Annotated in this window: 111 protein-coding genes, 1 tRNA gene and 1 pseudogene (1 of these 113 cut by a window edge); 74 read left to right on the top strand and 39 right to left on the bottom strand. The window is 39.7% G+C overall.

Features of this window, described 5'->3' with window-relative positions; genetic code table 11:
* On the top strand, positions 1–586 hold the 3' end of the coding sequence (glyA, locus tag G7B18_RS02035; RefSeq protein WP_164122011.1) for a serine hydroxymethyltransferase. The gene continues 683 nt to the left of window position 1, outside the view; 586 of the gene's 1,269 nt are visible here — the last part of the coding sequence; its start codon lies off the left edge, out of view; the stop codon is at positions 584–586.
* 417 nt (positions 587–1,003) lie between these two features.
* On the opposite strand, the gene G7B18_RS02030 is transcribed toward glyA, so the two are convergent.
* Positions 1,004–2,440 carry a PLP-dependent aminotransferase family protein gene (locus G7B18_RS02030; RefSeq protein WP_164110415.1) on the bottom strand — a complete coding sequence of 479 codons (1,437 nt, stop codon included), beginning with the start codon at positions 2,438–2,440 and terminating at the stop codon, positions 1,004–1,006.
* 258 nt (positions 2,441–2,698) lie between these two features.
* Between G7B18_RS02030 and G7B18_RS02025 the strand changes: the two genes are divergently transcribed.
* Genes G7B18_RS02025 through G7B18_RS02015 form a run of 3 tightly spaced genes read left to right on the top strand, consistent with a single transcriptional unit; the run spans position 2,699 to position 5,352 of the window.
* Entirely contained in the window at positions 2,699–3,832 is a 1,134-nt protein-coding gene (locus tag G7B18_RS02025; RefSeq protein WP_164110413.1) for an aspartate aminotransferase family protein, read from the top strand.
* Entirely contained in the window at positions 3,822–4,706 is an 885-nt protein-coding gene (locus G7B18_RS02020; RefSeq protein ID WP_164110411.1) for a PfkB family carbohydrate kinase, read from the top strand. The genes G7B18_RS02025 and G7B18_RS02020 overlap by 11 nt, the downstream gene beginning before the upstream one ends.
* Entirely contained in the window at positions 4,693–5,352 is a 660-nt protein-coding gene (locus G7B18_RS02015; RefSeq protein WP_164110409.1) for a phosphatidylserine decarboxylase family protein, read from the top strand. The genes G7B18_RS02020 and G7B18_RS02015 overlap by 14 nt, the downstream gene beginning before the upstream one ends.
* Before the next feature lie 652 nt (positions 5,353–6,004).
* On the opposite strand, the gene G7B18_RS02010 is transcribed toward G7B18_RS02015, so the two are convergent.
* Genes G7B18_RS02010 through G7B18_RS02000 form a run of 3 tightly spaced genes read right to left on the bottom strand, consistent with a single transcriptional unit; the run spans position 6,005 to position 11,443 of the window.
* Complete coding sequence (locus G7B18_RS02010; protein WP_164121972.1) at positions 6,005–9,208, bottom strand: error-prone DNA polymerase; 3,204 nt, start codon at positions 9,206–9,208, stop codon at positions 6,005–6,007.
* Positions 9,209–9,213: 5 nt separating this feature from the next.
* Positions 9,214–10,707 carry a Y-family DNA polymerase gene (locus G7B18_RS02005; RefSeq protein ID WP_164121971.1) on the bottom strand — a complete coding sequence of 498 codons (1,494 nt, stop codon included), beginning with the start codon at positions 10,705–10,707 and terminating at the stop codon, positions 9,214–9,216.
* Entirely contained in the window at positions 10,700–11,443 is a 744-nt protein-coding gene (locus G7B18_RS02000; protein WP_164110403.1) for an ImuA family protein, read from the bottom strand. The genes G7B18_RS02005 and G7B18_RS02000 overlap by 8 nt, the downstream gene beginning before the upstream one ends.
* A 99-nt stretch (positions 11,444–11,542) precedes the next feature.
* On the opposite strand from G7B18_RS02000, the gene G7B18_RS01995 reads away from it, so the two are divergent.
* Positions 11,543–12,364, top strand: coding sequence for an XRE family transcriptional regulator (locus G7B18_RS01995; protein ID WP_164110402.1), 822 nt, complete (start codon positions 11,543–11,545; stop codon positions 12,362–12,364).
* Here the strand turns inward: G7B18_RS01995 and G7B18_RS01990 are convergent.
* Positions 12,330–12,743 carry a PH domain-containing protein gene (locus G7B18_RS01990; protein WP_164121970.1) on the bottom strand — a complete coding sequence of 138 codons (414 nt, stop codon included), beginning with the start codon at positions 12,741–12,743 and terminating at the stop codon, positions 12,330–12,332. The genes G7B18_RS01995 and G7B18_RS01990 overlap by 35 nt on opposite strands.
* 148 nt (positions 12,744–12,891) lie before the next feature.
* Between G7B18_RS01990 and G7B18_RS01985 the strand changes: the two genes are divergently transcribed.
* Both G7B18_RS01985 and G7B18_RS01980 read left to right on the top strand, forming a co-directional pair.
* On the top strand, positions 12,892–13,377 hold the full coding sequence (locus G7B18_RS01985) for a BON domain-containing protein (protein ID WP_164110398.1): 486 nt from the start codon (positions 12,892–12,894) through the stop codon (positions 13,375–13,377).
* Positions 13,378–13,399: 22 nt separating this feature from the next.
* Positions 13,400–13,822 carry an SH3 domain-containing protein gene (locus G7B18_RS01980; RefSeq protein WP_164121969.1) on the top strand — a complete coding sequence of 141 codons (423 nt, stop codon included), beginning with the start codon at positions 13,400–13,402 and terminating at the stop codon, positions 13,820–13,822.
* A gap of 415 nt (positions 13,823–14,237) precedes the next feature.
* Here the strand turns inward: G7B18_RS01980 and G7B18_RS01975 are convergent, their stop codons facing one another.
* Together G7B18_RS01975 and G7B18_RS01970 are read right to left on the bottom strand one after the other, a co-directional pair.
* A complete protein-coding gene (locus G7B18_RS01975) occupies positions 14,238–15,248 on the bottom strand; it encodes a WD40/YVTN/BNR-like repeat-containing protein (protein ID WP_164121968.1) in 1,011 nt (336 codons plus the stop codon).
* A gap of 8 nt (positions 15,249–15,256) precedes the next feature.
* Positions 15,257–15,916, bottom strand: coding sequence for a YceH family protein (locus tag G7B18_RS01970; RefSeq protein ID WP_164110392.1), 660 nt, complete (start codon positions 15,914–15,916; stop codon positions 15,257–15,259).
* Between the two features lie 286 nt (positions 15,917–16,202).
* Here G7B18_RS01970 and G7B18_RS01965 point away from each other — a divergent pair, with 286 nt between their 5' ends.
* The 3 genes from G7B18_RS01965 (at position 16,203) to G7B18_RS01955 (ending at position 19,311) form a co-directional block, all read left to right on the top strand.
* Entirely contained in the window at positions 16,203–17,108 is a 906-nt protein-coding gene (locus tag G7B18_RS01965) for a histone deacetylase (protein ID WP_240452741.1), read from the top strand.
* A 30-nt stretch (positions 17,109–17,138) separates the two neighbouring features.
* Complete coding sequence (locus G7B18_RS01960; RefSeq protein ID WP_164110389.1) at positions 17,139–18,200, top strand: nucleoid-associated protein; 1,062 nt, start codon at positions 17,139–17,141, stop codon at positions 18,198–18,200.
* A gap of 61 nt (positions 18,201–18,261) precedes the next feature.
* Positions 18,262–19,311: a DUF3810 domain-containing protein gene (locus G7B18_RS01955; RefSeq protein WP_164110387.1), complete on the top strand. Its 1,050-nt coding sequence runs from the start codon at positions 18,262–18,264 to the stop codon at positions 19,309–19,311.
* 24 nt (positions 19,312–19,335) lie between these two features.
* Here the strand turns inward: G7B18_RS01955 and G7B18_RS01950 are convergent, their stop codons facing one another.
* Entirely contained in the window at positions 19,336–19,962 is a 627-nt protein-coding gene (locus tag G7B18_RS01950) for an NUDIX hydrolase (protein WP_164110385.1), read from the bottom strand.
* On the opposite strand from G7B18_RS01950, the gene pyrE reads away from it, so the two are divergent.
* Complete coding sequence (pyrE, locus tag G7B18_RS01945; protein ID WP_164110383.1) at positions 19,961–20,608, top strand: orotate phosphoribosyltransferase; 648 nt, start codon at positions 19,961–19,963, stop codon at positions 20,606–20,608. The genes G7B18_RS01950 and pyrE overlap by 2 nt on opposite strands.
* A 54-nt stretch (positions 20,609–20,662) precedes the next feature.
* Positions 20,663–21,058 carry an SRPBCC family protein gene (locus tag G7B18_RS01940; RefSeq protein WP_164110381.1) on the top strand — a complete coding sequence of 132 codons (396 nt, stop codon included), beginning with the start codon at positions 20,663–20,665 and terminating at the stop codon, positions 21,056–21,058.
* Positions 21,059–21,098: 40 nt separating this feature from the next.
* Here the strand turns inward: G7B18_RS01940 and moaCB are convergent, their stop codons facing one another.
* From moaCB to G7B18_RS01865, 15 genes are read right to left on the bottom strand one after another with little or no spacing between them, the layout of a single operon-like run.
* Positions 21,099–22,025, bottom strand: coding sequence for a bifunctional molybdenum cofactor biosynthesis protein MoaC/MoaB (gene moaCB, locus G7B18_RS01935; RefSeq protein WP_164121967.1), 927 nt, complete (start codon positions 22,023–22,025; stop codon positions 21,099–21,101).
* Positions 22,026–22,028: 3 nt separating this feature from the next.
* Positions 22,029–22,472 carry a molybdenum cofactor biosynthesis protein MoaE gene (locus G7B18_RS01930; RefSeq protein ID WP_164110377.1) on the bottom strand — a complete coding sequence of 148 codons (444 nt, stop codon included), beginning with the start codon at positions 22,470–22,472 and terminating at the stop codon, positions 22,029–22,031.
* Positions 22,469–23,539, bottom strand: a complete 1,071-nt coding sequence (locus G7B18_RS01925; protein WP_164110375.1) for a HesA/MoeB/ThiF family protein — start codon at positions 23,537–23,539, stop codon at positions 22,469–22,471. Before G7B18_RS01925 ends, G7B18_RS01930 begins: the two co-directional genes overlap by 4 nt.
* 12 nt (positions 23,540–23,551) lie before the next feature.
* Positions 23,552–23,779 (bottom strand): MoaD/ThiS family protein, encoded by a 228-nt coding sequence (locus G7B18_RS01920; RefSeq protein WP_164121966.1) that lies wholly within the window; start codon positions 23,777–23,779, stop codon positions 23,552–23,554.
* Positions 23,757–24,320, bottom strand: a complete 564-nt coding sequence (locus G7B18_RS01915) for a molybdenum cofactor guanylyltransferase (RefSeq protein WP_164110370.1) — start codon at positions 24,318–24,320, stop codon at positions 23,757–23,759. Before G7B18_RS01915 ends, G7B18_RS01920 begins: the two co-directional genes overlap by 23 nt.
* Positions 24,321–24,337: 17 nt before the next feature.
* A complete protein-coding gene (locus tag G7B18_RS01910; protein WP_164110368.1) occupies positions 24,338–25,063 on the bottom strand; it encodes a TSUP family transporter in 726 nt (241 codons plus the stop codon).
* 6 nt (positions 25,064–25,069) lie between these two features.
* On the bottom strand, positions 25,070–26,242 hold the full coding sequence (glp, locus tag G7B18_RS01905; RefSeq protein ID WP_164121965.1) for a gephyrin-like molybdotransferase Glp: 1,173 nt from the start codon (positions 26,240–26,242) through the stop codon (positions 25,070–25,072).
* Between the two features lie 12 nt (positions 26,243–26,254).
* A complete protein-coding gene (locus tag G7B18_RS01900; protein ID WP_164121964.1) occupies positions 26,255–26,920 on the bottom strand; it encodes a molybdopterin-dependent oxidoreductase in 666 nt (221 codons plus the stop codon).
* An 18-nt stretch (positions 26,921–26,938) separates the two neighbouring features.
* The gene (locus G7B18_RS01895; RefSeq protein WP_164121963.1) at positions 26,939–27,244 is read right to left on the bottom strand and encodes a winged helix-turn-helix domain-containing protein; all 306 of its coding nucleotides are present in this window, start codon (positions 27,242–27,244) and stop codon (positions 26,939–26,941) included.
* 9 nt (positions 27,245–27,253) lie between these two features.
* The gene (gene moaA, locus G7B18_RS01890; protein ID WP_164110360.1) at positions 27,254–28,231 is read right to left on the bottom strand and encodes a GTP 3',8-cyclase MoaA; all 978 of its coding nucleotides are present in this window, start codon (positions 28,229–28,231) and stop codon (positions 27,254–27,256) included.
* Complete coding sequence (locus tag G7B18_RS01885) at positions 28,232–28,471, bottom strand: DUF6755 family protein (protein WP_164110358.1); 240 nt, start codon at positions 28,469–28,471, stop codon at positions 28,232–28,234.
* Positions 28,468–28,968 carry a Rieske (2Fe-2S) protein gene (locus G7B18_RS01880; protein ID WP_164110356.1) on the bottom strand — a complete coding sequence of 167 codons (501 nt, stop codon included), beginning with the start codon at positions 28,966–28,968 and terminating at the stop codon, positions 28,468–28,470. Before G7B18_RS01880 ends, G7B18_RS01885 begins: the two co-directional genes overlap by 4 nt.
* Positions 28,969–28,993: 25 nt before the next feature.
* Positions 28,994–29,560: a 4Fe-4S dicluster domain-containing protein gene (locus G7B18_RS01875; RefSeq protein WP_164110354.1), complete on the bottom strand. Its 567-nt coding sequence runs from the start codon at positions 29,558–29,560 to the stop codon at positions 28,994–28,996.
* Between the two features lie 11 nt (positions 29,561–29,571).
* Positions 29,572–31,788: a molybdopterin oxidoreductase family protein gene (locus tag G7B18_RS01870; RefSeq protein WP_164121962.1), complete on the bottom strand. Its 2,217-nt coding sequence runs from the start codon at positions 31,786–31,788 to the stop codon at positions 29,572–29,574.
* Between the two features lie 31 nt (positions 31,789–31,819).
* Complete coding sequence (locus G7B18_RS01865; RefSeq protein ID WP_164110350.1) at positions 31,820–32,884, bottom strand: MFS transporter; 1,065 nt, start codon at positions 32,882–32,884, stop codon at positions 31,820–31,822.
* 145 nt (positions 32,885–33,029) lie between these two features.
* Here G7B18_RS01865 and G7B18_RS01860 point away from each other — a divergent pair, with 145 nt between their 5' ends.
* The 6 genes from G7B18_RS01860 (at position 33,030) to trxB (ending at position 39,722) form a co-directional block, all read left to right on the top strand.
* The gene (locus G7B18_RS01860) at positions 33,030–34,502 is read left to right on the top strand and encodes an MFS transporter (protein ID WP_164121961.1); all 1,473 of its coding nucleotides are present in this window, start codon (positions 33,030–33,032) and stop codon (positions 34,500–34,502) included.
* Between the two features lie 28 nt (positions 34,503–34,530).
* Complete coding sequence (locus G7B18_RS01855) at positions 34,531–35,862, top strand: MFS transporter (protein ID WP_164121960.1); 1,332 nt, start codon at positions 34,531–34,533, stop codon at positions 35,860–35,862.
* Positions 35,863–35,907: 45 nt separating this feature from the next.
* Positions 35,908–37,194: an alginate export family protein gene (locus tag G7B18_RS01850; RefSeq protein ID WP_164110343.1), complete on the top strand. Its 1,287-nt coding sequence runs from the start codon at positions 35,908–35,910 to the stop codon at positions 37,192–37,194.
* A gap of 11 nt (positions 37,195–37,205) precedes the next feature.
* Positions 37,206–37,679: an RrF2 family transcriptional regulator gene (locus tag G7B18_RS01845; RefSeq protein ID WP_317164261.1), complete on the top strand. Its 474-nt coding sequence runs from the start codon at positions 37,206–37,208 to the stop codon at positions 37,677–37,679.
* Between the two features lie 121 nt (positions 37,680–37,800).
* A complete protein-coding gene (locus G7B18_RS01840) occupies positions 37,801–38,742 on the top strand; it encodes a 3'-5' exonuclease (RefSeq protein WP_164110339.1) in 942 nt (313 codons plus the stop codon).
* 17 nt (positions 38,743–38,759) lie between these two features.
* On the top strand, positions 38,760–39,722 hold the full coding sequence (gene trxB, locus G7B18_RS01835) for a thioredoxin-disulfide reductase (protein ID WP_164110337.1): 963 nt from the start codon (positions 38,760–38,762) through the stop codon (positions 39,720–39,722).
* Positions 39,723–39,778: 56 nt separating this feature from the next.
* Here trxB and G7B18_RS01830 read toward each other — a convergent pair whose 3' ends face one another.
* The 3 genes from G7B18_RS01830 to clpB all read right to left on the bottom strand — a co-directional run bounded on the left by G7B18_RS01830 (position 39,779) and on the right by clpB (position 43,306).
* Positions 39,779–40,189: a hypothetical protein gene (locus tag G7B18_RS01830; protein ID WP_164110335.1), complete on the bottom strand. Its 411-nt coding sequence runs from the start codon at positions 40,187–40,189 to the stop codon at positions 39,779–39,781.
* A gap of 29 nt (positions 40,190–40,218) precedes the next feature.
* Positions 40,219–40,584 (bottom strand): DUF4180 domain-containing protein, encoded by a 366-nt coding sequence (locus G7B18_RS01825; protein WP_164110333.1) that lies wholly within the window; start codon positions 40,582–40,584, stop codon positions 40,219–40,221.
* Positions 40,585–40,696: 112 nt separating this feature from the next.
* Entirely contained in the window at positions 40,697–43,306 is a 2,610-nt protein-coding gene (gene clpB / locus G7B18_RS01820; RefSeq protein WP_164121959.1) for an ATP-dependent chaperone ClpB, read from the bottom strand.
* A 296-nt stretch (positions 43,307–43,602) separates the two neighbouring features.
* Here clpB and G7B18_RS01815 point away from each other — a divergent pair.
* From G7B18_RS01815 to G7B18_RS01790, 6 genes are all read left to right on the top strand, one after another.
* A tRNA-Thr gene (locus G7B18_RS01815) sits at positions 43,603–43,675 on the top strand.
* Between the two features lie 225 nt (positions 43,676–43,900).
* Positions 43,901–44,602 carry an ABC transporter ATP-binding protein gene (locus tag G7B18_RS01810; protein WP_164110328.1) on the top strand — a complete coding sequence of 234 codons (702 nt, stop codon included), beginning with the start codon at positions 43,901–43,903 and terminating at the stop codon, positions 44,600–44,602.
* The gene (locus tag G7B18_RS01805; protein ID WP_164121958.1) at positions 44,595–45,842 is read left to right on the top strand and encodes an ABC transporter permease; all 1,248 of its coding nucleotides are present in this window, start codon (positions 44,595–44,597) and stop codon (positions 45,840–45,842) included. The genes G7B18_RS01810 and G7B18_RS01805 overlap by 8 nt, the downstream gene beginning before the upstream one ends.
* A gap of 1 nt (position 45,843) precedes the next feature.
* Entirely contained in the window at positions 45,844–47,112 is a 1,269-nt protein-coding gene (locus G7B18_RS01800; protein ID WP_164110323.1) for an ABC transporter permease, read from the top strand.
* A 51-nt stretch (positions 47,113–47,163) separates the two neighbouring features.
* Complete coding sequence (locus G7B18_RS01795) at positions 47,164–48,261, top strand: efflux RND transporter periplasmic adaptor subunit (protein WP_164110321.1); 1,098 nt, start codon at positions 47,164–47,166, stop codon at positions 48,259–48,261.
* A 55-nt stretch (positions 48,262–48,316) separates the two neighbouring features.
* On the top strand, positions 48,317–49,687 hold the full coding sequence (locus tag G7B18_RS01790) for a TolC family protein (protein ID WP_164110318.1): 1,371 nt from the start codon (positions 48,317–48,319) through the stop codon (positions 49,685–49,687).
* A 46-nt stretch (positions 49,688–49,733) separates the two neighbouring features.
* On the opposite strand, the gene G7B18_RS01785 is transcribed toward G7B18_RS01790, so the two are convergent.
* Positions 49,734–51,650 carry an ABC-F family ATP-binding cassette domain-containing protein gene (locus G7B18_RS01785; RefSeq protein WP_164110316.1) on the bottom strand — a complete coding sequence of 639 codons (1,917 nt, stop codon included), beginning with the start codon at positions 51,648–51,650 and terminating at the stop codon, positions 49,734–49,736.
* Positions 51,651–51,854: 204 nt separating this feature from the next.
* On the opposite strand from G7B18_RS01785, the gene G7B18_RS01780 reads away from it, so the two are divergent.
* The 4 genes from G7B18_RS01780 to G7B18_RS01765 all read left to right on the top strand — a co-directional run bounded on the left by G7B18_RS01780 (position 51,855) and on the right by G7B18_RS01765 (position 55,329).
* Positions 51,855–52,889, top strand: coding sequence for a quinone-dependent dihydroorotate dehydrogenase (locus tag G7B18_RS01780; RefSeq protein WP_164121957.1), 1,035 nt, complete (start codon positions 51,855–51,857; stop codon positions 52,887–52,889).
* An 82-nt stretch (positions 52,890–52,971) separates the two neighbouring features.
* Positions 52,972–53,847 (top strand): OmpA family protein, encoded by an 876-nt coding sequence (locus tag G7B18_RS01775; protein ID WP_164110589.1) that lies wholly within the window; start codon positions 52,972–52,974, stop codon positions 53,845–53,847.
* Between the two features lie 112 nt (positions 53,848–53,959).
* Positions 53,960–54,718 (top strand): hypothetical protein, encoded by a 759-nt coding sequence (locus G7B18_RS01770; protein ID WP_240452739.1) that lies wholly within the window; start codon positions 53,960–53,962, stop codon positions 54,716–54,718.
* The gene (locus tag G7B18_RS01765) at positions 54,715–55,329 is read left to right on the top strand and encodes a hypothetical protein (RefSeq protein ID WP_164110312.1); all 615 of its coding nucleotides are present in this window, start codon (positions 54,715–54,717) and stop codon (positions 55,327–55,329) included. The genes G7B18_RS01770 and G7B18_RS01765 overlap by 4 nt, the downstream gene beginning before the upstream one ends.
* Before the next feature lie 23 nt (positions 55,330–55,352).
* On the opposite strand, the gene G7B18_RS01760 is transcribed toward G7B18_RS01765, so the two are convergent.
* Positions 55,353–56,486, bottom strand: coding sequence for an acyloxyacyl hydrolase (locus G7B18_RS01760; protein ID WP_240452738.1), 1,134 nt, complete (start codon positions 56,484–56,486; stop codon positions 55,353–55,355).
* Between the two features lie 71 nt (positions 56,487–56,557).
* Between G7B18_RS01760 and G7B18_RS01755 the strand changes: the two genes are divergently transcribed.
* The 11 genes from G7B18_RS01755 (at position 56,558) to G7B18_RS01705 (ending at position 68,056) form a co-directional block, all read left to right on the top strand.
* Positions 56,558–57,472 (top strand): AEC family transporter, encoded by a 915-nt coding sequence (locus tag G7B18_RS01755; protein ID WP_164121956.1) that lies wholly within the window; start codon positions 56,558–56,560, stop codon positions 57,470–57,472.
* Positions 57,473–57,569: 97 nt separating this feature from the next.
* Positions 57,570–58,538: a formylglycine-generating enzyme family protein gene (locus G7B18_RS01750; RefSeq protein WP_164110308.1), complete on the top strand. Its 969-nt coding sequence runs from the start codon at positions 57,570–57,572 to the stop codon at positions 58,536–58,538.
* A gap of 34 nt (positions 58,539–58,572) precedes the next feature.
* The gene (locus G7B18_RS01745; RefSeq protein ID WP_164110306.1) at positions 58,573–59,886 is read left to right on the top strand and encodes a Gfo/Idh/MocA family protein; all 1,314 of its coding nucleotides are present in this window, start codon (positions 58,573–58,575) and stop codon (positions 59,884–59,886) included.
* A gap of 10 nt (positions 59,887–59,896) precedes the next feature.
* Positions 59,897–60,928 (top strand): FAD:protein FMN transferase, encoded by a 1,032-nt coding sequence (locus tag G7B18_RS01740; protein WP_164110304.1) that lies wholly within the window; start codon positions 59,897–59,899, stop codon positions 60,926–60,928.
* A gap of 31 nt (positions 60,929–60,959) precedes the next feature.
* Positions 60,960–61,877: a hydroxypyruvate isomerase family protein gene (locus G7B18_RS01735; protein ID WP_164110302.1), complete on the top strand. Its 918-nt coding sequence runs from the start codon at positions 60,960–60,962 to the stop codon at positions 61,875–61,877.
* Positions 61,878–62,004: 127 nt separating this feature from the next.
* The gene (locus tag G7B18_RS01730) at positions 62,005–63,252 is read left to right on the top strand and encodes a nucleoside permease (RefSeq protein ID WP_164110300.1); all 1,248 of its coding nucleotides are present in this window, start codon (positions 62,005–62,007) and stop codon (positions 63,250–63,252) included.
* 43 nt (positions 63,253–63,295) lie between these two features.
* Positions 63,296–64,984: a GMC oxidoreductase gene (locus G7B18_RS01725; RefSeq protein WP_164110298.1), complete on the top strand. Its 1,689-nt coding sequence runs from the start codon at positions 63,296–63,298 to the stop codon at positions 64,982–64,984.
* A gap of 21 nt (positions 64,985–65,005) precedes the next feature.
* Positions 65,006–66,430, top strand: coding sequence for a Gfo/Idh/MocA family protein (locus tag G7B18_RS01720; RefSeq protein WP_164110296.1), 1,425 nt, complete (start codon positions 65,006–65,008; stop codon positions 66,428–66,430).
* 10 nt (positions 66,431–66,440) lie between these two features.
* Positions 66,441–67,070, top strand: coding sequence for a gluconate 2-dehydrogenase subunit 3 family protein (locus G7B18_RS01715; RefSeq protein ID WP_164110294.1), 630 nt, complete (start codon positions 66,441–66,443; stop codon positions 67,068–67,070).
* Between the two features lie 129 nt (positions 67,071–67,199).
* Positions 67,200–67,763 (top strand): DUF1003 domain-containing protein, encoded by a 564-nt coding sequence (locus G7B18_RS01710; RefSeq protein WP_164110292.1) that lies wholly within the window; start codon positions 67,200–67,202, stop codon positions 67,761–67,763.
* Positions 67,764–67,768: 5 nt separating this feature from the next.
* Complete coding sequence (locus tag G7B18_RS01705; protein WP_164110290.1) at positions 67,769–68,056, top strand: hypothetical protein; 288 nt, start codon at positions 67,769–67,771, stop codon at positions 68,054–68,056.
* Between the two features lie 413 nt (positions 68,057–68,469).
* Here G7B18_RS01705 and G7B18_RS01700 read toward each other — a convergent pair whose 3' ends face one another.
* Entirely contained in the window at positions 68,470–70,101 is a 1,632-nt protein-coding gene (locus G7B18_RS01700) for an ABC-F family ATP-binding cassette domain-containing protein (RefSeq protein WP_164121955.1), read from the bottom strand.
* A 399-nt stretch (positions 70,102–70,500) separates the two neighbouring features.
* Between G7B18_RS01700 and G7B18_RS01695 the strand changes: the two genes are divergently transcribed.
* Positions 70,501–70,821: a hypothetical protein gene (locus G7B18_RS01695; protein WP_164110286.1), complete on the top strand. Its 321-nt coding sequence runs from the start codon at positions 70,501–70,503 to the stop codon at positions 70,819–70,821.
* A 231-nt stretch (positions 70,822–71,052) separates the two neighbouring features.
* On the opposite strand, the gene G7B18_RS01690 is transcribed toward G7B18_RS01695, so the two are convergent.
* The gene (locus tag G7B18_RS01690) at positions 71,053–71,541 is read right to left on the bottom strand and encodes a hypothetical protein (RefSeq protein ID WP_164110283.1); all 489 of its coding nucleotides are present in this window, start codon (positions 71,539–71,541) and stop codon (positions 71,053–71,055) included.
* 466 nt (positions 71,542–72,007) lie between these two features.
* Between G7B18_RS01690 and G7B18_RS01685 the strand changes: the two genes are divergently transcribed.
* From G7B18_RS01685 to G7B18_RS01650, 8 genes are all read left to right on the top strand, one after another.
* The gene (locus tag G7B18_RS01685) at positions 72,008–72,871 is read left to right on the top strand and encodes a substrate-binding domain-containing protein (RefSeq protein ID WP_240452737.1); all 864 of its coding nucleotides are present in this window, start codon (positions 72,008–72,010) and stop codon (positions 72,869–72,871) included.
* Between the two features lie 31 nt (positions 72,872–72,902).
* A complete protein-coding gene (pstC, locus tag G7B18_RS01680; protein WP_164110282.1) occupies positions 72,903–73,793 on the top strand; it encodes a phosphate ABC transporter permease subunit PstC in 891 nt (296 codons plus the stop codon).
* Positions 73,783–74,640 (top strand): phosphate ABC transporter permease PstA, encoded by an 858-nt coding sequence (gene pstA / locus G7B18_RS01675; RefSeq protein WP_164110280.1) that lies wholly within the window; start codon positions 73,783–73,785, stop codon positions 74,638–74,640. Before pstC ends, pstA begins: the two co-directional genes overlap by 11 nt.
* Positions 74,630–75,376, top strand: coding sequence for a phosphate ABC transporter ATP-binding protein PstB (pstB, locus tag G7B18_RS01670; protein ID WP_164110278.1), 747 nt, complete (start codon positions 74,630–74,632; stop codon positions 75,374–75,376). The genes pstA and pstB overlap by 11 nt, the downstream gene beginning before the upstream one ends.
* A 573-nt stretch (positions 75,377–75,949) precedes the next feature.
* Complete coding sequence (locus G7B18_RS01665; protein WP_164110276.1) at positions 75,950–77,683, top strand: amidohydrolase; 1,734 nt, start codon at positions 75,950–75,952, stop codon at positions 77,681–77,683.
* Positions 77,680–78,639, top strand: coding sequence for a transporter (locus G7B18_RS01660; protein WP_164110274.1), 960 nt, complete (start codon positions 77,680–77,682; stop codon positions 78,637–78,639). Before G7B18_RS01665 ends, G7B18_RS01660 begins: the two co-directional genes overlap by 4 nt.
* A 498-nt stretch (positions 78,640–79,137) precedes the next feature.
* Positions 79,138–79,374, top strand: coding sequence for a hypothetical protein (locus tag G7B18_RS01655; RefSeq protein ID WP_164121954.1), 237 nt, complete (start codon positions 79,138–79,140; stop codon positions 79,372–79,374).
* A 153-nt stretch (positions 79,375–79,527) separates the two neighbouring features.
* Positions 79,528–79,722 (top strand): hypothetical protein, encoded by a 195-nt coding sequence (locus G7B18_RS01650; protein ID WP_164110270.1) that lies wholly within the window; start codon positions 79,528–79,530, stop codon positions 79,720–79,722.
* A gap of 71 nt (positions 79,723–79,793) precedes the next feature.
* Here G7B18_RS01650 and G7B18_RS01645 read toward each other — a convergent pair whose 3' ends face one another.
* Positions 79,794–80,159 carry a winged helix-turn-helix transcriptional regulator gene (locus G7B18_RS01645; RefSeq protein WP_164110268.1) on the bottom strand — a complete coding sequence of 122 codons (366 nt, stop codon included), beginning with the start codon at positions 80,157–80,159 and terminating at the stop codon, positions 79,794–79,796.
* Positions 80,160–80,353: 194 nt separating this feature from the next.
* Between G7B18_RS01645 and G7B18_RS01640 the strand changes: the two genes are divergently transcribed.
* Together G7B18_RS01640 and G7B18_RS01635 are read left to right on the top strand one after the other, a co-directional pair.
* Positions 80,354–81,031, top strand: a complete 678-nt coding sequence (locus G7B18_RS01640) for a YceI family protein (RefSeq protein ID WP_164121953.1) — start codon at positions 80,354–80,356, stop codon at positions 81,029–81,031.
* Positions 81,032–81,433: 402 nt separating this feature from the next.
* Entirely contained in the window at positions 81,434–81,727 is a 294-nt protein-coding gene (locus G7B18_RS01635) for a hypothetical protein (RefSeq protein WP_164110264.1), read from the top strand.
* An 80-nt stretch (positions 81,728–81,807) separates the two neighbouring features.
* On the opposite strand, the gene gltS is transcribed toward G7B18_RS01635, so the two are convergent.
* Positions 81,808–83,013 carry a sodium/glutamate symporter gene (gene gltS, locus G7B18_RS01630; RefSeq protein WP_164110261.1) on the bottom strand — a complete coding sequence of 402 codons (1,206 nt, stop codon included), beginning with the start codon at positions 83,011–83,013 and terminating at the stop codon, positions 81,808–81,810.
* Positions 83,014–83,128: 115 nt separating this feature from the next.
* Between gltS and G7B18_RS01625 the strand changes: the two genes are divergently transcribed.
* Together G7B18_RS01625 and G7B18_RS01620 are read left to right on the top strand one after the other, a co-directional pair.
* Entirely contained in the window at positions 83,129–84,625 is a 1,497-nt protein-coding gene (locus G7B18_RS01625) for an FAD-dependent oxidoreductase (protein WP_240452736.1), read from the top strand.
* A gap of 148 nt (positions 84,626–84,773) precedes the next feature.
* A complete protein-coding gene (locus tag G7B18_RS01620) occupies positions 84,774–85,037 on the top strand; it encodes a hypothetical protein (protein ID WP_164110259.1) in 264 nt (87 codons plus the stop codon).
* A 103-nt stretch (positions 85,038–85,140) separates the two neighbouring features.
* Here G7B18_RS01620 and G7B18_RS19285 read toward each other — a convergent pair whose 3' ends face one another.
* Positions 85,141–85,332 (bottom strand): hypothetical protein, encoded by a 192-nt coding sequence (locus tag G7B18_RS19285; RefSeq protein ID WP_164110257.1) that lies wholly within the window; start codon positions 85,330–85,332, stop codon positions 85,141–85,143.
* Between G7B18_RS19285 and G7B18_RS01610 the strand changes: the two genes are divergently transcribed.
* The 12 genes and pseudogenes from G7B18_RS01610 to trxA all read left to right on the top strand — a co-directional run bounded on the left by G7B18_RS01610 (position 85,241) and on the right by trxA (position 94,184).
* On the top strand, positions 85,241–85,471 hold the full coding sequence (locus tag G7B18_RS01610; protein WP_164110162.1) for a hypothetical protein: 231 nt from the start codon (positions 85,241–85,243) through the stop codon (positions 85,469–85,471). The genes G7B18_RS19285 and G7B18_RS01610 overlap by 92 nt on opposite strands.
* Positions 85,464–85,685, top strand: a pseudogene (locus G7B18_RS01605) (arsenic resistance protein); the annotation flags it as partial. The gene G7B18_RS01610 and the pseudogene G7B18_RS01605, both read left to right, overlap by 8 nt.
* Before the next feature lie 209 nt (positions 85,686–85,894).
* Positions 85,895–86,527: a Crp/Fnr family transcriptional regulator gene (locus G7B18_RS01600; RefSeq protein ID WP_164110255.1), complete on the top strand. Its 633-nt coding sequence runs from the start codon at positions 85,895–85,897 to the stop codon at positions 86,525–86,527.
* Between the two features lie 230 nt (positions 86,528–86,757).
* Positions 86,758–87,318: a YeeE/YedE family protein gene (locus G7B18_RS01595; RefSeq protein WP_240452735.1), complete on the top strand. Its 561-nt coding sequence runs from the start codon at positions 86,758–86,760 to the stop codon at positions 87,316–87,318.
* Between the two features lie 8 nt (positions 87,319–87,326).
* Complete coding sequence (locus G7B18_RS01590) at positions 87,327–87,740, top strand: YeeE/YedE family protein (protein ID WP_164110252.1); 414 nt, start codon at positions 87,327–87,329, stop codon at positions 87,738–87,740.
* A gap of 186 nt (positions 87,741–87,926) precedes the next feature.
* The gene (locus tag G7B18_RS01585) at positions 87,927–90,374 is read left to right on the top strand and encodes a TonB-dependent receptor (protein ID WP_240452734.1); all 2,448 of its coding nucleotides are present in this window, start codon (positions 87,927–87,929) and stop codon (positions 90,372–90,374) included.
* A gap of 202 nt (positions 90,375–90,576) precedes the next feature.
* Positions 90,577–91,371, top strand: a complete 795-nt coding sequence (locus G7B18_RS01580) for a sulfite exporter TauE/SafE family protein (protein ID WP_164110250.1) — start codon at positions 90,577–90,579, stop codon at positions 91,369–91,371.
* Positions 91,372–91,474: 103 nt separating this feature from the next.
* A complete protein-coding gene (locus G7B18_RS01575) occupies positions 91,475–92,869 on the top strand; it encodes an MBL fold metallo-hydrolase (protein WP_164121952.1) in 1,395 nt (464 codons plus the stop codon).
* 113 nt (positions 92,870–92,982) lie between these two features.
* The gene (locus tag G7B18_RS01570; RefSeq protein ID WP_164110247.1) at positions 92,983–93,303 is read left to right on the top strand and encodes a rhodanese-like domain-containing protein; all 321 of its coding nucleotides are present in this window, start codon (positions 92,983–92,985) and stop codon (positions 93,301–93,303) included.
* A gap of 5 nt (positions 93,304–93,308) precedes the next feature.
* Positions 93,309–93,626 carry a hypothetical protein gene (locus G7B18_RS01565; protein ID WP_164110245.1) on the top strand — a complete coding sequence of 106 codons (318 nt, stop codon included), beginning with the start codon at positions 93,309–93,311 and terminating at the stop codon, positions 93,624–93,626.
* Positions 93,627–93,691: 65 nt separating this feature from the next.
* Positions 93,692–93,877, top strand: a complete 186-nt coding sequence (locus G7B18_RS01560) for a hypothetical protein (RefSeq protein WP_164110243.1) — start codon at positions 93,692–93,694, stop codon at positions 93,875–93,877.
* 7 nt (positions 93,878–93,884) lie between these two features.
* Positions 93,885–94,184: a thioredoxin gene (trxA, locus tag G7B18_RS01555; protein WP_164121951.1), complete on the top strand. Its 300-nt coding sequence runs from the start codon at positions 93,885–93,887 to the stop codon at positions 94,182–94,184.
* Positions 94,185–94,609: 425 nt separating this feature from the next.
* Here trxA and G7B18_RS01550 read toward each other — a convergent pair whose 3' ends face one another.
* Entirely contained in the window at positions 94,610–95,131 is a 522-nt protein-coding gene (locus tag G7B18_RS01550; protein WP_164110239.1) for a hypothetical protein, read from the bottom strand.
* A gap of 696 nt (positions 95,132–95,827) precedes the next feature.
* Between G7B18_RS01550 and G7B18_RS01545 the strand changes: the two genes are divergently transcribed.
* The 6 genes from G7B18_RS01545 to G7B18_RS01520 all read left to right on the top strand — a co-directional run bounded on the left by G7B18_RS01545 (position 95,828) and on the right by G7B18_RS01520 (position 105,544).
* Entirely contained in the window at positions 95,828–97,201 is a 1,374-nt protein-coding gene (locus G7B18_RS01545) for a S41 family peptidase (RefSeq protein WP_164110237.1), read from the top strand.
* Between the two features lie 91 nt (positions 97,202–97,292).
* Complete coding sequence (locus G7B18_RS01540) at positions 97,293–97,883, top strand: RNA polymerase sigma factor (RefSeq protein WP_164110235.1); 591 nt, start codon at positions 97,293–97,295, stop codon at positions 97,881–97,883.
* A gap of 345 nt (positions 97,884–98,228) precedes the next feature.
* Positions 98,229–99,275: a FecR family protein gene (locus tag G7B18_RS01535; protein WP_164110233.1), complete on the top strand. Its 1,047-nt coding sequence runs from the start codon at positions 98,229–98,231 to the stop codon at positions 99,273–99,275.
* 130 nt (positions 99,276–99,405) lie between these two features.
* The gene (locus tag G7B18_RS01530) at positions 99,406–102,687 is read left to right on the top strand and encodes a TonB-dependent receptor (RefSeq protein WP_164121950.1); all 3,282 of its coding nucleotides are present in this window, start codon (positions 99,406–99,408) and stop codon (positions 102,685–102,687) included.
* A gap of 353 nt (positions 102,688–103,040) precedes the next feature.
* Positions 103,041–104,321, top strand: coding sequence for a hypothetical protein (locus tag G7B18_RS01525; RefSeq protein ID WP_164110229.1), 1,281 nt, complete (start codon positions 103,041–103,043; stop codon positions 104,319–104,321).
* 95 nt (positions 104,322–104,416) lie between these two features.
* Positions 104,417–105,544 carry a hypothetical protein gene (locus G7B18_RS01520; RefSeq protein ID WP_164110227.1) on the top strand — a complete coding sequence of 376 codons (1,128 nt, stop codon included), beginning with the start codon at positions 104,417–104,419 and terminating at the stop codon, positions 105,542–105,544.
* Between the two features lie 161 nt (positions 105,545–105,705).
* Here G7B18_RS01520 and G7B18_RS01515 read toward each other — a convergent pair whose 3' ends face one another.
* On the bottom strand, positions 105,706–106,848 hold the full coding sequence (locus tag G7B18_RS01515; protein WP_164121949.1) for an Atu1372/SO_1960 family protein: 1,143 nt from the start codon (positions 106,846–106,848) through the stop codon (positions 105,706–105,708).
* 68 nt (positions 106,849–106,916) lie between these two features.
* On the opposite strand from G7B18_RS01515, the gene G7B18_RS01510 reads away from it, so the two are divergent.
* The gene (locus G7B18_RS01510; RefSeq protein ID WP_164110223.1) at positions 106,917–107,717 is read left to right on the top strand and encodes a helix-turn-helix domain-containing protein; all 801 of its coding nucleotides are present in this window, start codon (positions 106,917–106,919) and stop codon (positions 107,715–107,717) included.
* 394 nt (positions 107,718–108,111) lie between these two features.
* Positions 108,112–109,452, top strand: a complete 1,341-nt coding sequence (locus G7B18_RS01505; RefSeq protein WP_164121948.1) for a mechanosensitive ion channel family protein — start codon at positions 108,112–108,114, stop codon at positions 109,450–109,452.
* A 25-nt stretch (positions 109,453–109,477) separates the two neighbouring features.
* Here the strand turns inward: G7B18_RS01505 and G7B18_RS01500 are convergent, their stop codons facing one another.
* The 3 genes from G7B18_RS01500 to G7B18_RS01490 form a co-directional block, all read right to left on the bottom strand.
* Entirely contained in the window at positions 109,478–110,068 is a 591-nt protein-coding gene (locus tag G7B18_RS01500; protein WP_164121947.1) for a hypothetical protein, read from the bottom strand.
* A gap of 175 nt (positions 110,069–110,243) precedes the next feature.
* Positions 110,244–110,546, bottom strand: a complete 303-nt coding sequence (locus G7B18_RS01495; RefSeq protein WP_164110217.1) for a hypothetical protein — start codon at positions 110,544–110,546, stop codon at positions 110,244–110,246.
* 656 nt (positions 110,547–111,202) lie between these two features.
* Entirely contained in the window at positions 111,203–111,472 is a 270-nt protein-coding gene (locus G7B18_RS01490) for a hypothetical protein (protein WP_164110215.1), read from the bottom strand.
* A 253-nt stretch (positions 111,473–111,725) separates the two neighbouring features.
* Between G7B18_RS01490 and G7B18_RS01485 the strand changes: the two genes are divergently transcribed.
* Positions 111,726–112,832 carry a glutaminyl-peptide cyclotransferase gene (locus tag G7B18_RS01485; protein ID WP_205600310.1) on the top strand — a complete coding sequence of 369 codons (1,107 nt, stop codon included), beginning with the start codon at positions 111,726–111,728 and terminating at the stop codon, positions 112,830–112,832.
* Between the two features lie 25 nt (positions 112,833–112,857).
* Here G7B18_RS01485 and G7B18_RS01480 read toward each other — a convergent pair whose 3' ends face one another.
* Positions 112,858–113,424 carry a hypothetical protein gene (locus tag G7B18_RS01480; RefSeq protein WP_164110213.1) on the bottom strand — a complete coding sequence of 189 codons (567 nt, stop codon included), beginning with the start codon at positions 113,422–113,424 and terminating at the stop codon, positions 112,858–112,860.
* Between the two features lie 182 nt (positions 113,425–113,606).
* Here G7B18_RS01480 and G7B18_RS01475 point away from each other — a divergent pair, with 182 nt between their 5' ends.
* Positions 113,607–114,788, top strand: coding sequence for an N-acetylmuramoyl-L-alanine amidase (locus tag G7B18_RS01475; protein WP_164121946.1), 1,182 nt, complete (start codon positions 113,607–113,609; stop codon positions 114,786–114,788).
* Positions 114,789–115,343 lie beyond the last annotated feature (555 nt).

Below are 115,343 nucleotides of genomic sequence, written 5' to 3'. Positions count from 1 at the left end.
TGGAGGAATAATATTGATGGGGGCTGATTTTGAGAATCCCTTTGGGCTCCAAGATAATAAAGGGAATATACGGATGATGTCTTCGCTTTTAGATGCTTCGGTTTTTCCTGGAAATCAAGGTGGTCCATTGATGCATATCATAGCCGCTAAAGCGGTTGCTTTTGGTGAAATACTTACAGCAGAATATGATAGCTATATTAAGCAGGTACAGAAGAATGCCAAAGCCTTTGAAAACGCCCTTCGTTCCCGCAATTTTGATATGGTGTCCGGTGGTACAGATAACCATTTGCTGTTAATCGATCTTTCTAGTTGGTCTATATCTGGACGGGAGGCCGAATTAGTTCTGAATAACGCGGGTATTACTTTGAATAAGAATATGATTCCATTTGATACGAAATCGGCGTTGCAGACTTCTGGTATCCGGGTTGGAACACCAGCGATTACGACACGTGGATTGCTTGAAAAGGATATGGAGACCATTGTCGATTTGATGGAGGAAGCATTGCGCAACAAAGATGATGCAAATAAGTTGAAGGGTATCAAAGAGAAGGTTAATAACTGGATGATGGATTATCCTTTGTATTAGATGTTGGATAAGGTCTGTAAAAGGTACTGTTTACCTTAGAAGCAGCGGCGTGGGGGGTAATTGAAGTCCTGTTTATGATGTTTTCTCTGTCCTCCATGCCGGACAGGCGTGACACTTGGTATCGGCCAAGTGTCCAAGCCTAGTCGCTTGAACATTCTGACCGAACGTTTGTGCTTCTCAGTACTGATGTCAGAATCTTCACAGGCGACATTAATCTAGCTTGTAAGGGGAGCGTTAATTAATGCAAAGTCCTCGCATTAATTCCTTTATCGCCTAGAAAAATTTTGACTATTGCACGAGGATGCAGGAACGTTGTGTCAAAAGTTTTGAGCGATGAGTTTTTGCGTACTTTTTGCGGAAAAAAGTACGAGCCATTCGCGGGCTTGGGCGAGAAAATTGATTGTAGAATAAAAGCTTTTAATCTAATCTTGCCTTTGCCAATATATCAGCAAGTGCTATAATTCCCTCTTTTATCTGTTCTTCGGATACAGAACCGTAGCCTAGCCGAAGTCCTTCATAACCTGTATGTTCGTAGTAGTTAGAAGGATGTAAGATGGATATTGATTTTTCTGTTAATCTGTCAAATACCATAGTCCAGTTGACGGGGTATTTAGGACATATCCAAAAAGCAAGTCCGCCTTGGGGTATATGGTAGGTAACCTGTGTAGCGAGATGTTCGCCCAACATTTTTACCATAAAGTTCTGTTTGGACTGATAATGAAGAGTCGCTTTTCGTATATGACGTTTTATGGTTCCGTCTTTTATGAGCTCGAGGACAGCTTGCTCCATGATGCTATCGCCTTGAATATCTATGATACGACGGAGATCAATAATGTTATCCAGCAGTTTTTGGTTTTTAGTAGCGAGATAACCTATTCGAAGCGCTGGTGCGACTACCTTACTTAATGTACCTATATAAACTACATTTTCCAATTCGGAGAATGCCGAAATGGGTTGTAGCGGACGATAACCAAAATGAAATTCATAGTCATAATCATCCTCGATAATGGTAAATTGATATTGATTGGAGAGACTGACCAGTTCTAACCTGCGTTGTAAACTCAGCGTGACTGTAGTCGGGTATTGCCGATGTGGAGTAAGGTATATTGCTTTTATTTTGGGGTTTGAAGCGAGATGCGGTAGGATATCTTCAACGACTATTCCATCCGAATCGACAGGAATATAAATCAGATTCGCTTCCGCTTTTTCAAATGTTTTCCAGGCTGAACTATAGCCAGGTGATTCGACGATTACATAATCTCCGGGGCGTAAAAGACACTGTGATACCAGGTACATGGCCATCTGGCTTCCTCGTGTGATGCAGAGCTGATTTTCATGCAATTGCATGTTCCGCTCTTGGTTTAACATGCTTGCGATGGCTTTTCTAAAGTCCAGGTTACCGTTAGTTTCTGAATATCCCATCATCTTCCAACGGGCGTTTCGTTTGAAAATCTGTCGATAGGCCCGTCCAAGTTGATCTACAGGCGCGATTTTGCTGTCCGGATGGCCATCATCAAAAGGAATGTGCACAGGGAGCTGTGGTTCAGGTGCAATGTCGCTTTCCGCTTGCAGGGATTTTGATTTTGAAGAAATTGGGAGATTGTGCGAGACAAAGGTTCCCCTTCTTTCTTGACTGGTCAGCCATTCTTCATTGAGCAATACCTGAATAGCTTCAATAACGGTGTTTCTGTTGACTTGTAGGCTGTTAGCCAGTGTTCGGCTTCCCGGAAGGGCGGTGCCTTTAGGGAGGCGACCTGATTTGATACTTTCGATTATAATATCTGCTATCTGCAAATAGATCGGTTTTGTAGCGGATTTGTCTATTTCTATATCAAGTGTCCAGGGTCTTAACATGTCGTGTCAGATTTAAATTGTTTGGTGGTCCAAAGATACGATTGTTTACAGATGTTTTCTATACCAGATGGTCCGATGTTGGTTTGCTTGTTTTTGTAATGTACTTGTAAATAGTTGTTTATTGTTTTTAAGTTGTTTTTGGTCTGTGGCTTTAAAGCAAAACTGGACTAGCTGGATTATCGGATTTAGACGGAATTTCGTCTTTCCAAAAGATGATCGTCAGATCTCTAGTTATGTTGTTTTAAATTTTAGCATTGTATGAACCCATTTGCCGTATTTCAGAAGTCCAATATTCATATTGTAAGAGCTCAAGGTAGCTATGTGTATGATGAAGAAGGACGAGCTTATTTGGATATGTATGGTGGACATGCCGTTATTTCTATTGGTCACGGTCATCCACACTATGTCAACGCCATGCGACAGCAATTGGATCGTATCGCTTTCTATTCCAATGCTGTCGAGAATAAATTACAGGACCAGTTGGCGCTGGAGTTAGGAGAGCAGTCCGGCTACCCGGAGTACAGCGTGTTCTTTTCCAATTCTGGAGCTGAGGCCAATGAAAATGCCATTAAGCTGGCTTCTTTTCATACTGGGCGCAGTAAGGTACTGGCGATGTCCAATGCCTTTCATGGACGTACATCTGCGACAGTTGCAGCGACTGATATTGGCTCCATGCGTGCTCCGATCAATGAAAATTTCAACTTTGTTTTTACGCCCTTCAATGATATTTCGAGTCTTAGAAAGCAATTGGAGACGGAGGTTTTTTGTGCTGTTATTATCGAAGGAATACAGGGAGTAGGTGGTATACATGTGGCAGATAATCTATTTTTAAATCAAGTACGGTCAGCTTGCGATAACACGGGGACGCTACTTATATTGGATGAAATACAGTCTGGATATGGGCGTTCAGGGCGTTTTTTTAGCCATCAATATGCGGGTATAAAACCTGATTTGATTACGGTTGCAAAAGGAATTGCGAATGGATTTCCTATGGCGGCAACCTTGATATCTCCTTCTTTTAAACCCGTTATGGGGAAATTGGGGACGACTTTTGGTGGTAATCATCTGGCTTGTGCAGCAGCTATGGCCGTATTGGAGGTCATGAAAGACGAGGAGTTGCTCCATAATACGGCTGTCGTAGGGGATTTTCTGCAGGAGGCGCTGAAAAAAATACCTGGAGTGGAGGATGTCCGCGGTCGGGGATTGATGATTGGGGTAGAGTTTGATAAAGATATAACCGCATTAAAAGATCATCTTTTGTATCAAGAGGGCGTGTTTACGGGATATGCTGGAAATTATACGTTGCGGTTGTTGCCAGCATTGACTTTTAGCTTGGAACAGGCGCAGGTATTTTTAGAAAAACTAAAAAGAGCATTAAGAAATGAAGGATAAAGACGCTAAAATAGTGAGTGTACAGAGCCTGGTTTCTACGGGGTATGTGGGAAATAATATGGCTATGTTTGCTGCACAATTGCACGCGTCGGATGTCTGTATGCTTCCTACCGTCCTGTTGTCCTCGGCTACCGATAACCCCGATTACAGGGGTGATGTGATCTCAGCTGAACTCTTTTCGGAGCTCGTAATAGGGGTGGATTTGGGGTTGGATAAGACCATATCCCATTATTTTATGACCGGTTATATCTCTGCTGTAGCCCTTATTGATACTACTGCCGCATGGATTTCTTCCTGCAAGGATAACGGGTGTGTAGCCTATTATATCTATGATCCGGTCTTTGGTGATTTCCGTACTTCAGGGCTGTACCTGTCCGAAGATGCGGTTGCTCACTCCCTAAAAATACTGCTCCCTCTATGCGATATTATGACCCCAAACCACTTCGAAATGGAGTATATATTGGGAAGTAAATTTGAAACTCAAGAAGAGTTAAGCGAATTATTGACGGGTTTTCCGCAGTTAAAAGGAAAGAAAATCATTGTTACAGGGGCCCATTTGCACGATACACCGGAGGGATATTTGGAGAATTTGCTCGTTATCGAGGGGCATGTCGAGCGGTTTATGGCAGCCCGTATACCTATAGAAGCGGTAGGAACAGGAGACCTTTTTACCGCATTGGTGACTGTAGAATTGAAAAATGGACGGTCAATATCGGAGTCTATAAACTATACGACGGAGTTTATTTCGGCAGTTTTGAGTCGGGTAAATGCGCGTGATTCGACCGAAATAAGAGCGGAAGATCTGCTGTATGCAAAGGAGAAAATGAATGTTTTACAAATTTATAAAGGAGGAAAAATAGATGAAAATTCATAAGGAAGGAAGCGCTTCGATAGGGATAGCGATAGGTATTTATGTGCTGTTAAATCTACTGTCATTTTATTTTTTCTATGGGATTTCACCTCTTATCAGTTGGTCGATTTTGCTGTTGATCACCGTTCCACTAGGGCTCGTTATTTACTTTTTTAGGATCCCTTTTCGGGACCACACAGCTAGTGATGAATGGGTAATTGCACCTTGCGATGGCAAGGTAGTAGCCATCGAAGAGGTGGAGTGTGATGAGTATTTTGAAGGTAGGAGAGTTCAGGTTTCTATCTTTATGAGTGTGCTGAATGTGCATGTCAACCGGTACCCCATAGGAGGGAAAGTGATCTATAGAAAGTATCATCCAGGTAAATATCTCTTCGCTTGGCACCCCAAATCGTCTACCGAAAATGAACGCTATTCGACGGTTCTACAACATAAAAATGGGCAGCTTATTTTGGCAAAACAGATTGCAGGAGCTTTGGCAAAGCGCATCGTGAATTACAGCGAAGAGGAGATGGAAGTAAGGCAAAATGAAGAGCTGGGATTTATCAAGTTTGGGTCTCGAATGGATGTGTTGTTACCATTGGGTACAGAGGTGTTGGTGAAGCTGGGAGATAAACCTAAGGGAGGAGTGACACCTATCGCTAGGTGGTAAAAACTATATTTATTTTTTTGTTTATATAGTTTGCTATATACATTTGATTATAATGTTTTTAAATTTAATATTATTGTTTTATTGACAAATTTTCAATGCATTTGGAGCGTTTTAAGCCATTTACGCTGTTTTTTTCTGTGTTGATTTTGTTTTATATGTAAAGTTTTACTTCTTTTGTTTTTATTTAAAGTGTTATATACTAAAGGTTAGTGTTTTTCAATTATGAAATTCGTAATTGTGTTTGGGCTTATTTTGAGATGCGGTTTTACGAAAAACACTCCAGGTAAGTGCTTACTCTCTTTTTGACTTTATGAACTGTGTTTCGACAAGAAATGCAGTTCTTGGATGGTTAGAAATCGAGTGTAATTTTAATGCTTTTTTTTGACTTTTTCCGAAGAGATTATTGAGGTGTCAGTTTTAGAAAAACGGGAAGTTGTCAAGCTTTGTTTTTTTTAAAATGAAGATCGGAAAGTTGAGGGTGAAAGTACAAGGTTGAGTCGGATATGGGGAAAAGAAAAAAGGTTTTCAAACGGGGAGAATGAAAACCTTTTGTAACCAATTATAAACCTAAATTATGATACCACAAAGATAGTGTATGTATTACACATTTGCAAGTCTTTTTTAATTTTTTTTAATAATATGTTTTTACGGATCACTTAAAATCTCTTGATGGGAATAGCTCTCCTTGGATTCCACTTGTGCTGATTTTATCCGTAGCTTTTTTTTCGTTGGTCGAAGTTGATTTCTGGATGGAGCCTATGTCGCGGCTTCGGGTTTTTATCGCTAAGAGATGATTCATGTTGTGACAGGATTCTACGACGACATGGATGACCTCGCCTTCGATCTGAAGTTTGCCGGTGACGAGTAGCAGTTGGGATTGTAAGATGACTTTGCGATAGGTCTCAAAAGTCTTTGCCCATACCACGAGGTTTGAAAAACCGGTCTCGTCCTCGATCGTTATGAAGAGGACGCCTTTGGAGGTACCCGGTCGCTGGCGTACCGTAATCAGTCCGCAGACTTTTATCCACATGCCATCGCGCATGTCGCTGAGTTTGGCAGAAGGGGAGACATGGAGGGCGTCCAGATTTTTTCGGGCAAAGCTGACCGGGTGTGCCTTGAGCGAAAGTGTGGTGCTCGCATAGTCGGCCATGACATGTTCGATCGGTGACAGGGTTGGTAGCGTTACTTCGGTTTCGAAAGTGCTGTTCGAGGGTTGTCCGGTAAACGCACCCGTCGGATGGTCTGCCAAAGCTGCGACTTCCCAAAGTGCCTGCCTTCGGTCTAGACCTATGGAACGAAAAGCATCGGCATCGCTGAGTTTTTCCAGCGCACTTAAAGGGATGCCAGCTTCGAATACCGAATTGACCGATTTATAAGCCTTCTGACGGCCTTTTGTTAAAAGATGAGCGCCTACCTCGTCTAAGCCTTTTACTTGTCTTAGACCGAGTCTTAATGCGTGATACGGCCCCGTTAGCTCTTCCAGTGTGTTGTCCCATTCGGAATGGTTGATATCTACAGGTCTGACCTGCACCCCATGCTTACGTGCATCGATGATGATTTGTGCCGGAGAATAGAAGCCCATGGGTTGGCTGTTGAGCAAAGAGGCAGCGAACACATCAGGGTAGTGATATTTGATGTAGGAGGAAACATATACGAGCAACGCAAAACTGGCGGCATGGCTTTCAGGGAAGCCATAACTTCCAAAGCCTTCCAACTGGCGGAAGACGCGTCTGGCAAATTCTTCTTTATAGTCGTTGTTGACCATTCCCTCCACGAGCATGCGTTCGTACTCGGCGACCTTGCCTTTGGATTTGAAGGTGGCCATGCTGCGACGGAGCCCGTCGGCCTGGGCAGGTGTGAAGCCTGCGGCGACGATGGCGATCTCCATAGCCTGCTCTTGGAACAGGGGGACGCCTAAGGTTCGTTTCAGAATAGCTTCTAGTTCGGGCGAAGGATAGTCTTCTGCTTCTTCTTTATTTCTTCTTCTCAGGTAGGGGTGTACCATGTCACCTTGGATCGGTCCCGGGCGTACAATGGCGACTTCGATAACCAGATCATAGAATTCCTTTGGTTTCAGTCGGGGCAACATGGACATCTGCGCACGGCTTTCAATTTGGAAGACTCCCAATGTGTCGGCGTGGCTAATCATTTCATACACGTCTTTATCTCCCTGAGGTATGTTGGCTAAGGTCATCTCTCGCCCGTAATGCTGTCTAACCAGATCAAATCCTTTACGGATGCAGGTGAGCATGCCCAAGGCGAGTACGTCTACTTTGAGGAACCCCAGGGCTTCGATGTCGTCCTTGTTCCACTCGATGTTGGTTCGGTCTTCCATCCGGGCATTCAGGATAGGGCAGAGTTCGGCCAGGTTGTTTTGGGTGATGACAAAACCGCCTGTGTGCTGCCCGAGCTGCCGGGGGAATCCGATGTAGGTTTCGGTGAGTTCGAGCACCTTTCGCAGGAATGGATCCTTTGCGCTGAATCCTTGTGAGGTCAGTTCCTGTCCGTTGAGCCATTCTTCCGTCAGTTCGTACTTGGACTTGGCCAGATGGTCTACAGCATCCACCGAGAGTCCCATGGCCTTACCGATATCCCGGATGGCCCCCTTCCAATGCACTTGGGTTACCGTGGCTACGATACCCGAGCGGTGGCGTCCGTATTTGTTGTAGACGTATTGCATGACTTCTTCCCGACGTTCGTGTTCAAAATCGACATCAATATCAGGTGGTTCGTCCCGTGCGTCCGACATAAATCGGGCAAATAAGAGATTTATGTTTTTGGGATTCACCGAAGTGATGCCCAGGCAGTAACATACGGTCGAGTTGGCTGCGGATCCGCGTCCTTGGCATAGGATCTCCCGTTCGCGTGCAAAACGTACCAGATCGTATACGGTCAGGAAGTACGAGGCGTAATTCTTTCGGGCTATGAACTCGAGTTCCATCTCTATCGTTGCTTTGATCTTTTCGGGTATATCCCCGTCGAATTGTCGGTCAGCACCTTTCCAGGTTTGATACACCAGTTCTTCCTGTGGTGTTCTTCCTTCGGTGGTAATCTCTTGCGGATAGACGTATTTCAGTTCGTCCAATGAAAATCGGCATGCTTGTACAATTTTTAGCGTATTGTGGATGGCCTGTGGGTAGTTGCGAAACAGGCGGTGCATTTCGTCTATCGGTTTGAGGTAGCGTTCGGCATGCGCGTGTAGACGGTAGCCTGCTGTGTGGATGGTGCATTTTTCCCTCACGCAGGTCAGTACGTCCTGAAGTTCACGACGCTCGGAATTGTGGTAGTGTACGTCATTGAGGGCGACGATGGGGATGTTCAGTTCTTCCGATAGCTGGTTTAACCGAAATAGTTTTTTGTGGTCGTCTCCATTGTAAAGAAAAGACGCGCCTAGGTAAATCATGCCACGCAGGTGCTCTTGGTACTGCTTTAGCATCAGGCTGAATTCAGGTTCAAAGTCAAAGGCCTCGTTTAGCGTTTTTGGTGGTAGGATGATGAATTGTATACCTGCAGCATAGCGGAACACATCTGCGCTATAGAGGTGACACTCTCCTTTTTCAGCACGAAGATTACCTGTTGTGAGTAGAGTGGAAAGATTACTGTAGGCTTTTATGTTGGTGGGATAGGCTAGTAAACTGGGACCGTCGAGTAGATCGAGCCTGCAGGCCGGGATAAAATGGATATCCTTTTCCCGTGCTGCACGATGGGCACGTACGATTCCGGCAAGGGTATTGCGATCGGTTATGGCAATCGCTTTGTAACCGAGCTGTACCGCTTGTTCGACCAACTCTTCGGGATGTGAACCTCCCCGTAAAAAAGAAAAGTTGCTGGTGGTTTGTAGTTCTGCGTATTCCATTGTGTTTATGTAAAATAACCATGAAGGAACCATTTTGGATCCCCTTGCCCGTAATATCCGCAGCGGAATAGCCAGTATCTAGCTCCTTTTTCATCTTCCACACGGTAGTAATCCCTTGGTTGTTCGTCGCTGATCCACCATTCCTGCTCGATGCGCTCGGGCCCATCCGCTTTGACAAGCTTATATATCTTTTTACGGTGCCTAAAGAGCGCCGGTGGGTAATCGGGAAGGGGAACCATGACCTCGATAGGTTCGGGATGTGCCAGTAGGTGTAAGGGGCGTAATGCATGGCTGGGCCAGTCCGATTGGGGCTGTGTGTCTAAGGATGAGGTGGGCTCGATTGTCCGTTCAGGCCAGTGGTGAGCGGAAGGTAGAAAGCGATGGATAGATCCAGAACCTATCTTGGCTGCAATATTGTCCAGCAATTCGGCAATTTCCGGTTGCCCGCCTTTCGTTTGCCAAAGACCTTCCTGTGGAAGGATGCTGTTTTCTACCAAGGTGGCTTCCAAAACAAACAGCTCTATACCCAAAGCTGGTTCTATGTTGGGAACTTTGAGGTCAAACAATTTGAAAAGATGGGTGGGGTTGGAGGAAGCTCTTCCTGTACCTATGTGGATTGTTTGTAGGTTGCCATCGATCCGGTATCCCCTGAATATCGCTTGACGAAGTCCCTTTTCTTCTTTCCTCAGTCTGTTGCACAAGGTGGTTAAGAGCTGTTCTAAGGCTATTTGGATACCTGTGCTGGTCGATATAGGTTCTAAGCAGGATAATCGCTCCTGATAGCTCGGTATGGGTTCTATAGGGTTGATGTGTTCCTGTTCTGTTCCTAATGCTTGTCCTAATCGGCAGATAAGTACGTCTCCAAAACGCCGTCTTAATGTGCTTTTGGGGATGTGCATAAACTCTTCGATATAACGAAAGCCTAATTTATGGAGGCGTTGCTGTATCTGTAGGGAGATCCGGAGTGCAGCTGGAGGCAGTCCGGATAGGGCCTGTGCCTGTTGTGTCTTAGGGATTATACTAAGCCGGGTGGTATGCCGGGCTACCGCCCAGGCAGCACCTATGGTATCGGCAATTGCTGCCTGAGCCTGATAACCTCCTTGAGCGATCCTGTCGATAATGTGATTGCCGTATTTTTCTTCTCCTCCCCAGAGATGTGTACAGCCCGATATATCGAGTACAATGCCATCGGGAGCTTGTAGTTCTACTATGGGGGCAAAACGGATGCACCATTCCCCAAGAGCCTGTAGTGTTTGGTTGAGGCTGTTGGTGTCGTAGATTGCAGATTCCAGCTGGGGCAATATGGCTTGGGCATCGGCCAGTACCATGCCGCAGGATATTCCTTCCTGTAGTGCAGGCCTATTGGCTGCTTGTATTTTTACACGGCCATTTTGGGAAAGGGTGAGTACAAACGGGGCTTTCCTTCGTTCAGGCTGTTCTTTCTCTGCTCGATCGGTTCCGAAGAACGGAAGCCAGATACACATATAACGTCTAGGCATATTGTTCGTGGTTTGGTCGTGCTGTCGTTGGAATTGTCTCTTTTGATAGATGTATCAGTCGATTGTTTTGCCAGCTTACCTGCCATTTTCCAGGTCGGCCGTTGCGGACTTTCTCTAGAGAGACCTCCCAGGTGGGGTAACCTACCCCAGGTAAGTCATCTGGAAGACGGCTGGCGATGGAGCGTATTTTCCATCGGGATACGCAAGCCAAGGTGTTTTCATGACGAGGGCGTCTTCGGTGTAAGAAGCCTGTAACATTGCTTTTCTCTACGGCAAGCTGTAATCGTTGGGATTCGGAAAAGCTTACTTCTTCCATTTCTGCGACTACGGCTGCTAATGCGTTACATTTGAGGGCTTGCTCCATTACCCATAAGGCGTCTTTGTCCTGTGCGATATCTACAAAGATGACTTGATGTGGGGCTATTCCGAAATGGGTTAAGCCAATAGGAGACAGGCTGCGTTTGGTGCTGATCCAGAGACAGAAATTGCCCGCGTGCATTAGCTTGGCAACTATATTGGCAATAAAGCCATTGGTTGCGGTGGCATGAATTGCAGTAAGACTGATGAACTCGTGTACTGCGGCTGTAGGGAATGTTCCGAATGGAAAGGCGTATTCTATGTCGGCCAAACCAAAGTCAATACGGTTTAATATCCCCGTATGGGGTTTAAAACCTTCTAATTTTAGAATCTTTTCTTGAAGCTGTCTTATTACCTCTTGTTTTGCTGTCCCTTCCATATGCTACACCCTTCGTATTTAATTCATTTTTGTATCTATCGCATTGTTTATTTATTTTTGTTATTAATAATAACAAAATAGTGTTATCTATAATAACAAATGAAGTCGGTAAATCAAAAAATATTTTTTGCGTCTAATATTAAATTCCTTCGGACACGACAGGGATTGAGTCAGGAAGCAGCAGCAGAGAAATTGGGATTGACAAGAGCCAAGTTAGCTTCTATTGAGGCGGGGAATACCAAGGCGCCTCAGCCGGAGGATTATCTGAATTTCTCTAATTTTTTTGCTGTAAGTATAGATACCTTGCTCAAGGTTAACCTTCCGCTATTGGGCGAATTAAAACTGAGAGAGTTGGAGTCGGGCAATGATGTTTTTATAAAAGGGGGGAATCTTCGGGTATTGGCTATTAGTGTAGATAAAAGTAATAATGAGCATGTGGAATATGTACCGGTCAAGGCTAAGGCAGGGTATGCAGCTAGTTATGCAGATCCTGAGTTTATAGCCGGTTTGCCTAAATATTCGTTGCCCCATCTACAAGGGGGGACCTATCGTATTTTTCCTATTGTAGGTGATTCGATGTTGCCGATTCCAGATGGAAGTGATATTACAGGGAGCTATGTGGAGGATTGGACGGCTCTTCCTGCGGGTACGCCTTGTATTGTGATTTTAAAAGGGCAGCAGGATTTTGTATTCAAGTTGGTGAGCTGGCTTCCTGAGGGGCAGTTTTTGCTGTCGTCGCTTAATCCTGCATATCGTCCCTATACGGTAGCTATGGAGGAGGTATTGGAGGTATGGAAATTTCATGCTTATAGTACGCGTGTTTTTCCGGATGGACAATCGGACTTATCGATGGTCATGGCCGCAATAAAAGATCTGGAAAGGCATGTTAGGTCTTGTACACAACCTCGATCTTTGGATTGATGTCTTGAATGGTACCGATAAAGCCGACTTTGTCCTTTGGCGATATCAGGACAGAATCAAAGCTGTTGTAGAAAATTTCCAATCGATCAAGGGATGCAGCTGGTGAACTGACCATATTGTTGGTCTCTACGATTTTTCGGACGCTGTCTATTGGGATATTTTTTTTATAAAGTAGACCGCTCCTGATTTTTAATATATTTTCTTCAATGGTATAGTGCGTGTTGAGCAGGGTAGGAAGACATATTATGGAAGTTAGTACTAAAAGTATTGCAGCCTCCCATAGGTGTGTACGGTGATATAGCATAATACCCGGTGCGATCAGGATAGCGACCACAACCAACAGAAGTAATCCTTTGCTTATTTTCGACTTAAATACCATTTTTTGTTGTTTTGGCTATATGGGTAACTGTTCTGCTAATATACGGTATGTTTTGTGTTCTTAATCCTGTCGAAAAAAATAAACCTCTCCCCAAAACAAATACAGTGCTTAACTGTTTTTTTATTGAAATTTAAAAAACAACATGATTATGAGTTTAAGAAAAGTATTATCCATGTTCCTGGTGGCTGGGGTAGTTGCCTTAGGGACAATCTCTTGTAAATCCAAGATATCGGATGCGGATTTAAAAGCAAAGGTAGAAACGGCAGTTAGTGCAAGTCCGGGGGTTATGGTTGATGTCAAGGATGGTGTAGTTACCCTGACAGGTACAGTAGGCTCAGAAGATGAGCGAATGGCATTAGAAAACTCGGCTAAGGCGGCGGATGCTAAGGGAGTTAAATCTGTAGTCAATAATATTACGGTACAGGCTCCTATAGAAATCAATACCAATGATGCAGACCTGACCGCTAAGATTGTGGACGCAACAAAAGATTTTCCAACGGTAAAAGCTACAGTAGCAGGTGGTGTGATTACGGTTACAGGTACATTGGAGCAGGCGCGGGTTATGGTTTTGAAGCAATCGTTGGATGCCTTGAATCCTAAAAAAGTGGATATGTCGGCGTTAGTTGTTAAATAGTGATTTTAAAACAAAAGAAAATATGTCTTTACTAAATAAATATAAAGTTTTGATTGATACCGTTAATGCATCAGGTATCAGTGATTTGCAGATGGCAGAACAGGATGGCGTTTTACAAATAAGAGGTACAGCTCCGAATGCCGATGTCAAAAATAAACTATGGGATATCTATAATCAGATAGATCCTAATTTTTTATCTGGTGATGTGGTTATGAATGTGGATGTGTCTTCAGCGGTAGCGGGTACACAAGCTCGAGTCATTACTGAAAGCTCAAATCTCAATGTACGTAAAGGACCAGGAACAGACCAGCCTATTGTAGGGAAAGCTGCAAAGGATGAGATTATTACCTTGATCAGCAGAGCGAATAGCCAATGGTGGTTAGTACGTACGAAAGATGGGGAAGAGGGATACTGTTATGCGCAATATCTGGAGCCTATCGGATAGGTTATAAGTTTAAAGATTTACCGTTTTTAATTTTGCAAAGGCCCTATACTAGACAATAGTATGGGGCTTCGCTGTTTTATTTATATAATGAAGATATACAATTTGCGGATGAATGAACATGGGGTAGTTTTCCTCTTAATAAGGGGCTGGAAGGTAAGATCCTTGTATGTAGATAGGTTATAGATAGTATTAAGAGCCTATTAAGTATTAAGAAGGTAACGGTGTGCGAATTCCTTTCAAGATAATAGCAACCTGACTCTAAGATATGCATGGATTCAACTCGGACTCAACACGGATTCAGGTGTTTTTGGATAACTGTAGTTACTACCTTGTCTTAGGCTACTTATCGAATATAAGTAATATTTACCAGCTGTTGTTTTAAAAAGTAATAGCTGGTAAATATTATGCTAAAAGGCTATAAAATTAGCCTGAAGATATTGCCTTTTGATCCCGTTAAGTATATGGTTTTACTGTCAGGGCTTTTACTAATGGTGTTAAAGCTATCCTGGGATATGTTTTTCCAGTTCATGCCCCCATCGTAGGAAATGTCTGTGCCAGATGTTCCAGTGGCCAGTACGATTTTTTCGGTGATATAGCATACATCGGAACGGTAGCCCTGTACAGGGGTGTTTGGTCTGACCCAGTTTTTGCCTGCATCGTTTGTCAAAAGTATACTATTGCTATTGTCCTGATCGGATAGGTAATCGCCACCTACTGCAATTCCAGTGTTGGGATTGATGAAATCAATTGCAAAAATTCCCGCGGAAGCTTTGCCCGATAGGATCGGACAATCGTATTTGTCTACGCGGAGGGCTTTGGGATTAAGGTCAAAAAAGCTAGCATATCTTCCTCCTGTTCCGATATAGAGTCTTTCCTTCCATTGTTTCATAGAGGTACCGGAAGCTGCAAATGCGGCTTCTCCTGAATCGGCAAAGAGTATGAACTCGTTGCTTACATCCTTCCATGAGTTTCCCTTGTCTGTGGTTTTTAAAAGCTGGAAGGCTCCGTTGATAGGGTCACCTAAGATATAGCCTGTTTTTCCATCTAAGGTCAGGTCGTCCAGGAAAATCTCGGGCCTGCTATCTTCATAGACTTTGGTCCATGTTTTTCCCGTATCTTTGGTTTTTAGTACAATGGCAGGGGAGCCGACTCCCATGATCAGGGCTTCCTTTCTGTTGATTACAGCAATATCTCTGAAATCAATATTTTCATATCCTCTGGGGTTTACCCATTGCCAATTTTTACCTTTATCAGTGGAGTAGCCTACAGTTCCTTTGCTTCCTGAAACCCATACGGTCTCTTTTCCATAGGTTGCTAACCCTCTGAAACTAGAAGGTTTGTTTTCTACTAGTGGTACAAAAGTTTGGGCAAAGCTTATGGTTAGCATGCCAAATACTCCGGCAATCAGAGAAATTGTTCTTTTCATTCTTGTTTTTAGCTTAGTTCTGCCATAAGCTTATTGAATTCTTCGCGTAAGGTTGCTAGTTCTGTTTCTAATGTTGTTACCCGTTCTTCTAAAGCTTGTACCTGAGCGCTTGACCCTGTGGAGACTGTTGTTGCACTTGTTTCGTAGTCTTCTTCGTCGAATTCACCAAAAAGATGGATGTATCGGGCTTCCTTCTGTCCGGGACGTTTGGCCAATAACTTGACATAGGGTGTTTCGTCTTCTGCGAGTTTATTTAATAATTCCTGTACTTCATCTAATGTTTCGAATTCGTAAAGACGTCCTGAGTTGGAGTTGATCTCTCCAGCCGTAAGGGGGCCTCTTAAGAATAATAGACATAGGGCTGCTAATTCGGCAGGTACTAGAGGGTATTGAATGGCAATATTGTGTTTGTATTTGGTGACGCGTGAACCTCCGCCTACTACAGTAGAGACTAACCCGCGGCGCTTTAAACCATCTAAGGTGCTGATGATGGTGCTTTCATCATAATTTACCACGGGTTTGCGTGATGTTTTTTGGTTACAGGCTGCTTGTAGACTGTTGATGGTCATGGGGTAATATTCAGGTGTGGTTTTCGACTTTTCCAACAGGCATCCTAAGACGCGAATCTCTTCTTGGCTTAATTGAGGTAACGTTTTTATTTCTTCCATTGTTGTCTGTAAAGTATAATTGTTTTCTAAGATAAGAAATATTCGTGTTTGGCAAAGTGCAGGGGCTGTGTTTGTTGTTATTTCGGTATTATTAGGATTGGACGATTGTGCTTTTGGATAAATTAGTTTGCTATGCATCTGCCTTCGGCGGTCGTCGTTCCTGTTTGGGAAGTCGAAGCAAGTTCTTGTAATGGTGATAGCTGGTTGCTATGTTCGGATTGTAAGAAGATATAATTGCTCGAATTATTTACTTCTTCGTATTTTCGTGGGTTGAAAATATAACGAATTGCTGAAAATCGCTTATCATACCAAATATGTTCACCCTGTGCGTGAGGGGCATCGCTTCCCGATGTTGAAGTATGAACTGATTCCTGAGCAGCTCTGCTACGAGGGGCTGGTCTCTGCTGTTAATTTTTTTGAACCGAAGATGGTTGATTTTGAAACGGCGGCGCTGGCTCATGATACGTATTATTTACGTCGGCTGTTTGATTTGACGTTGGATGCAAAGATGGTGCGGCGTATAGGATTTCCGTTGACACAGGAATTGGTCGATCGAGAACGTTATTTGGTGGACGGTACTATAAAATCTGCTTTATTTGCGTTGGACTATGGTATATCTTTTAATGTGGCCGGTGGTACACATCATGCAGGACGTGATTTTGGAGAGGGTTTCTGTTTGATGAACGATCAGGCGATAGCGGCGGCTTATTTGTTGGAACAAGGGTTGGCAACACGTGTTTTGATTATCGATTTGGATGTGCATCAAGGTAATGGTACGGCACATATCTTTGAGAAAGTCTCTTCGGTGTATACTTTTTCGATGCATGGTGACAAGAATTTTCCTTTTATCAAGGAGCGTTCTGATAGGGATATCGCTTTGGAGGATGGGATCCTGGATGAGCAGTATTTACAGTTACTAGGGGAGAATCTTGCCTTTGTTTTTGAAACTGTTAATCCTGATTTTGTTTTTTATCAAGCAGGAGTCGATATCTTAAGTTCGGACAAGCTTGGTAAACTGAAGGTGTCTGCTGCTGGGTGCCGAGAGCGGGATAGGATGGTGTTGGAAAGCTGTAATGTACGAAAAGTTCCTGTACAGGTCAGTATGGGAGGTGGGTATTCGACGCAGATTCGTGATATTGTCAATGCACATGTCGAAACTTATCGAGCAGCAATTGCTATTTTTGATTTCTAATTTTTAACTTCTGACTTTTAATTTTATACTATGTTTTTTTATCAAGATGCCTCTTTTGAAAATTTATCCATACACCATGTTGGTAATAAAGCCAATGATGAGTTCTATATCTTATCCGAGGCGCCTGTGGATTTAGTGGGGGATGAGGTATTGCCGGATTTACTGATGCAGTACTTTATGAAACCTTTCGTTAAGGCCAATGAGGTGTATCGTTTTTTTCATCCGAATGAGGAATTGCAACTCAACGAAGTCTATCACTTCAGTAAGAAGTTTTTTGATCGGGAGATTGATTTTCATGAGTTTTCGCAGCAGGTTACTAAGCATCTGTATGAGGTGTCCGAACATCCTAAGATTAAGCCAGGGGAGGTGTATGTGGTATCGCTAAAGAATGTGCAGATGGAAGGAGAGGATTGGAGTGCTGTGGGGATTTTTAAGTCAGAGAATAAAGAAGCTTATCTGAAAGTATATCCGGAACAAGGGGGGTTTCAGTTGAACTATGAGCAAGATGCTATCAATATTAATAAACTCGATAAGGGCGTAGTTATTGTCAATACGGAAGTTGAGGAAGGGTTTAAGGTGCTTGTTGTGGATCAGACCAATCAATCGGAAGCGGTGTATTGGAAGGATAATTTTCTGCAGCTTAAATCCCGAAATGATAATTATCAACAGACGGGAAATCTGATGAAGGTGTATAAAAATTTTGTCAATGAGAAGTTGGATGAGGTCTTTGAGTTAGAGACTGCAGACAAAATAGATTTGTTAAATCGGTCTATGAATTATTTTAAGACGAAAGAGACATTTGATAGTGCTGAGTTTGAAGAGGAGGTTATCGGTAACCCTCAGGCTGCGGGCTTGTTTAATGAGTATAAACAGAATTTTGAGGATGAATTTGATTTGCCTTTTCAGGCTAGCTTTGAGATTGCAACACCAGCGGTGAAGAAAATGCAGTCTTCCTATAAGTCGGTTATTAAGCTGGATAAGAATTTCCATGTTTATGTACATGGGAAACGGGAATATTTGGAACATGGGTATGATGAGGAGAAGGGGATGAACTATTATAAGTTGTATTATGAAAATGAGAGCGAGGGGTAACACAGAGAAGAAGATACTTTGTTATGTACTAATTGGCATTTGTCTTTTTCTTCATTTTTGTATGTTCTTCGCTAAGGATAGACCAGACTGGATAGAACGCTATTATTCGCAAACTTTTTATCCTGTATTTTCCTATCTATCGATTTTGCTTTTTTCTTGGGTGCCGTTTAGTGTAGGGGATTTGCTATATTTAGGCGTAGTGATCATCATGCTGTTGCTGTTGGTACGTATCACTATGTCGCTATGGAAACGGATTTGGCAGGATGGACTAAAATATGGTTTGCAATTGGTGACCCTATTATGTGTGCTGTATACTTTTTTTTACATTAACTGGGGTCTTAACTATTTCCGATTACCTGTGAGCGAGTATTTACATTTAGATATACAGGGAACCCATGTCGATGATTATACGGAGGTCTTGGCCAAGTATATTGTTATGGCTAATAGACTTAGAGAGCAGTTAGATCTGGAGCACCAACCTCGTTTGGGTGTAAAGATGGATCTAGAAAAGTATATCCGAAAAGATACTGTATTTGTTTCTTTCCTTTCCCAGGCACAGGTGCATGCCAAGGTTCCTCTATCCAGTAAATTGATTTCCTATTTTACGGTTTCCGGTTACTTTAATCCTTTTACTATGGAGGCTCATATTAATCAAGAGATTCCTAACAGTTTATACCCCTTCGTATATGTACACGAGCTAGCGCATCAGATGGGAGTTGGATTTGAAGATGAGTGTAATTTTATTGCTTTTCGCATGTTGGTGGATCATGAAAATCGCTGGTATAGATATACTGCTTATTATGCGGCCATCAAGAGTCTCTTGAAACCTTTTTCTAAAGATAAAGTGCAGATGGAACGATTGCGCAATATGTTGTCTGAAAAAGTACGTGCAGATTTTAAGGAAGAGTATGCTTTTTGGAAATCCAAGCAAGGTTGGATTGAGCATCTTACCAGTCTGTTTTATAATCAATATTTGCAGCATAACAATCAACCCGAGGGATTGGCGCGTTATGATATGATGGCAAAACTTATAGTTGCCTGGGAAAAGCAACAAAGACATAAAATGTCAAAGGAAGAAAAAGAGAAGTTGTATGCTCCTCCCACTAGATGAAGGAGGAGGGCATAAACCTCTTTTTTACTGTTTTTTTTGTTTTTTCTTTTTAATAGTATTTAATATTTCACTTATTAGGGGGTAGGTGTTACGTTCCACCTTGTCTAATTCTTTTGCATTCAGCCAGATTGCTTCGGTAATATCCTCTTCTGTTTGTGGGATTAATTTCGGAACCTTATTGACACCCATTTCATACCATTTTGTTTGTTTTAGGACAAATTTTCCACGCATATAATACGTATGATAAGTGGTCGCTATTTTAGGGCCTAGATAATTTACTTTAATCCCACATTCTTCTTCTACCTCGCGTAGGGCTGCGTCTTTCATTTTTTCAGATTCCTCTACTTTGCCTTTGGGTAAATCCCATTTATCGAGTCTATAAATGAAAAGATAGTCGCCATCTCCATTTTTTACCAATCCTCCTGCTGCGTGAATGATCTTTACCTTTGTCAATATGGTTTTTAATACCTGATTAATATTAGGGTGCACATATAAGTAAGTTAAGTCATTGTTTTTCGTGATGCTGTTAAAAAGTTTTTCGAGATCAATATCTTGTAAACCAATTGTTTGTACGGTTCCCTTGATCAAGGGGGCAAAATCTGCTAAAATTAGCAGGCTTTGGTTCATATAAATTTTATAAATTTGTGCCATGAATAATTTTAATGAGGTTGAACAAAAAGTTGCTGAATCCTTATTGCAAATTAAAGCAATAAAATTACAACCTAAAAGTCCTTTTACATGGGCTTCGGGCTGGAAGTCTCCAATTTACTGTGATAATCGTGTCGCATTATCACATCCTGCTATTCGTACATACATACGTCAAAAGCTTTCTCAATTAATCCAAGAGGAGTTTGGATCGGTAGATATGATATCGGGTGTGGCAACTGCAGGGATACCTCAGGGTGTGCTGGTAGCACAAGATTTAGGATTGCCTTTTACTTATGTACGGAGTAGTGCCAAAGAGCATGGCCGCCAAAATTTGATCGAGGGTGAGGCTATTTCGGGACAACGTGTTGTTGTAATTGAAGATTTGGTTTCTACTGGAAAAAGTTCTCTACAAGCTGTAAAAGCTTTGCGTGACGCGGGCTGTAATGTAGTTGGCTTGGTGTCGATTTTTACCTACGGCTTGGATATTGCTACAACTAATTTTGCGGAAGCAAAATGTCCGTTGTTTAGCTTATGTGATTACAATGCGCTTATTCATGTTGCGGTAGATAAAAGTTATGTTCTTGAGGCTGATGTAGCGGTTTTAGAGCAGTGGCGTTTAGATCCAGCAAATTGGACTCCTGAAGTTTAAAATGATACATAGCTAACATCATTTCTATAAAGTTAAAATATAAATCTTAGTGATATGACTGTAATCCAAAATAATGTGATTATAAATAAACCTGTAGGTGATGTTTATGCTTTCTTGGCCGATTTGAATAACCATGAGCAGTTAATGCCCGAGAATATATACAATTGGACCTCAACTGTCGATGAAGCACGTTTTACGATTAAGAATATGGCAAAATTGGCATTGAAGATAAGCCAAAGAGTCGAGAATAAAGAGATTGTTTGTGTACCTTCAGAAGAGGCTCCGTTCGAAATTCGATTAGCTTGGAGATTGGAGGAGCACGGGGAAGAGACAAAAGCAATATTTGTAATCGAAGCACAGCTTAATATGATGATGAAGATGATGGCTTCCGGGCCACTACAGAAGTTAGTGGATCACCAGGTTCAACGGTTGAAGGGAATATTGGGATAAAAAAATAAAAAAAGGGGGAAATGCAATGCCCCTTTTTTATTTAGATAGCGTCTTGTTCTCCATGCTTTCCCGAGTGTATCATTTTGAACAAATGGAGAATATGTGGAAATAGAGCGTCCATAGATTCCTTTGCTCCGTTGGTAGAACCAGGCAATGCAATAACTAAGGTGTTGCCAATTAATCCACCAATACTTCGGGACAAAATAGAGTAAGGCATTCTGTTTTGCCCATATTGTCTCAAGTGTTCGCCAATTCCCGGGATTTCCCTGTCCAGCAAAGATTTTACCGCTTCTGAGGTGAAGTCTCTTTTGGAGAGACCTGTTCCACCGGTAATTAAAATTAATTCTACTTGATTGTCCAGATATTCCTGTACCTGATTTTGAATGGATTCCACACCGTCCGGAATAATGTCGTAATGTAAAATCTGTGTCGGATAGGCTTGCAATTTTTCTACAATAGCCTTGCCCGATTTGTCCTCTTTCTCACCTTTGGAAATACTGTCGGAACATACCAAAACAGCCGTTTTGATAGGGGTTTCAAAGGAATCTTTCTTGTCTGATTTTCCTCCTTTTTTATGGATCAGCTTTATATTTTGAATTTCAATTTCTTTGTCGATCGGCTTCAGCATATCGTACATGGTAAGAGCCACCACGGAGGCGGAATGCATGGCTTCAACTTCCACACCTGTTTTGTAGATGGTTTTTATTTCTACTTGGATGTAGATGTGCAGATGCTGAATATCGTAAGATATTTTGGCATATTCAATAGGTAGCGGATGGCAATCGGGAATCATGTCTGCAGTACGTTTGGCTGCAAATAAACCCGCCGTTTTTGCCATTTCGAAAACATCACCTTTAGGTACTTTTTTGCCAATGATGGCATCTATGGTTTCTTGCTTGCTTACGGAAACAACCGCTTGAGCGACAGCAATCCTAAGGGTATTATTTTTGTGTGTAATATCTACCATGTTCTAATTATTTTCTTTCCATTGATAAGTTTGATCCTCAAAGATTTCTTTTCCCCAAATGGGAACTTCCGCCTTGATGCGTTCCACCAACTCGTCACAGGCTTTTTGTGCAGGTTTCCGATGTCTAGATGAGGTGAAAACAAAAAGACAGAGTTCTCCGGCATTGATGACTCCTAAGCTGTGATAAATATGCATGCAAGTAAGTTCATATTTGGCGAAAATATCTTCCCGTATTTCTGCAATCTTCTTTTCCGCCAATTCGGGATAAGCGCTAAACTCGATGGCTTTTACGATTTTCCCGTCTATTTGGTCGGCTCTTACCTGTCCTAAAAATATTGCGTGACCGCCAATATTGGTTTTATGCTGATGATGGGCAATGCCGGCAGCTATTTTTTCGGGAGGAATAGCTCCTTGGATAAAACTGTTTTTAAGTTTGATTTCTTTCATGATTCAAAAATTTGAAAGCCGTTTTCTACTTGATATATTTTTGTTGTGTTGGAGCGGTTTTCATTTAAAATCTGAATCGCTTTTCTGCTTCTTACGCCACTTTGGCAAATGAAAATCCAATGTTCAAAGTTGTTGAGTTCAGATAAATTTTGCTTTAAACCACCCAAGGGAATTTCCAGACATGGAAAAGCGGTAACCTTGGGAAGTTCTTCGAATTCTCGCACATCAATAAGGCAAGATTTTTCTAAATTCATAATTCGCTCTAGCTCTTTTATGTTGTGTATGGAAAAAAAGGATTCACAAGAAAAATCATAGTTTCTATCCAAAATATCTTGTTTGGATGTAGGTAAAAATGCCTGCTTATTTTTTGTAAGCCCTATTTGGATGTTGGAATTGTCTTTAGCATTGAACAGCTGTAACTTCCCCGATATCACATCGCCTATTCCGGTAATTATTTTGAGAACTTCATTGGCCTGAAAGCATCCTGCAATACCTGCCAAAACGCCCACTACGCCAGCTTCGTTGCAGTCGGGGACAGAGGTTTTATCTGGAATGTCCGAAAAAATATCCCTTAAATTAAATGGATTTTCTCCGTAATGAAACACCGACAACTGCGCTTCATACTGAAAAATTGATGTGAATACCAAATACTTATTCAGCCAATAGCAAACATCATTCACCAAATATCGGGTAGCGAAATTATCTGTACAGTCAACAATGATATCATATTTTTCAACAAGTTCGAAAACATGATCCTGATCCAGAAAAAAGTTGAAAACATTAAATTTAATTTCGGAGTTGAATTTTTTTAATTTTTCTACGGCTACCACGGCTTTGTTTTTTCCAATTTCGGTTTCATCGTACAAGACTTGCCTCTGCAGATTGGTAAGCTCTAAAATATCTCCATCCATCACACCTATCTCTCCAACTCCTGCCGCAGAAAGATATTGTAATACGGGAACTCCCAAGCCACCTGCACCTATTACCAATACTTTGGATTGCAATAGCTTTTGCTGAACAGTGTCACCAAATTCGGGTAAAATTATTTGTCTGGAATATCGTTGCATATCTTCTTAATTTTATCCTCCCGAAAACGGGGGCAAAAGAGCTATGGTTTTGGGCTGTTCTATAAGGGTTTCTACATCGTTAGCCAACTCGCCATCTATTGCAATCGTATAGCTTATGGTGGAGAGTGTCAGAAAATTTTCTTCCAATATTTTCCTCAATTCGGATAATGTGAGCGGAAATGGAATTTCAATATTCCTGTCGATAATTTCCGTAATTTTACCAAAGGTTTGAATTTTCATTTTGTAACAGTTGTTCTGCCGAAAACAAATCTTCCGGGGTGTTGAGGTTTAGTCTTTCTAATGGATTCATTTCTATAGATAAAGCTTGTAAAGCTACAGTTTCCAAAAAATCAAATAACTTAAGTTGGTTGTCTTTTATCCGCTTTTCTATTCTCTCTTTCAAACCTATTGAATATACGGCGCACAAAGGAAAGTTTTTTCCATTATTCTCCAAAAAAAGAACTTCCCGTTTATTTTGATCTTTCAGAAGTTTCATCAGGTTTTCTTGGGAGATAAACGGCGTGTCAACACTGATGATCATTGCGTCTTCTTTTGTATGGGAAAGAGCGGTGAAAATTCCACCCAAAGGACCTTTGTCTTTATAAACATCTTCGATAATGGGGACGCCAAAGTCTTCATAACCTTTATTATGGGCGATGATAACAATATCTAATGAAGGAATTTTTCGCAAAGTCAGCAGAAGATATTCTATTAGACGGATCTGATTAATCATTTTTAGGCCTTTGTCTTTCCCCATTCTGGAACTTTTTCCTCCAGCCAAAATATAGATCTTGGTAATCATGTCGTAAACAGTTTGAAGCAAGCGATTAACAATACCACGGCCAAAATATTTTTAATCCACTGCACCCGGAATTTTTTGGAGCCTAAATAGCTTCCTATAAGTCCTCCTATAATCGTAAATATTAGGATGGGAAGTATGTTGCCCGAAAGATGCAGACCATCCGTACTTTTTCCCAATAATCCTGATAAGGAATTAACGAAAATAAATATGGCACTTACTGCACTGGTTTGCTTCACGCCACACCATCCGAGCAAAATTAAGATTGGACTTAGAATAATGCCTCCGCCAATTCCCAATAATCCGGAAAGTAACCCTATGGTAATTCCTAAAACTACGGTTAAAGGAATATTTTGTTTTACATTAAAATTATAGTTGGGGATAAGTCCTAGAAATTTTGCGACAGGAATTAACAGGATAATTCCTAAAATAACTTTGTAAACTTTATCATTAAGCGTCCACATGCCTCCTAAAAACGCCATGGGGATAGAACATGCAACGAGCGTAAAAAACAACTTATAAGGAAAATATTTTTTTTTGTAGTACTGGGAAAATGCGATAAGCGAAACGAAGAGGTTCAAAAATAAAGCATTGGTTTTGATTTCGCTTTGTGGAAAGGCAAACAGAGCCATCAGCGCAATATAGCCACTTGCGCCACCATGTCCTACCGAGGCGTACAATGCGGCCACCGTGGCAAAAAGAAGGTATAGTACAATAGGTTCCATCTTAGATTAAAGTTTTATGATTTCAATATTTTCACCGATTTGAAAATAATCCTGTTCTTCTCTGAGCACCGCAAGGGCATTTGCTTTGGAAAAAGAATCCATTTGATAGGACGATTGATTTTGCAGGATTTCCACCTTATTGTTTTCTGCAAAAGCTTTTACAAAATGGGTAAGTCCAGCTTTTTTCCGATACTCGTTTAGCAGGATGGCTTGTTCCTTTTTGGTCTTTGCAACGCCCATCATTAGTGAAAGATAGGGCTTTACGTAGATATGAAAGCATGTTGCCACCGCAGCAGGATTTCCGGGAAGAGCAAAAACAGTGGTTTTATCCAAGAACCCGAAGTAAAAGGGCTTTCCGGGTTTTTGCTTGATTTTATAAAAATACTCCCTGACCCCTAATTGTTCCAAAACTGGCTTTATAAAATCATAATCGCCTACGGAAATACCACCGGTAAAGAGCAATACATCTACATTTTTGGCGTGTTCTGCTACCATCATTTTTAAGGAAACTGCTTCATCATCTGCCCAGAAGGAAAATGAGGTTTCTATATCTAGGGTTTGTAATGCTGCCCGCAGAAACACGGAATTACTTTCATAAATCTGGTAAGATTTCAATTCTTTTCCCAGCGGAACCAATTCCTTGCCAGTAACGATTATGCCTACCTTGGGCTTGGAAAATACAGGCAGCTCGTGAATTCCCAGCGTGGCAAGAAAGCCAATGATCTCTGCCGTTATTTTTGTATGTTTTTTTAAAGCCAAATTTCCTTTTTTGGTCTGTGTTCCTTTTTTGCGAATGTTGGTTCCTTGCTGGATTTCTTTTTTCAGGAATAAAAATCCATCTCGGAGGGTTACATCCTCTTGGGGGACCACGGTATCTGCGTTTTTCGGAATCGGAGCACCCGTTAAAATCCGAATGGCGGTGCCTTCTTCTAGTTCGGGTAACGAGGCGACGCCCGCCTGAACTTCATCTTTTACTTTAAGTTTCTGAAATTTTTCCAAGTTTTGTATCCGAAATGCGTAGCCGTCCATCGCCGAGTTATCGAAACTCGGGACTTCTATGGGCGAACGAATATCTTCCGAGGCAACCCGGTTCAGGCTTTCGTAAAGGGAAACTATTTCTTCGGGACAGGGGAAAATGTTCTTATCTAGAATTTCGAATGCTGTATGTATCGATATCATTTTTTTTAAATTTTATTTTACCCGATATACTTCTATGGATTTCAACCAGCTTACATGTCTGGGACCAGTTTTAAGGTCGTTTTTGGAAATGAGGATCATGGCACCCTCATCCTGTATGGGTTTTTCGTTTTCTTCGTACATCACGTATGTTTTCTCACCATTGACATTGTTGAATAATTCCGCCCAGGAAAAGGTGGCCATATAATCGTCACTGGCTCGGGCTACGATGTAGAAGTTTCGATCCCTATGATGATGCTGAATGATTTTTGCCTTACTTAGAATATCTTTCAGAAGCACCCCTTTATATGATTTGCGTACACTTGTCTTAGCACCGTTTTCGCAGATGATGTCCACGTTGTTCAGGTTATTTTGGTTCATTTTCTTCAAATCATCGACGGTAAGTACCAGCTTGTTTTCTACTTCGCCTGTCACCTCAATACTCTTGGAGAAATATTTGGCTTTTTCATCCCAATTTTTGCATGCAACACGTTCTTTTTTTTCGATATGCTGATGGGGTACCGTTTTGTGGTTGATGTTATCTTTCGTCTTGTTTTCACTGCATCCGCTAAGTAGAAGAGCTGGGGCCAGCACATAGAAACATTGCAAGGAGGATAAATACAGTATGCTCTGTAAGGAATACTGAGGGGCAAATTTTTTAAAGTTTAAAATGAATTTCATCTATATTTAGTTTCGATTTTATGAGGTTTTCCAGCAGTAAAACTGCTGGACGGCTGCTTCTCCTTCATTTGTAAGCTCTGCGCCGCTACCTTTGCTGCCTCCGATTATTTTATGCACTAGGGGTTTTACAGATCTTTCTTTTAATACATTTACCAGCTCCCAGGCTTTTTTGTAAGACATGCCCATTTCTTTGGCGGCATTTGTTATAGAACCAATCTTCTGAATGTTTTCCAATAATTTCACCTTGCCATAGCCCAAGAATGGCCCATTATCTTCTTCAATCCAGATCCTTACTTTTATGGTATAATTTTTTTGTTGCGCCATTGTTTACAGTTAGCCTCCTATTTTTATCATGCTTCGGTTTGTCATCGTATTGGGATTCAAATGCTGATAATCCTCAAACTGACCACCCAGTTTTGCGTGCTTTTTTAGAATTGCTTGCTGTACAATGGGAACAATATCGTTCCCTTTACGAAGATTTTCTAAAATATCGAACTCATCTTTCCCAAAAAGGCAATTTTTAATTTTGCCATCCGCAGTAATCCGGATCCGATTACAGTTTCCGCAAAAAGAATCGGACAGCGTAGAGATGAAGCTGATAGTTCCGCTGTGTCCAAAGATTCCAAATTTCTTGTCGGTATCGTGATTTCCATCCTGAAGCTTGAAAAGTTCAAAATGATTTTGTATTTTTTCCAAAATCAGGTGATTGCTCACTACCTTCTCTTTGTCCCAATTATTATTTTCAAAAGGCATAAACTCTATGAATCTCACATGCAGCGGCAAGTCTTTGGTAAGATGTACGAAGTCTAAAACCTCATTTTTATTAAATTTATTGATGACGACTACATTTAGCTTTACATGCAGGCCTCTTTTTTCGCAAAGCAGAATATTATTCCAAACTCTCCCCATAGAATCTCGTTGGGTAATGGTTTTGAATTTTTCTTTTTGAAGAGAGTCAATGCTTATGTTCACGACGTTCATCCCTGCCTGAATGAAGTCTTCTATGTATTGATTGATCAAAAGGCCGTTGGTTGTAATGCCAAGCTGAACGGGGAGTAGGGATAATTTTGAAATAATTTCTGCAAAATCCTTTCGTATCAAAGGTTCGCCTCCCGTAAGCCGTATTTTTTTTACCCCCAGATCCACGAAGGTTTTCGAGATGTCGAAAATTTCGTCGGGCGTCATTAGGAATTTCTGGCGCAGAAAAGAGATGTTTTCATTAGGTATGCAATAGGTACAGCGAAAGTTGCAGTTATCGGTAAGGGATATCCGCAGGTAATCGTGTGGTCTATCAAAGCGATCTTTTAGCATTTATTTTACCTTTTTAGGAAGAAAATATAACCATAAGACACCGGCAATAAATAGCAGCGTAGAAGCAATGAAGGTACTGTATGCTACCTCTGGGTGTCCATCAAGTGCGTTATTTAATGCGGTGTATAACAGCCATATCTGTATCAGTAAATTGGCTAGCAACACAACTATAAGTGTTGACATAATCATACTTTTTTTCTGAGGATTGGATTGCTCTTGTCCGCTTCTAAAATTGCTCATATATCTTCGGATTGCGGGTATTGTACATAAATATCTTCTCCTTGAAGGACAACGTCTAATTTTTTCAAAGCTCTTGGAGGAGGTCCTTGTAATACGTCTCCTGTCTTAACATCAAACCATCCATTGTGACATGGACATTCAATTTTCATCGTACCCGGTTTGTAATAGACCGCACAGGAAAGATGAGTACATTTCTGTTCATAAGCATAAAACTTACCTTCTTCTGTATGAATCAATATATAGGGAATTGTACTGTTTTGCATAACGAAAGACTTAGTCCCTCCAATCGGGATGTTGTTGACAGTACATATCTTTTGTTTTTTTATTGGTTTTTCATTATCTGATAATAATGCATTACCTGCAATCACAGCGTTGCCAAGTACCATACCTCCTGATACGACGGTCAATAATTTCGCGAAATCACGACGGCTAACCTGATTGGCCTCGGATCTGTTGATCGGGAAATCTTTTTTCCAATGTTTATCTTCGGTGCTCATTTTGATCTTTCTTTTCTGTTTTAATTTATAGGACCTTTAACTCTTCTTTTCCTTTAGGCATCATAATGTTGACTTTTGTATTGACGATTTCTTTACCAAAGATAAAGCGATTGACAGGTGATGAATTAGGGCGCATTGCAGCCATCTCTTCTTTGGTCCCGTAAAAAAGTGCTCCACTAGGGCAGACCGTAGCACACATTGGTTTTTTTCCCACGCTGGTCCTATCGTAACACATATTGCACTTCATCATCAGGTCGTATTGCTCCATTTTTTTTGGTACACCAAAAGGACATGCTATGACACAATTGGAACAGCCGATACAACGTGAGGTATTGGCTGTATGTACAATTCCAAATTCATCTTTGCTGATAGCATCTGCGGGGCAAACGTTGGCACATACTGGATCCTCGCAATGCATGCAGACCTGTACTGTGGTTTGGATTGTATGGCTTCGATCTACATAGTTGACATGTATCATAGGCTCTTCACCATTGGTCTCGCACTCTGCACAGGCCGCCTCGCAGGATTTGCATCCTATACAGCGTTGCATATCAACGAAAAACTCTTCTTGTAATTTGTAATATGTAATCATATTTTATTGAGCTAGCTACTTTTATAGTCTAAAGACTCCTTCTCTACCGTGATTAACTTGCCAGTAGGTATGAGATTGCACGCACTGACTTTGAATTCCGGTATTTTGGAAATAGGGTCTAAATGTCCACTCGTAAGCTGGTTAGCTGACTTCTTTCCTGGCCAGTGGTAGGGAATAAAAACAGTGTCTGCACGTATGGTTTCGACAATATTGGCAGGGAAGTATGCTTCTCCTCGCTTTGTAATAACTTTTACCTCTTCATGCTGGCTGATACCGAATTTGGCTGCTAGGATGGGGTGAATCTCCAATAGCGGTTGTGCAAACTGTTGTACCAGTTTACCTATCCTCCGGGTTTGTGTGCCACTCAAATATTGGGATACTACCCGGCCTGTAGTTAATATGATCGGGTATTGATCATCTACGGGATCTTTGCTGGGGTGATACTGTACCGGGTTAAAATGTGCCTTTCCGTCGGCCGTTTTAAACTTGCGGTCTTCCCAGAGCCGTGGGGTGCCCGGATGATCCAGATCAGGACAAGGCCAAAAGATCCCCATGTTTTTCTCGATCTTGTCGTATGTAATTCCGAAATAATCTGCCGTACCACCTTTGGAAGCTATTCTTAACTCGTTAAAAACGGCTTCGCTATCGGCATAGTCAAACTTATCACCATGTCCTAGACGACGAGCCAATTCTTTGAGAATGTCTGAATCGGTTCTTGCGTTTTGCGGTGGGTCAATGGCCTTTCTAACACGTACCACACGACCTTCGGCGGTGGTGACTGTACCGTCTTCTTCTTCATGTAACGAACCTGGAAGTACAATATTGCAGTGCCGCATAGTCTCACTCATAAAGAAATCTATTCCTACATAAAATTCAAGCTTTTCTAGTGCTTCTCTTACATAATTATTATTTGGTAAGGATACCAAGGGGTTAAAGCAGATGGATATTAATCCGCGAATTTCGCCTCGGTGGATTGCTTCAATGATCTCATAGGCTGATAGTCCCTTGCCGGGTAGATCCTTTTCTTCAATACCCCATATATTGGATATGTACTGGCGATGTTCCGGATTTTCGATATCCCTGTTGCCCGGGAGTTGGTCACACTTATGGCCATGCTCACGTCCTCCCTGTCCGTTACCTTGTCCCGTGATGGTGCCATAACCACAGTAGGGCTTGCCGATTCTACCAGAGGCTAATACAATATTGATACAGCTTAGTACATTTTCGACTCCCTTGGTATGGTGTTCAATTCCTCTAGCGTGTAGAAGAAATGATGTTGATGCTTTACCCCAGAGTTTGGCAGCAGCTTCAATTTTTTCCTTTTTCGCACCTGTAATTTCTTCTGCCCATTCCAATGTGTAGTCTTTTACAGCTTCAATGGTATCTGCAAAACCAGAAGTATAATTGTCAATAAAATCGTGATCCAACATGTCGTGTTGTACCATATAGTTGAGAATAGTACTAAATAGCGCCGAATCTGTCCCTGGTCGTATATCTAAATGTATATCAGCCGTCCGCGCTAAGGGAATCACCCGGGGATCTACTACGATGATCTTAGCTCCATTGTCCCGTGCCTGCCATAACCAATAAGTTAATGTAGGGAATGTTTCTGATACATTAGCTCCTGTTACAATGATGACTTCGGCATGTGCCAAATCCGAGTAGTTATTGGATGTCCGGTCTAGACCAAATGCTTTTTTATTGCCTGCCCCTGCAGATACCATGCATAAACGTCCGTTATAGTCTAGATTTTTGGTCTTTAATGCTGTTCGTGCAAACTTGCCGACCATATAGGATTTTTCATTGGTTAATGATACTCCAGATAGCATAGCAAAGGCGTCATTTCCATATTGGGATTGTATACGCTTGATCTCTGATACGGTCTTATCCATCGCTTGATCCCATGAGATAGGTATGTACCCTATATCAGACTTATTCAGGAGAGGAGTGAGAAGACGATCTGGATGATTATTTTGCATATACCTTAGTACACCCTTAGGGCATAACCTCCCTTGATTGAAAGGGAACTCCATCCACGGCTCAAAACCAACGATCTTATTGTTTTTGGCAAGAAGCTTAATACCACACTGCATACCACAAAAGCAACAATGGGTCTCAACGATTTTGTCGGGCTCATCTCTACCAGGAATACCTTCTGGATTTGGGAAATTAAGTGTAGGGCCAAATTTCTCGATAATATCTTCTACAGAAATAGGTATTTTTGCCATGGTTCTTATGTTTGTCTTTTAAGTTGGAGTGTTAACTGAAAAATTTGCCAGACTCTTCTCGAGCTTTCAGATGGGCCAAAGCCAGTAAGTCCCGCTTTCCTTCGGGACTGTAATTTAAGATTGAATTACCGTCTTCCGTGTTGAGATTAAAACCTACTTCTTTGACTATTTTCTTTAAGTCAGCGACGTGCAGTCTGCTTGTATATTCCTTTCCTGTAAATTTGCATAACTGCATTCCTTTTTTTTCCCCAACCTCCTTGTAGATATGTGCTCCTATTTGGGCCGGCCGTTGTATGATATGGAAAAACTTGCCAAAGGGCATCCACACCAAAAATACTATCACAAAAAAGGCGTGTGTGACTGCCATAAACTCATAGGCCTTGCCGTGCATAAATTCATAATCTAGTGTAAGCCCCAATCCTGTAATGGAGACCAATATCAATAGTAAAAGAGGTAGGATATCACCGTCAAAGGTTTGTGTGGCTATAAAACCTGGGGTTTTCAATCGTTTCTGTAGAAAATATGTGGCACCGGCAATGACCGACAGAGAGCACCAATTGAGTGCGCCAAAAGTAAAAAAGCCTATGACGGATTTGACGGGAAACTGCATAATCTCAAAGCCGAAAAAATTAGCAGAATAGACGGTCTCAGCCATGGGGTCTAAGCCTGTGTCGGGAACTAATGTAAAATGGATCCATCCAAAGGTAAGGGGTATTGTAATAGCAAAGGCTATCGTACAACCAATAGCCATCAATAAGTGTGCTGCCCCACGTTTTGCGCTACGTCGGAAAATGAAGCGCTGTAAGAAGATATTCTTGATAAAATCCCGGACAGAAAAAATAAAAAACTGCAAGAAATCTTTTGAGAATAGAATTTTCAAACTGCGCCAAAAATAAACGCGTGTGGGTGGGCGCTGGATCCACACTGAATAACGATATACGATTCCAAAGATTGCAAATAATGTCCCGAATAAATAGGCTACTAAAGCTGCGTCAAAATTTTGTAGACTCCTAGATCCGACTAAAATAAGAATCAAGGTTATTATCATGGTTAGGAAAGCTATTCCAAAGGCTCTGATATTTACTAGTTTTAACATATTGTAAGGAGTGAATCTTTAATCAAAGGTAGAAAAAAAAAACTAATTCGGACATCAGTGTCCGAATTTAAATATATTTGCAGAGAGAAATATTTAACCTCCAATTCGGATGTTTTTTGTTGGAGAAATATAAATAACTTACTATATGCATTACGGTCTCTCTTCTGCGCATAAAATCCTTTTCTTGAACACGCTGGCTTTTACAGTTTGCTTTGCCTGTTGGACATTAAATGGGGTATTAGTTACTTATCTGGTAGATCACAATATTTTTAACTGGAATGTGGTCGAGACAGGTTGGCTTTTGGGTATACCTATATTGACAGGTTCTGTAATGAGGCTTCCTTTAGGTATATTGACTGACCGGTATGGTGGTAAACCTGTATTTATCATGTTGCTACTACTGTGCAGTATACCTTTGTTTCTGCTTTATTTTGTGCAATCATTCTGGTCCTATTTTATATTGAGCGCTCTTTTTGGAATGGTAGGAACCAGTTTTGCTGTGGGGATTACTTTCACTTCGGTGTGGTACCCACAGGAATGGCAGGGTCGGGCACTGGGTATTTTCGGGATGGGTAATGCCGGAGCCGCTTTGACAGCTTTCTTTTCACCAGGGTTGTTAAATCAGTTTTCGCAAAGCGACCCCGAAAATGGTTGGCGCTTACTTCCTGTTATTTATGGTGCAGGGCTGACCGTTATCGGTTTATTGTATATTTTCCTGATAAAGAACAAAAAGATCGAAAGTCGTGACCGAACAATAAGGCAACTTCTCGGGCCCTTGAAGAAAATCCGTGTTTGGCGGTTTGGACTGTATTACTTTTTAGTGTTCGGTCTATTTGTAGCCTTTTCTCAATGGTTGCTTCCTTATTATGTAAATGTTTATAAGACATCCTTAGTATTAGGGGGGATTCTGACATCTGCCTTCAGTCTTCCCAGCGGTCTTATACGGGCTTTGGGAGGGTATTTGTCGGATAAGCTTGGTGCCCGTAAAGTAATGTATTGGGTTATGTATTCTTCGTTAATACTGAGTGGGTTATTGATGTTGCCTAAAATGGAGATTTTAACACCCGGTAAAGGGATTCCCGCAAAAAAAGGGGGAGTCATCACTGAAGTAGGGCGTGAAAAGATATTCTTGAATGAAGAAGCCATAGCGATAATGCCAAAGCCAGAGATACCAACAGAGACCACCATTTTTCCGAAGTCATTTTCTTGGCAGGAGGTGCTTGTTCAGCAAAATGAGCGGGTCGTAAAGAAGCAATTGTTAGCCCGTGGTCATACACTAATAAAATTTGAGGCGCATATAGGTGTCTTCACGCTATTGGTCATCCTGATCGGGTGCATGTGGGGAATTGGAAAAGCAGCGGTATACAAACATATTCCGGAATATTTTCCAAATGAAGTCGGGCTAGTGGGTGGTATGGTGGGGCTTATCGGTGGGTTAGGCGGATTTGTGGGGCCTATACTGTTTGGGTATTTGTTGGACTATTCGGGCTTGTGGACAAGCTCTTGGATATTTGTGTGCTTTGTCTCTGCAGGTTGTTTGTATTGGATGAACAGGGTGATCAAAAAAATAACACTTAACGCGGCTCCGCAGATTAAAAATAAAATAGAGCATCAATAATCATTTAAGAAATTAAAATAAGAAAGAAATGGATAATAAACAATGGCATAAGAATTACGATCCTACGAATGAAGTCTTTTGGCAAGAGAAAGGAAAGAAAATAGCTTGGAAAACGTTGGTTATTACGACTATTGCGTTGACCATGTCATTTGCGACTTGGTTTCTTTTTAGTGTAGTTGTAATCAAGCTACCACAAATAGGGTTTGAGTTTACAGACTCACAGCTATTCTGGCTGGCAGCAATGCCTGGGCTGGCAGGAGGTCTTCTGCGTATGTTGAATACCTTTTTGATACCTTTGTTTGGAACAAAAAAGGTGATCACCTTGACAACCTTACTCAAAATCATCCCACTTGTGATGTTAGGGTTTGCGGTGATGAGTCTAGACACCTCATTTGCGTATTTTATGCTTATCGCATTTTTATTGGGAATTGGTGGTGGAGATTTTTCATCTTATATGCCTTCGACTTCATTGTTTTTTCCTAAAAGAGAATTAGGGACTGCATTGGGAATACAAGCTGGAATAGGAAACTTCGGCATAAGTCTGGTTCAATTGCTTTCTCCTCTAATCATCGGTTTATCTATGTTTTCTTTCTTAGGTGGCGGAGAAATTATTGCGGAAACAGGAAAAAAGATCTATTTGGAGAATATAGCGTTTATCTACATTGTTCCCTTGTTGGTTATTGGGATATGGTCTTGGGTATCTTTAAAAAGTATTCCAGTAAAAGCTTCGTTTAAAGAACAGTTGGATATATTCGGCGATAAACATACGTGGTATTGTACAATCACTTATATCATGACCTTTGGAACCTTCGCGGGTATGTCAGCAGCTTTTCCAATGATTATAAATAATATTTACACGCCATTGGACCCGCTTATTGATCCGCTTCAGTTTGCTTTTTATGGTCCTCTAATAGGCTCATTGACGCGTGTGGTGTTTGGGAAAGTAGCTGATAAAATGGGAGGAGCAATTTTGACACATATTACGGGGATAGCGCTTATCGTATTGTTTTCGATACTTATTTTGGGAGGCTACTTAACTCCTTCGTCGGCAGACAAATTTTCGGCTTTTGCTGGTATCGTAATGCTGATATTCTTCTTTACAGGTGTGGGAAATGCGGCTACTTTCAAACAGTATCCTGTTATTTTTGCAGAATCTCCAAGGAAGGCTGCAGGCGTCATCGGTTGGACTGCCGCCATAGCGGCTTTTGGCCCATTTGTCTTCAATGTACTAATATCTCAATCCAAATCAATTACTGGAGATACTCGCCTTTTCTTTTGGTATATGGTGGTATCTTGTATAATAGCGACTTATATCAATTGGTACTTCTATACCCGAAAGGGATGTGAACGACCTTGTTAGAGTTTGCTTTGGCTTCTTAAATTTAAATATGCTAAACGATTGAATATGAAATTAAAAATAGGTATGGTAGTCGTGTTCGCTTTTGTTGCTTGCGACCAATTAAATGCACAGGTTGATAGTTTGAAAATGAGCCTAGATTTTAGGACACGAGGAGAATTGGATAATGGGGTCAAAACACTGATTAACAAAGATAAAAATGCCGAGGCCACCATTTTTTCCCGAGCTCGCTTTGGATTGGATTATTATTATCAAAATCTAGAGATTTTCTTTTCAGCTCAGGATGTTAGGATTTGGGGAGAATTGAGCTCTTCGGCCACTAAAAATCAGAACTTTATACTCCATGAGGCCTGGGTAAAGTATCTTTTTACAAAGAATGTCGCATTGAAAATAGGTCGACAAGCGCTCGTCTACGACAACGAGAGGTTGCTGGGGGGGGTGGATTGGACCATGCAGGGGAGGAGTTTTGATGCGGTGAAAGGGATATTTAATCTTAGTCCTAGTTCTAAAATGGAAGCTGTAGTTACCTACAATAACGATGATAATGATGCTAATGATACGGAATCCAGAGAGATTTATACTATTAGCGAAGCTGGCGAAACCACTAAGTCCATGCAGGTATTGCATTATGAATACAAAGGGGTAGGTAAATCGAGATTTTCAGCAATTGTACTGAATAATGTGTTGCAAAGCCAATCGGGCCTTCATTACGATATGTTCACTGTTGGTATCAATACTTCGAAGTATTTTCGCCGTTTTGGTATTTTTGGTTCTATCTATTATCAGGGAGGTAAAAATACACAGGCCCAACGCAAGTCAGCCTATCAAATTTCGGTAAACAATCATTTTATTTTTAATCCTTCATTTGATATGATCGTGGGTACAGAGTGGCTTTCGGGTGCAAGCTTTGACACCCCGATAGATCAAAATAGATCCTTTAGTCCGCTTTATGGTACCAATCATGCTTTTAATGGATTTATGGACTATTTTTATGCAGGAACCTATTTTAATAGTTTTGGTCTCAATGATTATTATTTAAAAATGATGACCAAATTATCTTCCCGTGTAGCTTTGGCTACAAATGTACATTCGTTTACGTCAAATGGAAAACTTGCTGCGCGTGAAAACGGAAAGCAGCCGTCTTCTTATTTGGGAACAGAGTTGGATCTTGTTCTAAATAAAAGATTCGGTAAGCTGTTTACGCTAACTGTAGGTCATTCTTTTATGTTTGCAGGTCGTTCGATGCGATACATAAAAAATGTATCAGAGCCTAAAGAGATGCAGAGTTGGTCTTGGATAGGGCTCAAATTCAATCCTTCCTTTGATCTGCTTTAAATGTGGGATAGATGCTGTTAAACTGTAGATATTATTTTTTACTTTTGTTACTTGTTTATTCGAATATGATTTTTACACAATCTTGTCAGTATGCGATAAAATCGTGTATTTATATGGCGAAACGAAACGAAAGGGTAGATGTTGTTGAAATAGCTGAGTTTATTGGATCGCCTATATCTTTTACGTCTAAGATTTTGCAAAAACTGGTCAAAGGAAAATTTATATCCTCTTCTAAAGGTAGAAATGGTGGTTTTTACCTGAGCGAAAAACAACTTGAGAGCCTGACGATTTCTGATATTTTTTTTGCTATCGAAGAGAAGGAGGGATTGACAAGTTGTGCTTTGGGGCTCGCTGAGTGTGGGAGTCTAAATGCATGTCCCATACATTACTTGGTGTTAGATCTTCGGAATGATATAAAGAAAATTCTGGATTTAAAGGTTGCTGAGATAAAGGATTATGGAATTATTAAAGGACTTTCTTTTTGAGGGGCGTCGAATAAAAGGTTTTAATTGTTGTCGAGCGATTTAGCTATTAATTGAATATTGGTATTGTAACGATTTGGATTCAGTGTTTTTGTATGTACAGATTAAGAATTATCTTTAGCCCATGGAATTAAATTTGAGAAGACCGTTAGCCTTTTTTGACTTAGAAACTACAGGTGTAAATATCGCTACGGATAAGGTTGTTGAGATTGCTATTGTAAAAATATTGACTGATGGGACTGAGGAGGTGTATACTAAAAAAGTTAATCCTGGAATTCCGATTCCCCCGGATTCGTCTTTATTCCATGGTATTTATGATGAGGATGTAAAAGATCTCCCAACTTTTAAAGAGTTGGCGCAAGAAATCACGGAATTTATAGGGGATGCGGATTTAGCGGGGTATAATTCCAATAAGTTTGATGTTCCGATGTTGATGGAAGAGTTTTTAGCTGCTGGGGTTGATTTTTCGTTGGAAGGACGCGCTTTTATAGACGTTCAGAATATTTTTCACCAGATGGAACAACGTACATTGAAGGCAGCCTATCGTTTCTATTGCGATAAAAATCTGGATAATGCGCATCAAGCTGAAGCGGATGTCCGTGCAACATATGAGGTGTTGAAGGCTCAATTGGATAAGTATAATGGTATTGCTTTTGCGGACAAACATGGTGCTGTGTCTTATCCTGTAATCAATGATGTAGAAGCGTTACATACATTTACTAATCTTTCTAAGCCCGTTGATTTTGCGGGGCGTCTAGTTTATGATGAAGATGGAGAGGTTGCCATCAATTTTGGAAAGCATAAAGGTAAAAAAGTAACGGATGTTTTTGACGTTGAACCGAGTTATTATGCCTGGATGCAAAATGGAGATTTTCCACGTTATACAAAAAAGGTGTTAGAAAATATCTGGAATTCGTATAAAACACAAAAGAAGGAGAGTAAAGGTAAAGAGGTTGCTGTAGGAAATGAAAATGTGAAGCGGGAGTTTAAGAAAAGGGAAGATGAACCAAGCAAACCTATAACGACGGATATGCTAAAGAGCTTGCAGGATAGATTTGGGAAGTAATATAGAATAATATATAAATGAATACACAACAAGAGGTTGAACACGTAAAGTGTCTGATCATTGGCTCAGGTCCAGCGGGATATACTGCAGCCATTTATGCGGCGCGTGCCGATTTAAAACCTGTAGTATATACAGGTATAGTGCCTGGAGGTCAGCTAACGCAGACTACTGAAGTAGATAACTTCCCGGGGTATCCAAATGGAATTACCGGTCCGGTAATGATGGAAGATTTACGTGCACAAGCGGAGCGTTTTGGTACACAAGTACGTTTTGGTTATGCTACTAAAGTAGACTTCTCTAAGGATGGCGGTGTACATAAAGTAGAAATCGATAATATCAAAACGATTACTGCTGATACAGTTATTATCGCTACAGGTGCAACAGCTAAGTATTTAGGGTTGCCTTCTGAAGAAAAATATAATGGTTTTGGTGTTTCTGCGTGCGCTGTGTGTGATGGTTTCTTTTTTAAGGGACAGGATGTAGCTATTGTTGGAGCTGGCGATACAGCTGCTGAAGAAGCAACTTACTTGGCTAAGCTGTGTAACAAAGTACATATGTTGGTGCGCCGTGACGAGTTCCGCGCTTCAAAAGCGATGGTACACCGTGTGATGAATACAAAAAACATCGAGATACATTATAATACGGAGACTGATGAGATTTTGGGGGATGGACAGGTTGTGACAGGAGTTCGTGTAGTAAACAATCAGACTAAAGAAACAAAAGACTTAGATGTTACGGGGTTCTTCGTAGCTATCGGACATCAGCCAAATACAGAATTATTTAAAGGTGTTCTGGATATGGAAGAAAATGGTTATTTGATTACTAAGCCCAATGTTACGGCTACTAATGTTCCAGGTGTTTTTGCTTGTGGGGACGTACAGGATCACGTTTATCGCCAGGCTATTACAGCTGCGGGGACGGGATGTATGGCAGCCTTAGAAGCGGAACGTTATTTGGCTGCTAAGGAAGACGGCGAGTAAAAAATGTTGTTGAGGACAAAAAGGGGGGAAAGGACATTCCCCTCTTTTTTTGTTTATTAATTCGTTGGTTGAAGCGTATTTTTTTTACTAATGTCCAAAACGGGTACAAGGCCTTCTGATGGCATATAGATAATTTGGGGGAGATCTCCTTTGTCTGCCAGTTTTTCTAATGTTCGTATAAATAGATACTGGTTATAGGTACTGTTAAGGGTTCCATTTTCTAATTTCATGGCTTCGGCCATCCCTTTTGCCCGTTCGATTTCGGCCTGGGCATTCAGTTTTTCTGCTTCTAACCTAGCTTTGGCTTCTTCAATGAGTATTTTTCTGTTTTGTTCTGCTTTAGCCATTTCGGCCTTACCAGCCATTTCTTGTTGCCATACATTGTAACGCGGCAGGCCGAACATTAAAATTATGACAATTACTGCTACAGCTCCGAGGATTATACCGATTGGTTTTGATGTGTTCATATGTTTGTTTGATTAATAATGTTACCGTATTAATGTAGTCCACCAAAGATTTCGAGTGCTTCTTCTCTTTTACTGACAAAATTTATATGTTTTGTGCGGTTGCTCTCTCTTATAAAATCTTTTAAGCTTTTGCTGTTGTAAAGGGAAAAGTCTCCGACTATGGCCAAACGGACTTGATAGGTAGAGAATTTTTGTAGGATGTCACCTGCAAGCTTAGTTCTTAGGTTGAAAAAATCGGAGGTAATGTTGGTTTGGTGTAAGATCAATTTATCTGCACCACCGTATAAAGAGTTCATCATTAAGTTCAGGGCGTCATCTTGATTCCGAATAAAAACACTGTCTCCGGTTATCTCTGCGATCTGTCCTTGTCTGCTGGGGATGTACTTGATTTGCATAGTTTTATTATGTGTTTCTATCGTAAATATAGCAAATTGGTCTGCTATACTACTAAAAACAGATCCTCTTTATCTTAAAAAGGACCTGTTTTTAATGGAAGTTGCGTTATTTTTAGGATGGATTTCCTGTATTCTTATTGATGAATACGAATTTTCCATCAAAAACATCCAATTGAATAATGGAGTCGCTCATTACATTACCTGCGAGAATTTCTTTGGATAGCTCATTTAGTATCCGTTTTTGAATGACGCGTTTTAACGGGCGGGCACCGTAAATCGGATCATAACCCAACTGTGCTAACCAGTCTAAAGCATCTTCGGAGGCTGACAAAAATATATTTTGCTCTGCGAGCTGTTTTTGTACACGATCAAACTGCATGCGTACAATGCTGCCGATTTCGTTACGGCTCAATGGTGTGAACATAATGATCTCGTCAATACGATTGAGAAACTCTGGTCGTATTGATTTTTGGAGAAGTTCAAATACTTCGTCTTTTGTTTTAGCGATGACTTCATCCCGGTTATTATCTGTCAATTCGGCAAAGTTTTCTTGTATCAAATGCGATCCTGTATTTGATGTCATGATAATGATGGTGTTTTTGAAATTCACTACCCTTCCTTTATTATCGGTAAGGTGACCATCGTCTAATACCTGTAACAATATATTGAATACATCTGGATGAGCTTTTTCTATTTCATCAAGAAGAACCACCGAGTATGGGCGACGTCTTACGGCCTCAGTGAGTTGTCCACCTTCATCATAACCAACATATCCAGGAGGCGCACCGATCAATCGAGATACAGCGTGTCGCTCTTGATATTCGGACATATCTATTCTTACCAATGCGTGTTCGTCGTCAAATAGAAACTCTGCAAGTGCCTTTGCGAGCTCTGTCTTACCGACACCTGTAGTTCCTAAGAATATGAATGATCCTATCGGTTTTTTTGCATCACTCAATCCGGCGCGGGAGCGACGTATGGCGTCAGATATAGCTTCAATGGCCTCTTCTTGTCCAGCTACCCGTTTGTGCAATTCCTCCTCTAGATTCAGTAGTTTTTGACGCTCTGACTGAACCATTTTATTTACCGGTATGCCTGTCCATCTCGATACAACATCAGCAATATCTTCTGATGTGACCTCTTCTTTCAGCATGCGGCTGCTCTGTTGTTTCTCATTGAGTTCGGCCTTTAGCTTTTCGACATTATCCTGCGCTTCTTTGATTTTTCCGTAACGCAGTTCGGCTACCTTTCCATAATCACCTGCCCGTTCGGCCTGGTCGGCTTCGAGTTTGTAGTCTTCAATATTCTGAACCTCCTGATTGACGCGATCTACTAATGTTTTTTCCGATTGCCATGCTGCCTTTAAAGAATCTCGTTCACTTGATAAATTAGCTATAGTTTCTGATAGCTCTGCGACTTTTTTGTCATCGTGTTCTCTTTTGATAGCTTCGCGTTCGATCTCCAGCTGCATAATTCGACGTTCTAATTCATCTACGGCTTCCGGTACAGAGTCCATTTCCAGTCGCAGTTTGGAGGCTGCTTCGTCAATTAAGTCAATTGCTTTGTCTGGGAGGAAGCGGTCGGTAATATAACGTTGAGAAAGTTCCACAGCGGCGATGATCGATTCATCGAGTATCCGTACTTTGTGGTGTGTTTCATAACGTTCTTTGAGCCCTCTTAAGATGGATATGGCATCTTGAGTGTCGGGTTCTTCGACCATTACTTTTTGGAAACGACGCTCTAAAGCCTTATCCTTCTCGAAGTATTTTTGGTACTCGTTGAGTGTGGTGGCTCCTATAGCGCGCAGTTCACCTCGCGCTAATGCTGGTTTTAATATATTTGCAGCATCCATGGCACCTTCTCCGCCGCCGGCACCGACAAGTGTATGTATTTCGTCAATAAATAGGATGATCTCACCATCGCTATCCGAGACTTCTTTGACAACAGCTTTTAGACGTTCTTCGAATTCTCCTTTGTACTTTGCACCAGCTATTAGTGCTCCCATGTCGAGCGAAAATACGGTTTTGTTTTTCAGATTTTCAGGAGCATCGCCTTTGATGATCCGGTGAGCAATACCTTCGGCTATAGCGGTCTTACCGACACCTGGTTCTCCTACTAAGATAGGATTGTTTTTGGTCCGACGGGATAGAATCTGCATAACACGTCTTATTTCTTCGTCTCTACCTATGACAGGATCTAATTTTCCAGATTCAGCATACTCATTCAGGTTGCGCGCGTATTTTCCAAGAGCGTTGTATGTCGCTTCGGCATTTTGATCAGTTACTCTATTGTTGCCACGTAATTCTTTTATGGCAAGTTTTAGATCTTTTTCGTTGACCCCTTGGTCTTTAAGTAGGGTAGAAGTTTTGTCATTGGCGGACAGTAAGCCTAAAAGAAGATGCTCAACGGAGATGTACTCGTCGTTAAACTCTTTGAGGTAGCTTTGTGCTTTCTGTAAAACCGTTGATGCTGGATTGGATAAGTACACATTTGTGCCGCTTACCTTTGGTAAAGACTCGATGAGTTTGTCTACTTCGGACGTTACATATCCTATATTTGCGTTTATTTTTTTTAAAAGATGACTTATAACATTTTCATCTACTGTTAGAAGTGCCTTTAGTAGGTGAGCCGGTTCTATAGCCTGTTGCTGATTGCCTACCGCAATTTCGGAAGCTTTCTGTATCGCTTCTTGTGCTTTGATTGTATAGTTATTGAAATTCATTTTACAAATTTTTAAGTCAAACGTTTCAAAATCAGAAACCATTGAGGTCAGTTGTTTCCGACTTGTGTTAATGACTAAACAAATTAAATGCCTTAGGGTTTTTGAAGGTGAAAAAACTGAAATTTTGTCTTGTTTGATAGGTTTGCGCTGTCAAAATTTCCGATTTTCAATAAAATGAAAATTTTTATATTGAATTTCAAAGTATTATGTGTATTAGCGGCGTTAAGTGTATTTAGGTATTGCAAAATAAGGGAAAACTTCCCATATTTGCATTGTTGAACCCGAAAGGGAGTTACGCCTCCTTAGCTCAGCTGGTAGAGCAACTGACTTGTAATCAGTAGGTCATTGGTTCGATTCCGATAGGAGGCTCAACAAAACTCAAGTGCGATTGCTCTTGAGTTTTTTAGTTTTATAGGTCTCCTATTTGTTGTAGCCAATTATTGTTATTGTGTTGTTCTCGTTTTAAAGCAATCAGTTTTATAGAAAATATTTTGAAAATAACTCTTATTTTCTTGCAAAAGGTAAGTAAAATGAGTATTTTCATTCAACTTAAACCAAGTTATAATTGCTTAACCGGTATTTTAAAGAAAGCACATGATAGAAATTAAAGATCTTCAAAAATCATATCAGATGGGAAAAAACTCCCTGCATGTTCTTAAGGGGATTGATTTCTCAGTTAAAGAGGGGGAATTTGTTTCTATTATGGGGAGTTCGGGATCAGGTAAATCTACGCTTTTGAATATTATCGGAATTCTTGATGAGGCAGATAGTGGATCTTACCTTTTGGATGATGTGGCTATTAAGAACCTTAACGAGACTATTGCTTCTCGGTATAGAAATAAGTTTTTGGGTTTTGTATTTCAATCTTTCAACCTTATAAATTATAAAACTGCATTAGATAACGTAGCATTGCCCTTATATTATCAAGGTCTAGGTAGGAAGGAGCGTATGGAGCGCTCCATGTATTATCTTGAAAAAGTAGGATTGGCAAACTGGGCGAAACACTTGCCTAATGAAATGAGTGGTGGACAAAAGCAGCGTGTAGCTATAGCAAGAGCTTTGGCTTCTGATCCTAAAGTGTTATTGGCTGATGAACCTACAGGTGCATTGGATACAAAAACATCGTATGAAGTAATGGAGCTGATACAGCAAATTAACGATGAAGGAAAAACGGTACTTGTCGTCACACACGAGCCCGATATTGCAGAGATGACAAAGCGAATTGTATATCTCAAAGATGGACAGATAGAATCGGATAAAGTCGTTAATCAAGTAAGAGCCTCCTCATATGTTTAGTATCGAAAGTTGGCAGGAAATATTCGAAGGATTGTTCAAAAACAAACTTCGAACAGTATTAACTGGGGTTTCTGTGGCTTCAGGTATCTTTATTTTGGTGATACTTTTGGGGGCAGGTAATGGTATTCAGAACGGGATTCAAAAACAGTTTGAACGCGATGCTGTAAATCAGATTTCAGTCTGGCCCGGTATTACGCAAAAAGAATACAAAGGACTGGGGATTGGTCGCGAAATTCAACTTAATAATGCCGATTATTCGATGTCAGTCGAAATGTTGGCTGATTATATTGAATATAAATCTGCGGTTTATTCTGTTTGGAGTGGAAATATGGTATTTAAGAAGGAAACGGGGAATTATAGGGTGGAGGGGGTGCATCCTGATTATCAGTTTATCGAAAATACTTCTGTTGTGAAAGGGAGGTTCCTTAATCCAGCAGATATCAGCAATTACGAAAAGCATGTGGTCATCGGTAAGAAAGTTGCAGATGATCTCTTCAAGAATGAAGATGAGTTGTTGGGGCAGGAATTGAATATTTCGGGTACAATTTATAAAGTAATCGGTGTTTTTACCGATCCGGGTGGTGAGCGGGAGGAAAGTAGGGTATATATTCCTATTTCTACGGCTCAACGTGCATATAGCGCGGGGGATAAGCTCCGTAGTATCGCCTTCACTCTTAAGAAGAATGTTGATTTTGATAATGCGGTAGCTGAATCGCATGAATTTACACAAAAGTTGGAAACCTTTCTTAGGGCAAGACATACTATTGCGCCCGATGACCAAGGTGCTTTGCATATCAATAATTCATTAGATCAAGCAAAGAACATTTACGTTATAACCGGGGGGGTCAAGGCATTCTTTTGGTTTGTAGGGATATGTACCATCATAGCTGGAGTCGTGGGGGTTGGAAATATCATGCTAATTATTGTAAAAGAAAGAACAAAGGAAATCGGGATAAGAAAGGCTTTGGGGGCTTCTCCTTTCTCGATAATCACCATGATATTGCAGGAAGCTGTTTTTATTACCGTAGTCGCCGGATTTTCGGGACTCATTTTTGGTTTACTCGTGTGGGAGCTTGTAGGTCCTTCGATTGAATCGGACTTTTTTACGCGCCCTGAGGTTGATTTCGACGTCGCTATTACTACATTGGTTATTTTGGTAGTAGCGGGTGCTTTTGCGGGATTTGTTCCTGCCTATAGGGCTGCTAAAATTAGACCAATTATTGCATTAAGGGGAGATTGATATGTTCAATAGAGATAACTGGAATGAAATAATCGAAGCACTTTCTGCTAACCCATTCAGGACATTGATAACTGCTTTCGGTGTGTTTTGGGGAATTTTTATTTTGATCATACTGCTATCCGCAAGTCAAGGGTTGCAGAATGGCATTAAAAGACAGATGGGAGGGCTGTCTACCAATACGATGTTTATGTGGGCTAATTCGACTTCTAAGCCTTATAATGGGCTTCCTCAGGGAAGAAGTTTTAATTATAAAAATGGGGATGTAGCGACTATAAAGGAGCGGATAGATGATTTGTTGTATGTTTCACCAAGAAATCAGTTGGGTGGATTTGGTGGGAATAACAATGTGGTACGAGGAACTAAAACCGGTGCATATAATGTGTATGGTGACTATCCTGAATTTATTTTGCAACAGCCGATGGATATTTTAAGTGGGCGCTTCATTAATTACGGTGATATTGATAGTAGGCGGAAAGTTGCTGTTATTGGTGAGGGAGTAATTAGGGAGTTATATATGCCAGGGGAAGAGGTTTTAGGGTCGTATATAAAAGTCCAGGGTGTGAATTTTATGGTTGTAGGTATTTATAAAAGTATTTCGAATATGGGTGGGAATGCAGAGGAAAGTCAGAAGCAGCTTTTTATACCTTTTACCACATTTCAGCAGGCATTTAATTATGGAGATGTCGTGGGATGGATGGCAATAACCGCGGATGATGATATACCCATTACGGATATAAAACCACGTATTTTCGAGTTACTAAAACAGCGGCACGGTATCAGTCCTGATGACGATCGGGCAATTGGACATTTTGATTTATACCAAGAATTTAAAAAGATAAATGGTTTGTTTTCGATCCTAACAGCGGTTTCGTATATCGTTGGGATTTTTATCTTAGGTTCTGGTATTATTGGAATTGTAAATATCATGCTGATCATCGTTAAAGAACGTACACAGGAGATAGGAATACGAAGAGCTTTAGGGGCAACTCCTTGGACGATAATTAAGCAGATTCTAACCGAATCGGTCGTGCTATCGCTTATCTCAGGGATGGCGGGGATTATTTTTGCTTCGTTTGTGCTGAGTGTCATTAACTTGGGGCTTGAAAATGCGCCCAATGCAGATAGTATCCCAATTGTAAATCCAAGCGTAAATTTGGGTGTGGTCCTTATTGCTTTACTGATATTGGTTTTAGCGGGGCTTTTGGCGGGATTAATTCCAGCTATTACAGCGGTGAAAGTAAGGCCAATCGATGCCTTAAGGGAGGAATAAGTATATTAATGAATAATAAAGAGATAGAATTTTAATAATAGAAAATATAAGATGAAAAAAGGCTGTACGATTTCAATTTTAGTTTTTTTAGCAATTGCTTTTGTAGGTGCTTTGGCTTGGTTATATCTGAAGAATAAGCAGCCAGATGTCATTTTCGAGACTGCACAAGCTGAAATCCGTTCTATTTCCAAAAGTACGGTCGCTACCGGAAATATCAATCCAAAAGAAGAGGTTTTGATCAAACCCAATATTTCTGGAATCATAGACGAGGTTTATGTGGAGGCTGGTGATTATATCAAATCTGGTGATTTGATTGCTAATATCAAAGTGGTGCCTAATGTCTCTAGTTTAAATCAGGCTAACAATCAAATTCAAACTGCGAAGATAGATTTGGAAAACCAAAAGCGGGTCTTTGAACGTCAAAAGGTACTTTTCGATAAAGGTGTGATTTCTGCAAACGATTTTGATGCTGCGCAGACTGCATTCAAGCAGGCGCAGCAAACTTACAATTCACTGCTGCAGAGCGCGGAAATTATTAGAACAGGTACAACATCTGGGCTAGCGAATATTGCGCAGACCCGAATTCGGTCTACAGTATCGGGCATGGTGCTAGATGTTCCTGTAAAAAAAGGAAATCAGGTAATCGAAGCAAATAATTTTAACGAAGGCACTACGATTGCAAGTCTAGCGGATGTCAGTAATATGATTTTTGAAGGAAAATTGGATGAGGCTGAAGTTGGGAAAATTAGGCTGGGACTTCCTTTGGAAATAACTGTCGGCGCAATTGAGAACAAAAAGTTCAATGCTGTTTTAGATTATATTGCACCTAAAGGTGTGAATGAGAACGGGGCAATGCAGTTTCCGATAAAAGGAAACCTTATCAATAAGGATACGACATTTATTCGTTCGGGACTAAGTGCTAACGCTTCTATTATTTTAGAAAGTGTGGATAATGTGCTTGCGCTTAAGGAAGGCCTAGTACAGTATGATGAAAAAACTAAAAAGTCCTTTGTCGAAGTGGAAGTAGCCCCGCAAAAATTTGAACGAAAGGATGTACAATTGGGCGTAAGTGATGGTATTTATGTTGAAATTAAGAATGGGATTTCTAAAGCTGACAAGATCAAAGTTTGGAATCAGGTTAAGAAATAAATAGCCTCGGCTAATAAGAAGATAACCGTAACTAGAATAGGTTGAAGAACAAGATATGAAGATTGTATCAAAAATAATTGCTATTGTTTGTCTTTTTTTTGGACACAATACAATCGCCCAAAAGAAATGGACATTGGAAGAATGTGTATCATATGCTATCGAAAATAACGTTTCCATTGGACAGATAGAACTGGATAATAAGCTTGCAGAGATTGATAAGAAAGATGCTTTCGGAAGTTTTTTGCCGAATGTGAATGCGAATGCTTCACATTCTTGGAATAGGGGGCTAAACACCAATATCACCACGGGAATACTAGAAAACCAAACGACACAGTTTACTTCGATGGGTGCTTCTTTGGGGGTCGATATTTATAAAGGAATGCAGAATCAAAACCGTTTTAGAAGGTCTAAGCTGGCACTCATTTCTTCCCAATACCAGCATCTTAAAATGGAAGAGGACGTATCCCTGAATGTTGTGAATGCTTATCTGCAGGTTCTGTTCAACAAAGAAGCTATAAAGGTTCAGAAGCAGCAGTTTAATGCGGATAGCTTGCAATTGTTGCGTTCGGAAGCTTTAGTGGATGCCGGCATGATTCCGCGTGGAGATTTGTTTGATATGAAAGCCACTGTGGCTACGGACAGACAGCGGATTATAGAGGCCGAATATGCACTGCTTATTTCGAAAATGAGTTTAGCTCAATTGCTTCAGATGAAAGATTTTAAGGATTTTGACATTGCTGATGTGGAATATGAATTTCAGATTAGCGCTATTTTATTGGAGGGGCCTGAATCTATTTATGGGAAAGCCAAGAATGAGCGAACCGAATTAAAAATTGCGGAAAACAACGTTAAAATAGCTGAAAAAGATATCGATATTGCTAAAGGAGCCTATTTGCCATCACTTACAGGTTTTTACGGTTTCAGTTCGCGTGTTTCTTACGCTAAGGTTCCGGATGGGCAAGGTGGTGTCAAGAATCCACCTTCATTTTTTGAACAGTTTGACTTGTACAAAGGGCATAATTTTGGACTGCAGCTAAGTATTCCCATTTTTAATGGTTTTTTGATCCGTAACAATGTAACCAGATCTAAAGTGAATTTAGATAAAAGTAAATTAGCGCTGGCACAGACCGAACTTGATTTGGAGCGTAATATATATACGGCGTACGCAGATGCTAAAGGAGCCTTGGAAACCTATCAGGCAACCAAAGAGATGTTGAAAGCCCGAGAAGAGGCTTTTCGTTATACTAAAGAACGCTATGAAAATGGAATGGCGACAGGTTTTGATTACAACCAATCACAGACGCTATTAGTAAATACCCAGTCAGATTTGCTGAGAACAAAATATGATTATTTGTTTCGTACACGGATACTGGAATTTTATTTCGGCATTCCGATTATTAAGAGAGAGAGCATAAAGGCCAATTAATTCCTTCATGTTTATCCAGTAGGAAGGATAAACATGAAGGATAATCTTAGTTTTCTAGTTCGATTATTTCTTCAGCTACCTTTTCCCATTCTGTCTGCAGTTGTTCTAACTCTGCTTTTGCTGAATTGTAATTACGCGTGGATTCTCGCAATTTTATTTCATCAGCGTATACTTCTTCATTAGCCAATTCTAGTTCGAGCGATTTAACTTGAACTTCTTTGTCTGCTACTTTTTGTTCTAAGACAGCAAGCTCTTTGTTTTTTTTGCTTATTAATTTGAATTTGTCGTCAGAAGGAATCGAAGTTTTTGTTTTCTTTGGTTCTTCTTCAATCTTTTTTACGACTGATTTCTCTGCGGGTTTGATTACTCGTTTCGCATTCCAATCTTCATATTCTTGGTAAGTGCCAGGGTATTCTTTTATTTGCTTATCTTCAATATACCATATCTTATTGGCGACATGGTCTAAAAAATATCGATCGTGTGATACGACAATTAAAGTGCCTTCGAATTGCTGAAGCGCTTGAATTAGAATATTGACCGATTGCATGTCCAAATGATTCGTTGGCTCATCCAAGGCCAAGAAGTTGGCATCAGCAGTTAAAGCCTTTGCTAATGCTACACGTGATTTTTCTCCACCGGATAGTACTTTTATCTTTTTGAAGGCATCATCACCTGTAAAGAGAAAACAACCAAGTATGGAGCGTAATTCTGTTTCTGTATGTTTAGGTGCGAAAGCTTGCATTTCGGCAATAATGCTGTTTTCTAGATGTAATGCTTCGAGCTGATGTTGGGCGAAAAATGTTTGTGAGACATTATGTCCGTGTTCGGATTTTCCCTCAAAATCGTTATCTGCACCGGCGACGATGCGAAGCAAGGTTGATTTTCCTTTTCCATTGGCACCGATGAGCGCAATCTTATCGCCCTTTTCAATAATACCATCTGTGTTGCGGAGTATTTCTAAATTGGGGTAAGATTTTGATACATTCTGCAAGGTGACCACGTGGCGACCAGAGGGTTTTGAAAATTTAAATTTGAAATTGACCGTAGGATTATCATCATCAACATCTTCTACGCGTTCCATGCGGTCCAAAGCTTTAATCCGAGACTGTGCCATCTTCGCTTTAGAAGCTTTGGCTCTAAAGCGTTCAATTAGGCGTTCTTCCTGTTTAATCTTTGCTTGCTGATTTTTAAACTGGCCGGCCTGTATTTCGCTGCGTAGCGCTTTCTCCTCCAGGTAAAAGGAGTAGTTGCCAGCATAGAGGGTCAACTTACCTTTTCTTGATTCTACGGTTTTTTTGATAATACGATCTAGAAAATACCTGTCATGCGAAACAATAACAATCGCCCCTTCAAAAGCCTGTAGGTACCCTTCGAGCCATTTAATAGAGGGTAAGTCCATATGGTTTGTAGGTTCGTCTAACAACAGAATATCAGGAGTTTGTAATAAAATACGAGCGAGCATGACGCGCATACGCCAGCCTCCTGAAAAGGTCGCTAATGGGCGTTTTTGTTCTTCTTCGGAGAAGCCAAGACCGGCAAGGATTTCGTGTGCACGAAACTCAATGCTGTAGCCGTCTAATGCTTCAAATTCCATTTGTTTATCACTCAGCTTGTTTAAGATGTCATCTGAATAATCAGTTTCTAGCTTATGAAGTAGCTTTTCAATTTCTGTATGCAACTGATTTTGACGCTCGAATGCCTCCATCGCTACATGTAAGATGCTTTTGTCCGAATGATATGATAGTAAATCTTGATTTAAGTAGCCTATCTTTAGATCTTTAGCCATAGAAATGCTTCCTGATGTTGGGGTATATTGCCCGACAATCAATCGCAATAAAGTAGACTTTCCGGCGCCGTTTGCCCCGATTAAGCCCACTTTGTCTCCTGGTTTAATATGCCAGTTGGCCTCGTCGTATAACGCTCGAGAGCCTATTTCAAATGTTAAATTGTTTATTGATATCATTTCGTATGTGTACTATTTGACTTTTAAAAGTCACACGGAATATCTAAATTTTAGTTCTTTCGTATTGTATAACGCGAGCTTTGGATATTTCGATAGCAAAAGTAGTGATTATTTCTGCTTCTTTTCTACCTTTGTAGAGATATGCCAAATGCGGTTTTAGTTCTCTATTTGGTGAATTATCTTCAACGACTTTTATAAAATATCATGTATAAATTTGTAAAGCCAATTTTCTTTTCGATGAATCCTGAAAAGGCGCACTACACAGTGACCGGAGGACTTAGGACTTTTTCAAAGATTTGGGGAGCCAAAGCTTTGCTTAAATCTATTTATAGTGTGTCTGATCCTCGTTTAGAGCGTGAGGTTTTTGGACTTAAATTTAAAAACCCTGTAGGATTGGCTGCTGGCTTCGATAAGAATGCTGAATATATTGAGGATATGGCCAGGTTTGGTTTTGGCTTTATTGAGATCGGGACGGTAACTCCGAAACCTCAGCCAGGCAATGATAAACCCCGGATGTTTAGATTAGTTAACGATGAGGCGCTAATAAATAGGATGGGATTCAATAATCAGGGAGCTGATGTGGCTGCTGGTCGATTGAAACATTTAAAAGATAGGGAGGGAGTCATAATCGGTGGTAATATTGGGAAAAATAAAGTCACGCCGAATGAAGAGGCCGTGAACGATTATATTTATTGTTTCCATGCATTGTATGATTATGTGGACTATTTTGTTGTAAATGTTAGTTCTCCGAATACGCCTGGGCTACGTGATCTACAGGAAAAGGAGCCATTAATGCGAATTTTGGATACGCTACAACAGCTTAACTTGGGAAAACCTAAACCTAAACCGATTCTATTAAAGATAGCGCCAGATTTGACGGATAGCCAATTGGATGATATCGTAGAGATTGTTAATGAAACGAAAATTGCGGGGGTTATTGCGACTAATACTACGATTTCTCGTGCCGGCCTGAAGAGTGATCCTAAATTACTGAATGAAGCTGGTGGTGTGAGTGGAAAGCCTTTGACTAATCGGTCTACTGAAGTTATTCGTTACTTGTCACAGAAGTCGAATCAAGCCTTTCCTATTATAGGTGTAGGGGGGATACACTCTGGCGCAGATGCGCTCGAAAAACTTAATGCTGGAGCTTCTTTGATTCAAATTTATACTGGTTTTATCTATGAAGGCCCGGCCTTGGTGGGCGATATTTGTAAACATATCCTTCAAGAGGGAAAATAGGATAATCTATTTTTTTACTATTTGTAACAAAACTAAGGCACTTTATTTGCTATCTTGTATTTAATAAATTTATAGAAATATGATGTATAAGAAACGCATTTTGCCAATTACGATATTATTGGGTGGGATTGTAATGAGTAGCTGTGTAAGTAATAAAAAATATTTGGCCTTAGAAACCCAGCATAAAGATCTCGCAGAACTGTATCAAAAAGGACAAATGGATCTTACTGAAAGTCGTGCTAAGATCAAGAGTTTGGAAGATCAGTTGGAGTATGAACGTAAGAATAATGCTTCTCTCAAAGAAGCATATGCTAAGTTGCAAGCTACATTGGATAACAGTATTGCTCAAAACTCTCAAGGAAATGTTAACATTTCTAAGCTGGTGGATGAGATTAACGCATCCAATAAGTACATACAGCATCTAGTTAATACGAAAAACAAAAGTGATTCGCTTAATATGGTTCTGACAAACAATCTGACACGGTCTTTAAGTCGAGAAGAACTTAAGGATGTTGACGTACAGGTATTGAAAGGTGTAGTTTATATTTCCTTGTCAGACAATATGCTTTACAAATCAGGTAGCTATGAGGTGTCGGATAAAGCAGGAGAAACATTGAGTAAGATTGCAAAGATTATTCAAGATTACAAAGATTACGATGTATTGATTGAAGGTAATACGGATACAGATCCTATTTCTAAACCAAATATCCGTAATAATTGGGATTTGAGTACATTACGAGCTTCTTCTGTTGTACAGGCTTTGCAAAATTCCTATGGAGTAGATCCGAAGCGTTTGACTGCAGGAGGTCGTGGAGAGTATAATCCAATTGCAGATAATACGACAGCGAATGGTAAAGCTAGAAATAGACGTACGCAAATAATTATCACCCCAAAATTAGATCAGTTTATGGAACTGATTGATAAAGCGCCAGAAACGGAGGAAGTTCCTTCTAATTAAGCTCGTAATATAGAGATAAAAAAGTCCTTGAAAAATGTTTCAAGGACTTTTTTATGCTTTATAAGAGCAGTGTTTTGTAAAAATTGGCATGATTGTTTAGGTAGTGCAGGTTATGTTCAAGATTCATCGTGTAGTACCTGTTCTGATTCTGCTTGTTACTTTAATCTTCGTTGGGTGTAGTTCCATTTATATGCCCAACGTACCTGCAACTCCTATGTTTAGAGGACAGGGTGAGGGATATTTGTCCGCCCATGCCAATCTGAAGGGGAATATTTCTGGAACGGCGGGAGTAGCTCTCAGTGATCATGTTGCCGCAATCGGAAATGCGTCGACAGTTAATAATGGTTCAAATTCAAATACCCACTTTAGGCAATGGTTGGCTGAAGGTGCAGTGGGATATTTTACGCAAATCGGAAAATCTAAAAGGCAGGTTTTAGAAATTTATGGTGGATATGGTTTAGGGAATTCTAGAGAAACGGATAAGCGCGCATCTATTCACGGATATGATGTTGTGGAGTCACGAAAGATGGATTTTGACAAAGTATTTCTTCAGGTAAATTATTCATCTACGACAAAGAGAAAGATGAATTTATTTGGTGCTAAGAGAGAGTTGAATTATGGGACAGCTATCCGGGCCAGTCGGATAGGTATGACAGATTTTTGGATCAATGGAGTTGAAAGCATGAAAGAAGATAATATTTTTATTGAACCTGTGTTTTTTACACGTATGGAGTTGGTAGATGGGTTACAACTTCAGTACACCACGGGCTTTAATGTTGGGTTTGTAAATAATTCTTATCTAAAAGCAGGAAATTCTATTTTTACATTGGGAATAGTGTATAACTTTGGGAAATTAAAAAGTAAAAAATGAATAAATTTAAAATAGTGTTTTTGTCGCTATCCGTATTAATCTTGTCGAGCTGCGCCATAAACCAAAAGGCTCAAGTGGAGGCGTTGAGTAAATTTAATTATAGTGTAGAGTCGGTTGACCAGATACGGTTGGCTGGACGGGATATTAATTCTTATCAGGCAGGTGGAGGAGCTTCTTTGGCAAGTCTTCCAGGGATTGCGATGGCACTGTTACGTCAAGATCTTCCCTTGGAGGCTAGGGTGAATCTGAAAATTAGTAACCCGACCACTACGGTAACTAAGATCAATGAATTTAAGTATATTATTGAGATGGGCGGAAAGCCTTTGTTTGAAGGTTCTGTAAATGAAAATATAAACCTGTCTAATGGTCAGAGTATGGTAGTTCCTTTGAGTTTTTCGGCCAATATCTTTGGTGTAGCGAAGGAACAGGGCTTTGACAAGGTACTGAATGATATTTTTACTAGAAAAAGTAATGGCTTCTTTGCACTTAAAATAAAGCCTTCTATCAGGATCGGCAATACAAATGTCTTTTATCCGGGTTATATCACTGTTGATAAAGATTTTGGTAAAAGTATAAGTAAGGCTGTTGAAAAAGGCCTTGATAAGCTATAATTGAGTATGGGCTAGGTTATACATTATCTATTAAATGTATAACCTAGTGTCCACTCTATAAAATCAGCTTTGCCTTTGTGGGCTTTGATGGATATTCCCGCATTAATATTCTTGTAAACGTAGTAACGGAATCCTGCTCTTAGGAATATTCGATTTATTTCACCGTTGAAAGATTGATTATGAATGTAGTAGCCTACATTTCCATTAAGTACCAAGTCGTTATTTAAAACGTGCACTAAATAGAAGGCGGGCCCTCCTGATAGTTTTGCACTAAGTTTCCCGGTCTTGTCCTCAGCGATCTCCTCGTTGTTTCCGGAACCCGAATAGAAAATATCTACACCACCTCCAATTCTCCATTTGTAACTTACGTGTTTACTCGCATACATGCTGAGTGTGGATTTAAAAAACTTTTGATCCATATTCCGGGCAACTTGTTTTAGGCCCGCTCCGATATTTATGTGGTAGAGTATTTTCTTTGGGTAAGGCTCCAAGCTACTGGTGTCTTTTTTATAGGATTTTCCGTCGGGTTGGTATGTGATGGAGGCCGTTAATGGAAACAGATTCACCCCTTTGTTGGGTAGCTTTAACGCTCCGTTGGAAAAGTGGTGGAAGGATAAACCTACCCCGGCTTTAAATTTTTGGGACAATTTGTATTGACTACGAATTCCAAAGTCTATATAAACATTGTTTTTGGTTGCAATAGCTAGATTTAAAGGGTTTTTTTCTGGGTGGTAAGGTTTGAAATTGCCTGACAGTCCTAAACCAATGCGGTAATCAAAAGACCATTTTTCATTATTAATATTACCAAAGGGTGTTTGGACAAAACCATATACCGCATATGGGCTTCCTACGATATCATTATTGAATGTACTGCTGTAAAAACCTATTCCATATATTGGATTGTTATACAGTTTGAAATACTGGTCACTTTTGGCAATCATTTTCCATCCGACTTTAAGATTGAAGCCATTGTAATAAGCGTCTTTAAAAGTTGTGTTTTTTAAGTCTCCCGTCGCCAAGATTCCTCCGTTTTCAATTTCGGCTTCTATTATCAATGAATTCTTGATGGGGGTAGTTGTCAATGTATCTGTTAGAGCCCATAAAAAGTTTGCTTGTAGAAATAGCGCTAAGAGGATGACGAGGAATTTAGTTTTCAAGATGATGGATAATTAAATATCAAGTTATAAATTTGGGCAAATTTATCAAATTATAACTAATCCCGAACTGAATGGTTAACTTTTTCATTATAGTTATTTGTCTTTTTGTAGGTTTTCTGTTTCGTCGCTTTAAATTAGCCTCGAGAGATAGTTACAAGATTGTTAATAACTGGATTATCTATGTTGGATTGCCCGCTATTGCACTTTTGTATATTCCGAAGATTGATTGGAATTTAGGCTATCTTTTTACGGCTTTATTGCCGTTTTTTATTTTTGGACTCTCGTATTTGTTTTTCCAGATCCTCCAGTACAGAATCGGTTTTTCATCCAGAACACTCACCACTCTTATTATTGTATCGGGATTGAGTAACACCTCTTTTGTGGGTTTTCCGCTTATCATCAGTTTTTTTGGTAGCGAGCAATTGAAGGTCGGTGTGGTTAGTGACCAAGCTACTTTTTTCGTGCTTTCTTCTTTTGCTGTGCTTTTGGCGACAAACACGAGAACCCTGAGGCTTAATTCGAATCAGAAATGGCGGCTTATTTTGAGACGGATAATAACATTTCCTCCATTTCTAGCTGCGGTGATTGCATTAGTGTTCCAAGAGGTATTACAGCAGATGTATTTTGAAGTTTTTTTTTCTAGTCTAGCAGCCACCGTAAGTCCTTTAGCCTTGTTTTCAATAGGCTTGCAGCTACATTTTCAGCGTGTACATAAAGAAATGAAAGCAATAAGTCTCTCGTTATTTTATAAATTACTATTTGCTCCGGCGGTAGCACTTTTGATTGCTTTTGTGATGGGGTGGAAAGGCGTGTTTTTTCAGGTTTCGGTTTTCGAAATGGCTATGCCAAGTTTGGTCGCCTCAGGTATTGTTATTCAGAATTTTGGTCTTAATTCCAAACTAGCGAATACAATTATTGGTGTGAGTATTTTACTAGGGCTAATTCTTTCATTTTTATGGCATAGTGTAATTATTACACTTCTGTAACATAAATGTTATAGAGAATTGGGTTTATAATTTGATTTTACTTTTACCTTTATTAAAAGATTAAAGACAATTAGCTTATAAACCTCTTGTGATACATATGAAGATACTTTTTTCTGCATTTCTTATTTTCAGCGGTACCATCGTTGTAGCTCAAAATAAGGACCACAAAAACTACACTCAAGAAATAAAAGGCACCTCGCTTTCGTTTTCGATGCAAGCCATACCTGGCGGAACTTTCGATATGGGAAGTAATAATTCCGCTCATCCGGAAGAACAACCTGTGCATCAGGTTAAGATAGCTCCATTTTGGATGAGTACTTATGAGGTTACATGGGATATCTACGAACCTTTTCTTTACAAGGATTACGAACAGTCGAAGCAGACTGAAGGGATTGTTCCGACGGATGTCGATGCGGTGACTCGGCCTACCAAACCTTATTTAGATATGACATTCGGTATGGGCAAAGAAGGTCATCCCGCTTTGGCAATGACACATTACAATGCGATTCAGTTTTGTAAATGGCTTTATAAACGTACCGGTATTTTTTATAGATTACCTACAGAGGCGGAGTGGGAATATGCATGTCGGGCAGGATCAAAAGAAGATTATTTCTTTGGTCAGGAGTCTTCCAAAATCGGAGATTATGCTTGGTATGGACAGAATAGTGGTGAGCATACGCATAAAGTTGGTGAGAAAAAGCCGAATGCATTTGGACTGTTTGATATGTTAGGTAACGTTTCAGAATGGACCTACGATCAATATCTAGCGGATACGTATAAGACGCGTTCTGGCAAAGTGTCCGACAATCCTGTAGTGGTGCCGACTGAATTGTATCCACATGCGGTACGAGGCGGTTCGTTTAATAGTGAAGTAAAGGATTTACGTTCTTCTGCGAGATCGGCTTCTGATCCGCTATGGAAGCAGTTGGATCCTCAGATGCCTAAGTCGAACTGGTGGTTTCCAGAAGCGCCTTTTGTAGGTATGCGTCTGGTGCGTCCTGTAAAAGTACCTTCTCACGAAGAGATTATGAGCTATTATGATAAAGCTCCGATAGAAGATTTTTAGTAATTTTATTTACCAGTTATAAATAGTTAAAACTATGAATAGTTTCAATAGGAGAGATTTTATAAAGTCTACTTCAATTATTGCAGGAGGGGCTGCTATGAGTGCTGCTCCCGTTAGCTCTATATTTGCGGCAGGGACTGATGTTATCAAAGTAGCGTTAATTGGTTGTGGTGGTCGAGGGACCGGTGCTACTGTCGATGCTTTGGAGTCAGGCCAGAATATCAAAATCGTAGCTATGGCGGATGCGTTTAAGGATAATCTGGATTCTGCCTATACCAATTTACAGAAGAAATATGCAGCTAAAATGGATGTGCCTGACAGTCGTAAATACGTTGGATTTGACGCTTATAAGTTAGCTATCAAAGATGCAGATGTGGTAATTTTGACCACTCCTCCAGGATTTCGTCCGATGCATTTTGAAGAGGCAATAAAGGCTGGTAAGCACGTGTTTATGGAGAAACCTGTGGCTGTAGACATCCCTGGTATCCGTAAGGTCCTCGAAGTAGCTGCCGAAGCAAAGCGTAAAAAGTTAAATGTAGTAGTAGGTCTTCAACGTCGCTATCAGACAAATTATCGTGAAGCTATAAAGCGTATTCAAGACGGTGCTATCGGCGATGTAGTGGCTGGTCAGGTTTATTGGAATAGTGGTGGTGTATGGGTTCGTCCGCGTAAACCAACACAGACTGAAATGGAATATCAGATGCGTAACTGGTATTATTTTAACTGGTTGTGTGGTGATCATATCGTAGAGCAGCACGTACATAATATTGATATTGCAAATTGGGTGAAGGGTAAGTATCCGGTATCTATTGAAGGGACGGGATCACAAGCACATCGTACAGGTAAAGACTATGGTGAGATTTATGATAACTTTGCTATTGAAATGACATACGATGATGGTTCTGTCGTGTATAGCCAATGTCGCCACTATGAAGGTACACATAACCGTGTCGATGAAACTTTCCAAGGAACGAAAGGTCGAGTGTATTTGTCAGCAGGTAATCAAGCTGTTTTATGGGATGCTAAAGGAAATGAAATATACCGTCACGATGCTAAAGGGAATCCTAATCCCTACCGTCAGGAGCATGTTGAGTTATTTGCAGCTATTGCTAATGGCGAGTACAAATTTGATAATGCGGAATATGGGGCATACAGTACGTTGACAGGTATTATTGGACGTTTAGCATGCTATACAGGAAAAGTGATTAAATGGGATCAGGCTATTCAATCTAATATCAATATTATGCCAGATCGCTATGCTTGGGATGCTCTTCCGAAGCCTCTTCCAGACGAAAATGGTTTATATCCAGTTGCTGTACCTGGAATTAATACACAGATCTATATATAGACTATTGTAAATGGCTTTTTTAAATATCCACAGACTGCTATTGTGTTTTTCAAGGTATGTTTATATCTGTGGATATTTTTTTTCTATAATTTTTTTTTCGTGGGGGTGTTGTGTATATGCGCAGCATCCCTATGTATTATCTGGTAAGGCACAGGGAACTACCTATCAAATTAAATATTATGCAGATAAGGAAGTCCCTAAAAGTGAAATCGATAATATTCTGCGTATAATCGATCATTCTATGTCTTTGTATGATATGTCTTCTACGATTTGTCAGTTTAACAAGCCGGGTACATCGCAGGTTGTTATGGACAGGCATATGAAAAAGGTTATAGATGCCAGTATGAAAACCTATAAAGAAACTTCCGGTTATTTTGATGTTACGGTCTATCCATTGGTTCAGCTTTGGGGATTCGGCGCGGATGGGCCTAGGGCGGCTCCAAACCTAAGGGAGATCGATAGTGTACGACAGATTATCGGCATGAATAAATTGCGGGTTAAAGGTAATCGTTTGATGAAACTCGAGCCGAATGTGTCAATAGATTTGAATGGTATTGCGCAGGGGTACTCTGTTGATGTTGTTGCTGAATATTTGAAAAGCAGGGGGGTAAAAAACTTTTTGGTTGAGTTGGGAGGTGAGATTAGGTCTCTGGGGGCTAAACCTAATGGCGCATTTCTAGTGGAGATATACAGGCCTGATGGGATCAGCGACGGACAGATCCTTAAGGTAAGATTAAATAATAATGCAATTACCAGTTCGGGCACTTACGAGCGTCAGCGTAATATTGGAGGAAAGATGATATCACATCATATGAATCCACTTACAGGGCAGCCCTTAGAAAGTACTGTTGTGAGTGCGACTGTGATTGCTAAGACGGCTATGGAGGCCGATGCATTGGACAATTATTTCATGAGCATGTCTCCACATGAAGCTATTGAATTTGCTAATAAGCGTAAGGGTATAGAGGTGTATATAGTTTATTTTGATGGGAATACTTTTAAAGAGTTGCAAAGCTCGGGATTTAATAACTATATTTATTAATTAATCAACGAATAAACCTTGTAATTAAATAATGAAAAGATCTGATTTTTTGAGAAATTCTGGATTGATAGCTGGCAGTAGCCTGTTTGCTCCTTTTGTTTCGAATGCTTCGACAGAGGATGTGAAAAATGGCGTGATAACCACTTTCAAACTTGACTATGCGCCACATCAGGGGATGTTTACTTCAAGCGTAGGAAAGAACTTTCTTGATGAAATAAAGTATATGCATGATCTTGGATTCCGTAGTATTGAGGATAACGGGATGGTCGGAAGGACTCCTGATGAACAGGTGAAAATTGGAACGCTTCTAGCGAAGCTGGGTATGCGTATGGGCGTTTTTGTTGTGCCTAAAGGTGGTAATGGGGCGAATACTCTTGCAGCAGGTAAGCAAGAACATGTAGATATCTTTTTAAAAGGTTGCCGCGAGTCTATTGAAGTCGCCAAGCGGGTTAATGCAAAATGGATTACTGTAGTGCCGGGTGATTATGAACGTCGTCTTCCTCTCGGCGTGCAGACTGCGAATGTAATAGAGGGACTGAAACGAGGAGCTGAACTATTGGAACCACACGGTATCACCATGGTTTTGGAGCCCCTAAGTGATACTCCTGATTTATTTTTACGCTTTACAGATCAGGCCTATGAAATATGTAAAGCTGTTAATAGCCCATCCTGTAAGATTTTGTATGATGCTTATCACCAGCAAAAAAATGAAGGTAATTTGATTAACCTGATGGATCAATGTTGGCGTGAGATTGCTTATATACAGGTAGGCGATAATCCTGGTCGTAGGGAACCAACGACGGGAGAAATCAATTATAAAAATGTGTTTAAATGGCTCTATAATAAGGGGTACAAAGGCATCGTGGGAATGGAGCATGGTATGTCCAAAGGAGGGAAAGAAGGTGAGGATGCTTTAGTTAAGGCTTATAGGGAGGTCGATAATTTCTAATTACTTAAATCTATGAAATATCCGTACAGTACAGGCTACACAAACAGCGATGAGTTTAGTTTGGATATTCCATATGACAGCTAAAAATCAAACCGAGCTTGCGAGCTCATGAAATAATTATAAACTTATGAATTCAACTACGAAAGTTAAACTATCGTTTATGATGTTTCTCGAATTTTTTATTTGGGGAGCATGGTTTGTTACATTAGGGACATTTCTAATCAAAAACTTGAACGCAAGCCAATTTGAGATAGCGAATGTCTTTTCTACTCAATCGCTCGGAGCTATTATTGCTCCCTTTATTATTGGGATGATTGCGGATAGATACTTCAATGCGGAGAGAATACTGGGGATATTACATGTAATAGGTGCAGTCTTGATGTATCAGATGTATCAATCTTCCGATGTGACTGTTTTTTATCCTTACGTATTGTCGTATATGATTTTGTATATGCCGACACTATCTTTGGTTAATTCGGTTTCGTTTAGACAGTTGTCTAATCCTGAGAAAGAGTTTTCAGCTATTCGTATCTGGGGTACTATAGGTTGGATCGTTGCTGGGTTGTCTATCAGCTATTTGTTTAAATGGGATAGTGCTGATGCTTCAGGCCAAGGGGCGTTGAAAAACACATTTCTAATGGCGGGAGTTGCTTCTCTTGTACTTGGGCTGTTTTCGTTTTTTTTACCCAAAACACCTCCGGTTAAAGTGTCGGCTGGTGAAAAGCCTTCTTTTGCCTCAATCATTGGATTGGATGCAATCAAATTATTAAAAGATAAGAATTTTTTGATTTTCTTTATTGCTTCTATATTGATATGCATTCCTTTAGCTTTCTATTATCAAAATGCTAATCCGTTTTTAGATCAAATCGGATTAGAGAATCCTACAGGAAAGATGACCATTGGCCAAATTTCGGAAGTAGGCTTTTTGTTGCTTTTGCCTTTATTCTTTACAAGGTTTGGATTTAAGAAGACAATTCTTGTGGGGATGTTGGCTTGGGCATTGCGTTATCTGTTATTTGCTTACGGAAATGCAGATGAGCTGTCCTACATGTTAATTTTAGGAATTGCTTTGCATGGTATCTGTTATGATTTCTTTTTTGTGTCTGGACAGATTTATACGGATAGTAAGGCAGGAGCGAAGTATAAAAGTGCTGCACAAGGCCTGATAACGTTGGCTACTTATGGTATAGGGCAGCTTATTGGATTTTGGGTGGCTGGTTATGTCGGGGAGATGTACAAAGGATTACAAAATACTGATGTTATGGCTTTTTGGCAGCAGACCTGGATTATTCCTGCAGGTATTGCTTTTGTTGTAATGATCATTTTTATGTTGTTCTTTAAAGACGAGAAAGTAGGGACAACGCGTGAAGTTTAGTTAGTAAAAGAGAGCGAATTTGTTAATAAAATATTGAAATGTCATGGTAGAAAATAATACATATGATGCGATAGTAATAGGTTCAGGTATAAGTGGTGGATGGGCAGCGAAGGAGTTGACTGAAAAAGGGCTTAAAACTATTATGTTGGAGCGTGGACGCAATATCGAACACGTTAAAGATTATGTGGCTGCAAACAAACACCCATGGGAGTTTGCTCATGCTGGTGGAAGAACCCAAGAGATGATTGCAGATCATCCGGTGTTAAAGCGTGACTATCCATTAAACGAAAAAAATCTCGATTATTGGGTAAACGAAAAAGAGAGCCCTTATACGGAGATTAAGCGATTTGACTGGTATAGAGGTTATCATGTCGGAGGTCGTTCATTGATGTGGGGAAGACAATCTTATCGTTTGGGAGATCTGGATTTCGAAGCAAACTTAAAAGATGGACATGGTGTAGATTGGCCCATCCGTTATAAAGATATTGCGCCTTGGTATAGCTATGCGGAAAAATTTGCGGGTATTTCAGGTAGTCGGGATGGTGTTCCTTCATTGCCAGATGGAGATTATATGCCGGCTATGCCGATGAACATTGTTGAGAAAGATCTAGCGGCTCGCTTAAAGCAGCAATATGGTGGCAAGCGTCATTTCATCATGGGACGTACCGCTAATATTACAGTTCCTCATGAGGGGCGTGTCAATTGTCAGTTTCAAAATCAATGTTGGTTAGGATGTAACTTTGGGGCTTATTTTAGTACGCAATCGGCTACGCTTCCTGCGGCTGTGAAGACTGGAAACCTTACATTAAGACCTTTTTCTATTGTTACTAAAATCATTTACGATAAAGATACGAAGAAAGCGAAAGGGGTTGAAATCTTAGATGCGGAGACAAATCAAACGTATGAATACTATGCGAAAATTGTTTTTGTATGTGCTTCCGCAATGAATTCTACCTGGGTGTTGATGAATTCGGCTACAGATGTTTGGGAAGGTGGATTAGGTAGCAGTAGTGGCGAGTTGGGACACAACTTGATGGATCATCATTTCCGTTGTGGTGCAGGAGGTACTGTGGAAGGTTATGAAGACAAATATATTTTTGGACGACGTCCTACAGGCTTATATGTGCCTCGTTTCGTGAATGTGGAAGGCGACACAAAACAGCGTGAATACGTGCGCGGTTTTGGTTATCAAGGTGCTGCCGGAAGAGGTCGTTTCTCCGGTTCTGTAGAAGAAGAGGCTGTAGGCGGAACATGGAAGGATGCTATATGTGAACCTGGTTCTTGGAGTGTAGGTTTTGGTGCTTTTGGTGAGATGCTTCCTTACCACGAAAATCATATTAAACTAGATAAGGATAATAAGGATAAGTGGGGATTACCTACATTAGCTATCGATGCGGAAATCAAAGATAATGAGATCAAGATGCGTGGAGATATGCAGAATGAGATGAAAGAGATGCTGGAAAGTATCGGAGTGAAGGATGTGAATACGTATGATAATGTGTATGGATTAGGTCAGGGGATCCATGAGATGGGAACTGCCCGTATGGGTAGAGATCCGAAAACATCGGTATTAAACGGCAACAACCAAGTGTGGGATGCATTAAACGTGTTCGTTACTGACGGGGCGGCTATGACGTCTGCAGGCTGTGTCAATCCATCATTGACCTATATGGCATTGACAGCTCGTGCGGTGGATTTTGCTGTTGCTGAGCTTAAGAAAGGAAACTTATAGTATACTGATAAAAAATATATTATGAACAACGAGAGTAGAAGAGATTTTATAAAAAAGGCAGCTGTTGCTGCTGCCGGAATCACTATAGTTCCACGACATGTGCTAGGTGGTAGCGGATTTCGCGCGCCTAGCGATATGTTGCAGGTTGCATCAATTGGTGTTGGTGGTATGGGGGGAGCTGATGTAAATAATATCTTTAAAAGTAATAAAGCTAATATTGCCTACTTATGTGACGTAGACAAAGCGCGCGCTAAAGGTTCTGTTGAGAAGTTTCCTAAGGCTAAGTTTTATACGGATTTTAGAGAGATGTTAGATAAAGAGCAACAACATATCGATGCTGTTTCGGTGTCTACACCCGATCACAACCATGCTATCCAAGCTTTGTCAGCGATGCAACTGGGCAAGCATGTTTATGTTCAGAAACCATTGGCCCATGACGTGTGGGAAGCAAGGGCTTTGACTCATGCGGCGAAGAAATATAAGGTCGTTACACAGATGGGCAACCAAGGAGCGTCAGGAGACGGAGTCCGTCAGATGCGGGAATGGATCGACGCGGGACTTATTGGTGACTTGGTTGAAATTTATGCTTGGACAGACAGACCTGTATGGCCCCAAGGTATAGCATGGCCCACTCAGAAGGCTTCTGTGCCTTCCACTTTAGACTGGGAGAAATGGCTGGGAACTGCTCCATATACCGACTATTTCGATAAATTGGTGCCTTTCAATTGGAGAGGTTGGTGGCCCTATGGTACGGGAGCATTGGGAGATATGGGATGTCATAACCTAGAGGCCCCATTCAGCATTTATGGTCTTCAGTACGTTAAAGATGTTCAGGCCAGTGTAGGCTCTGTATATGTAGATGAGTTCAAACGGGGCTATTTTCCTGAGTCTTGTCCTCCATCGAGTGCAGTGACGATGACTTTTCCGAAGACCGCTAAAACCAAGGGAGATGTGAAAGTACATTGGATGGATGGTGGGATACAACCTCCTCGTCCAGATGAATTAGGTGCAAATGAGAAGTTTGGCGATGGTGGTAATGGTATCCTGATCATTGGTAAAAAAGGAAAAGTATTGGCAGATACGTATGCTGCTAATCCTCGCTTATTACCGACAACGAAACAACATAAAAAAGTTACTGAGAAATATCAACGGGTACCTAATGGTGCTAATGGGCATTGGGCGCAATGGGTAGAAGGCTGTATTGCAGGTTATGGTAATATGGAGATGTCGTCACCTTTTGAGATTGCGGGACCTTTAACGGAAGCATTATTGATGGCGAACCTTGCTATTCGCGGTGCTGATTTAAAAATAGATAATAAATATCCTGGTCGAAGTTTGAAATTGCTTTGGGACAATGACAATATGCGCGTAACAAACTTTGATGAAGCGAATCAGTTTGTAAAACGTACATATAGATCAGGTTGGGAAGTAAATTACACCTTTTAAATACAAAGAGATGAATAGAAGAGAAGCATTACAGCGTGTAGCCATGATTTTAGGAGGCTCAGTAATTGGAGCTAATCTGTTTTTAGAGGGCTGTACACGGCCTGCGTCAAAAGATGTAGCAGGTCTTTTTGAAAAAGATATTATTGAACGACTTGGTGATTTGGCTGATGCTATTTTACCGCCAACGTCTACTCCAGGGGCAAAAGAAGCCGGAGTAGGTAGTTTTATTCCAGTTATGGTAAGAGACTGCTATACGGAGAAGCAACAAAAGGCATTTATGGAAGGATTTACTTCGTTGGATAGTAAAGCTAAAGAAGTTAAAGGGAAACCTTTTGCAGAGTTATCTATTGGAGATCGTACAGCATTAGCCGCCGTACTTGATAAAGAGGCTGGTGAGTTTAATAAAAAGCAGTCGGAAGATCAAAAGGCGATCCGTGAGAAAAACAAGGTCAAACAAAATGAGCTTTATCACTCGGAAGAGAATGATCCACCACATTGGTTTACTATGTTCAAACAATTAACACTTACAGGTTTTTTTAATTCGGAAATTGGATGTACAAAGGCCCTGCGTTACGTTAAGATACCTGGTAAATACGACGGCGAATTTCCGTACAAAAAAGGAGATAAAGCCTTCGCTTAATGTTAAGCGAGTTGCTAAAAATAGGGTGCAGTTTAATAGACTGCGCCCTATTTTTTTGTGTTAAATTATTATCTTTAGCTAGTGAAATCGAAAGTATTCATCAATTTTATATTTAATAGGGGATCGGGAATGAACAGTCGTAAAGAACTTGATGCTATTATTGAGAGAAATAATGATAATGTGCGTAGACTCCATGAGATAGTCAAAGAGACTATGATGGAGGAGGCTTTGATTGTGGATCGATTGGTCCATCCTCCGAAAGAGGTTCTAAGCCGTGGGCAACGTATATCAGATAAAGTCGCACAATTTGGTGGAAGTTGGCGCTTTATTATCCTTTTTGTCTTTATTCTCGTGGTTTGGATTGCTTACAATACATTAGCGCTGAAAGACGATCAATTTGATCCTTACCCTTATATTTTGATGAACCTTGTTCTTTCTTGTATTGCAGCGTTACAAGCTCCGATTATTATGATGAGCCAGAATAGGCAAGAGGAGAAAGATCGAATGCGGGGGGAAAACGACTACTTGGTAAATCTAAAAGCAGAATTAGAAATACGAAGTCTTCACCAAAAAATAGATGTTCTGCTTGAGGAACAGATTAAAGGATTATATGAGTCTCAGAAAGAGCAATATAAGCTTATAAAGGAGTTGTGTAATAAAGTAGAGAAGTTAGAACGTAAGTTGCGTAGTTAACATCTATGATGAACAATAGATTCAAGGATTTTAATACGCTGTTTTCTTTGCTATGGTTGGTTATTGCTACAGTAATCTGGGCGGTAAGTGATTATCGTCAACATGATCTATTTTCGAAAGCTATTTCTGTGATGGTTCCTCTTGGCGCTTTTATCTTATCCACGTATCTTCTTTGTAATCTGTTATTACCTCAAACCCTTTATAAAAACAGGGGATACAGGACTGTCTTTGTTTTTGTGGAGTTGAGTACATTCGACTATACTGTGTTTTGTTTGCAATCCAGTGATATCTAAAGCATATAGTGCTAGCATTGGTATATTCGATGAAATCGTCAATGTGTATGTCGAGGAAATTTTCTGTCGGCATATTTCTTGATTTTTATCCAATTGATGCAGCGCTGGAATAGCCTGTCGGGCTACACCATAACCAATCAATCCTCCAGCTATTAAAAAAGGTTTATAGCGAGTTGGAGATACTACTTTTAGTTGAATAGGATTTACAGAATTTGTGGTGCTATCGGCTTTTAATTGAAATGTAAATAGGCAAAATAGTAGAATATAGGATAGGATAAGTTGAATGAGTTTGTACAGTATCTTTACATTTTTCGTAAAGATGTTTGTTAAGGGAAGAGAGATTAAAAAAAGTTTGACCACTGTATCAAATGTGTTGATAAGTGGTCAAATATATGGGATAAGTGGAAATAGGGTTAGCGCTCTATGTCCTTTAGGCTATTCATTTTTTTGTATTCCAAGAAACCTTTGATGTCTTCGAAATGTTCTCTGACGCGTTTATTCCCAAATTCAAAAACTTTAGTTGCCAGTCCATCCAAAAAATCTCTGTCGTGAGATACTAAGATAAGCGTTCCATCAAAATCTTGAAGCGCATCTTTTATTATATCTTTGGTTTTCATGTCCAAATGGTTGGTTGGCTCATCGAGAATTAAGACATTGACAGGCTCCAACAAGAGCTTGATCATCGCAAGTCTGGTTTTTTCGCCTCCAGAAAGCACCTTAACTTTTTTTGTTGTGTCGTCACCGCTGAACATAAATGCACCGAGCATGTCTTTTATTTTGACGCGAACATCGCCTATTGCAATCTGGTCTATGGTTTCAAATACCGTTAATTCTTCGTCGAGTAAAGCTGCTTGATTTTGGGCGAAGTAGCCTATTTTAGCATTATGTCCTACCTTCAAGGATCCTTCAAAATCAATCTCACCCATGATAGCTTTGATCATAGTTGATTTTCCTTCTCCATTTTTACCCACAAAGGCGACCTTTTCACCACGTTCGATAACCATCGCTGCCTTTTCAAATACGACATGGTCACCGTATTTTTTAGTTAGGTCTTCAACCATCACAGGGTATTGTCCCGAACGGGGCGAGGGAGGAAATTTTAAACGTAGAGCCGAGGTGTCTACCTCGTCTATCTCGATTATTTCCAGTTTTTCCAACATTTTAACACGGGACTGTACCTGGAGCGTTTTGGAATAGGTTCCTCTAAAGCGGTCAATAAACTCTTGGTTGTCCGCTATAAAGCGTTGCTGCTCTTCGTATGCTTTTAGCTGATGTAAGCGTCTGTCTTTACGGAGTTCGAGATAATGGCTATATTTAGCTTTGTAGTCGTAGATACGTCCCATCGTAACTTCAATGGTACGGTTGGTAATATTGTCTACAAATGCTCTATCGTGGGAGATGACAATAACTGCTTTGGCTGAATTGATCAAGAATTCCTCCAACCATTGAATACTCTCGATATCCATATGGTTGGTCGGCTCATCGAGAAGGATTAAGTCTGGTTTTTTTAACAAAATTTTAGCTAACTCGATGCGCATGCGCCATCCTCCAGAGAATTCGGAGGTCTGACGCGTAAAATCTGTACGTTCGAAACCTAATCCTTTGAGAACTTTTTCAACTTCGGCATCGTAGTTTGTCTCTTCTATAGAGTAGAATTTTTCACTTAGTTCGGACACCCGTTCGATTAGCTTCATGTAATCGTCAGTTTCATAATCGGTGCGTACGTTCAGCTGTTCATTGAGCATTTCTAATTCGTCACGCATCTGGTATACTTCTTCGAAGGCTTTTGAGGTCTCTTCGAAGACAGTCATATTATCTTGGGTGAGTAGGTGTTGCGGTAAGTACGCGATAACGGCATCCTTAGGTCCTGATATATTACCAGACGTAGGTTTACCAGCCCCGGCAATAATTTTTAAAAGGGTGGATTTACCTGCACCATTTTTGCCCATGAGTGCGATTTTATCATTTTCATTGATTGAAAATGATACGTCACTAAAAAGAGTTGTGCCTCCAAATGATACAGAGACATTATTTACATTGATCACTATAAACCGATATTAAAATAAGTTGCAAAGATAGCATTTAGATGTTAGATGTAAATCATCAGATTGGAGATAGTTGATAGAGATTCATACATGTTTTCGAAGCTGTATTTTAAGAGTTGGTTTTATCGTCAATAGGTTGTAAGTACAACCCGATGGTTTGTGATAAAGACAAGGATCTTGATTGATATTGTTACGATATTTTCTCTTATATATTACTCCTGCGGTAGATAGTGTCATTTTTGGGAGGTTTTATAACTTGGTTATTTTTGGTGTATTTAATATGTTTGAGTGTCAATTTTTGTTATGCGTGATTCTTTAAATTCTTTAAGGACTGTTTTTACAGCTTAGCTTTTAATGTTTGTTTGCTCTTCTAAAGCACAGACGAAAATTCCTTATTTGATGATATCAGCTATGCAAGTTGATGAGGCTTTTGAGCATCTCCAGTCGTTTTTATTGGAACAGGATTACTTTATAAAGACAATGGACAGTAGACAGAGATTTCTCCAATTTAACATAGTCGCTAAAGAAAAGGGATCATTTAAAGCGGATAGAAGATATATTTTAGACCTTTTTGTGGTGGAAAATGGAGATTCTGAAAGTAAAATACGTTTAGAGATTAATTCTGAGAAACTCGAGTGGAATGGTGAGGTGGGTAATGCTGTATACTATTATAAGGACGCAGGTATACTTAAGAATCACGATCTCTTTATGATGAAGTAATAGCCACATTAAGCAATTTTACGAAGCTATCTAATACATAATTTTACTGGAGTGGCATTTCGACCTTTTTTGTCAGCGTATTCCCTTTTTCCAATCTTGAAAAGTACTACTGGACCTTTCTCATCTAGAACTTTGACAACTTGTATAGATCATCTAGATAAAAATACAAATGTATGTAAAAGACCTAGTAATTTAAATATTGTTTCTGTTGTAATTTGGATAGCTGGTGACTTAGTTTTTAAAGGAGAGTCGATTATAGGTACCCGGGGAGGCATGATCCCCTTCCTGGAAATCAAAAGTCACATATTTTATTCCCGTTTGTTCTGTCAAAGTGAAAGTGGCTAATGCCAAATATGCACGGGCACCGGCGGATCCCATCTGTTCTGTTAAAAACTGTGATTGTTCTATTTTAACGATTAGGGTATCTGTATTTTGTCCAACAAACTTTAAATTGACTTTACCTTCATAGCTTTTATTAATTATGCTTATTGCTTTGTCAATAGAATGAAGAATATTTTGATTAGAATCGATACGGATAAGTGTATCTGCTTGATAATCATACTCCCATAAGGGGGCATCTGTATTGCTACTATCGCTGTAAGGAGATTGTTGTGTAGGAACTGTACGTGATTTAGTGTCGGTTTGATTATTACAGGACGCTAATAATAGGTATAGCAAAACAGAAGCCGTTTTAAAGAATATATTCTGAGGTGTTTTCATGCTCTATTCATTGATTATTAATAGATTAATATTTTTTAAATATAAGCGAAAAAGATATTTAAATATTATTATAAATTAAATAAAAAAAGGCGGTTGTTACAAAATGAACAAGTAAAGCTGTATTTTGTTTTTCTAAGTCTTTGGAGATGCAGCTTTATAGCAGGGAAATTTCTTGCGTAGCCTTTGACTATGGCCTGATAGAGATATTTTAGTATTCTTAGCACGACTTAACTTAATTTTTATTTATACTATTGGAGATGATATCCCATAAAAAGTCAATGAGATAAGACTGTCTTTTATTCTATGATTACAGTATCGAGATTGTGTAGTGTGACCCAATGAAATCGTGATATTAAATTTAATTCATTTAATGTTTTTTTTACATTTTTTTAACACAAAGTAAGCTGCTTAACACTGACTTAACATGTTATTAAAATTTTCTTTATATTAAAGTGTCACTTTTGTGATGATGAAAAGAATCAGACATACCATTTTTGGCGCTTGGGGAATTCTGGTATTGACTATCGTTAATAGTTGTTCTCCTAAAGACCATTCGATAAAAATGAAAGGGTCGGACACAGAGGTGAATTTAGCGGTTAATCTCGCTGAGAAATTTACGGAAATTGACCCTAGTTTTAGTATTGCTATATCGGGAGGGGGATCTGGATTGGGTATTACCTCATTGTTAAATGGGCAGGCAGATATAGCGAACTCTTCGCGTCCATTATCTGAAGAAGAAATCCAACAGTTCAAGGATAAGAATATACCGATTAAGACAGTGGTCTTTGCGGAAGATGCTACGGCTTTTATTGTTCATAAAGACCTGCCGTTGGAAGAGTTGGATCTAGAAACTTTAGGAAAGATTCTGGATGGGACAATTAAAAACTGGAAAGAATTGACGCCTCTAGATTTGCCGATTAATATCTATGGAAGGCAAAGTAGTTCGGGCACCTATTCTTTTGTGAAGAAGAAGCTCAAAATTGAATTTTCACCTGCTGCTAAGGAAATGACAGGCAATGCCCAGATTATCGAAGGTGTTAAGGTGGATAAGTCAGGAGTGGGGTATATTGGTGCAGGTTACTTGTCTGAGGATCCAGCGGGTAAGCAAGGGATACGACTTGTCAAGATAAAAGAGAGTCCGACAGCTATTGCCTATTCGCCGAATGACCTTGAGGCCATTAATAATAATAAGTATTTTTTTCAACGTCCTTTATATCAGTTTGTAATAGAGCGTTCTTGGGATAAGGTGCGGCCTTTCATTGAATTTGAACAAAGTGATAAAGGCAAGAAAATGATTAAGGAACATGGTTATTATATTAAAGACAAGTAGTCTTTGTATCTAAAAGACATAATATATTCTAATGAAGTATAAAACACGATTATCCCTGGATGTAGCATTCAAGTATATTTTCAAAATTACAGGGCTGCTTGTACTGGCAGCATTGGGTGGAATATTGGCCATGCTTGTGTACAATTCATTTTCGTTCTTTTTGGATGTGAAGCCTTTAGATTTTATTACTGGAATGGAATGGAATCCAACAGGCAAGACTCCGAAATACGGCATGCTACCTTTGATATTAAGTACGACGTTAGTGACCTTCGGAGCAATGTTGATTGCGATCCCGTTGGGTATAGGTACTGCAGCTTTTATAGCGGAGTATGCCAGTCCCCGATTAAAAAACATTTTAAAGCCTGTTATCGAGATGTTAGCAGCGGTTCCGTCTGTAGTTATCGGTTTCTTGGGTATTGTCCTAGTGGGGCCAGGTATAGCCGATCTTGCTAGTCTACCTAATGGTTTGAATGCATTGAACGGGGCAATTCTTCTAGCTGTTATGGCCTTGCCAACAATTATTACAGTAGCTGAAGATGCTATTCATGCTGTTCCGAAGACTTATAAAGAAGCTAGCTACGGCGTAGGAGCCACCAAGTGGCAGACATTGTGCCGAGTGATCATTCCTGCTGCAGCTCCAGGAATTATCGCTGCTGTGATGCTGGGTGTGGGACGTGCTATAGGCGAAACAATGACCGTACTTATGGCCACAGGAAATGCTTCTTTACTACCCGAAGGAATGTTTGACTCGGTGAAGACGATGACAGCAACTATCGCTATTGAAATGGGGGAAGTGCCTTATCGTACAACACATTATTTTGCGTTGTATGCGATTGCTACCGTTCTCTTTTTTATGACATTGATAGCCAATTTGGTTGGCGAATTTTTTATTAACCGTTTTAGAAAATATCATGCAGCTTAGAAAGTTTAATTTTACATCGATAGTTGAATGGGGTACATTGCTATTGTGTACAGGGCTTGTTTGTTTTTTTCTGATTGTTATCCTTTGGGAAATTATAGCAAAAGGAACGGGCACGTTATCTTGGGAGTTTATTGTTGACGTACCGCGAGAAGGGATGACTAAAGGAGGGATTCTGACCCCTATTTTGGGAACGGTATTGCTTACGTTGTTGACGGCATTGTTCTCCATTCCTTTCGGTGTATGTTGTGCCATTTATTTAAATGAGTATGCTGAAGACAATTGGTTGAATCGTATAATACGTGCAGCCATACGTAATTTATCTGGAGTTCCGTCAATAATCTATGGTTTGTTTGGATTAGCTTTGTTCGTTCAGGCTCTGCAATTTGGAACCTCGATGTTAGCGGCAGGACTTACCTTAGGTTTATTATCATTGCCTTATATCATTACTACGACAGAAGAAGCACTGATGCGTATTCCGGCAAGTACGCGTGAAGCAGCTTTGGCAGTGGGGGCTACCAAGTTTGAAACAATAAAAGATGTTGTACTTCCATCGGCGATGTCTGGCATTTTAACGGGCGTAGTACTCACATTATCAAGAGCGGCAGGAGAGACTGCCCCCATTTTATTTACGGGCGCTGCATTTTACATTAATGGATTAGGGGGAGCTGTTAACAATGAGTTTATGGCATTGCCTTATCATTTATACATGTTATCTACTCAACATCAATCGATAGAGGAGGTGCGGCCTATTGCTTATGGTACAGCGTTGGTATTAATTATTGTTGTCTTTTTATTAAACTTGACAGCTTTCTATATACGTTACAAATACAGGAAAAATGAAAACTAAGTTATCTGCAGAAAATCTAGAGATAAGTTTTGGAGCTAAGGAAGTCTTGAAAAAGATCAATGTTTCATTCCAAGAAAATGAAATTACAGCCCTAATAGGACCGTCTGGATGCGGCAAGAGCACATTGTTACGGAGCTTTAACCGTATGCATGATCTTTCTCCTGATGCTAAGATTACAGGAACGCTCAAATTAGAAAATCTAGACCTTTATGACAGAACTATTCCTGTTACAGAGATTAGAAAGCGAATAGGTATGGTTTTTCAAAAAGCTAATCCGTTTCCAAAGAGTATATTTGAGAATATCGCATATGGCTTAAAAATTAATAATCTCCCGCACGGAAAGGACGTTATAGAGAAAGCACTTAGAGAAGCGTTTTTGTGGGATGAAGTTAAGAATGATTTAAAAATGCCGGCAACACGACTTTCGGGAGGGCAACAGCAACGACTTTGCATTGCTCGAGCAGTAGCTTTACGTCCTGAAGTCATTTTAATGGATGAACCTTGCTCTGCATTGGATCCTGTTAGTACTTTAAAGATTGAAGAACTGATATCGCACTTAAAAGAGAAATATACGATTGTAATTGTCACGCATAACATGCAACAGGCGCAGCGGATTGCAGATAAAACAGTTTTTATGTATTTGGGAGAAGTTAAGGAAGAAGGGCCAACGAGTCAGATATTCAATGCACCAAAAAATGAAATGACATTAAATTACATTAATGGTAATTTTGGCTAGCGGGTAGGGGTACGTTAGAATCCGACTTTGAGATCTACTTTTGGATCATGCTGAAGCGTGTACTCTGATTAATATGACAGATTACACGCTTTATATTTCAGCGACAAATACTTTTTGAAGCCAAAAGATAATCTATTCTGTCTGAAAGGATTTTTAACATACGTTATTCGATATATCCGGTCTTTTTACATGATCTTGTTAGTGGTTTTACCTTGAAAGTCTACTAATAATTCCAACCCTATTACAGGACTGGCTGTTAGTAAATAGTTGTTTGTTATTAGGATAACATTTGCAATGATAGCTTAGCCGTATTCTTCTGTAGGATGAATCCTTTTGAAATCTTTGCCTCTTGTTGGCGTTTATCACTATAAAAGGTATAATTCGGCTGTATGTTTGGGCTTCAGAATCTTTGTCAAATAGCAACGATTGTCCGTTGGTGAGTGGAGGCGTAGTGTTGATCGAAAATTTACTTTTCATCTATTTTCAGATCACTTTGTATAGATAGCTAGTTATATCCAAACAATTGTAGCCTATAATTGTTGTTGAGTTAATGTAATCGCAACCCATTAGATTATGAGAAATTTCTTATGTATAATATCAAACGTATTGCTTTTAACCACGATCGGTTGTAACTCGATCCCCAAAGAGGGGGATACAATTTATTTTGGTGGACCTATTTTAACAATGGAAGATTCGCGTCCAGAGGTGGAAGCTCTCGTTGTGAAAGATGGGAAGATTGTTTTTGTCGGCGAAAAAGCTGAAGCACTCAAATGGTCAGGAAAAGGTACATTAGAAGTTGACTTAAAAGGTGAAACTATGTTGCCTGGTCTTATCGATGTTCACAGTCATATAACTTCCCGGGTGGGAATGTCCCAAGCTGTGGATTTGTCTCCTAGTCCCTACGGAGCGGTAGATGACATACCTCTTTTACAAGAAGCTATCAAGAACTATATTTTAGAAAAGAAGTTACCCAGACAAGCTCCAATATTAGGTAATGGTTATGATGATGCTATTATGAGCGAGCACCGACATCCTACAAGGAGCGAATTGGATGCCATTAGTCAGACCCATCCTATTATTATCGTTCACGCTTCGGGACATGCCAGCGTAGCGAATACAGCGATGTTCGAGTTGTTAGGGATTAATGAAGATGTTAAAGATCCGCAAGGAGGACATTATGGTAGGGATTCAAAAACTCAACTGCTGAACGGTAAAATGGAGGAAAATGCTAGTTTTCAGGCGTTGATGAAGTTGACTAGGTTGCTGCCTAAACCGACAAAGACGGATAGCTTGTCAGATGAGTTAAAGAATTTTATTGCTGCTCAAGATGAATGGCTAAGTTATGGTCAAACAACAATTTGCGATGGGCGTACAATGGGAGTCGGGCTAGATTTATTAAAAGAGGCTGCAGTAAAAAAGATATTAAAGGCAGATATCGTTTACTTTCCGGATTTTGAAGCAAATAAAAAGGATTGGGAGGTCTTGGCAAAAGAATACATGCGTTACGAAAATAGGTTGAAGTTGGGCGGCTTTAAATTTTCGGATGACGGTTCTCCTCAAGGTAAGACCGCATGGCTTACTCAGCCTTATTTGATCCCACCAGAGGGCCAGACCAAAGACTATAAAGGATTTCCTATTTTTACAGACGAATCATTATACGCTGATCTGAAGACTATTTTTTCAAAAGGAATTACGGCTCAACTCCACGTCAATGGTGATGCGGCGATAGACCAGGCCATTCGGGTAATCGGAAAGCTTAAAGAGGAAGGTGTTTATAAACCAGAGATGCGGGCTACTTTAATACATGTACAGAATAGTCGCCCCGATCATTTAGCGAAAATAAAGAAATTGGGAGTTATTCCCTCTTATTTTTCATCGCACGTGTATTTATGGGGAGATTGGCATTACCAAAGCGTATTTGGACCAGAGCGTGCCGCTTTTATAAGTCCTGTTGGGGCTGCGAAAAGAGAAGGTGTCCTTTTCACTATGCACCATGATGCTCCTGTCACTCCGCCGGATTTATGGATGGACATCTTCGCCTCTGTCAATAGGACAACACGCTCGGGAATGATTCTTGGGGCAGATCAAAGGATAAGCGTATGGGATGCGCTAAAAGCAGTTACGATAAATGCTGCTTACCAATATCAGGAAGAGGATAAGAAAGGATCACTGCAGTCGGGTAAGTTGGCCGATCTCATTATAGTGGATCAGAATCCTTTAACCATTGATCCCAAAGCACTAAGGTCTATACGTGTTATGGAAACCATAAAAGAAGGTAATACCGTATTCAAACGCGAAAGACTATGAGAGCATTAATATTACTAGCCGCAGCCTTGATAATTCTTAAGAGCACTTATGGGCAAGGACATTATAATGGATCTTCCTTTAATCCCAATGACTACTTTGCACCTCATGCTGGTATTATTATTCCAGTTTGGTATGGATTTGCTAATATGGATTATTACAATAAGGTGGGTGAAAAGTCTGACCAACTTATTAATCCCGTACCGGGAAACCCCACTACGTTAAATATCAAGCAAAATGTCAAAACACATTCATTTATCCTAATGGCCATTTATGGTGGGAAAGGTAAAATTTTAGGGGCGGATTGGGGGATGATGATCATACCTACGCTTAATAGTCCTACTGCTAGCATTGCATTGGACTATTATACCCAACAAACTGGATCAGGCAATTATACATTTACCAATAAAAGCCTTGGTATCGGCGATATGTATATTCAGCCGGTATGGCTTTCCTGGAAGCAGAATAAAATGCAATATGCTTTAAATTATGGGGTATGGGCACCTACAGGAAAATACGAACCTAATAGTCTAGATAACGGGGGACATGGTTACTGGTCTCAGAATATTCGGGGAGCTGCAAAATATAAACCTATTGGAAAAGTCGGTATCACGTTAGCAGCAACTTTGGAGATAAATCATTGGCAAAAAGATACCGATTTCAAAGAGGGAAGTCATCTTACTGTTGATGGTGGCGGCACGTATCTTTTGAGTTCACGTGGTGACGAAGTTGGTGTTTTTGGTCATTATACGCAACAGATATCTGATGATAAAGGCAATACGGGAAGTTTTTTATCTGATAAGATAGCTGGGATCGGTGGCTTTGTTTCGTATTGGATTGTTCCAAAAAAAGTTGGTGCCATGGCTCGTGTGACCCAGAACTTTTCTACGGAGAGCAGATTTGGTGGTATTGCTTTTCAAACAGGGTTCAATATATTGATATCTACATCTCCCCATTAAGTTTTATCGTTTATTTTTTAAGTGTTTAATATTATGGTCTTTTAGTAGACTTTGCACAGCAGGAGGAAAAGGGTTCCAAACAGAACTCTGTGACAAAAAAATCTTTCTCAAGGAGAAAGCAAATTGCAAGAGATTCGTCGTCAGCAAAGCTAGGATTCGATTCGGAGGAGACTTACCTGGAAAGTCAGATACTTTCCTCTAGACTCACTAATACTCACGAAACAACAAAAGCTCGTCGAAGAGTTAAACTTCCTTAGGAGTAAAGATCCTTTGTTGATTGCTAAAAAGTGGCTTAAGGTCGATTACTTAAGAAATATTAATAAAGTCGTACCGGTTGCTCCTTTTGCAGATATCCTATTTACTTATTTTTAACGCGATAGTTAGCTGCTCTGCAAAGGAGCGTGCTGCAGTTACTGCACAGAATGTATCCAGCAATTGGAAGTCAATTTTGAATTTAAGACAGCTTCTTTGATCATTTAACAAACAGGGGGGAATTGGTTGTTGCTGTGGCGAGATCAGATTATTCTTAGTGTTAATGAGCAAGATGCCATATGGGCAAATAAAGAAGCGAGCGAATTGATTGAAACCTATCGATCGCGTATAGCTGATGCTATAAACCAATATCGGGATGAACATAGCCTTAGCCGATTGTTAACCTCAATAGGGTTTGCCCAGCAGCTAGAAAGTCGTTCATTGGTGATTAACAGTTTTCATCCGGAATTTGGCTATGTCTAGTTACCATATCTTAAGGGTGTTGCTTCTAGCTTTTTTTGTGTTCATATTTGCCCGGCTCAGAGTTGTTTATATTTCAGGGGACTTTAGTCTTTATCGGTGTGTTATTCGCCTTAAGTTCAGCAGGAGCTCTCGGGTAAAATAGTAGCGGGGCTAATGTTGACTTACATGCGCTCTTTCTTAATTCAAGTCAATGCTTATACGAAGCATCTCCATAAGCAGGCTATTATCTATTTTGAGCTACATAAACACATTATGTATGTATTTCATGAAGCGGGTATTGAGATGGTCTTTCCAAAGTATTATGCAATTAGAGATCGTACTGTAAAAGACATACTGAAAAAAATATAGGAGTGCACCAAAGAGTCCTTTTAGAGTGCGGTTCACAACGGAGGAAGATATGAATAAACGAAATGTTTAGATTATGAGCTTTTACAGTGAAGGGTATTTCGGTAATCTATTCCCCACTTGGCGATTTCGTCGATGATCGGGCCCAGGGTGCGACCGTATTCTGTTATTTCGTATTCTACGGTAATAGGTTTCGTATTCAAGACAGTTCTTTTGATCAATTGGTTCAACTCGAGATCCTGAAGTTCTTTGGATAACATCTTAGCTCCAATACCGTTAACTTCCCGTAGCAATTCCATAAAACGGAGTTTGTCGACTATCATTAAGGTGCCTAGAATGTGAAATTTCCATTTTCCAGCCAATATTTCCATGGTATCTCTGATAGCTAATGTCCTTACTTTACAAATTTCAGAAGAGTATCTTGTGGTATCTTTTTTCATTACAAATAAGTCTTTATTTATGCAAAATTAGTAAAGCAAAAGATAGTTTCCAATAGGATACTACTTTCCAATCGGAAAGTAATATCAATTGTATAGTTTGTTGGTGCTACATTTGCAGGATGAAAGGCAGATTTCTTTTTTAAGTTATAGGACATTCTGTTTTGATGAATTTTTTAAAAAAACAACATAGAAAAATGAAAAAAATTACAATTTTAAGCGTTGCTTCAACCATTTTATTCTTTTCTTGCCAAGGACCATCAGGAGACAAAGCTGCGACAGCAGAAACACAAGAGATTGCGGAACAAAAGGGGGATACTTATACACTCGATGCTGCTAATAGTACGTTGAAATGGACAGGATTTCATAAGGGAGGACTTAATCCTAGATTTGGTATCCTAAAGAGTGAAGGTATCCTTACTGCAGAAAGAAACGAAGTAACAGGAGGAACATTTACAATAGACATGCATTCTCTTCTTACGGATAGTACTTCGGTAGATCCAGCTATTTCAGGAGGAAAGACTTCGAATGATCTAGATGCACATTTGAAAAATGAAGACTTTTTTGATGTTGGTAAGTATCCTACTGCCAAATTCGAAATAACAAAGGTTGTTGCGTTCGATCGAACAACTACGAGCGTTGTCGAAGGAGCAAATAACACTATAAGTGGAAACTTAACGATTAAAGATAAGACAGTAAATGTCACCTTCCCAGCAAAAATTACTGTTGATGCCAATGGTATAAACATCTTTTCCAAATTTACTATTAACAGGCAGAACTGGGGATTGACTTACGGTACAGAAGGTGATGCTAAAGACTGGATGATTGCTCAAAATGTAGATATTGAGCTTTCTGCCGACGCAAAAAAGAAGTAAGAAGAGATTTCTAGGATATTAAAGGAAAGCGCCGATGATGCTACTTTTGAACATCATCGGCGCTTTCCTTTAACTATATTCGGGGCTGTATCAATACATTCTTGGTACGCACATCCACAGGGTTGTTGGCATTGACTATCGGAGTGCTATACTGTTAGAAACTTCTGTACTTTATCGTGTCAAGTTTGGATTTCATTTCTTTATCCTATTTATAGGAACTGCAATACTAGAATTAGCTGCTTATTAATAGCCGAATTTTCCTTTTTTAGATTACTTTTGCGCTATTGATACAAGTGCTTTCCGTGATGTGATGATTTCGTTATTAGAAGTAAAGATGATAATTGTTGGTATTCTGGGGTGAGATAAAAGGTTTAATTAAAATATATAAATAGGTATTGTGTGATGGAAAAACACAGAATTTACACTTTTCTCGAAGAGATTCGAGTAAATATTGCTAAAGATGTAAATCCTTTGGCCGTCAAAGAGGCTTACGAAATGGTTGATGCTGTTATTAAAGAGCAGGATTTTTACCATCACACGCCTTATTTTCTTTCTGAGTGGATCGTACTCAAAGGACAGGTCTTACGAAATGATTCCGAATCACTAGGTTATTTCGATCGCTTTTTGGATAATATTATGTATGATAGCGCCACCGGAGTTTACGAAGCTTTTGTTTTTCAAAAAGCAAAAGTTTAAAATATTATGATTTATAGGTGTAGGCAATCTAAAGGCGACTAATCCCCAGCACCTCTTAATTTGTGTTAAATTGAACTCATTTACTGAATTAAGAGGTTCACAAATAGGTTGATGAATACGTTGTTTATAAGGTCTACAAAAAATGCTCCTACCATAGGAACGATTAAGAAAGCTTTGTGCGATGGACCATATCTATCCGTAATAGCTTGCATGTTGGCTATTGCAGTAGGTGTAGCTCCCAATCCGAATCCACAGTGCCCCGCAGCGAGTACAATAGCATCATAATCTTTTCCCATCACCCGATATGTTACAAATATTGCAAAGAAAATCATCATCAATGTTTGCAAGAGTAATATAATTAGTACCTGTGTCGCTAAGCCTGAAAGTTGCCAGAGTTGCAGCGACATCAACGCTATGGTCAAAAACAAATATAAACCTGTATTACCTAAGACATCGACAGCATGATCGTTGACGATATATGTTGTTGTACGGGATAGAATATTGCGGATAATAACACCAATTAATAGGCTCCATACAAAGTTTGGAAGTTCAAAAGAAGTTCCCTTCATAATAGTATACAATATTTGACCTATTGTTACGCAGGTAGCAAGCATAGTCAACGTTTCAATTACGTTCCGTACATTCATGCGACGTTTCGATTCGGGGTATTCAAAGGCTTCTTTTGGTGGAGCAATATTTGACTTGATCTGAGCAGAAGGAAATATGTTACTCTTTCGAAGTAAAAACTTAGCAACTGGACCACCAATTATTCCTCCCATCACTAATCCGTAAGTTGCGCAAGCTAGAGCTAATTCCATTGCTCCTTCTGTTCCAAAGGTGCTGGTTAGGTTTTCTGCCCACGCAGCGCCTGTACCATGCCCACCTGTAAGTGTGATCGATCCGGCGATAAGGCCATAGCTAGGGTCTAATCCCACTAATTTGGCGACGGATATGCCAAAGGCATTTTGAAGAAAAATAAAGGTGCCCGTGATACCTATAAATACCAGTAAGGGTTTTCCACCTTTTTTTAGCTTCGCAAAGTCAGCGCTTAAACCAATAGACGAAAAGAAAATCAACATCATTGAGGTCTGTAATGATCCATCAAATTGAAAGCTTATTCCATAAAAGTGATACGCTAAATAAAGCAAGATAGCAACTAAAAAGCCACCGACGACAGGCTCAGGTATATTATAATTTTGAAAGAACTTTACTTTTTTTACGACATAAAAACCCAAAAGAAGTACTAAACAAGCAGAAGTGAGTGTCTCAAATAATCCGAAAACCATATAATTTTTTTTACTTGCGTTGAAAAATAAGTGGAATGTAAAAGTACTAATTAATTGTCACTTCATCCTTTTGTCTTAAATTTGAATTTTATTATACGTTGTTTTATAATTATATATGCCGAATATTAGTAAGGAAGGTCAGAGGATGTGGGAGACAAAGGGGGACCATTGGGCTATTTGTCCTGGATGTCAGGGACGTGGTAAGAAAAGCAGACGTCTCACAAAAAAGGCCAAGCTCCGCTATCAATCAGAATTGGCTCAATACGAAAAGATGAAAGGCGGGCGAGTAGAACCTTTGCGCCCCAAAGGGCATCTATATACATGTCCAGATTGTAGTGGTTCTGGATTGATACCTTCCATTCATCCAAGTTTAGCTTATGAAGAAAAATATCCGCATGTGGCAATTATAGGTGGTGGTATAGGCGGTGTTGCGCTTGCGGTAGCTTGTCTGCACAGGGGAATTCCCTTTACTTTATATGAACGTGACAATAATTTTGATGCACGTTCGCAGGGATATGGATTGACGTTGCAGCAAGCTAGCAAGGTGATTGATGGATTTGGGATCTCGTATTTGGATAAAGGAGTCGTATCAACAAGGCATGTTGTTCATACGACAACTGGAAAAGTGATTGGTGAATGGGGGGTCCGAAAGTGGAAGAGCTCAGCCTCAGGATATTCTCCGAAGCGCAGTAATGTGCACATTGCACGTCAATCTTTGCGGTTGGCGCTCCTAAAGCAATTAGGAGGACCTGAATCGGTAAAATGGGGGCATCAGTTAATTGATTTTAAACAAACAGAAAATAAGGAAATAGAATTACACTTTCTTGTGAATGGAAGTAAAAAGCAGGCAACTGCGGACATGTTAGTTGGCGCTGATGGCATCCGTAGTATAGTAAGGAGGTTGTTGATCGGAGATAAAATCAAACCACTGCGTTATCTTGGGTGTATTGTGATATTGGGGATATGTCCCTTGTCTGCTATCGAATCAGTAGAAAGTCCGCTTTTGGATTCAGCAACAGTATTCCAGACGGCCAATGGCAATGAACGTATTTATATGATGCCATATACATCCGATTCGGTTATGTGGCAACTTAGTTTTCCTATGTTAGAAAGCGATGCAAAGGAACTAAGTGGGCGGGGTCCAAAAGCTCTCAAAGAAGAAGCCTGTCGTAGGACACCATGGCACGATCCTGTTCCTCAGATTATAAATAATACTCCCGAAGAACAGATTTCAGGTTATCCTGTTTATGACCGGGAGTTATTAGATCTAGGCTCATTACAAAACTCGGGCATAGCGACGCTGATTGGGGATGCAGCTCATCCGATGAGTCCATTCAAAGGCCAGGGCGCCAATCAGGCTTTATTAGATGCGCTCGCATTGGCTAGGGCAATCTACAGCGGATGTCAATATCTATCTTGGAAAAATATAGATGTCAGGGCTCATATTTTAGCCGAATTCGAAGAAAAAATGCTTGAGCGCAGTGCTCCTAAGGTTAAAGATTCGGCAGATGCAGCCCAATTTCTTCATTCCGAGTTGGTATTGCAGGAAGGAGATCGGCCCAGAGGAACATGTTTTAAGAATGCCTGTCATACCCTGGAACAGCATGGCTAAAAAGTATAGATCCGATAGAAATAACATCGGTTAGATTTTCCCAATGTTCAGATTAAGGCATCATCTTTTTAGATTTCATTTTGTTGAATATATGGGAGCGTTAAGGGGATTTGTTGTGGTAAGCAATCTTTTTCGTTAATTTGCGCTTATGTCAGCGCAAACAAACCCTTATAGAATATTTTCCAAAGAGATTTTAGCTGTCTGGAAGCTTCAAGAGGTATCTTATGTCAAAGTTGAAGAGTTGTCATCCGTAGATGGGGTTACTTTTTATGAGTTGATTCCAGACTCCGAACTTTTAGATGCCGGAGCAAACGAGACGCTTTATCCGATAGATTCGGAAGATGTGGATGATATGTTACTATCTAGTGCCCCTATTAGATTTGTCGTACATCAAGTTTATTTGGAGGAGTAATAGATGTCCGATTTCTAGTCCACTTTATTTAAAAATAAGTACAGCTATTTGGTTTCGCAAATTTGAGGGAATTACTTGTTTAGGACAGGAGAAGAGGCTTCATTTATTGGGTTTTACGGTGATCTCGAGCCTCGGTATAGGAATTGTTGTGCAGGTCATCGAACGGTGCTGGTAAACCGGGGTAACCACGGAGGTCACAACAGATGAAAATAATATCATTCCAAGCATCCAATACTAATGCCGAATATTTTAGGTTAGGATTTAAAGTGTCGTTTTCCGAAAATTTCCATGCCATAGTTATTACCTATCGTGATGGCGAGCATGAACTTATTACCACTTTAGTTACATTAGATAAGAGTGGATATATTATTGATCAGCTAGATATTGCCAATAATGAAGTTGCTGAATCCGGTTCTTTGTTTGCTTTTTATTAACAGATCCATGAATGTCGATTACCACAAGAACGCTGCGATAGCATTTACGGCTACCGGTAATTATTTTGAATTAGCGATTGCAGTAGCAATAGCCGTTTTTGGGGTGCATTCTCCACAAGCATTTTTTTGGGTAATAGGACCGCTGATTGAAGTACCAGTCTTAATTCTTTTAGTAAGAACCAGCCTTTGGTTCCGACGTAGGTACCATGGCTAACAAGAGTTTTCTCAAAAGTATGGATTAGCCATACCACAGGTCGATAAATATCTGGTAAGTCAGCAATTCATTAATTTTTTTGGTGATATTTCGGATCAATCGATTTTAATCCTATTATTTTTCTAAAAAAAAATTATGTAGTTTGGTAACTTTAGTTACAAAAGAGAGGTTCTAGTATACTTATGTTTGTTTAAACATGTTATGAAGTTATGGAAGAATTACTAATAAAGACATATGGAGACATATTTGAGGAAAATCTTATAGAAGAGATTCTTCAGGTGTCTAAGGCAATGGAGTTCAAAGAAGGAGATGTGTTGATAGATTACAATCAGTATATTAAAACTATGCCCTTGCTGTTGTCTGGCGCGATAAAAGTAATGCGTGAAGACTATGATAGCGGCGAATTGTTACTTTATTACTTAGAACGTGGTGATACATGTGCGATGACAATGACTTGTTGTTTGGGAGGAAAGAAAAGTGAAATACGTGCAATAGGTGAAGTGCCAGGTGTTATTTTGATGATTCCTGTCCAAAAGATATCGGAATGGATCGGTAAATACAAAAGTTGGATGGCTTTTGTATTTGAAAGCTATAATAATCGTTTCAACGAACTACTTAATGCAATAGATACCATTGCTTTTATGGATATGAATGATCGACTTTTAAATTACCTATTCGAAAAGAGCAAAATAGAAAATAGTACGATAGTATATAAGACACATCAAGATATTGCCAAAGAATTGAATACTTCGCGGGTAGTTGTATCTAGGCTATTGAAAGTCCTGGAAAAAGAAGGCCGGATAAAGCTTAACCGGAATAGTATCGAGATTCTTCTCAAATAATTTTAAAGCCTTATAAATTTGTAAGGCTTTAATCATAAGTGTATAGTTATTTCATGATCCACAAGCTCTCGGATCCAAACTATATTATGCATATTTTTGATCTTAAATGGCGCACATGCTGCTTTGTGATCAATCGTGTTTATGCAGCCTGTGGAGCATGGATATTTCTTATGTAACAAAAGTAACTGATAGTATAAAAAAAGTTCAAGACCTTTGTCGAAAATTAATTGATGATGGAAATAATTTTGTCACCCTGGCCTTGGTATGTAAGTGGGCCCCTTATAGCGATCACGATGTTTATATTGCTGTATCTAGGAAAGAGCTTTGGTATGTCGTCAAACCTGCGTACTATTTGTACGATGTGTGGAGCGGATAAGACGGCGTCATTTTTTAAGTTTGATTGGCGAAGCCAAAAGTGGAATCTATTGGTTGTATTAGGGGCCGTTGTTGGTGGGTTTATCGCTTCAAATTATTTGGGAGCAGGTCAATCACCAGAGCTCAACCCTAAAACAATCACACAGCTGGAGGCCATGGGGATTCAAAGTGCTGGAAAAGATTATGTGCCTACCGAGATTTTTGGCGATGAAGCTTTTAGTGATCCAAAAATACTGGCATTACTGATTATCGGTGGCCTTTTAGTAGGTTTTGGTGCTCGTTATGCAGGAGGATGTACATCTGGTCATTCTATTTCAGGGATTAGTAATTTACAGTTACCCTCATTGATTGCAACAATCGGTTTCTTCGTTGGTGGTATCATTATGATTCACCTTATTTTTCCACTTTTATTCTAATTTTTAACATGAGAAATATATTATTTTTACTTGTTGGGGTATTCTTCGGGATATTAATGTTCAAATCTGAAGCCGCATCATGGTTTAGAATCTATGAAATGTTTAATTTTCAATCTTTTCATATGTTTGGACTGATGGGGACTGCCTTAGCAACAGGTATGGTATTGGTACAAATTATAAAGAGAAAGAAAGTAAAAGATATAGATAATAAAGTTATTGTAATAGCGGATAAAGAAAAGTCGATTACTCGCTATTGGGTAGGAGGTACGATTTTTGGATTAGGTTGGGCATTAGCTGGTGCATGTCCAGGTCCAATATTTGTCTTAACAGGAGCTGGTTATTCACCTATATTAGTCGTATTGGCAAGCGCTTTATTAGGGACATGGATTTATGGATTATTAAAAGATAAATTGCCTCATTAAGACTTTATTCACGGCAGTTTTAATATAATCAGAAGGCGGACTAATCAATTTAGTTCGCCTTTTTGTTATAATATTAACGTCTTGGGATGTGAAAACAGGGTAGATTTGAATAATGTGTGGTTATATTTATATTATTTTAGTGCATCCGAAGTTCATCCAGTATATTTGAACTTAATCTAAACCACCGTGAAAAAAGCACATTTTATATTTGCCTTTCTATTCAGTTTTATGTATGCTTCCGCTCAAGACATTAGCTTGTCCGGAACAATTAAAGAGTCCGCTTCAAAGGCGCGTATCGCAGACGCCAGTATTTCATTATTTGATGAAAATAAAAAATTAATTGTTGGGGCGATGAGTAATGATGCGGGTGAATTTGATCTTAAAAAATTAAAATCCGGTTCCTATGTATTAAGCATTAAATTTATTGGGTATACTCAAAAGGACACAACAGTACAACTATTAAAAAACAGAAAGCACGATTTAGGCGATATATTTCTCATTTCTGGACATCAACAGATTAATGAAGTGAATGTCATAGCTTCAAATAGTGGTCAACAGCATCAAAGTGATAAACAGGTTTATCAAGCAAATCAGTACAAATCTGCGGTAGGAGGTACTGCTTTAGATATTATTAAAAACTTGCCATCCATAACCTTAGATGGTAACGGTGAATTATTGGTAAGAGGTAATAAAGGTTTAATAGTCCTTATTAATGGTACACCGACGCTGTTAGATGCACAGACTATCTTGAACCAGGTATCGGCAAATGATGTAAAGGAAGTCGAATTTATCAGCAGTCCCCGTGCTCAATACGACCCCGATGGAAAGGGAGGAATGATTAACATCAAAACAAATAAGCCATCAAGTGATGGTTTCGCCTGGTTGATGAATCTTCAATATGGCTTACCAAGTATAGACGATTACGACAATTTAGAAAGGCAGAAGCGATTTGGTTCGGATATATCGTTCCAGTACAAAAGGAATAAACTAGATATTCAGGGCTCGTTAAATTATTTGCGAAATGACAATGCCGGTTTTCGTGATGGGTATGTGTATACTATTATTGGAGACAAAAAGACAATGTTTCCTTCACAAGGAGAACGAAGTTTTGATAAATATAACTATGGCGCACGGCTAAATACGACTTATCAGTTTGCCGACAATCAAAAAATCCAACTTGGTTTTTTAGCGTCGAAGAAATTTCAAGATAGAGTAGCTGATATTTACTATAATAATCAATCTATATCTACAATCGATGGATCTACCATTCATCGGCTACGATACTTCAATCCAAACTTACAGAACAAACAGGGAAAATTTTATCTAGTGGATTTGAATTATCAATTGTCTCTAAATAAAAAGCACAGTCTTGATATTGGTTTGGTATATGAACACGCAGACATATATGGCTCCACCAATAATGGAAATATTGAGAATGGAAATGATACTATCCAATGGACTCGAAATACATACACCAATCCACTGAACGGTGTAAGAGCCTCAGCACAGCATCAGGTTAAATTAAGTGACAATTCCGAGCTGATCTCCGGCTACCAAATTCGTAGAGATGGTCAGCGAGGGGATTTCAGATATCTCGGCAGGGAATACGGACAGCGAGATTTTGAACTTATCCCGGAGTTTTCCGGTAAGATGAATGCAGAAAATATCGTTCATGCTTTATTCTCTCAGTTTAATCGTTCATACACTAATACCAATATTGCCTTGGGGCTTCGTTATGAATTCTACAAGCGTGACGTATTATTGGTAGATGCTAAAGAAGAATACCCTTATCAGACGCATCAACTTTATCCTAGTTTTGATATCAAACACAAGCTAGATAAAGGTTGGGAGTTGAAAATGTCTGCGTCAAGAAGGGTGCAGCGAAATAATAATTTCGAGTTAAATCCCATTCCGGAACGAGAGCATTCAGAGACATTGGAACGTGGCGATGCCGAGTTACTGCCTGAGTTTGTTACTAATTTTGAAACTGGAGTTATTAAAAAGTTTATGCAGGGTCTTCTATTCTCTAATGTGTACTATCAACATAGTAAAAACCCTATCCAACGTATTAATTCGGTGTATGCGGATACCATTCTTCATCGTGTATTTACCAATGCTGATTATGCAAGACGTTATGGGTTAGAAGTGGGTGGAGAGTGGAAACCTACTTCATCACTTAAACTACTATTGGGTGCAAATACCTATAATTATAAGATAGAAGGAGCGGTGTTGGACTATGTAAACGCCTACAAAAATTCGGATTGGGTTTACGCTATTAATGCTTCGGGTATGCTAAACTTACCTCGTCAATGGACTGCTGCAGTTGATGTCAATTATTTGAGTGATCGGCCTACTTTACAGGGCATAGACAGTCGATTTATAACCCCCAATTTTAGCTTGTCAAAATCTTTTTATCAAGGAGCCGTAACAGCGCAAGTCCAATGGAAGAATATAGAGTTGGGAAATTGGGGTGTTAATGAACAACGCATTACAACCTATGCAAATGATTTTTTCACCACTACAAACTATGTGTACGAAAAGAATATCATTTTGCTCAATCTGAATTTCAACATCAAGAAACTAAATAATATACTCCGATTGCCGAAAAGTGAATTCGGTGAAAAAGAGTTTTAATTGCTTTATCCAAAGATCCTATGTCACATCCCCTGTCGGATAGGCTTTTTTGTGTCAAACCGATCCGCCAACTGGCGGATCATGAAATTACTTTTCGACCGAAATAGTGATTTTTTGACTGCACAATATCTTGCTATGTAACAAATGTGACTGTAGTCCCGCTCACTCTTCCTGACCTTTGTATCAGCAAATTAAAATAGTCATGGAAATTGTTGGATATATAGCATCCATTTTGATCGGAGTTTTATTGGGATTGATCGGTGGTGGAGGTAGCATTCTTACCGTACCCGTTTTGGTCTATCTTTTTAGTATTTTACCCGTTACCGCTACTGCCTATTCCTTATTTATCGTGGGTACGACCAGTATTGTGGGCTCCGTTACCTACTTCAAGAAAGGTTTAGTGAATATAAAGACTGCAGTAGTTTTTGGAATACCTTCCATAGTTGCGGTCTTTTTGACGCGAAAATACATCTTAACCACGATTCCTGACAGCTTATTTACGCTCGCTGGATTCGAAGTCACCAAGGATATTTTCCTGATGGTTCTTTTTGCTGTATTAATGGTCGTGGCGGCCTATACGATGCTGAAAGAGAAGAAGTCCGAGGTCAAGAAGTCTATAGAGCCACAAAAATTTAATTACCCTATGATTCTGTTGGAAGGATCATTTGTAGGCGTATTGACCGGGCTTGTAGGTGCCGGAGGAGGATTTTTGATTATTCCAGCTTTGGTTTTATTTTCCAAGTTACCGATGAAAGAAGCTGTTGGAACGTCTCTAGTAATCATAGCCGCCAAATCACTAATAGGATTTACAGGAGAATTGGGGCACACGCAATTAAACTGGACATTTCTTTTACTACTGACATCATTGTCTATCGTTGGGATTTTTATCGGTTCGTACCTTACAAAATTCATCAATAGCGATAAGTTAAAGCCCGCTTTTGGTGTGTTCGTCCTGATTATGGGGATATATATTCTTGTTAAAGAAATCTGGTTTTAACACCTATTCCCTTGTGTAACAAAAGTAGCTGATAGGTCATCACCCAATTCCGAAATTTGTATCAATAAATAATAGAATAGTAAACCATTAAAATTTAAATAGTATGTTTTTTCAACACGTATACGACAAGACATTAGCACAAGCAAGTTATATTATCGGATGTCAGGCGAAAGGAGAGGCTATCGTAATCGATCCTAAACGCGATATAGATACTTACTTAGAAATTGCTGCTCAAAATGATTTAAAAATCACCAAAGTAACTGAAACGCATATTCATGCAGATTTCTTGAGTGGATCTCGCGAATTGGTAGCCTTGACAGGCGCTGAGTTATTGCTTTCTGATGAAGGTGGTGCTGATTGGCAATATGAGTTTGCGCACACCGGCCTAAAACATGGTGACGTGATTACCTTAGGAAATCTGACGTTAGAAGTCTTACATACACCAGGTCATACTCCTGAAAGTATCAGCTTCTTGCTGACGGATCATCCGGCAACTTCCGAGCCTATCATGTTGTTCACAGGAGACTTTGTTTTTGTGGGTGATGTAGGTAGACCTGATTTGCTAGAGAAAGCCGCAGGTATGATCGGAACACAAGAGAAAGGAGCAAAGCAATTGTTTGAATCGATCAAATACTTTATGAGTTTACCGGACCATGTACAAGTATGGCCAGGTCACGGTGCAGGTTCTGCTTGTGGTAAGGCATTGGGTGCTGTGCCTAGTTCCACTGTAGGTTATGAAAAAATAAGGAACTGGGCTTTGCAATACAGCGACAACGAAGCGTCATTTACAAAAGATCTGTTGGATGGTCAGCCAGAGGCACCTAAATACTTTGCGATGATGAAAAAGTTGAATAAAGTGGATAGACCCATGTTGACCAGCGTACCTCAGCATAAGAAGTTGTCAAGAGAAGAGTTCTTGAAAGTTTATCAAGAAGGCATGTTGATTATTGACACACGGAATAAAGTAGCGTTTGCTAAAGGCTATTTACCGAATACATTGAATATCCAAGGAAACAATTCATTTGCCAACTGGATGGGGTGGATAGTAAGTTATGATGTTCCTTTTGTGCTTATTGCCGAAGCGTCAGCAATGGAAGATCTCACGCGCAAACTGATGCGCATTGGATTGGACAACATCTATGGCTTTATAGATGTCGGTGAAAATTTAGGAATCGATCTACAAACTGTGGATGTCATCGATATGGATCAATTTGAGTCGGCGATCCGAGAAGACAATGTACTGGTCGTGGATGTGCGTAATGAGAAAGAATTTGAGGCTGGACATATTGAGGGCGCTATGCATGCATTTGTCGGGAATTTAGTTTCTAACTTGGATAAAATAGATCAATCTAAGGATATAGTTGTCCACTGTCAGGCAGGAGACCGCTCTACAATAGCCTATTCATTGTTGAAAAAATATGGTTTCAAATCGGTAAGAAATTATGCAGGAGGTATGAAAGAGTGGACAACTAACGGAAAATCTATAGTAAAGCACTAGGTGCGAAATGATATATAGATTGAGATTTATCCAGGTGCTTTAGCGAGGCTAGAGCACCTACAGGTCATTAAATTTTAGATACAAATAGTAGTTTCATTTTAAGAGTAATAGTTATGTTATCCATATTCAAATCAATATTTTCAAATGATGATACAGTATTAAAAGAGGTTTTATTGCATGATCATCCACGATTAATAGATGTACGCACACCATCGGAGTTTGCAGGAGGAACAGTACAAGGAGCGAAGAACATTCCGCTTAATGAGTTAGAAAGTAAATTGGGGTCGTTGGACAGATCGAAAGCCATTGTGGTGTTCTGTCAAAGCGGAAATAGAAGCAGCCAGGCGATGCGCATACTTCAACGCAATGGTTTTGAAAAGGTACATAATGGTGGCGGCTGGCGTACATTGAAATCACTGGTCGAGTGTGTATAATTAGCATGATGTCTGTAGAAAGCCATCATTTTGCCCCAGACAATCGACATGTAGTACGCGTACACAATTGTATAGACCTAAAATCAAAAATTACAGAAAGGTATACTTTAGCACTTTCAGAAGAACTCTTAGTTAATCCAATCGGAAAAGTCGGCAAGAGCATCGTTGGTCATAATCGGGCGCAATTGATGAATGAAATAAAGATTTCGTCACATCTAAAATCTGAAATTGGTTATATCTGGATAGAGCGTTATCAAGCTAAGAAAGATTTGTTTAACACAGAGCATGTTGCCGTTGTCAATCTTTATTATCAGCTTAATTAGTGTAACTTTTGTTACTGACTCAGGCAGAACACTTTCTTATTTTAGCATATATAAGTAAATATAAAATGGAATTATTTATCAAACAGTATGGCATAACCATTATCGGTGTTTTATTAGGCGCTTTAGGTGGCTTCCTATATTACAAGTATGTAGGTTGTGTAAATGGGACATGTGCTATTACCGCAAACCCCTATATCAGTACTATTTATGGTGCTGTAGTAGGAGGGCTATTATTTTCAAACTTTAAATAAACATATTATGAGTAAATCGTTTAAAGATATTATCAATCAAGATAAACCCGTGTTAGTAGATTTCTTTGCTACTTGGTGTGGCCCATGTCAGATGCAAGGCCCCATTTTAGGAAAAGTTAAGGATATTGTTGGCGAATCAGCTGATATCATCAAAATTGATATTGATAAAAACAATGCTTTAGGTGTTCAATACGCTATTCGCTCGATACCTACGCTTGTACTTTTTAAGAATGGTAAAGTCCTTTGGCGTAAATCGGGAGTTGGTCAACAAGAAGAGTTAACAGCTCTTATCAATCAACACATTTAATAATATATTAGGTATGCAAGGCAAATTAAATAATATCAAGCGTTATATTTGGTGTATTTTCGTTAATATTTCTTTTTGCATCAGGATTTGTTTCTCAGTATTCTTGAGAGATAATTCCAGAAATAACAGTTTTCAATAAAACAGCCCCTGTAACCTACAAAACCTGTATTTTGCTTATAGACTTCTGTACTCTTACCCATAAATTCTCAAAATGCCTTATGGATAATTCGACAATATTACTACACGTAGAACTCAATAGCTGTGTATTTTAAATATATAAAAGAAGAGATTTTTTAAAATGCTAGACTTCAGAGGCTCACGATAAAATAGGCTGAACCGATTTCATTGCGATAGATTTGTTACAGCTCTACTTGCAAAGCAGGTTTAACAGTAGCTTTTTTCATTTATGTTTTTAAAATTAATTCTTAACTTCTACTAAGTCGCTTGTTTATCTTGGCTATTTGTCTCCAATGATAAATAACTAAAAGCATTCCCAATAGTCCCGCTATTTGTCCAACAATATTTGGTATAAATGATAAAATTTGCGCAATACTCCATCCTATGCCCGAAACCATTCCGAAGTCTGAAATACCTTTTATTTTACTGTTTTCTTTCTTTTCCGCCTCAATAGAATTTGCCAGGTTGATTACTATAAAAAAGTCTTCCACAAAGTTAAATGGTATAGCGAACATGTACCAAACTGATTTTGGTTTCGCTCTTCTGTTTTCAGGTTTTATTAGAGTCAGACAATGTTGCAATGTACGGCAATAAAAAGCAACCATAATAAAGAATCCACCGATTATTAGAATACTAGGTACTATACCAACTTTAAATATCTCGCCCAGTACACTTTCATTTGTCGAACCGTCAATGTAAGGTAGAACTGCCCAAGCAACTAAAAGTGTCGTCAATATAAGCCGGATGGCAAAATTTATTGTCTTTGTCATTTTTAATCTGTTATATATTTATTTTTTGGTGTGTTGGTTTTAACCTGCCCCCTACATTTCGGACTTTGCTATAGTGAGTTTTTTTCGCGAAACATCAATCGATGCATTTATCTCAAAGATAAGACAAAAATTTTAATTGATACGTTTTTTTTCCTATGTAAATACCTTGTTATAAGTTATTTTAGTCCTTCTGGATTGATTTTTATCTCTTGTTGGGCATCATGTCCAAGAATTTTACCTATGCGTTTTTGTCGGGTTTCATGTCGTTTAGCACGGACAAGAGCAGCCATTAATAATGAAAATGGCGATAACTATTGGCTCATGAAAAGTAGTCAATAGGTGAATGTTAAACAGACGTTTTAGGATACTAGTGGTTGAAATGTCTCCTCTCTAATTTATTCCCAACAATTTTTCAGAACCTTAGCGATTCCTTTGTTTATGTTATTTGGTGATCAAACTATTTGAATCAACGATGTTTGGAAAACTAAAACAAATGAATCAGATAAGGCAATTCATCAGATAGCACCGTAGTGTCCAGGGAATAAGAACGATTGTGCCTATTTATGTACATTATTTATGGTGTAAATGCTAAGTGAAAATAAAAAATAACAATAATAATATAATAACTTCATAAAGGCTTCATAATTAAGTTCTACCTTGACCAGAAAGATGATACATATGTCCTTTTGTCAACGTATGTCGAGCATATTGCTTATTGGTCTGGTTGTTGTGCTGACCATAACCAGCTGTAATAAAGACCATCTGGCCCCCAAATATCCAGCAGGTACCCATGAGAATATCAACACATGGATACTCGACAGTCTGAAGCGGTATTATTACTGGAGTGACCACCTGCCCTCCAGACCCGATATTTCTGTTGATCCTCAGACCTTCTTCATCACTCTTAAGAACAGCAATGACCGATTTTCCTATATGGTACTTCCCAATGATCCCAGCACTCATACTTCTAGCAGTAGAGGAAAGTACGGATTCGATTATGCCGTCATTTCCGAACAGGAAACCGGACTTGTGTTCGGGGTAGTGCGTTTTGTCCTCATCGATTCACCCGCTTCCCGAAACGGGCTGAAACGGGGCGATTACATCAGCAAGATCAATGGTCAAGAGATAACATCCGCCAATGCAGAGACATTGCAAGAGGAGTTAGTCAGGGCAAGCAGATGCAGTGTCACCATTGCACAGAGACAAGGCAATATATTAACTGAGAAACGAACAATAGAAATAACTACAGGATTTGTCTTTCAACAGCCTGCCGTGGGCAAGATATTCCAAAAGGGATCTAAAAAGATCGGCTATGTCTATATCTATGATTTCAACGGAGGAACGGCCCGATCACTTCTTGACGATTTTGACTTGTTCAAAACACAGGGTATTACAGACCTTATTCTCGATCTGCGCTACAATCCTGGGGGGCAGGTTTCCGAAGCTGCCGGACTTTGTGGTCTCGTAAGCGGTCTGGCCTATGAGACTCCTTTCATTACCTATAAGGGCAATAAAAACGGCGGTACCAATATTGAGAGTATCGGTCGCACGACGACATTTGACGGTACGGTACAGTATAAAACAATATTACGGAACAGTTTGTACCTATCAAAAGTGTATGTGCTGTCCACTGCTTCCACAGCATCCGCATCTGAGGTTATCATCAACAATCTAAAGCCCTATATGGAAGTCGTGTTGATCGGGGAGAAGACGCGGGGAAAAGACGAGGCTTCCTTTGTCATCAATGACAGGCGCAGTCCTCGACAAGTCGAATGGGAAATGCACCCCATCATTTATAAGCTAGCGGATGCAAGGGGGAATGGGGGGTATAATGCTGGGATAGTCCCGGATTACATAGTCAACGAACTGTCCTTTCTCCCAATGCCGGAGATTGGCGACGAAAGCGACCCATTGATTGACCAGGCACTCCATATCATTTCGGGTAAAGCCACCAGTCCACAGCTTTTGGGAAGAACATCCCAAAACAGGAACATTCTTACACGAAAGGTAATTATCGATAGTCGGCGCAGGGATGCCGATAACAGCACCATCTTTACTAAGCCAAGATAATCACTCATTTAACTTAAATATTTTTTGCAATTAACTTTTCATTAACAATCGAGATATAACTTAGCCAAAGTTATCTTATACCCAATATGTTATGGAGAGCCAGAATAATCAAACATTATTAGAATTACTACGTTCGGGAGACTGTAACGCTTTTGAAGAACTCTACCGTAGGGAACGTAATAAGGTAATGGGCTTTTCGTATAAGCTGTTGCGTTCACAGGAGGAAGCCAAGGAACTGACGCAGGAAGTGTTCGTTCAGCTTTGGGAGAAAAGAGAAAAGATCGATCCATCCAAGAATATTGATACCCTACTCTTTGTTATGGCTAAACATACTTTTTATGATATAAAGAAAAGAAATAAACATTTTCTTAAATTTAGAGAGCAGAAGGGAACAGAGGAACCACAGACTGATTCAACAGGGAATTATATAGACATGCAAAACTGTTTGGATATTTTGTACGGCGCAGTGGAAACCCTACCTCCAAAGACCAGACTTGTATATCGCCTGAGCCGTGAACAGGGCTATTCCCATAGAGAGATTTCTATAAACCTTGCTATTTCTCCCCATACGGTGAACAACCATATCACGATGTCGCTTAAACATATACGCCGTCATTTTAACTGGCTATCTCCCGATACGGTACTTTCGATCATAATGATATTGAACGTATTCTTTTTATAATCATTTCTTTTATTTGCGACCCTGCAGATAGCTATAAGCGGAATTATCTTTCCACTGACTATCAAATATTGTTTTTACACTTCAAAAAAACACCAGTATTATGTTCTCTTTCGATTTTTCTATATAGTAGACACGGTGATAGTAAGCGTGTAGTGCGGGAAAAATATCAGTAGATAAAATAGTTACGGTTATTTTAGAGAATAGCGCGGAGTATATCTGTGTTTTTTTATTGTTGATAATCAGTTTTTTATAAAGAAAAATAAACTTTGACTAGTTATATTGTCCGTTTCAATCTTTCTACATATAGAACACAGGAAATAACCCTGGTCATTAGATAAATATTAAGTGAAATATAAGAACGACGTAAGGAAAATTTTTGAACGTTACCTGGAAGGAAAGATAACAGTCGCCGAAGAACAACAACTGTTTCAATACATCCGTGATACAGATGCAGAAAACAGCGAATTGAACGAAATGATCGAGCAAGTCTGGAACTATCAGAAGTCGTCGCGCAATCAGACCGGTGAATCCGATACTGAGTTCGCGGCGATCATGGACAGGATTTCCGTCGACGTGAACAAGCCTAAAGCTCCTAAATCTGTAGGGATTCTAAAATATGCTGCATCTCTGGCTGTTATCTGTTCGGCGGTATGGATGCTGTTGCAATATAAGCACAAGTTGAACAATCAGCAGGAGATCGCGGTTGTTGAGATGGAAGGTAAGAGTACCGTTGAGGGCCAAAAAGTTAAGATTATACTGAAAGATAGTACGGTAGTGTATCTGGCCGGAGGAAGTAATCTACGGTGGCCTAAGACGTTTAGGAAAGGAAGTACGAGGGATGTATATCTGGAAGGTGAAGCATATTTTGAAGTAAAGAAAGATAGCCTGAGTCCGTTCGTGGTGCATAGCGGCAAATTACGCACACAAGTACTGGGCACATCTTTCAATATCTATGCTTATCCAAATGATAAGCAATCTACGGTATCTGTCCGCACTGGAAAGGTTCAGGTATCCGAAGTTGGCAATGAGCAGGCTTCAAGACAGCTATCTATGCTGACCGCAGGAATGAAAATTGTATATAGCACCGACGACGGAAAATATGCCATCATTCTGGACAATCCCACTGAAGATACTAATGCGTGGGTGGTCGACCGCTTTGTATTTGCAGATGCCAATCTAAGAGAGGTGATAGAAAAACTTGAGCGGTACTATAATGTGAAATTCAACTATAAATCCAATTGCCTGGATACAGAACATCTGTTCAATGCCACCTTTGAAAACATGAATATCAAAAAGGTATTGGAGCAGCTGAAGTTGATGAGCGGAGGAAATATTAATTATAAAATGGAAAATAACAAATCAATTACCTTATGGAGGAAGGACTGCAAATGATGTAATTCTACAACGACAGGATACTAATGTATCTCCGGAACTATGAAAGAAATTATGTTTAAATAAGTATTAGGAAATAAAAAGCCAGCCTGTTGGAGCAGGATGGCCTGTTAAAAAAGAACTTTAATCCGTGAAAATTAAAAAACCTTTACAACCTATAAACATAGGAAATTATATCTATCTACAAGAATTTTTTTCAATATCTTGCAAAAGTAAGCTTTATGCGCTGTCCCTACTATTGGTACTTCTGTCCCAATCATTGTGTGCGAATGAAGCTATCTCTCAGATTTTGGATCGGCGTGTGTCTGTCCATATCCGTACATCCAATTTAACAGAGGGGCTGGCGGCATTGGGTAAACATGCCCAGTGCCAGATCAATTATGACCGTTCCATTTTTGCATCAAATGCTAAGATCAGTCTGGATGCCGACAACATCACTTTAGCAGATGCACTGCGGAGGATTCTTAATGGCAACCGCGTAGGTTTTAAAGAATCCGGTAATAATACGGTTATCTTATATCGTCTTCCAGCCCCAGAGAAACCAGGCCGTATTACAGGAAAGGTCGTAGACGATAAAGGAGAGCCTCTCGCTGGAGCTTCGATCCGAATCATTGGAACCGACCAAGCCATGCGGTCTGGTACGGACGGAGGGTACGGCTTATCGGTCAGACCAGGTACTTATGCTGTGGAGATTAGCTATATGTCTTTCCAGACCCAACGTATCACTGGGGTTGTAGTCAAAGAAAACGGTACTACACCGCTGACCATTGCCCTGAAGCCGGAAGCGAATACATTACAACAGGTAGTAGTGACTTCAAGCTATAAAAAAGCCAGTGTTTCTGGATTATTGGCCCAACAGAAAAATGCGGCTGGATTGACCAATGGTATTTCTGCTGAACAGATCGGTGCGACTCCAGACAAGAATATCGGCGAAAGCTTAAAGCGGATCTCCGGAGTATCTTCTATCGACAATAAGTTCGTATTGGTACGTGGTATCGGTGAACGATACAATGCTGCGACATTGGATGGAACCTTGTTGCCAAGCACAGAGGCACAGAACCGCTCTTTCTCGTTCGATATGATCCCGTCTAATCTGGTGGAAAGTGTGGTTGTCAACAAAACTGTCACCCCGGATATGAATGCTAGCTTTGGAGGCGGTCTGATTCAGATAAATACCAAGGACATCCCCAATGAAAATTTTACCAGCTTTACGGCAGGTATGTCTTATAACGACCAGAGTACAGGAAAAAATTTCATGAGCCATAAGCCGGGAAAATACGATTATCTTGGCTTTGATGATGGGCGTCGTGACTTTCCCAAAGATCTTTTCTCTGTATCAGGCATGGACATTACTGAACAAATTGATAAGGTTACTGAACAGAGTAAACGTTTTACCAATGACAATTTTACCGTTTACAAAAGGCCTGCGGATCCCTCACAGAACTATCAGTTTACAATTGGTCGCATCTTCACATTGGACACCACTTCTACGAGCGCTGACAAGTTCGGTTTTACAGGTTCTATAAGCTATCGCAACAATCAGATTATTAACTATATAGATGAGACCCGTAGAGGGAGCTGGGATGATTTTTCGAACAATACAGCTAGGGCATATGGTTTTAACACGACATGGGGCGGGCTATTGAACATGGGATTACAACTGGGCAAAGATCGGTTTAGCTTTAGAAATACCTATACCCATATCTTTGATAATACACTCGTTCGAGGAATAGGCTACAACGATAACATGCCCAATATGCCTGCTCAAACTGGCATGCAAAAGCCTAATTTGATAGAAGAAGCAGACGATCCGACGTTTACCACCTTATTACAGAATAAACTGGCCGCACAGCACCAACTGGACAAAGTAAAACTGGAATGGGAATTCGCACGTACAGCGGTGGACAGAAAGGAGAAAGATATAGGCATAGCCCAACAAATATTACGGAAGCTCGGTTCAGAATACGAATATTTTTATAATTATGCAGGCATCAGCGAACCCCGTATCAAACCGACCTCCCGACAGGATTATGCTAACAGTGAAAAGCACTATTCCTGGAACATTGCCGGAACACTTCCATTCGATCTCGGCTCCGTTCGCAATACGGTCAAGCTTGGCTATTTCGGACTAAGAAAGAACGCCAAATTCGATTGGCGAATTGTATCGCTAGCAGCCGCTCCATTGGGGTCCATCAAGGATAGCCTTTTTTATTTACCTATCGGAGAAGCCATCAGACCAGAAAATATGGGTCCCGAAGGATTTCAGTTCCTGCCTTGGTATCTTGATTATTATGAAGGTAAAAGCCAGAATCATGCCGCTTATGTGATGTTGGATAACCGCTTGACCGAACAGTTGCGCCTAGTCTGGGGAATACGGGCAGAATACTATCACTATAAAGAGATAAACAATGCGACGAATGGTAAGAATGGCGAATTCGGGAGTCTGTTTGCTATTAAGCCGGATAAAACATGGCAATGGATGCCATCAGCAAGTTTGACCTATAGTCCCTTTTCATCGCTCAACCTTCGTGCGGCTTATTCCAGCAGTATGGTCCGTCCGGAGATGATGGACAATAGTCAATTCTTCCGCTACAGTGCCTATTATGGAGGGATGTATGGTAGCGATGGTCTTTACAGTACCCGTATTGACAGTTGGGATGTTAAAGCCGAATGGTTTCCGGCAATGGGGGAGATTATTTCCGTTGGAGGTTTTTACAAGAACTTTGATAAACCTGCTGAACTTAGCTATAGATTTTCCGTATCGGGCGATTATAATTATATCTTAAAAAGCTCAGACTGGGCCAAGGTATATGGTCTTGAATTCGAATTACGGAAATCGTTCGGGTTTATTTATGACACGGATATCATGAACAATCTCGTTGCCTACGGCAATCTGACCCTACAGAAATCAGAAGTCAAGGCTACATATTTGGTCGCCGATGAAAACAACCCCGAGGGAGGATTGGTTGAGGCTTCAATGAAACAAAACCGTTCCATGTATGGACAAATGCCAGTTATGACGAATGTAGGCATACAGTACACAGGACAACATTTTGGGATGAATGTAGTATATAATAAAACAGGGCTACGTACATTCATGGTCAGTGATTCACCTGATGCTATAGAATATGAACAACCCCGAGAGCAATTGGACGCACAGATAAGTTACCGTTTTTTTGGAAAACGATTAGAAGTAAAACTGAATGCCGGAAATATCTTAAATTCTGCGTCTACAATTTACCGCAATTTTGCGAGCTATGAGAGAAATCCAGACTATCAATTCAATGGTGATATCAGTGAGGCACAAAGACTGAAAGAAGGCTTTACGGATAAATATGAAGACGGAGATATGATTATGTTCAAACAACATTTTGGCAGGACCTTCAGCACCTCATTTACCTATACATTTTAAAAAATAGAAAACAAAGGGAAAAATAGTGCCATGATATACAAACAGGAATGTAAAACTATTAAATAGGAAGGAGGAGCTGCCGGGACATGCTTTCCGATTGCCAAGAAAAAAAAACGAAGGGCAGTTTTTCAAGTCAACCCCTCGTTTTATGTGATACCAGTTACGGCAGCCGGGCTAAACCCGAATAAGATAAAGTGATCTCAAAAAGAATTGCTCCACTTGTCGAGGATCAAGAGCAAAGTTAAGAAAAAAGGATTTATAATCCGTTGACCATTAAGTAGAAAATCATCAACACAGCATAAAACCTGTGAAAAATTAAATCTCAGCATAAAAGCTGCCAAATAACTATCAAAATGATAAAGAGAATATTTAATAATGTGATTTCATTCGGAAAGAAAGTAGCTAAGAACATACCCGTACTATTTATAGTTGGAGGAGTTGCAATGACATTTTCATTAGCTTCTTGTGATAAAAATGACGGTTCAGTCGATTCATTTGTCAATCGTAGTACAATCGCGGCCGATTATCCACAATCTTCGTTGCCTGTTGTAACGGTATCGGGAGATATTACGACAAATACAACATGGACTGCTGGCAATGTCTACGAGATTAGTGGTGTAGTGACCGTTCGTAACAATGCTACGTTAACTATTAGTCCAGGTACATTTATCAAAGCCTCTATAAATACTCCTGGTGCGCAAAACGGCGTTTTGGTTATTGCAAAAGACGGTAAAATCAATGCTGTAGGTGAAGAGTGTAACCCTATCGTATTTACAAGCCGTTATCTATTGGATGCGAATAATAATACCGTTGGCAAGTCGGGCGATTTTGGTGGCGTTATCATCTTAGGGAACGCTACAATCAATACGGCTTCAGGCACGGCTAATATCGAAGGTTTGCCATCTACTGATCCTCGTTATTCATTCGGTGGTTCAAACGATGCTGATGATAGAGGGGCATTCGAGTATGTACGTATTGAGTACGCAGGTTACCAGTTGGCTACCGATATTGAAGTAAACGGATTGACTATAGGAGGTGTAGGTAGTGAGACCGATATCAATAATGTTGAAGTTGCCTGGGGCTTGGATGACGGTTTTGAGTGGTTTGGTGGTACAGTTAGCTGTGCGAATCTATTATCTTATGCTAATGACGACGATCAGTTTGACTATGATTTGGGATACAGGGGTACATTATCAAATTCTGTAGCCATCGCTAATGACGCCTCTACCCATAGTGGTGGTGTAAACCCAGATTCCAATGGTGCAGAAATTGATAACAGTTCTATGAATCCGTGTGGAGCGACTCCACGAACTGAGGTTATATTTGACAATGTAAGGATCTGGGGTACTACATCAGGTAGTAATGCAAATCTGTATAAATATGGAGTTCGTATTCGCAGAGGAGCATCTTTGATAGCAACAGGATCGACAGTGACTGGATATAATACAGGTCTCTTTACAGATTCTCCCGCTCCGGTAGGATGTGATGAAGCGCTTGTTGATAACAGCAGAATTCATGGTTATGTATCCATTGGTAACTTTACGGATGATGGAGGTAATACAATGAGCACTTCGTCTCCAGCTCCTTGGTTTCCAGGTTCATTTGCCGCTTGTTGGGCAAAATTTGATTATTAATCACTTATTGTGCTGATTGTCAGGTTTTATTAAAATTCCGGGGTACAGGTCGCAAGCTGTGTACCTCGGTTTTAAAGTTTTAACAAGATATTTAGATGAAAATATATACAAACTCTTTTTCTTTCTGCCTGCTGGCATTTTTCCTATTGGTATTCGGTTCCTGTAAAAAGGTAGAATTGCTTAACGTCGAAGAACCTCAGGTAATCAACCTTACAATTGAAGGAAGTACCACCAGTGATCTGGAATTTGTTTTCAAGGATAGCGTAGTGGCCAGTGTTAATGGAGATAATAATTCTAATTTTGAAAAGTATGTCTTACTCAATACAGCAGGCCTAGATAATCCAGCGATCTATATACGAGAGCCGGGTTCCAAAGACGTAATAGTTTCACGGCCTATCGGACTCCAAAATTTTAATCAGAGACTTTCAATTTATTATGACTCTGGAAAAATTTATAGTGGAAAAGTCAGTTATACGATAAAAGGGTATGTGATGTCTGGTGAACTCGAATTTGTTTTGGATGGACAATCTCTTTTTACAAGCAACTCTACTATCAACGAGACTATTTCTATTTTAGTTAATGAAAATGAACCCCGGAAATTAGAAGTTAGGAAGAAAGGGGAACAAACAGCCATTATCACGAATGAAATAGTTTCAGATATTGCTGAGCAGTCTTTAGGATTCTTTTTTGATGGGACAGAAATTGTAGACGGCATAGAAGTGGCACCGCCTACAAATGCTAAAAATATGGCAGTAACGGCACAATTTAAAACAAAGTACACAGACCCTAATTCAAACACCCTGTATTTTACGGGCGGGAATGTCGTAGATATTGTATTCTACACGAGAAAGAAAGGAACCGAAAACACGAATCGACTTACACCTGAAGATAAGGTTAATCCTGAAATACGGGTATCTATACCCACAGATGGTAGCTTTGTCAGCTTTGAATTGCCTAACTTGACTGATGAGAATCTGGAGTATTCCTTTGATTTTGTTGAAAAAGGAACGGATAACATGCCTTATGTTAGAGGAACAACGGCTTCTAATAGCTATCCGGAACTTCGGGCTAATCAGGGGAGGTATGGTAAAGGTATTGTACCTGAAGCCGGTAAATCCAAGTTGCTTTTAATTTCTGATGGTTTTAAGAGTGTTACATCCCCTACGCCGCGACATCGAATCCCTATACCGGCGATCACAGATCTGTCCGAATACTTCCAATAGGGAATACAAAAAGAAGCGATTTGAGAGGGAGCGTCTGGATTATATTGTTTTCGAATTCATTCGAATTCGTTCGACCGCTTCTGTTCGCTTCCAGAGCAGTAAAAAATCAAAAAAGGCACAAAGATATTTGTGCCTTTTTGTAAACCCACGATCCCCAATTCTTACTCCACTTCAAAAATAGCCTGAATTTCGACTACCGAGTTGACAGGCAATGAATATGCCCCGAATGTTCCTCTGGCATGTTTACCTTTTTCGCCAAACACTTCTACAGCAAGGTCAGAAGCAGCGTTCATCAACCTTGCGTGATTTACATAATTACGTTCTGTATTAAAAATTCCAGTAAGTTGTACGCAGCGTTTCACACGGTTTAAATCGCCCCCCACAGCTTCTTTCAAAACAGATAGGACGTTGAGCATCGCCTGTGCGGTTGCTTCTTCTCCCTGTTGATCGGTAATATCTGTTCCCACCTTACCGGCATGGAGGATTTTACCTTCTTTCAAGGCTACCTGATTAATGAAAACAAGATTACCTGAACGTACATAAGGCAAATAGTTTCCTACTGGAGCAGGTGCATCGGGCAGGATTATTTTTTTTTCTATAAGTGTTAAATTTACGTCTTGTTTTTTTTCGATCACCGCTATTTCATTTTTCGAGAATGTGCCTTTAAGAGCCAGCGCTACTTGTACAAAGTTCTTACCTTGTAATTCTGCAAGATAACGTTCGCTGTCGCTGGGTCTTTCTATGGTTTTGTGTGATGCAAGGCTTGTGGTTCCCAAAACAGTATTTCCCTGTGGAGCGGTTTTATCTATATTTTCATAGCCACGAATACCATTGGGTACCAAGATCATTCCGTGTACTGCCAAGCTATTGAGAAACGATTGCATCGCCAGTTCTTTTCCTGCTCCGCTCCCTGCCGACATAAATACCATTGCCGGCATTCCTTCTAATGCGTGGTTCGTCCATAAATCAACAGTCTTTGCCAAAAAGTCACTCATTCCTGTACTTATATTTCCAAAGTAAACAGGAGATCCCCAAGCTATACCGTCGTAGGTCGGCAATTCTTCTACCGTTGCAACGGGAATATCTTTCAGTTTGGGATTATCTGATTGTCTTACCTGCTTTATTATCGCCTGCGCACCAGCTCCGCTTTCTATTCCTTTTTTTACTTCTTTGGCCAATTCATAAGTACCACCATTGTCCGAATGTAGGAGTATCAATATTTTTGTTCTATTTAGCTGCGCCGTAGCTGTAAATGTTGCCACCGATAAAATGATAGCTGTTATAATTCCGCTTACCTGTTTCATGTATCTTATATAAATTTTCAGACAACAAAATTAACCGTATCGTTTTTATTAACTTTGCCAAAAACAACATGCAGAACGACATGCGAAAATGTGGTCTTATCGAGAAGGACATCGGACAGTATATTGATACCACCTCCGCTGAGGCGTATGTTTGGTATGAAGAGAACTGGAAACACGACGACTATGGTCATACGCACCAAAGGTTTCAATTAACGTATGTAGCAGAGGGCTATCAGTATTTCCACATCGAACAAAAAATATATCTTGTTCCGCAAAACCATGCTATATGGATACCGGCCGGCATCGAACACCGGACCAGTTCGGAAGCGAAGACGGTCAATCTGATGCTTGTGCTGTTTCAATCTGTCCCAAAACAGGAGTTTTATTGGCACGTGCATATTTTTCCCGTTCCTACGGTATTAAAGGAAATGCTTTTATACGCTTCGAAGTGGAACAAGGTGGTAACAGAAGAAGAAGAGCGATATGTCTTTTTAAACGCTATCCTCTATGGTCTGCCTAGTTTCTGCAGAGAAAATATCGGATTGCAGATACCCATTCCTGTGGATAGCCGTTTAATCCCAATATGCAACTACATAAATGAAAATTACCGATATAGTTTTGATATCGATATGCTTGCCTCCGATGCGGGAATGTCAGTGCGTACCCTGCAACGGCTATTTAAACGCGAAACAGGCATAACTGTACAGAAATATACGCAGCTAATACGTATATTGAAAAGTATCGAGCTCATTGACACCAAACGATACACCCTTAGCGAAATTTCCTTTAAAGTCGGTTATCAAAGCCTTTCAGCATTCAGTTCCTCCTATTTTTCGATAATGAAAGAAAGACCCAAAGTAAATAAATAATTTATTATCTTTCTGCCAATCCACTTTTCATCCTTTTTCGTCATTTTCTTTATGCGTGTTTCTCGAATCGAATGGAAACTCTCTACTATTGAACAATAGAGTTTCCATAGCCTCTCTTTCCAAAGATGGGCTAAAAATAATTATAGTTTGGGTGATGGATGATAACCTAGCTCGGCCATCTAGTAGGTGGTTGCATGTAGTCATATATTTATGTAAGTTTGTATCGTATTAGATAATTTCGAGCACTATATTTTCGCTTTCCTATGTTTTGGCTCCTTGGATAGGCTTTTACAACTTTATTTTTAAATAAGACAGATCTATAAAGTCGATAAATTAGAGCTGACTGTCCGCCAACGAGCAGGAGGTAGCGTATGCCGTAGATAACTTTATTTGGATGGAAAACACAACCCTACTTAACTTTACTGAACTACCTACAACTACCATTTACCAACAAACATTTGATTTTATTAAAAGTCTAGGACTTACCGATTCCGTCACACATATCGTGGCTTCCGTTGCGCTGCTTGTCATAGCCTTTCTCCTATTGGGCATTGTAGACTATATTACCCGATATGCCTTCAATAATCTGGTGACCCGGTTGGTCAAAAAGACCAGTTCCCACTGGGACGACCTGCTTATGTACAATAGAGTACATGTTTTTCTGAGTCGGCTTATTCTCGTTATCCTTGCACAGCAGATTTTCCCTTTTATATTTGTCAGTTTTCCCGTATTTACTTCACTGCTTGTCAAGTTTCTAGGAGTACTTTTGGTCGCGTCCGTCTATATGCTCCTGAATAGTCTGTTAAAGACCTGTAGAGATATTCTGAGAGAAGTCACAGCTTTTAAGGACAAGCCGGTAGACAGTTACCTACAGGTCACACAGATATTTCTTCTTTTCGTAGCTGGCACGCTCATCGTGTCCTTGTTGACAGGCAGTTCGCCCTGGTCGTTTTTGGTATCGTTAGGAGCAGCTTCAGCCATATTGATGCTGGTCTTTAAAGACACCATTTTAGGGTTTGTCGCAAGTATACAAGTATCGGCCAATGACTCTGTCCGTGTAGGCGATTGGATTGAAATGTCTAAATATGGTGTAGATGGTGACGTGTTGCAGATCAATCTGAATAATGTACGGATACAGAATTGGGATAAGACCATTGTAACTATACCGACGCACACCCTACTTAGTGATTCGTTCAAAAATTATCGGGGCATGCAGGAAACTGGGGGCAGACGTATTAAAAGACCCATACCTATCAAGATTTCCTCGATCCGTTACCTTACAGAAGAAGAAATAACGCAATTGAAAAAGATCGCATTATTAAAGCCCTTTATCGAGAGCCGGGAGCAGGAGATTGCGGTCTTCAATGCTCAGGCCGATATCGATAGCTCCATGTTGGTCAATGGTAGGCGGATGACCAATATTGGATTGTTTCGCGCCTATGTGATAGCCTATGCTCGCAATAATCCCAATATACACCAAGATATGACTCTTTTAGTCAGGCAGCTGTCTCCAACCGAGCATGGTCTACCGCTAGAGCTTTACATGTTTACAAAAGGTACACAATGGGATTTTTTTGAGAATACCATGGCAGACATCTTCGATCATCTGTTTGCAGCCATCAAATACTTTGACTTGGAGGTTTTCGAACTACCCGCTTCAGACGACCTTCGGAAGGTTATTGATAGCGTTTCCATGGGCAGAGGTGTTTCTGTTGAAGAGATCGAAAAGCTTTAGATGAAACCTATGATATGTAAAAGATCTACTTAGCTGCTATTTCTTCTCCCCGAATTATAATTGCATTCCTGCTATCAATGTTCTTTTTAGATGTTGTCAATAGGGTTATTAACCCTATCTCGACATTATCTTTATTGGTGGTCAGTTTGTCAACGATTATGGTCAAAAGGTCATTTTCATCTATAAAATAACTTTCTTGATCCGAATTTATAATATCTGTGTTAAGCATGAATACTACAGGTGTCTCTTTAAAACTTGTGTATTTATATTTCAGTTCCGATAAGGAAATCAATTTAGGTGAATAACCCGCTTTCGTCTTTATATGAATTTGACCGTTGTATGTTTGATTTCCAATTAGGATATCTCCTTTGGTTATATCTATACTTTCTATGTGTTCTGACTTAATATGGCCGAGAAGCCTTACAAACTGACCATTTATAAAGTAAACAGGTTGCTGTCTTTGTTTCTCCTTGTCAACTATAATCACTTTTAAAGAAGTGTCTCTACTTGGCGTGATTTTAACAGAGGTACACTTGGCTTGACTCCTGTCTTTCACAGTCTGAGCAAACAAATTTGTAGAAGTAAACACGAGTACAATCAGAATGAGATTTTTCATAATTATTATAATATTGATATACCTAATATAAGGATAATTATAAGTTTTTACAAGACTTAATTCGCTGTTTTCTTTAGGATTACCGTTTTTATTTCCGCACCGGCATAATATTAAGTTGTAGTTTTGCATTTTAAACCACCTCAACTTTAAAAAAGACGCATCGAAAATACAGTACCTACAAAACTTCCTTATAGGTACAGTCTATAATAATAGTTTTGGGTCCATCAGATGTCAATATTTTTAGAGAGGTAATGAACGATAATCCATTCTCAGGTTGGATAAGTATCAGATTTGGAAAATTTAAAGTAGTGTTGTGGTTTCCCAGCCTATTAGTAGCAAGGAAAACATCACCTTTTATCTTAACTATATAGGGGTTTTCTACTGGATAATATATAACCTTTGTACCTTTAGTATAGTTAGATGGTATACTCCCTATTCCTCCCTTGTCAAATTCTGGTTCTTGCCAAATAATATTCATTCGTTCTTTCTTCCCATCTAAAAATAGGACGCTATTTTTTAAGGAAGGGATCTCATCTATACTAAAAAAATTGAATTTGTTTTGCTTACGGTATTGTAAACTATTAAAATTAGGTCTCCAAAGTTTACAATCGTATCCCCCAATAAGTTGTAGATTAGTGTTGTTTGATTTTTATTATATTGACTGTAAGTTTTTCTATATCAGTCTTCCAAAATCTAGTCCTATTTGCAGAAGCTATCTACATTGATTGTCAGCTAGATCCTAAATTTCATCACAAATTTAGTTGTAACATTTTCTTTTACATCCTCGATATAATAACAAGATAACATACGATGGATGATTGGTTTTGTCTTCTGAAAGCGTCTGGTTTCAGCGTTTTCATCATGAAATATCCGCGTAGCATAACTGTGCAAACACCTATGACCGCGAAACAGCATGCCGGCCATTTGAAATAAAGAGTAAGTCTACAATAACCGAGCCTGAGAACTCATTTTTTTTTGTATCCTGTTGGATTATAGTTGTATAAATATTATATTTAACTATTCATATTTAATATTTCCGCACCCAGCGGTTCACAATTGGTTAGATATAGCCCTTGCAGTCTGCGAGGGCTATTATGTGTATCGCGTCTTTTCTTTCATTATTTATAACCGCTGTTATTTTCCCACTTTTTTAATTCCATTAAAGGCGAAGACAATTATTTTATCCCTTGTATTGATGTTGACTTTATCCACATTGATTCTTATTCCTAAATTAATTAACTGGGCGTAAGAGTAGGGCCGACTGAAACACGAACGAGATAGAAAAGATTCACGTGGGCTGTGTATGTTAGACCCATCTTTACTTACGGAGGCAATCCGTTCGTCGACCGAAGACCAATCAAACAACGAGAGGCTGAGGGCCTCTCCATACTGTAATAGCTGCAACTGTCTGTCTACTAATTAATATCGGATTCCCTTTTTTTATGTACTTGATAGTGGCTGTAGTTTCTAGTTAAAAATAGCGAATTTTATAGACAGTCAAATTATCACCTACACCAACTATTTTTTCCTATCTTCAATATTTGTATATTCCCTTTGAGAGGTCAGTATTGATGTTTACTAAAAAAGGAGTTATCGCAAAGGTATAAGGGGCACTCTTAGCCTTTATTTTATAACTTAGGATCATTAAAATAATAAAATGAAAATCAAAAAGACAGCCACTTTGGCACTATGTATTTTATTGAGCGGATGTATAAGAGGTCAAAAAGAAAGTCAAATAGATACACCGGTAAAAGAATCTTCTATTGAACCATCTTTTAAGATCGATACCAGAGGAGTAAAGCAAAAGTATTCCCCTGGAGAAGAGATAAATCTGCAGATTACAACAGGAATGGACCTCTCCATTGATTCCGTTCGCTATTGGATCAATGATCTGGAAATTAAAAAGTCAATAGGTAATACCTTGGTGACGCATAAATTTACATCTGAACCATTTGGTTTGCAGTCTTTTAAAGCTTGTGTGTACAATGAGGATCGTGTCGCTGAAACCACTTTATCGGTAAATTTATTACCAAAGAATCCGCCAAAAAACCTGAAATATCAAATTGTAAGTACGTATCCGCACGATATTAGAGCCTACACCCAGGGATTAGAGTTTATTGGTGATCAGCTCATGGAAAGTACTGGAAACGGTCTTGGAGAAAGCGGTAAGAAAGGTCGGTCCAGTATTAGGATTGTAAACCCCAAGACCGGAATACCCACCAATATTGTCGAGTTGAATGATGAAATCTTTGGAGAAGGAGCTACCATCCTTAATGGTAACATTTACCAGTTGACCTATAAACACAATTTAGCTTATGTTTATGATGCAAAGACGTTGAAGCAAATTAAAACACTTCCTTACTTCCAACCGATGGAAGGCTGGGGCTTGACAAATGATGGAAAGTATCTTTATATGTCTGATGGTTCGGAAAAGATTTACTTACTCGAGCCCAGTACTTTTTCTAAAGTCAACTATATCAACGTAGCTAGTGATCAGGAACTGGTCTCAGGAACCAATGAAATGGAGTGGGTAAAAGGAAAGATATATGCAAATTTCTATATGGAAAATGTAGTGGGAGTTATTAATCCTCAAGATGGTACTCTAGAGTCCATACTCGATCTGTCAGATCTTAGAGGCCGAGTGTCTCCCCATATCGATTTAGATGTGCTAAATGGAATAGCCTTTGACAGTAGAAACGGTACTTTCTTTGTAACAGGCAAAAATTGGGACAAAATGTTTGAGATAAAAATCGTTGAAGATTAACTTCTCCAGTTAAAAAATTCCAACACTATTTTTGCATGTTGCCCTCTTCAAAATATGCGATCGTTTCTTGTATAGTTCTTTCCGTTTGGATTATATCCATAAGGATTAATTTAGCTGTGGCCTTTACATTTTTATCCGTTGTATTGAAATTTGAATACATGAAATTCATCAAAAAATCACTTTTGTTATTCAAAGTCTCTTTCAATTCTTCGATATTAGAAAGTAGCGTTATTTTTCTGTAATCGATCAGATCTATTTTTGTATTAGCGATAGACTTCCAGGCATTTATTCTAATCTGAGGAATATGTACCCCATCTGATTTTATTATAATATCCTGAAAGCTGATATTTTCATTGTCGGCATACCGATTCAGCGAGTCAATTAAGGCCTGCTGTTTAGGTATCTTGTTCGCAACTTCCTCCTTAGATTCCTTAAGCTCGCTATCTATCGTTGAAAACACTTGTTGAATATAAGCTTTATCCTTTCGTTGAGAATTCCAGTTGTCAATAAAAAGTGCTATAAGAATTCCCGCAATAACTGGGATGATCTCCTTGATGAATTGAATAGCATAACTTTTAATTTTTGGTTTCATTTTACTTCAATCTTTTATAATGTTGCGATTGGTTCGGGTAATATTACTTTGTATTATATACATTGCAAATATATGTATATTCCTCATTCGACAAGCAACAGCTTTTGACTTCTTAGATCTATTCAACATATTTCCATACCTTTAAAGCGTATTGTGAGCTAGTAAATACGAATCAACTGAATATGAAGACCTATCTTTTGTCTATTTTTTATGCGGTGTTAATTGCTATTGGTTTTGGTGAGCGAGTATATGCTCAAAAAGCTTGGGTTGGACGGACGACTGGCGATTTGCCCTATATTGAGTATAGCGATGGTATGGTAAGGTTGGGAGCCGATAAAATGACTTTTATAGATATAGGCGTACGTGTAGTGGTACTCGATTCGGTGGAGAATAGATATAAGATCAAGTTATCAAAAAACTGGGAGGCCTATATTCCTAAGCGTTTTGTAACTCGTGGACATCAATTGTCAGACAGCCTTATTTCTGCTGATGTCTTGAGCGGCTCTTGGCATTTGTCGGCAAAAGATAACTACGATATATTGACCATAAATTTACCTGATCGACTACCGTACCGAAGTTTTCAGTTTGAAGAACCCAATAAGATTATCGTTGATGTATTTGGAGCGACTTCAAATACGACATGGATCACTCAGTTGAGAAAAGCCCGCATAGTAAAAAATGTATACCCCGAGCAACTGGAGAAAGATGTTTACCGTATACATATCGACCTCGAAGGAAAGCAAAATTGGGGCTATTCCATAAATTATGACAATAAGTCTTTGCGCATATCGGTAAAGCATGCTCCAGCAAAAAAAGGAATCAAAAACCTCTTTATAGCTATTGATCCAGGGCATGGTGGGAATGCAAAGGGGGCAGTCAGCCTAAATGGTACAGAAGAGAAGATCTACACGCTGAAATTTGCTAAGGAGCTACAAACACTCTTACGCAAAAAGGGTGTGAAAAATGTTTATTTGACGCGTACCGAAGATATTGATGTAGCGACTACAGATCGTGTACTGAAGCTTAGAGCAGTAAAACCAGATTTGCTAATTAGCCTGCATCTGAATGCCTCATCCCGAACAGCGGTAAAGGGCGTCAGTACTTACTACCATCATAACGGCAGTAGGCAGGTCTCGAAATATATATTGGATGAAATGCTGGATTTGGGATTGAATGAATATGGTCTGATCGGCAATTTCAACTTCCTATTAAACTCGCCTACGGAATATCCCAACAGTTTGGTAGAAATTGCTTTTTTAAGTAATCCGGAGGATGAGCAAAGGATACTGAACGAAAAGTTTCATAAACAAACGGCAGGTAAGATTTATAAAGGAATAGTAAGGTGGTTAAAAAAAGTGCAATAGTTTTACCTTACTTTCTTGATTAATGTTGCCATCAACATCGCGCAGAGCAGCTCTGCGGGAGATAATCAAAATACCCAAATAGTAAATAATAGTCTGATAGTAAATTGATGTAGAGGTGCAAATAGCTATGTTTAGACGTACTACTTAACTTTTTTTTAAAAAAGCTTACTTCGTATAGAGATGTCCATAAATTTGACAATTGCCAAAAGATAGTTGAATTTTACATAATTGCAGCTGGAAAAGCAGTGATGAAAATCATTGAAAAGTATGGGGGAAATCATCATATTTAAATTTTTATAGATTTAACTTTAATGTACCGGCTTGTAAATAAGTTTTTTAGCGGTAGCATAAGGCTTTTATTTTAAAGGCCGTTTTCACTTTAAATCGAAAACGAATAGTACACAATGGCCTCGATTAAAGCAATTTGAAAAGAAAAAATATCGATTGGAACAACGTACTTTGAAAACAAATCTAGTTCATAACCACCAATGATACATCTCGGAGTTTGATTGACATATCAAATAAATATCGATACCCCAGATGCATAGCAGCTTA

The sequence above is a fragment of the Sphingobacterium sp. xlx-130 genome (genome assembly GCF_011007405.1).
GTDB classification, from domain to species: Bacteria; Bacteroidota; Bacteroidia; order Sphingobacteriales; family Sphingobacteriaceae; genus Sphingobacterium; species Sphingobacterium luzhongxinii.
Note: the sequence above shows the minus strand (reverse complement) of the source record. Positions and strands in the feature narration are given on the sequence as shown.

Coding starts and splice junctions, on each gene's coding strand:
- G7B18_RS01625 (WP_240452736.1), top strand. CDS start 83,129: ATGCCGAATATTAGTAAGGAAGGTCAGAGGATGTGGGAGACAAAGGGG.
- G7B18_RS01980 (WP_164121969.1), top strand. CDS start 13,400: ATGTCTTTACTAAATAAATATAAAGTTTTGATTGATACCGTTAATGCA.
- moaCB (WP_164121967.1), bottom strand. CDS start 22,025: ATGGTAGATATTACACACAAAAATAATACCCTTAGGATTGCTGTCGCT.
- G7B18_RS01805 (WP_164121958.1), top strand. CDS start 44,595: ATGTTTAGTATCGAAAGTTGGCAGGAAATATTCGAAGGATTGTTCAAA.
- G7B18_RS01475 (WP_164121946.1), top strand. CDS start 113,607: ATGAAGACCTATCTTTTGTCTATTTTTTATGCGGTGTTAATTGCTATT.
- G7B18_RS01770 (WP_240452739.1), top strand. CDS start 53,960: ATGTTCAAGATTCATCGTGTAGTACCTGTTCTGATTCTGCTTGTTACT.
- G7B18_RS01920 (WP_164121966.1), bottom strand. CDS start 23,779: ATGAAAATTCAAACCTTTGGTAAAATTACGGAAATTATCGACAGGAAT.
- G7B18_RS01710 (WP_164110292.1), top strand. CDS start 67,200: ATGAACAGTCGTAAAGAACTTGATGCTATTATTGAGAGAAATAATGAT.
- G7B18_RS01870 (WP_164121962.1), bottom strand. CDS start 31,788: ATGGCAAAAATACCTATTTCTGTAGAAGATATTATCGAGAAATTTGGC.
- G7B18_RS01720 (WP_164110296.1), top strand. CDS start 65,006: ATGAACAACGAGAGTAGAAGAGATTTTATAAAAAAGGCAGCTGTTGCT.
- pyrE (WP_164110383.1), top strand. CDS start 19,961: ATGAATAATTTTAATGAGGTTGAACAAAAAGTTGCTGAATCCTTATTG.
- G7B18_RS01595 (WP_240452735.1), top strand. CDS start 86,758: ATGATGGAAATAATTTTGTCACCCTGGCCTTGGTATGTAAGTGGGCCC.
- G7B18_RS01510 (WP_164110223.1), top strand. CDS start 106,917: ATGCAGAACGACATGCGAAAATGTGGTCTTATCGAGAAGGACATCGGA.
- G7B18_RS01740 (WP_164110304.1), top strand. CDS start 59,897: ATGGCTTTTTTAAATATCCACAGACTGCTATTGTGTTTTTCAAGGTAT.
- G7B18_RS01745 (WP_164110306.1), top strand. CDS start 58,573: ATGAATAGTTTCAATAGGAGAGATTTTATAAAGTCTACTTCAATTATT.
- G7B18_RS01900 (WP_164121964.1), bottom strand. CDS start 26,920: ATGAAATTCATTTTAAACTTTAAAAAATTTGCCCCTCAGTATTCCTTA.
- G7B18_RS01865 (WP_164110350.1), bottom strand. CDS start 32,884: ATGTTAAAACTAGTAAATATCAGAGCCTTTGGAATAGCTTTCCTAACC.
- G7B18_RS01975 (WP_164121968.1), bottom strand. CDS start 15,248: ATGAAAAGAACAATTTCTCTGATTGCCGGAGTATTTGGCATGCTAACC.
- G7B18_RS01665 (WP_164110276.1), top strand. CDS start 75,950: ATGAGAAATTTCTTATGTATAATATCAAACGTATTGCTTTTAACCACG.
- G7B18_RS01485 (WP_205600310.1), top strand. CDS start 111,726: ATGAAAATCAAAAAGACAGCCACTTTGGCACTATGTATTTTATTGAGC.
- G7B18_RS01635 (WP_164110264.1), top strand. CDS start 81,434: ATGGAAAAACACAGAATTTACACTTTTCTCGAAGAGATTCGAGTAAAT.
- G7B18_RS02005 (WP_164121971.1), bottom strand. CDS start 10,707: ATGCCTAGACGTTATATGTGTATCTGGCTTCCGTTCTTCGGAACCGAT.
- G7B18_RS01895 (WP_164121963.1), bottom strand. CDS start 27,244: ATGGCGCAACAAAAAAATTATACCATAAAAGTAAGGATCTGGATTGAA.
- G7B18_RS01825 (WP_164110333.1), bottom strand. CDS start 40,584: ATGCAAATCAAGTACATCCCCAGCAGACAAGGACAGATCGCAGAGATA.
- G7B18_RS01790 (WP_164110318.1), top strand. CDS start 48,317: ATGAAGATTGTATCAAAAATAATTGCTATTGTTTGTCTTTTTTTTGGA.
- G7B18_RS01560 (WP_164110243.1), top strand. CDS start 93,692: ATGGAATTATTTATCAAACAGTATGGCATAACCATTATCGGTGTTTTA.
- G7B18_RS01495 (WP_164110217.1), bottom strand. CDS start 110,546: ATGAATATTATTTGGCAAGAACCAGAATTTGACAAGGGAGGAATAGGG.
- G7B18_RS01550 (WP_164110239.1), bottom strand. CDS start 95,131: ATGACAAAGACAATAAATTTTGCCATCCGGCTTATATTGACGACACTT.
- G7B18_RS02020 (WP_164110411.1), top strand. CDS start 3,822: ATGAAGGATAAAGACGCTAAAATAGTGAGTGTACAGAGCCTGGTTTCT.
- G7B18_RS01640 (WP_164121953.1), top strand. CDS start 80,354: ATGAAAAAAATTACAATTTTAAGCGTTGCTTCAACCATTTTATTCTTT.
- G7B18_RS01855 (WP_164121960.1), top strand. CDS start 34,531: ATGGATAATAAACAATGGCATAAGAATTACGATCCTACGAATGAAGTC.
- G7B18_RS01690 (WP_164110283.1), bottom strand. CDS start 71,541: ATGAAAACACCTCAGAATATATTCTTTAAAACGGCTTCTGTTTTGCTA.
- G7B18_RS01525 (WP_164110229.1), top strand. CDS start 103,041: ATGATAAAGAGAATATTTAATAATGTGATTTCATTCGGAAAGAAAGTA.
- G7B18_RS01960 (WP_164110389.1), top strand. CDS start 17,139: ATGTTTTTTTATCAAGATGCCTCTTTTGAAAATTTATCCATACACCAT.
- G7B18_RS01910 (WP_164110368.1), bottom strand. CDS start 25,063: ATGGAACCTATTGTACTATACCTTCTTTTTGCCACGGTGGCCGCATTG.
- pstA (WP_164110280.1), top strand. CDS start 73,783: ATGCAGCTTAGAAAGTTTAATTTTACATCGATAGTTGAATGGGGTACA.
- G7B18_RS01540 (WP_164110235.1), top strand. CDS start 97,293: ATGGAGAGCCAGAATAATCAAACATTATTAGAATTACTACGTTCGGGA.
- G7B18_RS01880 (WP_164110356.1), bottom strand. CDS start 28,968: ATGAGCACCGAAGATAAACATTGGAAAAAAGATTTCCCGATCAACAGA.
- G7B18_RS01950 (WP_164110385.1), bottom strand. CDS start 19,962: ATGGCACAAATTTATAAAATTTATATGAACCAAAGCCTGCTAATTTTA.
- G7B18_RS01830 (WP_164110335.1), bottom strand. CDS start 40,189: ATGAACACATCAAAACCAATCGGTATAATCCTCGGAGCTGTAGCAGTA.
- G7B18_RS01995 (WP_164110402.1), top strand. CDS start 11,543: ATGAAGTCGGTAAATCAAAAAATATTTTTTGCGTCTAATATTAAATTC.
- G7B18_RS01810 (WP_164110328.1), top strand. CDS start 43,901: ATGATAGAAATTAAAGATCTTCAAAAATCATATCAGATGGGAAAAAAC.
- G7B18_RS01990 (WP_164121970.1), bottom strand. CDS start 12,743: ATGGTATTTAAGTCGAAAATAAGCAAAGGATTACTTCTGTTGGTTGTG.
- G7B18_RS01620 (WP_164110259.1), top strand. CDS start 84,774: ATGTCAGCGCAAACAAACCCTTATAGAATATTTTCCAAAGAGATTTTA.
- G7B18_RS01970 (WP_164110392.1), bottom strand. CDS start 15,916: ATGGAAGAAATAAAAACGTTACCTCAATTAAGCCAAGAAGAGATTCGC.
- G7B18_RS01575 (WP_164121952.1), top strand. CDS start 91,475: ATGTTTTTTCAACACGTATACGACAAGACATTAGCACAAGCAAGTTAT.
- G7B18_RS01850 (WP_164110343.1), top strand. CDS start 35,908: ATGAAATTAAAAATAGGTATGGTAGTCGTGTTCGCTTTTGTTGCTTGC.
- G7B18_RS01985 (WP_164110398.1), top strand. CDS start 12,892: ATGAGTTTAAGAAAAGTATTATCCATGTTCCTGGTGGCTGGGGTAGTT.
- G7B18_RS01955 (WP_164110387.1), top strand. CDS start 18,262: ATGTTCTTCGCTAAGGATAGACCAGACTGGATAGAACGCTATTATTCG.
- G7B18_RS01800 (WP_164110323.1), top strand. CDS start 45,844: ATGTTCAATAGAGATAACTGGAATGAAATAATCGAAGCACTTTCTGCT.
- G7B18_RS01735 (WP_164110302.1), top strand. CDS start 60,960: ATGAAAAGATCTGATTTTTTGAGAAATTCTGGATTGATAGCTGGCAGT.
- G7B18_RS01925 (WP_164110375.1), bottom strand. CDS start 23,539: ATGCAACGATATTCCAGACAAATAATTTTACCCGAATTTGGTGACACT.
- G7B18_RS01570 (WP_164110247.1), top strand. CDS start 92,983: ATGTTATCCATATTCAAATCAATATTTTCAAATGATGATACAGTATTA.
- G7B18_RS01715 (WP_164110294.1), top strand. CDS start 66,441: ATGAATAGAAGAGAAGCATTACAGCGTGTAGCCATGATTTTAGGAGGC.
- G7B18_RS01565 (WP_164110245.1), top strand. CDS start 93,309: ATGATGTCTGTAGAAAGCCATCATTTTGCCCCAGACAATCGACATGTA.
- G7B18_RS01785 (WP_164110316.1), bottom strand. CDS start 51,650: ATGATATCAATAAACAATTTAACATTTGAAATAGGCTCTCGAGCGTTA.
- clpB (WP_164121959.1), bottom strand. CDS start 43,306: ATGAATTTCAATAACTATACAATCAAAGCACAAGAAGCGATACAGAAA.
- pstC (WP_164110282.1), top strand. CDS start 72,903: ATGAAGTATAAAACACGATTATCCCTGGATGTAGCATTCAAGTATATT.
- G7B18_RS01600 (WP_164110255.1), top strand. CDS start 85,895: ATGGAAGAATTACTAATAAAGACATATGGAGACATATTTGAGGAAAAT.
- G7B18_RS01580 (WP_164110250.1), top strand. CDS start 90,577: ATGGAAATTGTTGGATATATAGCATCCATTTTGATCGGAGTTTTATTG.
- G7B18_RS01930 (WP_164110377.1), bottom strand. CDS start 22,472: ATGAAAGAAATCAAACTTAAAAACAGTTTTATCCAAGGAGCTATTCCT.
- G7B18_RS01755 (WP_164121956.1), top strand. CDS start 56,558: ATGGTTAACTTTTTCATTATAGTTATTTGTCTTTTTGTAGGTTTTCTG.
- G7B18_RS01875 (WP_164110354.1), bottom strand. CDS start 29,560: ATGATTACATATTACAAATTACAAGAAGAGTTTTTCGTTGATATGCAA.
- G7B18_RS02000 (WP_164110403.1), bottom strand. CDS start 11,443: ATGGAAGGGACAGCAAAACAAGAGGTAATAAGACAGCTTCAAGAAAAG.
- G7B18_RS01685 (WP_240452737.1), top strand. CDS start 72,008: ATGATGAAAAGAATCAGACATACCATTTTTGGCGCTTGGGGAATTCTG.
- G7B18_RS01500 (WP_164121947.1), bottom strand. CDS start 110,068: ATGAAAAATCTCATTCTGATTGTACTCGTGTTTACTTCTACAAATTTG.
- G7B18_RS02010 (WP_164121972.1), bottom strand. CDS start 9,208: ATGGAATACGCAGAACTACAAACCACCAGCAACTTTTCTTTTTTACGG.
- G7B18_RS01590 (WP_164110252.1), top strand. CDS start 87,327: ATGAGAAATATATTATTTTTACTTGTTGGGGTATTCTTCGGGATATTA.
- G7B18_RS01885 (WP_164110358.1), bottom strand. CDS start 28,471: ATGAGCAATTTTAGAAGCGGACAAGAGCAATCCAATCCTCAGAAAAAA.
- G7B18_RS01695 (WP_164110286.1), top strand. CDS start 70,501: ATGATATCAGCTATGCAAGTTGATGAGGCTTTTGAGCATCTCCAGTCG.
- G7B18_RS01845 (WP_317164261.1), top strand. CDS start 37,206: ATGCTGTTAAACTGTAGATATTATTTTTTACTTTTGTTACTTGTTTAT.
- G7B18_RS01730 (WP_164110300.1), top strand. CDS start 62,005: ATGAATTCAACTACGAAAGTTAAACTATCGTTTATGATGTTTCTCGAA.
- G7B18_RS01645 (WP_164110268.1), bottom strand. CDS start 80,159: ATGAAAAAAGATACCACAAGATACTCTTCTGAAATTTGTAAAGTAAGG.
- G7B18_RS01480 (WP_164110213.1), bottom strand. CDS start 113,424: ATGAAACCAAAAATTAAAAGTTATGCTATTCAATTCATCAAGGAGATC.
- trxB (WP_164110337.1), top strand. CDS start 38,760: ATGAATACACAACAAGAGGTTGAACACGTAAAGTGTCTGATCATTGGC.
- G7B18_RS01780 (WP_164121957.1), top strand. CDS start 51,855: ATGTATAAATTTGTAAAGCCAATTTTCTTTTCGATGAATCCTGAAAAG.
- glp (WP_164121965.1), bottom strand. CDS start 26,242: ATGATATCGATACATACAGCATTCGAAATTCTAGATAAGAACATTTTC.
- gltS (WP_164110261.1), bottom strand. CDS start 83,013: ATGGTTTTCGGATTATTTGAGACACTCACTTCTGCTTGTTTAGTACTT.
- G7B18_RS01610 (WP_164110162.1), top strand. CDS start 85,241: ATGAAAATAATATCATTCCAAGCATCCAATACTAATGCCGAATATTTT.
- G7B18_RS01860 (WP_164121961.1), top strand. CDS start 33,030: ATGCATTACGGTCTCTCTTCTGCGCATAAAATCCTTTTCTTGAACACG.
- G7B18_RS01505 (WP_164121948.1), top strand. CDS start 108,112: ATGGAAAACACAACCCTACTTAACTTTACTGAACTACCTACAACTACC.
- G7B18_RS01705 (WP_164110290.1), top strand. CDS start 67,769: ATGATGAACAATAGATTCAAGGATTTTAATACGCTGTTTTCTTTGCTA.
- G7B18_RS01515 (WP_164121949.1), bottom strand. CDS start 106,848: ATGAAACAGGTAAGCGGAATTATAACAGCTATCATTTTATCGGTGGCA.
- G7B18_RS01545 (WP_164110237.1), top strand. CDS start 95,828: ATGTCGAGCATATTGCTTATTGGTCTGGTTGTTGTGCTGACCATAACC.
- G7B18_RS01520 (WP_164110227.1), top strand. CDS start 104,417: ATGAAAATATATACAAACTCTTTTTCTTTCTGCCTGCTGGCATTTTTC.
- G7B18_RS19285 (WP_164110257.1), bottom strand. CDS start 85,332: ATGGCATGGAAATTTTCGGAAAACGACACTTTAAATCCTAACCTAAAA.
- G7B18_RS01940 (WP_164110381.1), top strand. CDS start 20,663: ATGACTGTAATCCAAAATAATGTGATTATAAATAAACCTGTAGGTGAT.
- moaA (WP_164110360.1), bottom strand. CDS start 28,231: ATGCTAAAAGATCGCTTTGATAGACCACACGATTACCTGCGGATATCC.
- G7B18_RS01725 (WP_164110298.1), top strand. CDS start 63,296: ATGGTAGAAAATAATACATATGATGCGATAGTAATAGGTTCAGGTATA.
- G7B18_RS01750 (WP_164110308.1), top strand. CDS start 57,570: ATGAAGATACTTTTTTCTGCATTTCTTATTTTCAGCGGTACCATCGTT.
- G7B18_RS01840 (WP_164110339.1), top strand. CDS start 37,801: ATGGAATTAAATTTGAGAAGACCGTTAGCCTTTTTTGACTTAGAAACT.
- G7B18_RS01795 (WP_164110321.1), top strand. CDS start 47,164: ATGAAAAAAGGCTGTACGATTTCAATTTTAGTTTTTTTAGCAATTGCT.
- G7B18_RS01660 (WP_164110274.1), top strand. CDS start 77,680: ATGAGAGCATTAATATTACTAGCCGCAGCCTTGATAATTCTTAAGAGC.
- G7B18_RS01650 (WP_164110270.1), top strand. CDS start 79,528: ATGTTGACTTACATGCGCTCTTTCTTAATTCAAGTCAATGCTTATACG.
- G7B18_RS02025 (WP_164110413.1), top strand. CDS start 2,699: ATGAACCCATTTGCCGTATTTCAGAAGTCCAATATTCATATTGTAAGA.
- pstB (WP_164110278.1), top strand. CDS start 74,630: ATGAAAACTAAGTTATCTGCAGAAAATCTAGAGATAAGTTTTGGAGCT.
- G7B18_RS02030 (WP_164110415.1), bottom strand. CDS start 2,440: ATGTTAAGACCCTGGACACTTGATATAGAAATAGACAAATCCGCTACA.
- trxA (WP_164121951.1), top strand. CDS start 93,885: ATGAGTAAATCGTTTAAAGATATTATCAATCAAGATAAACCCGTGTTA.
- G7B18_RS02015 (WP_164110409.1), top strand. CDS start 4,693: ATGAAAATTCATAAGGAAGGAAGCGCTTCGATAGGGATAGCGATAGGT.
- G7B18_RS01775 (WP_164110589.1), top strand. CDS start 52,972: ATGTATAAGAAACGCATTTTGCCAATTACGATATTATTGGGTGGGATT.
- G7B18_RS01765 (WP_164110312.1), top strand. CDS start 54,715: ATGAATAAATTTAAAATAGTGTTTTTGTCGCTATCCGTATTAATCTTG.